At 60.9% G+C, this 114442-nt stretch carries 101 protein-coding genes (1 of these 101 running past the window's edge); 56 read left to right on the top strand and 45 right to left on the bottom strand.

Going from position 1 to position 114442, the window contains the following annotated elements; translation table 11 throughout:
• Window positions 1-344: general secretion pathway protein GspC (locus CAG25_RS20245; RefSeq protein ID WP_085690986.1), on the bottom strand; the 344-nt coding region annotated here is incomplete at its 3' end.
• 132 nt (window positions 345-476) lie between these two features.
• Here CAG25_RS20245 and gspH point away from each other — a divergent pair.
• Together gspH and CAG25_RS20235 are read left to right on the top strand one after the other, a co-directional pair.
• Window positions 477-929 (top strand): type II secretion system minor pseudopilin GspH, encoded by a 453-nt coding sequence (gene gspH / locus CAG25_RS20240; protein ID WP_085610517.1) that lies wholly within the window; start codon window positions 477-479, stop codon window positions 927-929.
• Window positions 926-1534: a prepilin-type N-terminal cleavage/methylation domain-containing protein gene (locus CAG25_RS20235; RefSeq protein WP_085610518.1), complete on the top strand. Its 609-nt coding sequence runs from the start codon at window positions 926-928 to the stop codon at window positions 1532-1534. The genes gspH and CAG25_RS20235 overlap by 4 nt, the downstream gene beginning before the upstream one ends.
• Before the next feature lie 154 nt (window positions 1535-1688).
• On the opposite strand, the gene CAG25_RS20230 is transcribed toward CAG25_RS20235, so the two are convergent.
• The 3 genes from CAG25_RS20230 to CAG25_RS20220 are packed head-to-tail and all read right to left on the bottom strand — an operon-like array spanning window position 1689 to window position 3928.
• Window positions 1689-2627, bottom strand: a complete 939-nt coding sequence (locus CAG25_RS20230; protein WP_085610519.1) for a DUF4880 domain-containing protein — start codon at window positions 2625-2627, stop codon at window positions 1689-1691.
• A 33-nt stretch (window positions 2628-2660) separates the two neighbouring features.
• Window positions 2661-3212 (bottom strand): RNA polymerase sigma factor, encoded by a 552-nt coding sequence (locus CAG25_RS20225; protein ID WP_064597192.1) that lies wholly within the window; start codon window positions 3210-3212, stop codon window positions 2661-2663.
• A complete protein-coding gene (locus CAG25_RS20220) occupies window positions 3209-3928 on the bottom strand; it encodes a secretin and TonB N-terminal domain-containing protein (protein WP_085610520.1) in 720 nt (239 codons plus the stop codon). The genes CAG25_RS20225 and CAG25_RS20220 overlap by 4 nt, the downstream gene beginning before the upstream one ends.
• A 150-nt stretch (window positions 3929-4078) precedes the next feature.
• Here CAG25_RS20220 and CAG25_RS20215 point away from each other — a divergent pair, with 150 nt between their 5' ends.
• Window positions 4079-4423 carry a hypothetical protein gene (locus CAG25_RS20215; protein WP_085610521.1) on the top strand — a complete coding sequence of 115 codons (345 nt, stop codon included), beginning with the start codon at window positions 4079-4081 and terminating at the stop codon, window positions 4421-4423.
• Here the strand turns inward: CAG25_RS20215 and CAG25_RS20210 are convergent, their stop codons facing one another.
• The gene (locus tag CAG25_RS20210; RefSeq protein WP_085610522.1) at window positions 4424-4864 is read right to left on the bottom strand and encodes a carboxymuconolactone decarboxylase family protein; all 441 of its coding nucleotides are present in this window, start codon (window positions 4862-4864) and stop codon (window positions 4424-4426) included. It abuts the gene before it with no gap.
• Window positions 4865-5175: 311 nt separating this feature from the next.
• Between CAG25_RS20210 and CAG25_RS20205 the strand changes: the two genes are divergently transcribed.
• The 4 genes from CAG25_RS20205 (at window position 5176) to CAG25_RS20190 (ending at window position 8574) form a co-directional block, all read left to right on the top strand.
• On the top strand, window positions 5176-6612 hold the full coding sequence (locus CAG25_RS20205; RefSeq protein WP_085610523.1) for a PLP-dependent aminotransferase family protein: 1437 nt from the start codon (window positions 5176-5178) through the stop codon (window positions 6610-6612).
• A gap of 120 nt (window positions 6613-6732) precedes the next feature.
• Window positions 6733-7026 carry a putative quinol monooxygenase gene (locus CAG25_RS20200; protein ID WP_039773274.1) on the top strand — a complete coding sequence of 98 codons (294 nt, stop codon included), beginning with the start codon at window positions 6733-6735 and terminating at the stop codon, window positions 7024-7026.
• A gap of 173 nt (window positions 7027-7199) precedes the next feature.
• Window positions 7200-7619 carry a cupin domain-containing protein gene (locus CAG25_RS20195; protein ID WP_085610524.1) on the top strand — a complete coding sequence of 140 codons (420 nt, stop codon included), beginning with the start codon at window positions 7200-7202 and terminating at the stop codon, window positions 7617-7619.
• Window positions 7620-7860: 241 nt separating this feature from the next.
• The gene (locus CAG25_RS20190) at window positions 7861-8574 is read left to right on the top strand and encodes an ATPase (RefSeq protein WP_085610525.1); all 714 of its coding nucleotides are present in this window, start codon (window positions 7861-7863) and stop codon (window positions 8572-8574) included.
• 70 nt (window positions 8575-8644) lie between these two features.
• Here CAG25_RS20190 and CAG25_RS20185 read toward each other — a convergent pair whose 3' ends face one another.
• Window positions 8645-13531, bottom strand: a complete 4887-nt coding sequence (locus CAG25_RS20185) for an NAD-glutamate dehydrogenase (protein WP_064597204.1) — start codon at window positions 13529-13531, stop codon at window positions 8645-8647.
• A gap of 516 nt (window positions 13532-14047) precedes the next feature.
• Between CAG25_RS20185 and CAG25_RS20180 the strand changes: the two genes are divergently transcribed.
• From CAG25_RS20180 to CAG25_RS20150, 7 genes are all read left to right on the top strand, one after another.
• Window positions 14048-14401 carry a hypothetical protein gene (locus CAG25_RS20180; RefSeq protein ID WP_085610526.1) on the top strand — a complete coding sequence of 118 codons (354 nt, stop codon included), beginning with the start codon at window positions 14048-14050 and terminating at the stop codon, window positions 14399-14401.
• Window positions 14402-14696: 295 nt separating this feature from the next.
• Window positions 14697-15656 carry a MoxR family ATPase gene (locus CAG25_RS20175; RefSeq protein ID WP_011334589.1) on the top strand — a complete coding sequence of 320 codons (960 nt, stop codon included), beginning with the start codon at window positions 14697-14699 and terminating at the stop codon, window positions 15654-15656.
• A 5-nt stretch (window positions 15657-15661) separates the two neighbouring features.
• Window positions 15662-16606: a DUF58 domain-containing protein gene (locus CAG25_RS20170; RefSeq protein WP_007959332.1), complete on the top strand. Its 945-nt coding sequence runs from the start codon at window positions 15662-15664 to the stop codon at window positions 16604-16606.
• Window positions 16603-17100: a DUF4381 domain-containing protein gene (locus tag CAG25_RS20165; protein WP_085610527.1), complete on the top strand. Its 498-nt coding sequence runs from the start codon at window positions 16603-16605 to the stop codon at window positions 17098-17100. Before CAG25_RS20170 ends, CAG25_RS20165 begins: the two co-directional genes overlap by 4 nt.
• On the top strand, window positions 17093-18172 hold the full coding sequence (locus CAG25_RS20160) for a VWA domain-containing protein (protein WP_085610528.1): 1080 nt from the start codon (window positions 17093-17095) through the stop codon (window positions 18170-18172). Before CAG25_RS20165 ends, CAG25_RS20160 begins: the two co-directional genes overlap by 8 nt.
• Window positions 18169-19905 (top strand): tetratricopeptide repeat protein, encoded by a 1737-nt coding sequence (locus CAG25_RS20155; protein ID WP_085610529.1) that lies wholly within the window; start codon window positions 18169-18171, stop codon window positions 19903-19905. Before CAG25_RS20160 ends, CAG25_RS20155 begins: the two co-directional genes overlap by 4 nt.
• A complete protein-coding gene (locus tag CAG25_RS20150) occupies window positions 19902-21542 on the top strand; it encodes a BatD family protein (RefSeq protein WP_085610530.1) in 1641 nt (546 codons plus the stop codon). Before CAG25_RS20155 ends, CAG25_RS20150 begins: the two co-directional genes overlap by 4 nt.
• Window positions 21543-21685: 143 nt before the next feature.
• Here the strand turns inward: CAG25_RS20150 and CAG25_RS20145 are convergent, their stop codons facing one another.
• The 6 genes from CAG25_RS20145 to CAG25_RS20120 form a co-directional block, all read right to left on the bottom strand.
• Window positions 21686-22138, bottom strand: coding sequence for a hypothetical protein (locus CAG25_RS20145; protein ID WP_237233725.1), 453 nt, complete (start codon window positions 22136-22138; stop codon window positions 21686-21688).
• 70 nt (window positions 22139-22208) lie between these two features.
• Window positions 22209-22562 (bottom strand): hypothetical protein, encoded by a 354-nt coding sequence (locus CAG25_RS20140; protein WP_085610531.1) that lies wholly within the window; start codon window positions 22560-22562, stop codon window positions 22209-22211.
• Between the two features lie 72 nt (window positions 22563-22634).
• A complete protein-coding gene (locus CAG25_RS20135) occupies window positions 22635-22925 on the bottom strand; it encodes a hypothetical protein (RefSeq protein ID WP_064597220.1) in 291 nt (96 codons plus the stop codon).
• Entirely contained in the window at window positions 22925-23344 is a 420-nt protein-coding gene (locus tag CAG25_RS20130; protein ID WP_143491836.1) for a hypothetical protein, read from the bottom strand. Before CAG25_RS20130 ends, CAG25_RS20135 begins: the two co-directional genes overlap by 1 nt.
• Window positions 23341-23724 (bottom strand): contact-dependent growth inhibition system immunity protein, encoded by a 384-nt coding sequence (locus CAG25_RS20125; protein ID WP_064597226.1) that lies wholly within the window; start codon window positions 23722-23724, stop codon window positions 23341-23343. Before CAG25_RS20125 ends, CAG25_RS20130 begins: the two co-directional genes overlap by 4 nt.
• Window positions 23721-24218 (bottom strand): hypothetical protein, encoded by a 498-nt coding sequence (locus CAG25_RS20120; protein ID WP_064597228.1) that lies wholly within the window; start codon window positions 24216-24218, stop codon window positions 23721-23723. The genes CAG25_RS20125 and CAG25_RS20120 overlap by 4 nt, the downstream gene beginning before the upstream one ends.
• Before the next feature lie 264 nt (window positions 24219-24482).
• On the opposite strand from CAG25_RS20120, the gene CAG25_RS20115 reads away from it, so the two are divergent.
• From CAG25_RS20115 to CAG25_RS20105, 3 genes are read left to right on the top strand one after another with little or no spacing between them, the layout of a single operon-like run.
• A complete protein-coding gene (locus CAG25_RS20115; protein WP_085610532.1) occupies window positions 24483-25727 on the top strand; it encodes an exonuclease SbcCD subunit D C-terminal domain-containing protein in 1245 nt (414 codons plus the stop codon).
• A complete protein-coding gene (locus CAG25_RS20110; RefSeq protein WP_085610533.1) occupies window positions 25724-29365 on the top strand; it encodes an AAA family ATPase in 3642 nt (1213 codons plus the stop codon). The genes CAG25_RS20115 and CAG25_RS20110 overlap by 4 nt, the downstream gene beginning before the upstream one ends.
• Window positions 29362-29946, top strand: a complete 585-nt coding sequence (locus tag CAG25_RS20105; RefSeq protein ID WP_085610534.1) for a glutathione S-transferase — start codon at window positions 29362-29364, stop codon at window positions 29944-29946. Before CAG25_RS20110 ends, CAG25_RS20105 begins: the two co-directional genes overlap by 4 nt.
• A gap of 5 nt (window positions 29947-29951) precedes the next feature.
• Here the strand turns inward: CAG25_RS20105 and CAG25_RS20100 are convergent, their stop codons facing one another.
• From CAG25_RS20100 to CAG25_RS20065, 8 genes are all read right to left on the bottom strand, one after another.
• On the bottom strand, window positions 29952-30209 hold the full coding sequence (locus CAG25_RS20100) for a hypothetical protein (protein ID WP_039766855.1): 258 nt from the start codon (window positions 30207-30209) through the stop codon (window positions 29952-29954).
• Window positions 30206-30418, bottom strand: coding sequence for a hypothetical protein (locus CAG25_RS20095; protein ID WP_064380404.1), 213 nt, complete (start codon window positions 30416-30418; stop codon window positions 30206-30208). The genes CAG25_RS20100 and CAG25_RS20095 overlap by 4 nt, the downstream gene beginning before the upstream one ends.
• A 254-nt stretch (window positions 30419-30672) precedes the next feature.
• Window positions 30673-30852 carry a hypothetical protein gene (locus CAG25_RS20090; RefSeq protein WP_007941320.1) on the bottom strand — a complete coding sequence of 60 codons (180 nt, stop codon included), beginning with the start codon at window positions 30850-30852 and terminating at the stop codon, window positions 30673-30675.
• A 156-nt stretch (window positions 30853-31008) separates the two neighbouring features.
• Window positions 31009-32184, bottom strand: a complete 1176-nt coding sequence (locus CAG25_RS20085; RefSeq protein WP_085610535.1) for a lactonase family protein — start codon at window positions 32182-32184, stop codon at window positions 31009-31011.
• A complete protein-coding gene (locus tag CAG25_RS20080; protein WP_085610688.1) occupies window positions 32181-32489 on the bottom strand; it encodes a DUF5629 family protein in 309 nt (102 codons plus the stop codon). The genes CAG25_RS20085 and CAG25_RS20080 overlap by 4 nt, the downstream gene beginning before the upstream one ends.
• A 163-nt stretch (window positions 32490-32652) precedes the next feature.
• Complete coding sequence (locus CAG25_RS20075; RefSeq protein ID WP_085610536.1) at window positions 32653-34233, bottom strand: aldehyde dehydrogenase (NADP(+)); 1581 nt, start codon at window positions 34231-34233, stop codon at window positions 32653-32655.
• Window positions 34234-34242: 9 nt separating this feature from the next.
• Window positions 34243-35235, bottom strand: a complete 993-nt coding sequence (gene araD1, locus CAG25_RS20070) for an AraD1 family protein (RefSeq protein ID WP_085610537.1) — start codon at window positions 35233-35235, stop codon at window positions 34243-34245.
• A 158-nt stretch (window positions 35236-35393) separates the two neighbouring features.
• Entirely contained in the window at window positions 35394-36716 is a 1323-nt protein-coding gene (locus tag CAG25_RS20065) for an MFS transporter (RefSeq protein WP_085610538.1), read from the bottom strand.
• 193 nt (window positions 36717-36909) lie between these two features.
• On the opposite strand from CAG25_RS20065, the gene CAG25_RS20060 reads away from it, so the two are divergent.
• Both CAG25_RS20060 and CAG25_RS20055 read left to right on the top strand, forming a co-directional pair.
• The gene (locus CAG25_RS20060; RefSeq protein ID WP_064380416.1) at window positions 36910-38646 is read left to right on the top strand and encodes an IlvD/Edd family dehydratase; all 1737 of its coding nucleotides are present in this window, start codon (window positions 36910-36912) and stop codon (window positions 38644-38646) included.
• Window positions 38647-38831: 185 nt separating this feature from the next.
• Window positions 38832-39551, top strand: a complete 720-nt coding sequence (locus CAG25_RS20055; RefSeq protein WP_011334609.1) for a FadR/GntR family transcriptional regulator — start codon at window positions 38832-38834, stop codon at window positions 39549-39551.
• Window positions 39552-39814: 263 nt separating this feature from the next.
• Here the strand turns inward: CAG25_RS20055 and CAG25_RS20050 are convergent, their stop codons facing one another.
• Together CAG25_RS20050 and CAG25_RS20045 are read right to left on the bottom strand one after the other, a co-directional pair.
• The gene (locus CAG25_RS20050; protein WP_085610539.1) at window positions 39815-42199 is read right to left on the bottom strand and encodes an RND family transporter; all 2385 of its coding nucleotides are present in this window, start codon (window positions 42197-42199) and stop codon (window positions 39815-39817) included.
• Window positions 42200-42227: 28 nt separating this feature from the next.
• Window positions 42228-43256: a YCF48-related protein gene (locus CAG25_RS20045; RefSeq protein WP_085610540.1), complete on the bottom strand. Its 1029-nt coding sequence runs from the start codon at window positions 43254-43256 to the stop codon at window positions 42228-42230.
• Window positions 43257-43581: 325 nt separating this feature from the next.
• Here CAG25_RS20045 and CAG25_RS20040 point away from each other — a divergent pair, with 325 nt between their 5' ends.
• From CAG25_RS20040 to CAG25_RS20010, 7 genes are all read left to right on the top strand, one after another.
• Complete coding sequence (locus CAG25_RS20040) at window positions 43582-44172, top strand: amino acid synthesis family protein (protein ID WP_007957412.1); 591 nt, start codon at window positions 43582-43584, stop codon at window positions 44170-44172.
• 32 nt (window positions 44173-44204) lie between these two features.
• The gene (locus tag CAG25_RS20035) at window positions 44205-45038 is read left to right on the top strand and encodes an alpha/beta fold hydrolase (RefSeq protein ID WP_085610541.1); all 834 of its coding nucleotides are present in this window, start codon (window positions 44205-44207) and stop codon (window positions 45036-45038) included.
• The gene (locus tag CAG25_RS20030; RefSeq protein ID WP_085610542.1) at window positions 45035-46516 is read left to right on the top strand and encodes an aldehyde dehydrogenase; all 1482 of its coding nucleotides are present in this window, start codon (window positions 45035-45037) and stop codon (window positions 46514-46516) included. The genes CAG25_RS20035 and CAG25_RS20030 overlap by 4 nt, the downstream gene beginning before the upstream one ends.
• 12 nt (window positions 46517-46528) lie before the next feature.
• Window positions 46529-47014, top strand: a complete 486-nt coding sequence (locus CAG25_RS20025) for a flavin reductase family protein (protein WP_085610543.1) — start codon at window positions 46529-46531, stop codon at window positions 47012-47014.
• A 136-nt stretch (window positions 47015-47150) separates the two neighbouring features.
• Window positions 47151-47540, top strand: coding sequence for a carboxymuconolactone decarboxylase family protein (locus tag CAG25_RS20020; RefSeq protein ID WP_085610544.1), 390 nt, complete (start codon window positions 47151-47153; stop codon window positions 47538-47540).
• Between the two features lie 58 nt (window positions 47541-47598).
• Window positions 47599-48351, top strand: coding sequence for a GntR family transcriptional regulator (locus CAG25_RS20015; RefSeq protein ID WP_085603063.1), 753 nt, complete (start codon window positions 47599-47601; stop codon window positions 48349-48351).
• 1 nt (window position 48352) lies between these two features.
• Window positions 48353-48916, top strand: a complete 564-nt coding sequence (locus CAG25_RS20010; RefSeq protein WP_007957402.1) for an NUDIX hydrolase — start codon at window positions 48353-48355, stop codon at window positions 48914-48916.
• A 124-nt stretch (window positions 48917-49040) separates the two neighbouring features.
• On the opposite strand, the gene CAG25_RS20005 is transcribed toward CAG25_RS20010, so the two are convergent.
• Window positions 49041-49337: a DUF1330 domain-containing protein gene (locus CAG25_RS20005; RefSeq protein ID WP_085610545.1), complete on the bottom strand. Its 297-nt coding sequence runs from the start codon at window positions 49335-49337 to the stop codon at window positions 49041-49043.
• A 65-nt stretch (window positions 49338-49402) separates the two neighbouring features.
• Between CAG25_RS20005 and ribBA the strand changes: the two genes are divergently transcribed.
• The 5 genes from ribBA to CAG25_RS19980 all read left to right on the top strand — a co-directional run bounded on the left by ribBA (window position 49403) and on the right by CAG25_RS19980 (window position 54633).
• Window positions 49403-50512, top strand: coding sequence for a bifunctional 3,4-dihydroxy-2-butanone-4-phosphate synthase/GTP cyclohydrolase II (ribBA, locus tag CAG25_RS20000; RefSeq protein WP_064597259.1), 1110 nt, complete (start codon window positions 49403-49405; stop codon window positions 50510-50512).
• A 166-nt stretch (window positions 50513-50678) separates the two neighbouring features.
• Window positions 50679-51704, top strand: coding sequence for an ABC transporter substrate-binding protein (locus CAG25_RS19995; protein WP_085610546.1), 1026 nt, complete (start codon window positions 50679-50681; stop codon window positions 51702-51704).
• The gene (locus CAG25_RS19990; protein WP_085610547.1) at window positions 51701-52645 is read left to right on the top strand and encodes an ABC transporter permease; all 945 of its coding nucleotides are present in this window, start codon (window positions 51701-51703) and stop codon (window positions 52643-52645) included. The genes CAG25_RS19995 and CAG25_RS19990 overlap by 4 nt, the downstream gene beginning before the upstream one ends.
• Window positions 52646-52651: 6 nt before the next feature.
• Complete coding sequence (locus tag CAG25_RS19985) at window positions 52652-53461, top strand: ABC transporter permease (RefSeq protein ID WP_007957396.1); 810 nt, start codon at window positions 52652-52654, stop codon at window positions 53459-53461.
• Between the two features lie 17 nt (window positions 53462-53478).
• Window positions 53479-54633, top strand: coding sequence for an ABC transporter ATP-binding protein (locus CAG25_RS19980; RefSeq protein WP_085610548.1), 1155 nt, complete (start codon window positions 53479-53481; stop codon window positions 54631-54633).
• 142 nt (window positions 54634-54775) lie between these two features.
• On the opposite strand, the gene map is transcribed toward CAG25_RS19980, so the two are convergent.
• Both map and CAG25_RS19970 read right to left on the bottom strand, forming a co-directional pair.
• Entirely contained in the window at window positions 54776-55567 is a 792-nt protein-coding gene (map, locus tag CAG25_RS19975) for a type I methionyl aminopeptidase (RefSeq protein WP_085610549.1), read from the bottom strand.
• Window positions 55564-55824 (bottom strand): ParD-like family protein, encoded by a 261-nt coding sequence (locus CAG25_RS19970; RefSeq protein WP_064597267.1) that lies wholly within the window; start codon window positions 55822-55824, stop codon window positions 55564-55566. The genes map and CAG25_RS19970 overlap by 4 nt, the downstream gene beginning before the upstream one ends.
• Window positions 55825-56256: 432 nt before the next feature.
• Here CAG25_RS19970 and CAG25_RS19965 point away from each other — a divergent pair, with 432 nt between their 5' ends.
• From CAG25_RS19965 to yecR, 5 genes are all read left to right on the top strand, one after another.
• On the top strand, window positions 56257-57633 hold the full coding sequence (locus CAG25_RS19965) for a cystathionine beta-synthase (protein WP_085610550.1): 1377 nt from the start codon (window positions 56257-56259) through the stop codon (window positions 57631-57633).
• Window positions 57630-58808, top strand: coding sequence for a PLP-dependent aspartate aminotransferase family protein (locus CAG25_RS19960; RefSeq protein WP_085610551.1), 1179 nt, complete (start codon window positions 57630-57632; stop codon window positions 58806-58808). The genes CAG25_RS19965 and CAG25_RS19960 overlap by 4 nt, the downstream gene beginning before the upstream one ends.
• A gap of 562 nt (window positions 58809-59370) precedes the next feature.
• Complete coding sequence (locus tag CAG25_RS28900) at window positions 59371-60057, top strand: phage infection protein (RefSeq protein WP_256575401.1); 687 nt, start codon at window positions 59371-59373, stop codon at window positions 60055-60057.
• Window positions 60058-60237: 180 nt separating this feature from the next.
• Entirely contained in the window at window positions 60238-60552 is a 315-nt protein-coding gene (locus tag CAG25_RS19950; protein WP_039766904.1) for a hypothetical protein, read from the top strand.
• A gap of 59 nt (window positions 60553-60611) precedes the next feature.
• The gene (gene yecR, locus CAG25_RS19945; protein WP_085610552.1) at window positions 60612-60920 is read left to right on the top strand and encodes a YecR family lipoprotein; all 309 of its coding nucleotides are present in this window, start codon (window positions 60612-60614) and stop codon (window positions 60918-60920) included.
• Here yecR and CAG25_RS19940 read toward each other — a convergent pair.
• On the bottom strand, window positions 60892-62529 hold the full coding sequence (locus CAG25_RS19940; protein ID WP_085610553.1) for a hybrid sensor histidine kinase/response regulator: 1638 nt from the start codon (window positions 62527-62529) through the stop codon (window positions 60892-60894). The genes yecR and CAG25_RS19940 overlap by 29 nt on opposite strands.
• Window positions 62530-62642: 113 nt before the next feature.
• Between CAG25_RS19940 and CAG25_RS19935 the strand changes: the two genes are divergently transcribed.
• Complete coding sequence (locus CAG25_RS19935) at window positions 62643-63248, top strand: response regulator transcription factor (protein WP_085610554.1); 606 nt, start codon at window positions 62643-62645, stop codon at window positions 63246-63248.
• A gap of 12 nt (window positions 63249-63260) precedes the next feature.
• Here CAG25_RS19935 and CAG25_RS19930 read toward each other — a convergent pair whose 3' ends face one another.
• Window positions 63261-63536 (bottom strand): DUF2798 domain-containing protein, encoded by a 276-nt coding sequence (locus CAG25_RS19930; RefSeq protein ID WP_085610555.1) that lies wholly within the window; start codon window positions 63534-63536, stop codon window positions 63261-63263.
• Between the two features lie 130 nt (window positions 63537-63666).
• Here CAG25_RS19930 and CAG25_RS19925 point away from each other — a divergent pair, with 130 nt between their 5' ends.
• The gene (locus tag CAG25_RS19925; RefSeq protein ID WP_085610556.1) at window positions 63667-64590 is read left to right on the top strand and encodes a LysR family transcriptional regulator; all 924 of its coding nucleotides are present in this window, start codon (window positions 63667-63669) and stop codon (window positions 64588-64590) included.
• Window positions 64591-64593: 3 nt separating this feature from the next.
• Here the strand turns inward: CAG25_RS19925 and CAG25_RS19920 are convergent, their stop codons facing one another.
• A complete protein-coding gene (locus CAG25_RS19920) occupies window positions 64594-65592 on the bottom strand; it encodes a bile acid:sodium symporter family protein (protein ID WP_085610557.1) in 999 nt (332 codons plus the stop codon).
• A gap of 84 nt (window positions 65593-65676) precedes the next feature.
• On the opposite strand from CAG25_RS19920, the gene CAG25_RS19915 reads away from it, so the two are divergent.
• From CAG25_RS19915 to CAG25_RS19905, 3 genes are all read left to right on the top strand, one after another.
• The gene (locus CAG25_RS19915) at window positions 65677-66465 is read left to right on the top strand and encodes a helix-turn-helix transcriptional regulator (RefSeq protein ID WP_085610558.1); all 789 of its coding nucleotides are present in this window, start codon (window positions 65677-65679) and stop codon (window positions 66463-66465) included.
• A 138-nt stretch (window positions 66466-66603) separates the two neighbouring features.
• The gene (locus CAG25_RS19910; RefSeq protein ID WP_085610559.1) at window positions 66604-68316 is read left to right on the top strand and encodes an amidase; all 1713 of its coding nucleotides are present in this window, start codon (window positions 66604-66606) and stop codon (window positions 68314-68316) included.
• Window positions 68317-68530: 214 nt separating this feature from the next.
• Window positions 68531-69028, top strand: a complete 498-nt coding sequence (locus tag CAG25_RS19905; protein WP_143492863.1) for a hypothetical protein — start codon at window positions 68531-68533, stop codon at window positions 69026-69028.
• A gap of 110 nt (window positions 69029-69138) precedes the next feature.
• Here the strand turns inward: CAG25_RS19905 and CAG25_RS19900 are convergent, their stop codons facing one another.
• Window positions 69139-70089, bottom strand: coding sequence for a Dyp-type peroxidase (locus CAG25_RS19900; protein ID WP_085610561.1), 951 nt, complete (start codon window positions 70087-70089; stop codon window positions 69139-69141).
• Between the two features lie 193 nt (window positions 70090-70282).
• Between CAG25_RS19900 and CAG25_RS19895 the strand changes: the two genes are divergently transcribed.
• Entirely contained in the window at window positions 70283-71260 is a 978-nt protein-coding gene (locus tag CAG25_RS19895; protein WP_085610562.1) for a TerC family protein, read from the top strand.
• Between the two features lie 41 nt (window positions 71261-71301).
• On the opposite strand, the gene CAG25_RS19890 is transcribed toward CAG25_RS19895, so the two are convergent.
• Both CAG25_RS19890 and CAG25_RS19885 read right to left on the bottom strand, forming a co-directional pair.
• The gene (locus CAG25_RS19890) at window positions 71302-72402 is read right to left on the bottom strand and encodes a polyamine ABC transporter substrate-binding protein (RefSeq protein WP_064597297.1); all 1101 of its coding nucleotides are present in this window, start codon (window positions 72400-72402) and stop codon (window positions 71302-71304) included.
• Between the two features lie 253 nt (window positions 72403-72655).
• Complete coding sequence (locus CAG25_RS19885) at window positions 72656-74062, bottom strand: cytosine permease (protein ID WP_085610563.1); 1407 nt, start codon at window positions 74060-74062, stop codon at window positions 72656-72658.
• A 324-nt stretch (window positions 74063-74386) separates the two neighbouring features.
• Between CAG25_RS19885 and CAG25_RS19880 the strand changes: the two genes are divergently transcribed.
• Complete coding sequence (locus tag CAG25_RS19880) at window positions 74387-74872, top strand: flavin reductase family protein (protein ID WP_007950450.1); 486 nt, start codon at window positions 74387-74389, stop codon at window positions 74870-74872.
• Between the two features lie 67 nt (window positions 74873-74939).
• Window positions 74940-75983 (top strand): LLM class flavin-dependent oxidoreductase, encoded by a 1044-nt coding sequence (locus tag CAG25_RS19875; RefSeq protein WP_085610564.1) that lies wholly within the window; start codon window positions 74940-74942, stop codon window positions 75981-75983.
• 59 nt (window positions 75984-76042) lie between these two features.
• Here CAG25_RS19875 and CAG25_RS19870 read toward each other — a convergent pair whose 3' ends face one another.
• The 6 genes from CAG25_RS19870 to CAG25_RS19845 all read right to left on the bottom strand — a co-directional run bounded on the left by CAG25_RS19870 (window position 76043) and on the right by CAG25_RS19845 (window position 90807).
• Window positions 76043-76519, bottom strand: a complete 477-nt coding sequence (locus CAG25_RS19870) for a hypothetical protein (RefSeq protein ID WP_256575400.1) — start codon at window positions 76517-76519, stop codon at window positions 76043-76045.
• A gap of 84 nt (window positions 76520-76603) precedes the next feature.
• Window positions 76604-76882, bottom strand: coding sequence for a hypothetical protein (locus CAG25_RS19865; protein WP_085610565.1), 279 nt, complete (start codon window positions 76880-76882; stop codon window positions 76604-76606).
• A gap of 344 nt (window positions 76883-77226) precedes the next feature.
• A complete protein-coding gene (locus tag CAG25_RS19860) occupies window positions 77227-77670 on the bottom strand; it encodes a hypothetical protein (protein WP_085610566.1) in 444 nt (147 codons plus the stop codon).
• A gap of 3 nt (window positions 77671-77673) precedes the next feature.
• Window positions 77674-88389 (bottom strand): hemagglutinin repeat-containing protein, encoded by a 10716-nt coding sequence (locus tag CAG25_RS19855; RefSeq protein ID WP_085610567.1) that lies wholly within the window; start codon window positions 88387-88389, stop codon window positions 77674-77676.
• Between the two features lie 24 nt (window positions 88390-88413).
• Window positions 88414-90120, bottom strand: coding sequence for a ShlB/FhaC/HecB family hemolysin secretion/activation protein (locus tag CAG25_RS19850; RefSeq protein WP_085610568.1), 1707 nt, complete (start codon window positions 90118-90120; stop codon window positions 88414-88416).
• A 237-nt stretch (window positions 90121-90357) separates the two neighbouring features.
• The gene (locus CAG25_RS19845; protein WP_085610569.1) at window positions 90358-90807 is read right to left on the bottom strand and encodes a helix-turn-helix domain-containing protein; all 450 of its coding nucleotides are present in this window, start codon (window positions 90805-90807) and stop codon (window positions 90358-90360) included.
• Between the two features lie 184 nt (window positions 90808-90991).
• Between CAG25_RS19845 and CAG25_RS19840 the strand changes: the two genes are divergently transcribed.
• The 7 genes from CAG25_RS19840 to CAG25_RS19810 all read left to right on the top strand — a co-directional run bounded on the left by CAG25_RS19840 (window position 90992) and on the right by CAG25_RS19810 (window position 98130).
• Window positions 90992-91810: an alpha/beta fold hydrolase gene (locus CAG25_RS19840; RefSeq protein ID WP_085610570.1), complete on the top strand. Its 819-nt coding sequence runs from the start codon at window positions 90992-90994 to the stop codon at window positions 91808-91810.
• A 260-nt stretch (window positions 91811-92070) separates the two neighbouring features.
• Complete coding sequence (locus CAG25_RS19835; protein ID WP_085610571.1) at window positions 92071-93378, top strand: NAD(P)/FAD-dependent oxidoreductase; 1308 nt, start codon at window positions 92071-92073, stop codon at window positions 93376-93378.
• Between the two features lie 58 nt (window positions 93379-93436).
• A complete protein-coding gene (locus CAG25_RS19830; RefSeq protein ID WP_007950460.1) occupies window positions 93437-93853 on the top strand; it encodes a RidA family protein in 417 nt (138 codons plus the stop codon).
• Window positions 93854-93880: 27 nt separating this feature from the next.
• Window positions 93881-94558 carry a DUF1028 domain-containing protein gene (locus tag CAG25_RS19825; RefSeq protein ID WP_039766940.1) on the top strand — a complete coding sequence of 226 codons (678 nt, stop codon included), beginning with the start codon at window positions 93881-93883 and terminating at the stop codon, window positions 94556-94558.
• Entirely contained in the window at window positions 94555-95703 is a 1149-nt protein-coding gene (gene argE / locus CAG25_RS19820) for an acetylornithine deacetylase (RefSeq protein WP_085610572.1), read from the top strand. Before CAG25_RS19825 ends, argE begins: the two co-directional genes overlap by 4 nt.
• 288 nt (window positions 95704-95991) lie before the next feature.
• Window positions 95992-97407: a cytosine permease gene (locus tag CAG25_RS19815; RefSeq protein WP_039766943.1), complete on the top strand. Its 1416-nt coding sequence runs from the start codon at window positions 95992-95994 to the stop codon at window positions 97405-97407.
• Window positions 97408-97506: 99 nt separating this feature from the next.
• Complete coding sequence (locus CAG25_RS19810) at window positions 97507-98130, top strand: glutathione S-transferase family protein (RefSeq protein ID WP_085610573.1); 624 nt, start codon at window positions 97507-97509, stop codon at window positions 98128-98130.
• 6 nt (window positions 98131-98136) lie between these two features.
• On the opposite strand, the gene CAG25_RS19805 is transcribed toward CAG25_RS19810, so the two are convergent.
• Entirely contained in the window at window positions 98137-98634 is a 498-nt protein-coding gene (locus CAG25_RS19805) for a helix-turn-helix domain-containing protein (protein WP_085610574.1), read from the bottom strand.
• A gap of 99 nt (window positions 98635-98733) precedes the next feature.
• On the opposite strand from CAG25_RS19805, the gene CAG25_RS19800 reads away from it, so the two are divergent.
• Window positions 98734-99372 carry an isochorismatase family cysteine hydrolase gene (locus CAG25_RS19800; RefSeq protein ID WP_085610575.1) on the top strand — a complete coding sequence of 213 codons (639 nt, stop codon included), beginning with the start codon at window positions 98734-98736 and terminating at the stop codon, window positions 99370-99372.
• On the top strand, window positions 99369-100934 hold the full coding sequence (locus tag CAG25_RS19795; RefSeq protein ID WP_085610576.1) for an aldehyde dehydrogenase (NADP(+)): 1566 nt from the start codon (window positions 99369-99371) through the stop codon (window positions 100932-100934). Before CAG25_RS19800 ends, CAG25_RS19795 begins: the two co-directional genes overlap by 4 nt.
• An 88-nt stretch (window positions 100935-101022) precedes the next feature.
• On the opposite strand, the gene CAG25_RS19790 is transcribed toward CAG25_RS19795, so the two are convergent.
• Window positions 101023-101904: a LysR family transcriptional regulator gene (locus tag CAG25_RS19790; protein WP_007950470.1), complete on the bottom strand. Its 882-nt coding sequence runs from the start codon at window positions 101902-101904 to the stop codon at window positions 101023-101025.
• A 103-nt stretch (window positions 101905-102007) separates the two neighbouring features.
• Here CAG25_RS19790 and CAG25_RS19785 point away from each other — a divergent pair, with 103 nt between their 5' ends.
• The gene (locus CAG25_RS19785; RefSeq protein WP_085610577.1) at window positions 102008-103399 is read left to right on the top strand and encodes an aldehyde dehydrogenase family protein; all 1392 of its coding nucleotides are present in this window, start codon (window positions 102008-102010) and stop codon (window positions 103397-103399) included.
• 49 nt (window positions 103400-103448) lie between these two features.
• On the opposite strand, the gene CAG25_RS19780 is transcribed toward CAG25_RS19785, so the two are convergent.
• Together CAG25_RS19780 and CAG25_RS19775 are read right to left on the bottom strand one after the other, a co-directional pair.
• A complete protein-coding gene (locus tag CAG25_RS19780; protein WP_085610578.1) occupies window positions 103449-104981 on the bottom strand; it encodes an MFS transporter in 1533 nt (510 codons plus the stop codon).
• A 76-nt stretch (window positions 104982-105057) separates the two neighbouring features.
• The gene (locus CAG25_RS19775; protein ID WP_085610579.1) at window positions 105058-105888 is read right to left on the bottom strand and encodes an oxidoreductase; all 831 of its coding nucleotides are present in this window, start codon (window positions 105886-105888) and stop codon (window positions 105058-105060) included.
• Between the two features lie 130 nt (window positions 105889-106018).
• Here CAG25_RS19775 and CAG25_RS19770 point away from each other — a divergent pair, with 130 nt between their 5' ends.
• On the top strand, window positions 106019-106924 hold the full coding sequence (locus CAG25_RS19770) for a LysR family transcriptional regulator (protein WP_085610580.1): 906 nt from the start codon (window positions 106019-106021) through the stop codon (window positions 106922-106924).
• 6 nt (window positions 106925-106930) lie between these two features.
• Here CAG25_RS19770 and CAG25_RS19765 read toward each other — a convergent pair whose 3' ends face one another.
• Together CAG25_RS19765 and CAG25_RS19760 are read right to left on the bottom strand one after the other, a co-directional pair.
• Window positions 106931-108100, bottom strand: coding sequence for a DUF1624 domain-containing protein (locus tag CAG25_RS19765; protein WP_085610581.1), 1170 nt, complete (start codon window positions 108098-108100; stop codon window positions 106931-106933).
• 115 nt (window positions 108101-108215) lie between these two features.
• Window positions 108216-111245, bottom strand: coding sequence for an FAD-binding and (Fe-S)-binding domain-containing protein (locus tag CAG25_RS19760; protein WP_085610582.1), 3030 nt, complete (start codon window positions 111243-111245; stop codon window positions 108216-108218).
• Between the two features lie 159 nt (window positions 111246-111404).
• Between CAG25_RS19760 and CAG25_RS19755 the strand changes: the two genes are divergently transcribed.
• Window positions 111405-112289, top strand: a complete 885-nt coding sequence (locus CAG25_RS19755; RefSeq protein WP_085610583.1) for a LysR substrate-binding domain-containing protein — start codon at window positions 111405-111407, stop codon at window positions 112287-112289.
• Between the two features lie 47 nt (window positions 112290-112336).
• Here the strand turns inward: CAG25_RS19755 and CAG25_RS19750 are convergent, their stop codons facing one another.
• Window positions 112337-113611, bottom strand: a complete 1275-nt coding sequence (locus tag CAG25_RS19750; protein WP_085610584.1) for a glucarate dehydratase family protein — start codon at window positions 113609-113611, stop codon at window positions 112337-112339.
• Between the two features lie 24 nt (window positions 113612-113635).
• Window positions 113636-114442, bottom strand: partial view of an MFS transporter gene (locus CAG25_RS19745; RefSeq protein WP_085610585.1) — the 3' portion only. It continues 561 nt past the right edge of the window; the window shows 807 of its 1368 coding nt (coding positions 562-1368); the start codon falls outside the window, past its right edge; it ends in the stop codon at window positions 113636-113638.

Raw genomic sequence — 114442 nt, 5'->3', positions numbered from 1 at the left:
ACCCCATCCCCCTCCACCGCCACCAACTTCACCCCAGGACTCACCCGCTCTCCCTGCAAAAAACTCCTCGGCGGTCCGTCGTTCAGGCTGAGTATCGCCACCGCCCCCCGACTCCCCGCCATCACCCCACTGACCTTGATCTCCACCGGCGCCGTGCGATTGGAAAACCACTGCAATGCCGGGTTATCGCTACGCGCCGCGAGCAGTTGCGGGGTGGCCGCCGGGGTGTGGGATTCGGCGGTGGTCAGGAGCAGGGATGACCAGGTGGCGATGCCGACCAGGGCGGCCAGCAGTGCGGCGGCCTGGATGATTTGGGGGGGTGAAAAGTGTGCGGTGAATCTCATGGGCTGAATCTCCTTTTAGTCCCGGTGACCAGACTACGCGGCAATTCTCACGGTTTTATTTCACACGCCTTACATGTTGGCCGTGCAGGATGGTTTTTTGGGACGGGCTGGACGCAAGGGAGTGCGCATTCGATGAACCGGTGCAGGCAGCAGGGTTTTACGCTGATCGAGTTGATGGTGGTGCTGGTGATCATCGGTATCGCCAGTGCGGCGATCAGTCTGAGTATCAAGCCCGATCCGTTGCAGTTGCTGCGCAAGGACGCCGAGCGCGTGGCGCAGTTGCTGCAGATTGCTCAGGCGGAGGCCCGCGCCGATGGCCGGCCGATTGCGTGGTTGAGCGATGGCAAGGGGTTTCGGTTCAGTCGGCGCAATGACAGTGGCAAGGGCTTTGATCATTTTGATCAGGACCCGCAGTTGCGGCCGCGTCCCTGGCAGAGTCCGAAGCTGGAAGTGCGGGTGGAGCCGAAGCAGAAGGTGGTGCTGAACGCGGAATGGATCAATCCGCCGCTGCAGTTGACGCTGTCTGACGGGCTCAATCGGTTGAGTGTGCTGCGCGATGCGTCGGGCCGGATTAGCGTGCAATGAACAGACAACAAGGTTTTACGCTGATCGAGGTGATGGTCGCGATTCTGTTGATGGCGGTGGTCAGTCTGATTGCCTGGAAGGGGCTGGACAGTGTCACCCGCGCCGACAGCCATTTGCAGGCCAGTGGTGAGCAGAGCGACAGCATGTTGCGGGCGTTGAATCAGATGCAACGGGATGTGGAGATGCGCGCCGGGATCGAGCTGACGGAGCCGAAGAAGGTCGGCACTGAGGATGAACCGGCGACGGCGCCGCCTGCGCTTACGGTGCGCAGCAGTGACAGCAAGGGGTTTCGGCTGGACATCATTCGTAGTGCGGCGGATCAGCCGGGGGCTTTGCAGCGGGTGCGCTGGTGGCTCAAGGGGGACACGTTGTATCGCGCGGTGGCGCCGGCACGTAGTCGGTATCCGTTGCCGGCGCCGACTGCTGGGGTGGCGGTGTTGAGTGAGGTGAGTGATTTGCAGGTGCGGGTTTGGGAGATGGACAAGGGGTGGCGGCAGTTGAGCGGGAATCGGCGGGAGGATCCGTTGGGGTTGGAGGTGTGGTTGACTCGGGAGACGGCGCAGGGGGTGGAGAAGTATCGGCAGGTGATGGGGCCGCTCCAATAACTGGGTTCACTGAGATCCCTGTGGGAGCTGCGGTGCGACGATTCGACTTGCCAGCGATGGGGCCTTCACATCCAACATCTCATTGCCTGACATACCGCTATCGCTGGCAAGCCAGCTCCCACAGGGTTTTAGGGTGTTTGTGGGTGTTGTGTAGTTAGCTGAGGACGACTACGCCGCCCGGCAACTCGGTGCATTTGACGCCGTAGGCGTCGCGGATCAACGCGCCTACCCCGGCCAGTTGATCGAGGGAGAAACGTGCCTGCACGCGGCGCTGGCCGAGTTCGCGATTGAGCAGAAGCAACATGCCTGGGCGGTAGCGGTTGATCTCGTCGATCATCTGGCTCAGCGTCGCGCCGTTGAACACCAGCACCTGCTGACGCCAGTTCATCACCGCCCCCGTGTCGACGCTTTGCACGGTGCCGACCTGTTGTGCGTCATAGGTCAGTTGCTGGCCCGGTTCCAGTCGCAGGCTACGGCCTTCAACTTCCACATCCACCGCGCCATCGAGGCAAGTCACGCACACCTGCTGATCAAGGTTACGCAGGTTGAACCGCGCCCTGCTCGCCCGCAGCCATCCACCACCGGCCTGCATCGCCATCGGCAGCCGTGCGGTCTGCACTTCGACTTCGCCGCTGACCAGTTCAAAGCCTTGCACGCCCTCATCCACCGAGCGTTGGTTGATGCGGGTCTGGGTATTCAGTTCCAGGCTCAAACCATCGACCGGTTCGACCCGGCGTTGCTGGCCGACTTCGGTGATGTAATCCGCGCCAAGCCCGGAGAACCCGCCCGGAATCGTGCCACGCACCAGCAGGAACGCCGCCGAAGCAGCCATCGCGCCGCCAAGAAAGGCCCGGCGACCAAACCGTCGTGGCGCCTGCATCGCTTCCGCCGCCGGTAGCAGCAGATGCCACAACGCCTTGCACTCTTCAAAGGCGCGGGCGTGTTCCGGGCTTTGCGCGCACCACTGGCGCAGCGCTCGGGCGTCGGCGACCGTGGCGCGGCCGGAGGTCAGCAGGATCAGCCAGTCGCGGGCTTCGCTTTGCAGACGCTCGGCAGGCGTGGGCTCGGCAGGTGTCAGACGGAAGATGTTCAAACGCGCAGGTACTCGACGGGTTGATCGGGAGCTTCATTCACTAGACGGTTTTCCGGCCCCGCGACCGAACCGCTGAAACACTTTTCTTTCCAGTTTGGCCGCGCAGTGTCCGAGGGCAGCCTTGATTTCCTTCTCGACCATGCGCGTGGAGATGCCGAAACGCTGGGAGATTTCCAGGTGCGGCGCTTCTTCCAGCCGTGCGGCGATGAAGATTCGGCGCCGCCGCGCCGGCAGTTCGTAGAGGGCGCTGAGCAGGGACTGGATTTCCTTTTGGCCGCCGACCACGCGCATCGGGTCCAGCGCTTCGTCGCTGACTTGCAGCAGTTCTTCGACTTCGCTGCCGGTGAGCAGCCGCGCATCGGCCTGGCGGCGGTCGGCGGCGATGTTCAGGGCCATGCGATAGAGGTAGGCGTTGGGGCGCAGCAGGTTAGGCGGCGTTTCCATGCGGTCGACCCGCAGGTAGGTTTCGTGCAGCACGTCGTTGGCCAGGTCCTCCGAGCCGAGACGGCGTCGCAGGCGCACCCGAAAGTCCTCGTAGGACGTCAGGAACAGCTGGACCATCGAACTTTGTCCGGCGTCTTTCATCCCCCGGAAACTCCTTCCCATTGTGTGCATTCCATGCGCTTTCCTGACGATTCGGGTAACAACAGCAACGTGACTGGCTGGCGCAATGCGCCGGGTGTGGGCCGGTCGATTTTGAGCGTGTGAAAACTGTCTACCAGCGCTGCATCGCGCCGAACATCGCCGGTCGAGGTGACCAACCGGTTGTGCTGCACCACGCCGTCGCGGCCGATCCACAGCTGCAACACCGCGCGAAAACTGCCGGGCCGGGTCAGCGGCGAGCGGCACAGATTGCGTTCAATCGCGGCCTGAACCGCTGTGGCGTAACTACGGTTGACCGCTGCGCTGGCCGGGGTCGGTTTCTCCGCCGGCATCGGCACGTCCTCGACTTGCGCCACTTGCAAGGTGAACGCGTCGTCGCGGCTGTACTTGGCCATCAAGCCGCTGCCGCCGAGCATCCGGCGCAATGCTTCGGCAGCAGTGAATTCGCCTTCCACTGCCAACGAGCGGCGACCGCGACTCAACTGGCTGTCGACCAGCACCGCCATGCCGGTGGCGCGGCTGAACTGTTCGAGGGCGCGGGCCAGTTCCTGGGCCGGGATGTGCAGCGTCATGCGCATCGATGCCGGCATCGGGTCGGCGCTGACGCGGCTCAGAAACAAGCCAAGCAGCAGCCCCAGACAGAGCTGGCGCACGAGCGCTGAGCGCGCAAATTCGTCCCTGGCACGGCCTCGCTGCACGGCTGATGCACCCCTGAAAACCGTCATCCTGAGGGCTGTTTATGAATCTGGTGTGACGGCCACTGCAAAAAAACCATCACGGGATCGGCGCGCCCGTTGCACTAGACTCTGTAGCCAGAGCGGCCCCTTCGGGTCGGCCAGGAGGCAGGCATGAAATCAGTCTGGAAAGTCGTCTTCGGCGGGTTGTTGCTGACGGTGTTGGGCGGTGCGCACGCGGAGGAGCCGCTGGGCTGTGTCGAGGTGACGGTGGGCGGCTACAAGGCGCCGAATTACGATTGCCTGAGCCAGCAGATGGGCAACAACCCCGACGGCGCGGCGGCTGCGCAGAAGAATCAGGAAGCGATGAATGTACCGGTCAACAAGCGCCCGCCGAATCAGGTGGGGCTGGCGACGCCGGCGGCCACGAGTACGCGGATGGGCAATACGTTTGGCACGTCGGTGAAACCGCAGCGGCCGCCGGTGAATACCGGCGCTTCACCGCTACTGGGCAAGTGATCAGTCGCTGGGGATTTGGCGAAAACTCACCGCCAACCGGTTCCAGCTGTTGATGGTGCTGACGGCCATGGTCAGGTCCACCAGTTCCGTCTCGTTGAACTGTTCCCGCGCCTGCTGGTAAACATCGTCAGGCACCCGGCTATCCGCCAGCAGCGTCACCGCCTCGGTCCAGGCCAGCGCCGCCCGCTCGCGCAGGTTGAAGAAGCCGCTGTCGCGCCAGACCGCGATGGCGTACAAGCGTCGATCCGTCTCCCCGGCCCGTCGCGCCTCAACCGAATGCATGTCGGTGCAGAACGCGCAGCCGTTGAGTTGCGAGGCGCGGATCTTGATCAGGTGCAGCAGCGGCGGTTCGATGCTCAGGTTGCTGGTCAGCGCTTCCAGGCCAATCATCGCTTTCATGGCTTTGGGCGATGCACTGTAGTAATCCAGACGCGGGGACATGGGCGGGCCTCGGGCAGCAGAAGAGTGATTTCACGGTAGGCGCTGGTTCGGCAACGTTACAGCCCCAATTCCACGAAAAAATGGCAGACCATTTCCCCCGAGCCAAACACGATACCTGTGGGAGCGGGCTTGCTCGCGAAGGCGGTGTGCCAGTCGATTTTTAGTTGCCTGACACGACGCCTTCGCGAGCAAGCCCGCTCCCACAAGAGTAAGTGACCAATTCGATATTTTTGCTCTACGCAACTACTGCCCCGTAAACAAACGGGAGTAATCTGGCCGGCACACTCAATCGCCCGGAGCGCACCGTCGGTATGGAACTGCATGTCGTGATCAATGGCCGCAAGGATCTGGCCGGTCAGTTGTACCAGCAACTGCGCGGCGCCATTGAATCCGGGCGTCTGGCCGCCGGCACCCAGTTGCCGCCCAGCCGTTTGCTCGCCGAGCAACTGGGGATCTCGCGCAAGACCATTTCCGACACCTACGCGCAATTGACCTATGAGAACTTCCTCACCGGGGTGATCGGCAAAGGCACTTACGTCAACGCACGCTCGACGCCGGTGCAGCGCAAGCAAAGTTATTCCGAACTGGCCAGTTCCGAGGTGATCGAGAGCTGGCGCAATCTGCCGGTGTTCCTGCGCCACCCGACGCTCGAGGGCTCGCTGCGCTACGACTTCATCGGCGGCGCCACCAGCAAGGGCCAGTTTCCCCAGGATGACTGGCGTCGCTGCGTCGCTCATGCGCTTCGGCAGATGGCCAATGCCAAAGGTTTCTACAGCGTGCCGGAAGGCCTGCCGGCGCTGCGCAATGCGATTGCCCGGCACATCGCGTTTTCCCGTGGCGTGAACTGCCAGGACGAGGACATCGTGGTGTGCAACGGCGCGCAACAGGCGCTGGACCTGATCACCCGAGTGCTGATCCGCCCCGGCAGTCTGGTGGCGATGGAAGATCCCGGCTACCCGCCGGCGCGGCTGCTGTTCGGCACTCACGGGGCGGCGGTGGTCGGCGTGCCGGTGGATGCGGAAGGGATTCAGGTCGAGCAGATTCCCGAGGGCACACGGCTGATCTACGTGACGCCGTCGCACCAGTTTCCGCTGGGCATGCCGATGAGCCAGGCGCGGCGCGAGGCCCTGCTCGAGCGGGCCCATGAGCTGGGCGCGATCATCATTGAGGACGACTATGACAGCGAATTCCGCTACGAAGGCCGGCCAACCGACTCGCTACACAACCTTGATCAGCGCGGCATCGTCGCTTACGTCGGCACCTTCTCGAAAACCCTGCTGCCCGAGCTGCGCCTCGGCTACGCGATCCTGCCGCCGGCGATTCTCGAAGCGGTGATCCGCGCCAAGCAGCTCACCGATCTGCACGCCTCCACCCTGCCGCAATGGGCGCTGGCCAAGTTCATCGCCGAAGGCTGTCTGCTCAAGCACATCCGCCGCTGCCACACCATTTATGCCCAGCGCCGCGAGCGGATTCTGGCGCGCATGGCCACCGACCTGTCGCCGTGGCTGGAGGCCGTGCCGCCCAGCGCGGGGTTTCACATGGCGGTGTTCTGCAAGGTGCCGATCGACTTGCCGCTGGTGATCGAACTGGCGAAAAAGGTCGAAGTCGGGCTGTACGCCATCGATGGCTTCTATTACCAGCAGCCAGCCAGAAGCGGCATGTATTTCGGTTTCGGCGCCATCGAGACGCTGGACATCGACATCGCGCTGGACCGCCTGCGCGACATTCTGCAACAGGTCGTTGGTTAAATTGGCCTAAACGATTAACCGCCGATTGGTTATTGGTGATCCGGGGATGCAGGCCTATCCTGCACAAGCGTTATCCCTCAGTGAGCAGGATTCGTCCGGCCTGATTCAGGAGTGTGAGCAATGTCCAACGAAGTGATCAACACCGTACAGGTGCAGGCTGCCGCCGGCCGATCGGAGGAGCTGGGCAAGCAGTTGCAGAAGATCGTCGAAACCCTGCGCCAGACGCCGGGCTGCGATTCCTACATGGTCGACCGCTGCCCCGAGGACAGCCACCGCTGGACGGTCAGCGCCCGCTGGCAGTCGGAAGCGGCGATGCAGGCGCATTTCAATCGCCCGGAAGCTCAGGGGTTTATTGACTTGATCGACAGTCGTCTGGCCAATAGCGTGGATTTCAACAGTTTCCCGATCGTATAAAAACAACAGGATCCACATCGATGGCGACGGAGCCCCCTCCGTCGCCATCGTTCGTTTTGCCGGCCTTGTTTTCGCGCGATTGGTCACCCGAACTTCCCGAATATTGGCCGTTTGAATACCTCGGCACGCGGACTACTGTGATTACCGACTCCCCCACTTATCAGGTAATCACCATGAAAGTCCTGCACTTGCTTGCCGCCCCGCTCGCCGCTCTGGCCCTCACCATCAGCGCTTCGGCACTGGCCCACGGTACCGATTCCCCGTCCGAGAAAATCTCGGTCCTGCAGGACCAGATGCTGAAAAACGTCCCCGGCAAAAAAGCCATGATGATCGAAGTCGACTACAAACCCGGTCAGTCCTCCATCGCCCACAAACACGACGGCACCGCCATGGCGTACGTGCTCGAAGGCGAGATCGTGTCACAGGTCAAGGGCGAGCAACCGATCACCTACAAGAAGGGCCAATACTGGTACGAGCCGGCCGGCTCCGAGCATTTGATCTCGAAAAACGCCAGCAAGAGCAAGCCGGCCAGGTTGCTGGTGTTCATGGTGCTGTCGCCCAACGAGCAAGTATTGATCCCATTGAAAAACTGATGGCTGTTTAACCAGCCATAAATGAAAGGCGCAAAACATTGATTGGCGCCTTTTTTATTTCTCGCGGCAATTAATCAAGAACGCTTACAGCCAATAAAACTATTGCATGACAGTCATTCAGCAAATTGTCAGGTTGTTTTCAGTTGGGCGGGAGTAGTCTGAGGCAACTGTCGCCGGTTCCATTTAATCAACCCCGACATGCCTGACTTTCCGACTGAAGTTGCTTCACGGGAGACTCACCATGAAACTTGCCTTTGCCAGTACCTTGGCGATATCAGTTTTAGCGTTGTCAGCCTGTTCTGTTCCAACCGCTCCGAAGGCGGTTTCCTCCCTCGATACGCTGTTCACCCAACCGGTGGGACGCAGCAGCGCCACCCAGGTCAAAAGCGGTCCCGGTGTCTCGCTGGGTGTCATCTACAGCCCAAGCACCCAAGCCAACCGCGACTATTTACGGAACTACCAGGCCAACGCCGGCACCGGTTTCGGCCAGAGCCTGCTGGTGCAGCCGATTCATGACGCCTACGTCGCCACCTCGAAACCGGACATGGCCGTGGATTGGGTCAAAGCCTCGCTGCAACGCCAGTTCGGCTCGGTCACGGTGTACCCGGACATGCAGAGCCTGCGTGCGGCCAACCCGGATGTGGTGGCGATCGTCGATACTCACAGCCAGTTGATAACTTCGCGCAGTTCGGACATCAAGGCGGATGTGAGCGCGGATTTTTATGACGGGAAGTTCAACTATATCGGCACGGCCAAGGGGTCTGAGGCAAAAGAATTGACGCCGGTCTGGGCGGACTTCAAGCGTTCAGAGGAGATTGTTGCGGATATTAATCAGCAACAGGAAGTTCAGGTTCGGGCGTTGCAAAAGTTTGACCAGTCGCTCAGTAATTTGCTGACCAGGCCGGCAGATAAAGTGTCGATGCTTGATAACAAACAAGGACATAACTTGCAGTAACGAGAAAACCATCAGGCAAAAAAAAGCCCCCGCATCTCACAATGCAGGGGCTTTTTCATTCAACGGCTACTCAAGCAAGCTCAAGCTCCGCCGTCGCCGCAGCAGGCACGACCGCCTGACCGCTCAGCGCCACGTCGTTCAGCTCACGGTTGGCCACCGCGTACATGGCGTAGTCGGTGCCGCTGGCGGCACGGATTTCCACCAGCATGGCGCGCCAGCGCTGGATCATCGCGTCGTGTTGCGCCATCCACAGCGCCAGACGCTCTTCCACGTCCAGGTTACCGCCGCCCGCTTGCAGAACAGCGATGGTGATCGCGCGTTGCTGCCAGTCGACGTCGTCGCGGAACGCTTCGCGGGCCAGGGCCTGCCAGTTGTTTTCAACCGGCAAGGCGCTGATCTGCGAGATGTACCAGGTGATGTCCAGCGCGCTGCCCACGGCGAAGTACGCCTTGGCCACTTCGGCTGGATCCTGACCGGTCACGTCGGCGGCTTCGATGATCGGCAGCAGCGTGTAGAGGTGGGTAGTACCCGCCACCATACGCGCCAGCAGTTCCGGTACACCGGCGGCGACGTATGCCTGATAGCGCGCCTGCCAGTTTTCGCGGATTTCGCCGCTCAGCAGTTCGTCCAGCTTCAGGCCCAGCTCTTTGAGGTGCGGACCGAAATGCGCGACGTCACGGGCAGCGTTCTGCTCGTTGCGGCGGGCACGCAGGAACCAGCGCGTGGCGCGACGGCCCAGACGCATCAGCTCGTCCATCAGCTCCAGTTGCACGTCAGCGGAGACCTGATAGTCCAGGGCTTCGATCTGACGGAACCAGTGTGGGAGGTGGAAGATGTCGCGCACGATCACGTAAGCGCCAGCCACGTTCGCCGGGGTCATGCCGGTGGACTCTTTGAGTCGCTGAACGAAGGTGATGCCCATGTGGTTGACCAGATCGTTGGCGATCTGGGTGCTGACGATCTCGCGCTTCAGGCGATGACGACGCATGGCTTCGGAGAACTTGCTGACCAGAGTCGGCGGGAACGCCGTTTCCATATCGCGGGTCAGGTAGTCGTCGTCCGGCACCAGGGAGCCCAGCAGCTGCTCCTTGAGGTCGATCTTGCTGTACGAGATCAGCACCGACAGCTCAGGACGGGTCAGACCATGGCCTTCAGCAACGCGTTCGGCCAGTTGCTCTTCGGTCGGCAGGAACTCGATGGCGCGATCCAGCTTGCCACGGCCTTCCAGGTCGCTCATCAGACGCTTGTACTCGGCGATCCGCGCGTAGGCACGGCGGGCCGCCAGGGACAGGGCCTGAGTCTGCTTGTAGTTGTTGCCCAGCACCAGACCACCGACTTCGTCGGTCATGCTCGCCAGCAACTGGTTGCGTTGCTTGTCGGTCATGTCGCCGGCCTGAACCACTTCGTTCAGCAGGATCTTGATGTTCACTTCGTGGTCGGAGCAGTCCACGCCACCGGCGTTGTCGATGAAGTCGGTGTTGGAACCGCCACCATTGAGACCGAATTCCACACGACCCAGTTGGGTCATGCCGAGGTTACCGCCCTCGCCCACCACTTTGCAGCGCAGTTCGTTGCCGTTCACGCGCAGTGCGTCGTTGGCCTTGTCGCCGACATCGGCGTGGCTTTCGGTGCTGGCTTTGACGTAAGTACCGATACCGCCGTTCCACAGCAGATCCACCGGTGCCTTGAGCAAGGCATTCAGCAGTTCGGTCGGGGTCAGCTTGTCGGCCTGGATGTCGAAGCGCTCTTTCATCTGTGGCGAGATGGCGATGCTCTTCGCGCTGCGCGAGAAGATGCCGCCGCCTTCGGACATGATGCTGGTGTCGTAGTCGGACCAGGCCGAACGCGGCAGGTCGAACATGCGTTGACGCTCGGCGAAGCTGGTGGCCGGATCCGGGTTCGGGTCGATGAAGATGTGCATGTGGTTGAACGCGGCAACCAGTTGCAGCTTGTCGGACATCAACAGGCCGTTACCGAACACGTCACCGGCCATGTCGCCCACGCCGACCACCGTGATGCTGTCTTCCTGGACATTGATGCCGCGCTCGCGGAAGTGGCGCTGTACGCCAACCCACGCGCCCTTGGCGGTGATGCCCATTTTCTTGTGGTCGTAACCGGCCGAACCACCGGACGCGAACGCGTCACCCAGCCAGAAGCCGTAATCGATGGCAATGCCGTTGGCGATGTCGGAGAAGGTTGCAGTGCCCTTGTCCGCCGCGACCACCAGGTACGGGTCATCGTCGTCATGCCGCACGACGTTGGCCGGCGGTACCAGTTTGCCGTCCTTCAGGTTGTCGGTGATGTCCAACAGGCCCGAGATGAAGATGCGGTAGCAGGCGATGCCCTCGGCCGCAATCTCGTCACGGCTGCCGCCCAGTGGCAGGCGACGCGGCAGGAAGCCGCCCTTCGCACCCACCGGCACGATGACCGAGTTCTTCACTTGCTGGGCTTTTACCAGACCGAGGACTTCGGTACGGAAGTCTTCTTCACGGTCGGACCAGCGCAGGCCACCGCGAGCGACGTTGCCGAAGCGCAGGTGCACGCCTTCGACGCGTGGCGAGTAAACGAAGATTTCGAACTTCGGAACCGGTTTCGGCAGCTCAGGGATCAAGTGCGGGTTGAACTTGAAGCTGAAGTACGACTTGTTCTGGCCGTTGGCGTCGGTTTGGTAGAAGTTGGTGCGCAGGGTCGCTTTGATCAGGTCCAGGTAACGACGCAGGATGCGGTCTTCGTTGAGGACTTGAACGTCGTCCAGCGCAGTCAGGATCGCCTGTTCCAGACGTTGTTGCTTGTCGTCCAGATCGTCGCTGCCGAGCTTGCGGGCCAGATAGAAACGGGTCTTGAACAACCGGGTCAGTTCGCGAGCGATGTCGGTGTGGTTGTTCAGGGTGCTGGCGATGTAGCCGAGGTCGAAGCCCAGACGAATCTGCTTCAGATAACGGGCGTAGGCACGCAGCAGCGCAACGTCGCGCCATGGCAGGCCGGCGGTCAGCACCAGACGGTTGAACGCATCGTTCTCGGCATCGCCACGGACGATGTGGACGAACGCGTCCTGCAGGGTGTCGTTGAGTTGCTGGATGTCCAGGTCCAGGCCTTCGGCGGCGGTGAACGCGAAGTCGTGGATCCAGAACTCGCGGCCGTTGGTGTGACGCAGACGGTACGGGAATTCACCCAACACGCGCAGACCGAGGTTTTCCAGGATCGGCAGCACGTCGGACAAGGCCAGCGGGGTATCGGCGTGATACAGCTTGCAGTGCAGCTCGCGTGGGCCGGAGGCCAGCGGCTGGTAGAAGCTCATGGCCAGCGGCTTCTTCTCGCTCAGATTGAGCAAGTGCTGCATGTCGACCACGGCCGAATGCGCAGCGAAGCGCTCGCGGTAGCCGGCCGGGAAGCCTTTCGGGAAATCGGCCAGCACGTTGGTGCCGTTGGCTTCGCCGAAGGTTTCGACGGTCAGGGCGGCGTAGTCGTCCTGCCAGCTGCGGCAGGCCTGGATCACTTCGTTTTCCAGTTGCAGCGGGTCGATGTCGATGCGGTTTTTCGGGTCGACGCGCAGGATCAGTTGCACGCGGGCCAGCACGGACTCGGAGAAGAACGTCCAGAATTCGCAGTCGGAGGCTTTCAGGCGCTCCATCAGCACTTGCTGGATCTTCTGGCGAACTTCGGTGGAGTAGATGTCACGCGGCACGTAGGCCAGGCAGTAGCAGAAACGGCCGTACGGGTCTTTGCGCAGGAACACGCGGATCTTGTTGCGTTCCTGGATCTGCACGATCGACATCACGGTGCTGAACAGTTCGTCGACCGGAGTCTGGAACAGGTCGTCACGCGGCAGCACTTCCAGAACCTGTGCCAGTTCCTTGCCCAGGTGAGCCTTGGACTGGAAGCCGGAACGGCGCTCGATTTCCTCGACCTTGCGGCGGATGAACGGAATGACACGCACGCTTTCGCCATACACCGAAGAGGTGTACAGGCCCATGAAGCGGTGTTCCTTGATCACTTTGCCGTCGGCATCGATTTCGCGAATCGACACGTAGTCCGGGTAGGCCGGACGGTGCACGCGGCTCGGATGCGCGGCCTTGGCGAACGACAGCAGGGTCGGTTCGCGCAGGTAGTTCACGGCATAGTCTTCGATGTGGCGGTCTTCGTTGGTCAGACCGGTGCGCAGCATCTTGGTCAAGCCGAGGAAGGAGTTCTGGTCGTATTCGATATGGCCACCATCGGCCTGATCGACAACGGTGAACTCTTCGTAACCAAGGAAGGTGAAGTGGTTGCCCACCAGCCATTCCAGGAAGCTCTTGATTTCGTTCTTTTCGTCGGCATCGACGGCGAATGCGCTGTTATCGAGCTTGGTGAGGATTTCCTGCACCTTGGCCTTCATCGGCTCGAAATCGGCGACCGCGACGCGGACTTCACCCAGGACCTGTTCCAGTTCCTTGGACAGCACATTCAATTCGGCCGCGTTGGCGCAGCGGTCGATTTCCAGGTACATCAGCGACTCGTGCAGCACGCCTTCGCCGGTGGTGCCTTTTGGCAGGATTTCCAGCAACTCGCCCTTGCTGCCACGACGCACGCTCAGCACGGTGGTCTGCAGGGTGTGGATGCTGTAGCCGCGACGGTTCAGCTCGGTACGCACCGAGTCCACCAGGAACGGCAAGTCATGGTGCAGCACTTCGACCGCGGTGTGCGTCGACTGCCAGCCGTGACGTTCGTAATCGGGGTTGTAGACGCGCACTTGCGGTTGCGCGTGATCGAAGCGCTCAAGCAGGCGCCACGCAGAAAGAGTACAGCCAGCGAGGTCGGAGAGGCGACGTTGGGTCAGCTCGTCCAGGGAAATGATGCCGAAGAATTGTTCAGCGAACAGCGCCACTTGTGGCAGTGCCTGTTCACTGATGTGCTGCGCCAGTGCCGCTTGCAGTTGGTGCTGGAAGTCGGCTTTGCTGGCTGCGGTGAAGAACGCCATCTGTGGTACTCCGCTTGGGCTTGTTATTGATGGAAAGCGTCGCGTGCAAAACCCCTTTCGGGGCGTTCCGTCGCCCTGTTCCTGATTCTCGGGCAGAGGAAACAGGGTGACAGGTGGGTGAAGCTGGACGAGACACTCAGGTCACATTCACCTTCCATGAATGGGCATCTGCAAAAACGACTGTCTGGCGCCGCTCGCGGGGCCCTGGCAATGCCTTTACGGGTGCTCATCCGTTGCGCAGCTTAATGGGTGCGACAATGTGTCTGCTTGCGGTGCTGCGACATATTCGGTCATTGGCACGTAAACAAAGGCCTGCGCATCGGTAAACACTGGCATTCATGGGGCGGAACGCCGGTCTGAATGCCCGTTTTTACGGTACAGGCGTGCCAGGAATGACCATTGACCTGTGTCGCGTTCACGACACATCCTCTGACACTCTCACATGCAGAAATTCCCGCGGACTGGCAGAATCGCGCCCAATTGCGACCAACACGCCCGCCGAGGCAGGAATTCCCCATGCAAATGACCACCGCCCTTTTGATCGTCAACCCGTGCGACGACGAAGAAGACAACATGGCCATGCTCTGCTGCCACAGCGACAAGGGCGACATGTTCCTGATGAGCCGTTACCCGGACGAGGACGAGCTGGAGATCACCCTGGATGGCGAGCCGTCGAACCTTGATGGCGTCAAGGTCACCCTGAGCAAGACCCTGCTGAAGATCGAAATCGCGGCGGCGGATGCCGATGCGCTGAATGGGGATGATGTGCTGGAAATCACTTTCAACCCGGACATGGTCGATCTGGCTGAAGTCGAGGAAACCCTGAAGAACATTCTTGATGGTACTGGCACCTATATCAGCCAGATTTGATGGTGTCTGGGCCGGCCCTTTCGCGAGCAAGCCCGCTCCCACATTGACCGCGTTCTGTCTGTAGTACGCGCTCCCCTGTGGGAGCTGCGGTGCGACGATTCGACTTGCCAGCGATAGGGCCCGAAAGAACACCGCACCTCCCCCGCCCTACAAAATTCCAACAATTGCCCCGGTCATTTCCCGCACTTTGCGCAAAATGCCGTTAGTCGCCACCCCCTGCGATGGATTAAAGTAACGCCCCCAGCCCCGGCGTTATCCGAACGCCTGTGGCCACCCTTTCCAGGAACAGTCATCGATGGAACATCGTGAAGCGCTGCTGGCGCTGCGAACCTTTCTTTCAACGCAGATTCTCGGCCAGGAAAAACTCATCGAGCGCTTGCTCATCGCCCTGCTCGCCGACGGCCACATGCTGGTCGAGGGCGCTCCGGGTCTGGCCAAGACCAAAGCGATCAAAGAGCTCGCCGAGGGCATCGAAGCCCAGTTCCATCGCATTCAGTTCACCCCGGACCTGCTGCCGGCCGACATCACCGGCACCGAGATCTATCGCCCGGAAACCGGCAGTTTCGTGTTTCAGCAAGGTCCGATCTTCCACAACCTGGTGCTGGCCGACGAAATCAACCGTGCCCCGGCCAAGGTGCAATCAGCCTTGCTCGAAGCCATGGCCGAACGTCAGGTCAGTGTCGGGCGCAGTACTTACGAGCTGTCGCCGCTGTTTCTGGTGATGGCCACGCAGAACCCGATCGAGCAGGAAGGCACCTACCCGCTGCCCGAAGCGCAGCTCGACCGCTTCCTGATGCACGTGAAAATGGGTTTCCCGGACGCGGCTGTCGAACGCCGGATCCTGCAACAGGCAAGGGGCGAAGCCCTCAACGGCGAGACCAAGCCTGAACGTCGGGTCAGCCAGCAGGCGATCTTCGCCGCGCGCAAGGAAATCCTTGGCTTGTACATGGCGGACGCCGTGGAGGAATACCTGGTGCAGCTGGTCATGGCGACCCGTAACCCGGCCAAGTTCGACCCGGAAATGGCCGAGTGGATCGCCTACGGCGCCAGCCCGCGCGGCTCGATCGCCCTCGACCGCTGCGCCCGCGCCCACGCCTGGCTGGCCGGTCGCGACTTCGTCAGCCCGGAAGACATCCAGGCCGTGCTGTTCGACGTGTTGCGTCACCGCATCATTCTGTCGTTCGAGGCCGAAGCCGCCGGCATCGACCAGGATCGGGTGGTGCAACGGATTCTCGACGTCGTAGCCGTCGCTTGACCTCGATGAACGCCTCCCTGCCGTCCGAACCGGGCATCCGCATCAGCCTCGCCGAGCTGATCGAGATGCGTCACCGCGTGCGCGAAGTGCAGCTGTTTTCCACGCCGAGCCAGCGCAGCCCGCTGATCGGCCTGCATCACTCGAAATTCCGTGGTCGCGGCGTCGACTTCGATCAGGTGCGGGTCTATCAGGCCGGCGACGACGTGCGCACCATCGACTGGCGCGTCACCGCGCGGACGCAGGAACCGCACACCAAGCTGTTCCATGAAGAACGCGAACGGCCGATTTTCATCATGGTCGAGCAAAGCACGCGGCTGTTTTTCGGCTCCGGGCTGATGTTCAAGTCGGTGCTCGCGGCGCAGGCTGCGGCGCTGATCGGTTGGGCGGCGCTGGGCCACAACGACCGGGTTGGCGGGCTGGTGTTCGGCGACAACGAGCATTACGAAATCAAACCGCGGCGTAGCAAGCAGAGCCTGTTGCAGCTGCTCAACCGGCTGGTGAAGGTCAACCAGTCGCTGCACAGCGAGCGGGAGCCGGATCGCGATGCGTTTGGCGTGGCGTTGCGCCGGGCCCGTGAAGTGCTGCGACCGGGCAGTCTGGTGATCGTGATCTGCGACGAGCGCGCACTGTCCGACAGCGCTGAGCAGCAATTGAGCCTGCTGTCGCGCCATTGCGACCTGTTGATGCTGCCGCTGTCCGATCCGCTGGATCACGCCCTGCCCGCCGCCGGACTGCTGAGGTTCGCCGAGCGCGGCGCGCAGCTGGAACTCGACACCCTGAACTTCGATCTGCGCCAGACCTATCGCGCCCAGGCTGAAGCGCGGATCGCTCGCTGGGAACTGCTCGCGCAGAAGCTGCGCGTGCTGCTGATGCCGCTGAGCACCCAGAGCGAAATGGTCGAGCAGATGCGCGAGTTCCTTAACCCGCAGCGTCCGGGGAAAGGTCGATGAACGGCCTCGAACAACTGCAACCGCTGATCTCCCCGCCACCGATTGCCTTCTGGCCGCCGGCACCGGGCTGGTGGTTGCTGCTTTTGCTGTTGCCGGTGATTGGTTTTGCAGCCTGGCGGCTGCGGCGTTTCATTCCGATCAAGAAAAAACCGGTCGTGCGCGCCGAATTGCCACTGGACCCGGTGCGCATCGCTGCACTCGCCGAACTGGCGCAGATGCCCAAACCCTACGACGGCGCCCCGGCCGGCGCCTGGCTGCAGCAGCTCAACGGCCTGCTCAAGCGCCTGTGCCGCAACCACTATCCCTACAGCCAGAGCCATACCCTCAACGGCCGCAAATGGCTGGCGTTTCTCGACAATCGTTGCCCCGCCGCCGGCCTGACCCGCTGGATGGTGCTCGTCGAAGGCGCCTATAAACCCGAGTGCAAGCTAGACGACAAAGCCATCGCCGGCCTGACCCAGGCAGTCGACACCTGGATCCGCAAACATGTTTGAGTTCGCTTGGCCGTGGATTTTTCTGCTGTTGCCGCTGCCGTGGCTGATGCGCCTTGTGCTGCCGGTGGCCGACAGCGGTGAGCCGGCGTTGAAAGTGAGCTTCCTGGGCGACCTCGAAGGCCTCGCCCGCCGCCGCGCCCGGGCCAATCTGCCAGCGTGGCGCCAACAGGCGCCGTTTCTGTTGTTGTGGCTGATGTTGCTGACCGCCGCCGCACGCCCGCAATGGCTCGGCGAACCGCTGCCGATTGCCGCCAGCGGTCGTGATCTGCTGGTAGCCGTGGACGTGTCCGGCTCGATGGATTTCCCGGACATGCAATGGAACGACGAAGACGTCAGTCGTCTGTCGCTGGTTCAGCATTTGCTCGGTGATTTTCTCGAAAGCCGCGATGGCGACCGCGTCGGTCTGATCCTGTTTGGCAGCCAGGCTTATCTGCAAGCACCCCTGACGTTTGACCGACGCACCGTTCGGGTCTGGCTCGATGAGGCGCGGATCGGCATTGCCGGCAAGAACACCGCGATTGGTGACGCCATCGGTCTGGCCCTGAAGCGCCTGCGCATGCGTCCGGCCCAGAGCCGGGTGCTGATTCTGGTCACCGACGGCGCGAACAATGGCGGCGAAATCGACCCGCTGACCGCCGCAAAACTGGCCGCCAGCGAAGGCGTGAAAATCTACCCGATCGGCATCGGCGCCGATCCCGAAGAAAGCGGCGCCACGGCGTTGCTCGGCGGCAACCCGACCCTCGATCTCGACGAACCGGCGCTCAAGGCCATCGCCGAGGTCACGGGCGGGCGCTATTTCCGTGCCCGCGATGGCAGGGAGCTGCAAGCGATCAAGGACACCCTCGACCAGCTCGAACCGGTGACTCAGCAACCGACCCAGGCCCGCCCGGCGCAGGCGTTGTATCAATGGCCGCTGGCATTCGCGCTGCTGCTGAGCATTTTGCTGGTGGCCCGAGTGTTGTGGCCGGACAACCCGCTGCAACGGCTGTTCACCAAGGAGCTGTATCTGCAAAGCCCCCTGCCTGACTGGCGCGAGCGCCTCAAGCGTCTGCGTTTGCGGAGGCGCCGATGATCGACCTGTGGCCGCACTGGTTCCGTCCCTGGTGGCTGTTGCTGCTGCCGTTGCTCGGCTGGCTGATCTGGCAGCTCTGGCACCGGCAGAAACGCGCCGGTCGCTGGCAGATGATTCTGCCGCCGGCCTTCCACGCCACGCTGCTCAGTGGTGGCAGCGGTCGTGACAGCAAGTTGCCGTGGGTCGCCCTGAGCGTGGCCTGGCTGCTGACGATTCTGGCGTTGCTCGGGCCGAGCTGGGAACGGGTCGAACAGACCAGCCAGAAACCCGCCGACCCGTTGGTGGTGGTGCTGGAGCTGACCCCGGAAATGCTCGCCACCGACTCGCCACCAACGCGACTGGAACAGGCCCGGCGCAAGCTGTTCGACCTGTTGCAGGTGCGCAGCGACGCCCAGACCGCCATCGTCGTTTACGCCGGCAGCGCCCATACGCTGGTGCCGCTGTCGGATGACCTGGCGACCAGCCGCAACCTGCTCGACGCGCTCAAGCCTTCGCTGATGCCGGAAAGCGGCCATCGCGCCGATCTGGCAGTGGGCAAGGCGTTGGCGTTGCTCAAGCAGGGTGCGTTGGGTCAGGGGCGGATTCTGCTGATCGGCTCTTCGCTGTCGGAAGAAGAACGTCAAGGCATTCGCAATGCGCTGAGCGGCCAATCGGCGCAGTTGTTGATGCTCGGTGTCGGCACCGCCGAGGGCGCGCCGATTGCGCAGGAAGACGGCAGCTTCCTCAAGGATGCCCAGGGCGCAATCCGCGTGCCGCAACTCGACAGCCCGGGCCTCGGCGCATTTCTCAACGCGGTCGGCGGCGAGTACCGCAGCGCACGGCTGGATGAATCCGATCTTGGCGACCTCGGCCTGCTCGATGGCCCGCGCAGCCTGCGCGACGATGGCCAGACCGTGCGCCTCGACACCTGGGCCGATCAGGGTTACTGGCTGCTGTTGCCGCTGTTGTTGCTCGCCGCGTGCGCAGGGCGGCGTGGCTGGCTGTTCTGCCTGCCGTTGCTGCTCGCGTTGCCGCAACCGAGCTATGCCTTCGACTTCGAAGACCTGTGGCTGCGTCCCGATCAACAAGGCTTGCACCTGCTCAAACAGAAGCGCCCGGCCGAGGCGGCGAAGCATTTCGAAGATCCGCAATGGCAAGGGGTGGCGTTGTACGAGGCCGGCGACTACAGTGGCGCCGCTCAGCGTTTCGCCGAGGGCAATGACGCCCACGCCCACTACAATCGTGGCAATGCCCTGGCCAGAAGCGGCGAGCTGGAAGCGGCGCTGGATGCCTACGAACAGGCCCTGGAACGCCAGCCGGATCTGCGTCCGGCGCTGACCAACAAGGCGCTGGTGGAAAACCTGCTGAAACAGAAAAACGCCCCGCCGCCGGCCGAACCACAAGACAAACCGGCGCAGCAAAACATTCCGGGCGACGAACCACCGCCACAGACCGCACCACCACCAGCGGTCAAAAGCGAAACGCACAGCGAGCCGCAGACCGGCGAATCCGCCAGCGAACCGCCACCGACCACTCCGCTGCTGCCGGGTGCCAACGAGCTGCCGGACAGCGAACCGGGCGAGGAACACAACACCCCGCCGCTGCTGCGCCCCAATGAGGACACCCTCGAAGGCGAGCAACAGCAGGCGCTGGAACAATGGCTGGGCAAGATCCCGGATGATCCGGGCGAACTGCTGCGACGCAAATTCTGGTACGAACAGCAACAACATCAGGATCAGGAAAACATTCGATGACCCGTTTCACCGCTCTCTTGCTGCCCCTGCTGATCTGCACGGCCACCGCCCAGGCGGCCGAGCTGACGGCCAGTGTGGATCGCAGTCGCCTGAACTCCGGCGAGACGGTCGAACTCACCCTCGAATCCAACGATGTCACGCAGTTCGGCAAACCGGACCTGAGCCCGCTGGAGCCGCTGTTCGAAGTGCGCGGCACGCGTCAGGTCAACCAGTTGAACACGCTAAACGATGACAACCGCGCTACCACGCGCTGGATCATCACATTGCTGCCCAAGCAGAACGGCAGCGTTGAAATCCCGCCGCTGAAACTGGGCGACGTCGAGAGCCAGCCGATCACCGTGCAGGTGATCGAGAGCGACACCCGCGAAGAGAACAATGCCCGCGAACCGGTGTTCATCGAAGCCAGTCTCGACCAGACCAGCGTCTACGTGCAGGCCCAGGCCATCCTGACGTTGCGCATCTACCATTCGGTGTCGCTGTACGATGACAGCAGCCTGACGCCGTTGCAGATCGCCGACGCGCGCATCGAGCAACTGGGCGACATGCGCACCTACGAAAAAGACATCAACGGTGTGCGCCACGGCGTGATCGAGATGCGCTACGCGATCTATCCGCAGCACAGCGGCTTGCTGAGCATCGCCCCGCAAACCTTCAGCGCCACACTGGTCGATACCCAACCCGCGCAGGACGCTACGGCGCAGGGGCCGAAACCGGGCAAACTGATGCACATCAGCTCCGCCGCGACTTCGCTGACGGTCAAACCGAAACCGATGACCTACCCCAGCGATGCGCCGTGGCTGCCGGCCCGCAGCCTGAGCCTGAGCGAAAGCTGGAACCCGGAGCCGGATCACACTCAGGTCGGCGACTCCCTGACCCGCAGCCTGACCCTCAAGGTCGAAGGCCTGGCCAGTTCGCAACTGCCCGCCCTGCCCGCCACCGAAGCCAACGGCCTGCGCCGCTACCCGGATCAACCGGTGCTGAACAACCAGAGCAGCGATCGAGGCCTGATCGGCAGTCGTGAAGAACGTGAAGCGCTGGTGCCGAGCCGCAGCGGCGCGATCGAGTTGCCAACGGTGGACGTGGTCTGGTGGAACACCTTCGAAGATCACCTGGAACACACCAGCCTGCCAGCGCGCACCCTGCAGGTGGCGAACAACCCGAGCCTGCAAGTCGACACCCCGGCGGGCAACGCGCAACCGCTCAGCGCCGCCGACAGCGAAGCCTTGTGGTGGTGGAAGCTCAGCACGTTCGTTTTCGCCTGCACCACCCTGCTCGGCTTCGGCCTCTGGTGGCGTGCCCGTTGGCAACCGGCAATCCTGCGCGCCGCGCAAACCGGCCCGAGCCCGCGCACCCTGCTCGACGACATCAAACGCGCCAGCCAGGCCAACGACCCCCACGCCACCCGCCAGGCCCTCGACGCCTGGGCCCGCCAGCAGCCGGAAACCCTGGCGGACATGGCGGCGCGTTTTGTGCCGTTGTCGGATGCGCTCGACGGGCTGAACGGCGCGCTGTACAGCGAGACCGGGCAGCATTGGCAGGGTGAGGATCTGTGGCGGGCGATCCGGACGATTCCGACGGCGGAGCGGGTGCAGGATCCGGTCGGTGATAGTGGGTTGCCGCCGCTTTATCCGAAGTAGTTGCAGTCCAATAGAGGCTTTTGCCCGTAAACTCTCTTCTTTTTTCGCCGCGTTTTTTTCCTGCGGCCATCACCTCTTTATATTGCGGAGTCAAGACAAAAAGGGGACAGATTTATTTAATCAAATAAATCTGTCCCCTTTTGCTACTGGGCAAGAAATCCCATGTCACCCGAGTTAACAGTAAGCACTGCTTGCTCATACCCCTCAAGGTCATCGCCCAACCAGGGCTCATCAGGTCGGAGCACATGAACCTTGACCGTTGCACCGAATTCGTCGGTTGAAACGCTCCCCTGAAGAACACCCGGCAGACCGAATTTATTCCATTGATCAAGTACCAGGGACAACCAGGAAATAGCGGTGGCTAATAAATCATCGCTGACATAATCATCAATATGAACCGAGTTCACGAAACACTCATAACCGGTTCTATCAGGGAAGCTATCGAGGCTCATATGACTTTGAGGATTCAGAGCTGCGATAAAAATACAACCATCACGCTCGACAAAATCAGAACGTGCAATACGCTCTAGCTCACCCTCGATAACAACGAGTGGCAGGTCAGCCAGCAGCGATTCCATTGCCTTGTTAGCTTTCACAGCAATCCTCAAACATAGTAAAAAAAGGGACAGATTTATTTAATAAAAAAGCCCCCCTTTCCTTTCACTTTCATGTCTTGTCGTAAACATAGTCGTCAGGTATTTCTTGCCACTCGGCTTCTCTGACCAATGCATCGAAATCATCAAATATTCCTCTAAAAAAATTTGACAGATCCAAAAAACCCGTACGCGCCCTCCCCGCCGCCACACACAACTCAACGTCATCTTTATTTTTCAATGCTTGCGCGACTCTCGAAACATCGGACACAGCGTTACCCATCAATTCCGACAGTTCGTCATTCCAATTCAGCCTATAGTCGGCCGCCCAACTCTCAGCCTCGAAAGTGCCCCACTTTTCGGCAATCAAGTCAATCAACGTCTTTCGGAACACTTCTCCATCCTTCATCGCAACCCCTGCGGTCATTTATCGCCTTTTTCGCTTTTCGATCCTGAGCAACGAATTTCCACTTTTATCTAGCTCATTGTCTGTTAGCACCTACTTCATAAACTCGCCAGGAACCGCCCTTCCCGTTTCGATATCAATCTCATACATACCACCATCCCATCTATAACCTTTAAGCCCCCTCTCATTGAGGATGATATTTGTGAAGGGACCTGCATGGGCGTCAAAGTCAGAAAAGACTTGCCAAACCCTACGACCGGCTTCATCTATTAAATAGATATTTCTCGAGCACTCAGCCTCATCGAAAAGTGATTCCTGCCCAAGTCGATCAATCAGCACAACACTCAAGGATTCTGCGACCTTAATTACTTTTGAAGTCTTCATCAGGCGCGATAAAGCTCTACATACACAGCCTCGACGATGGCGTCATCTTCTTCGAAGTCAGGCACGTAAAACTTCAAACCCATATCAACAACATCAAAACCCGAGTTGTTGAAAACCAGCGTTTGTCCTCGGCTTTTCAGAAACCGCTGTATCACCAAAGCGTCTTCACCGACCAGTTTCTGATCCCCCCAAACAAGCTCACTCCACTTTAAAAATTCAACACCAACGACAATGAAACTCTCATCAAAGTACATGTGAACGCCTAGATCATCATAAGCATCCGTCGGCACTGCCGAATCTTCAGTCTTGAAAAACTCATCAAACTTTCCACCAAGGGTCGCTCGGGACTGGTCTCGCGTCATACCAGCGCGAATCAATCCCAGATCACCGCGACCCAACAAGCTAAAAATCATAGTCATCTCAAGCAACCTGTCAGGGCTGAAGCAGCCTTTAACAGCTCAGCGTCAGCACTCAAGCGATTCACTTCGGCCACAGCCACAACAGCCTTGCGGGATGCTTCGACATTCTCGTGCCAATACACAGTTCTCAAACCCGCCAGCGCGACCAGCAATTCTCCGTCATATCTATCGCCTTCCAGGACGTCTTCGGTCAGTAAAGCGATGCCGATGGGCAACAATTCCCGCACATGCAAATCCTGCCTCAATGCACGACAGACATCTCCCACACTCAAGCAATCCAAGGGCGTATCGCGCACGGACAAATACCATTCATCCAACGACGAGAGCTTTACCGGGGGCCCGTAAACATCCGGTCCTTGCTCCAGGTCCCGAAACCTCATGCCTCGGCTCCCGGACTCAACGATCCAACCTGGTAGAAAGTAATATCCGGGCCATAGTTCTGCTCCGAGTTCGACACCTCTACACAAAACACCTTCTCTGGAAATTTTTCTTTCAGCACCATGCGCCACGCGAAACCGATCACATTGCACAATTGAAGAAACACGTCATCCGAAACACCAGCAGCAACCTGGCCAAAAACGTCATAGATCCTCACAACATTCAATAACTTTTCAGTCTTTGAAATATCACCAGAGGTAAGGCCAGAACACCTATCAAGCACTTCAGTCGAGAAATTCCGCGCTAAAAATACGCCACCCTCTTTCACCACAAAATCCGGGAAAAGCATTTTTGAAAACAACAGAATATGTTCGGGCTGGCATTGATCGAAGATGTACGAATAAACGTCCAGGCCTTCCTGATTCGACCACTGTTTTTTCCAGGAAAAATACGCTGGATTGTCAGTAACGGAAGGTATCGAATTAACCCGTTTCATTACGCTTGCTCCAGACTCTATGTCTCTGTGAGCTATCGTGGCGTGCGGGTTGAAGCACGACGAGTCGCCAGACCCCAAAAACGATATCAATATAGTGGCGCGATGGTAGGTAACCGGTGCCGAGTCGTCAATTAATGGGGTCACCGAGATCGCGGCCGCCATCTCCCGGACAAGCCTACCCGCCGCAATAATCTGTAAACTCTCCCCTCTTTCGCCGCCCTCTCATCTCGGCGGCCATCACCTTTTTATATTGCGGAGTCAGCCTTGCGTCTGTTTCACACCTCCGACTGGCACCTTGGGCAAAACCTGCACGGCCAGGAGCGCGATTTCGAGCACGCCTGTTTTCTCGAGTGGCTGCTGCGCCAATTGAAGCTGGCGCAGCCGGACGTGCTGCTGATTGCCGGCGACATCTTCGACACGGTCAATCCGCCGGTCAAAGCCCAGGAACGCCTCTACGATTTCATCGTCAGCGCCCACGAACAGCAACCGTTGCTGACCATCGTGATGATCGCCGGCAACCACGATTCCGGTTCGCGGATCGAACTGCCCGCGCCGTTGATGCGGCGTTTGCGTACCCATGCGCTGGGCCGGGTGTTATGGCTGGACGACGGGCAGCTGGATGCGGAACGCCTGCTGTTGCCGCTGCCGGACGCCACCGGTGAAATCGCTGCATGGTGCCTGGCGCTGCCGTTCCTGCGGCCTGCCGAAGTGACCGGCGCGCATCTGGGCGACAACTATTTGCGCGGCATTGGCCAGGTGCATGAATGGCTGATCGAAGCGGCGAACGCCAAGCGCCAACCGGGCCAGGCGCTGGTCGCCATCAGCCATGCGCACATGGCTGGCGGCTCGGTGTCGGAAGACTCCGAACGCAGCCTGATCATCGGCAACGCCGAAGCGCTGCCTGCCAGCCTGTTCGGGCCGAGCATCAGCTATGTCGCCCTCGGCCATTTGCACAAGCCGCAGAAGGTCAATGGCGAAGAAAGAATTCGCTACAGCGGCTCGCCGATCCCGTTGTCGTTTTCGGAAATCAGTTATCAGCACCAGGTGCTCGACGTTGTTCTGGACGGCGAAACCCTGGTCAGCGTCGAGCCAATGCTGATCCCCCGCTCCGTCAATCTGCAACGCCTCGGCCCTGCGCCGCTGGCGGAAATCCTGCTGCAACTGGCGGACCTGCCGAATATCGACCTGCTCGCCGAAACCCAGCGCCAGCCGTGGCTGGAAGTGCGGGTGCGCCTCGACGAGCCACAACCGGATCTGCGCCATCAGGTCGAAAGCGCCTTGCAAGGCAAGGCTGTGCGACTGGTACGGATCGCTGCCGAATACGCCGGCAACCGTGGCGCTGATGGCGCCGAAGACGGCAGCGCGCTGATCGAACTGGACCAGCTCACACCGCAGGAATTGTTCAGCCGCGCCTGGCTCGACAACTACGGCAGCGAAGTCGACGAGCAAACCCTCAAGGACTTCGCCGAACTGCTGCAAGACGTACAGATGGAGGGCGAGCAGCCATGAAGATTCTCGCCATTCGTTTGAAGAACCTCGCCTCACTGGCGGGCCCGTTCGAAATCGATTTCACCGCCGAACCGCTGGCCAGCGCCGGCCTGTTCGCCATCACCGGCCCGACCGGCGCCGGTAAAAGTACCCTGCTCGACGCCTTGTGCCTGGCGCTGTTCGGTGCCGTGCCGCGACTGAACAACACCGGGCGTGACGCCAAGGTGCCGGACGCCGACGGCGAAATCGCCACCGGTGACCCGCGCACCCTGCTGCGTCGTGGTACGGGCGAAGGATTTGCCGAGGTTGATTTTGTCGGCGTCGATGGCCGTCGCTATCGCGCGCGCTGGGAAGCCAACCGCGCCCGGGAAAAGGCCGGTGGCAAGTTGCAGGCCAGCCGTCAGAGCCTGCGCGACATCGATCAGGATCAACTGCTCGCCAGCCAGAAAGGCGAGTACAAGACTCAGCTCGAGGCCGCGCTGGGCCTGAACTTCGAACAGTTCACCCGCGCCGTGCTGCTGGCCCAGAGCGAATTCAGCGCCTTCCTCAAGGCCGACGACAACGACCGCAGTGAACTGCTGGAAAAACTCACCGACACCGCGCTCTACACCCGCCTCGGCCGTCGCGCGTTCGACAAGACCAAAGAGGCCCGCGAAGCCCACAAGCAGTTGCAGGATCAGGCCACCGGCGTGACTCCGCTGACCCCTGAGGCCCGCGCGGAGCTGGACGAGCGCTTCAACGCCGCCCAGCAACAACTGAAGTTGCAGCAGGCGCAGCTCAGGCAAATCGAGCAACAGCACGACTGGCTCAAGGAGCTGCTGCGGCTGCAAGACTCGCAGCTAGCCGCCGCTGAACAACTACGCAGCGCCGAGCATGAACGCGAATCGCTGGCCGGTGAACGTCTGAAACTGACACGCCTGGAACAGCTCGCCCCGCAACGGCACCAGTTCGCCCGCAAAACCGAACTGGATGTACTGCTGACGCCACTGGCGGAACAGATCAGCGCGCACACCCGGCAACAAAGCGAACTGGCTGAGCGCCAGACTCGACTGGAACAGGATCTCGCCGCAGCGCAGATCGCCCTGACCCAGGCGCAAACGCAGCTGAGCGAAAGCGCGCCGCTGTTGCGCCAGGCTTTCGAGGAGCAAAGCACCCTCGCCCGCCTCGCCAAGGACGTTACGTCCGGCACCGAAGCGAAGCACGCCGCAGAGCAAGCCTGCGCCCAGGGCCAAAGCACGATCCAGTCCCTGCTCGATCAGCAAAAACAGGTCGCCGAACGCTTGCAGCGCATCGCCGTCGATCTTGAGCAAAGCGCTCACTTGGCACCGTTGAGCGAAGCGTGGAATGCCTATCGCGACCGTTTGCAGCAACTGATGCTGATCGGCAATCGGTTGAGCAAGGGCGAAAGCGAACTCGCTTCCCTCGAAGAAAACGCCGCCCGCGCCAGCGAAGCGCTCGCCACGCAAAAGCAGCAGCTGGAAGTGCTGTTCAAAGAGGCCGGCGCTGAGCCTGATGCCGTTGCCGAGCAGATCGGCATCCTCGGCAATCTGTTGCAGGACAACCGCAAGCAATTGCGCGCCGTCGAGGACCTGACGCGCCTGTGGGCCAGTCAGCAGGAGCTGGACAAACGCAGTGCCGAGCTGCAACAGCGTCAGCTCGATGCGCAACAGGAACGCGAGCGCCTGACCCAGGACGGGGTGAAAAGCAAGTCCGAGCTGACCGTCGCCGAACAGACCCTCAACGTCACCCGTGAACTGCTCGAGCGTCAGCGTCTGGCCCGCAGTGCCAGTGTCGAAGAGCTGCGCGCGCAGTTGCAGGACGACCAACCGTGCCCGGTCTGCGGCAGCAACGAGCATCCGTATCACCAGCCGGAAGCCCTGCTGCAAAGCCTCGGCCGTCACGATGAAAGCGAGCAGGCCAGCGCGCAGCAAGCAGTCGATCACCTGAAGGAAAAACTCACCGAGCTGCGTGCCAGTGTCGGTGGCGTGATTGCCCAACAGAAAGAGTTGCTGCAACAGCAGGAACAACTGGCCGCCCAGCAGCAGGCGCTGACGCCGAGTATCGAGGCGCATCCGCTGGCGGCGTCCTTGCTGAATCAGGACAGTGACAAACGCGCTGCGTGGCTGACTCGCCAGAATGAACAACTGAACCAGAGCATCACCCAGGACGAACAGCGCCAGACCGCCCTGCTCACGCTGCAACAGGATGCGGCGCGACTGACCCAGCAATTGCGTCAGGCCGAGACGGCGCACCAGCAAGCAGCGCAGCACCTGAGCAATCAGCAACGCGAACTGAGCGCTGACCGCCAGCGTCTGGACGAAGAGCTGGCGGCCTTTGCCACACTGCTGCCGAGCGACACCCTCGATGCCTTGCGCGCCGAGCCGGCTGCCACCTTCATGCAACTTGACCGGCAGATTGCCGAACGTCTGGCGCAAGTCGATCAGCAGAAGGAAGAGCTGGCCGAACAGCAACAACGCCAGCAGACGCTCGAGAAAGAACAGGACCGCCAACAGGGCCGTGTGCAGCAGCTGCAAAACGCTGAACAGCAACTCAACACGCTGACCGAACAGCAACTCGCCAGCCAGGAAAAACTGGCGCAATTGCTCGGCGAGCACACCTGCGCCGAGCATTGGCAGCAGCAACTGGAACAGGCCGTGGAACAGGCGCGCAACGCCGAATCCACGACGACTCAGGCGTTGCAGGAAGCGCGTACGCAGTGGGTGCAAATCGCCGCCGAACTAAAGGCGCAGCAAGAGCGTCTGCAAGCGCTGGAAACCGAAGACCGCGAACTGGCCGGCAAGATTGCCGACTGGCGCGCCCGTCATCCGGAGCTGGATGACGGCGGCCTCGAAGACCTGCTGCGGATTGATGACGCGCAAGTTGATGAGCTGCGCCAGCGCTTGCAGCGCAACGAAAAAGCCGTTGAACAGGCCACGGTGTTGGTGCAGGAACGCGATCAGCGTCTGCTCGAACATCAGGGCCAACACAACGGCAACCTGGACGCCGAACAACTCGCCAGCGCCCTCGCCGACCTGCAAAACCAGTGCACGGCCAGCGAACAGCAATGCGCCGAACTGCGCGCCGAGCAGGCCGAAGACCAGCGCCGCCAGAACGCCAATCAGGCGCTGGCGCAGCAGATCGCCGATGCCTATGCCGAATATCAGCGCTGGGCGCGGCTCAATGCGCTGATCGGCTCGGCCACTGGCGACACCTTCCGCAAGATCGCCCAGGCCTACAACCTCGACCTGCTGGTGCATCACGCCAACGTGCAGCTGCGGCAACTGGTCAAGCGCTACCGCCTCAAGCGCGGCGGCAGCATGCTCGGCCTGCTGGTGATGGACACGGAGATGGGCGACGAACTGCGCTCGGTGCATTCGCTGTCCGGCGGCGAAACGTTTCTGGTGTCGCTGGCCCTCGCCCTGGGCCTGGCTTCGATGGCGTCGAGCACGTTGAAGATCGAATCGCTGTTCATCGACGAAGGCTTCGGCAGTCTCGATCCGGAATCCCTGCAACTGGCCATGGACGCTCTTGATGGCTTGCAGGCGCAGGGGCGCAAGGTCGCGGTGATTTCCCACGTGCAGGAAATGCACGAGCGGATTCCGGTGCAGATTCAGGTACAGCGCCAAGGCAACGGTTTGAGCACACTGGAGGTGAAATGAACACGCTGTATTCGTTCCGCCGCTGCCCGTACGCGATGCGGGCACGGATGGCCCTGCGTTATTCGGGTGTGCCGGTGGAGATCGTCGAAGTCAGCCTGAAAGCCAAACCGGCCGAGATGCTGGCGATCTCGCCCAAGGGCACGGTGCCGGTGCTGGACGCGGACGGTCAGGTGATCGACGAGAGCCTGGAGATCATGCACTGGGCGCTGGCGCAGAATGATCCGGATAACTGGTTGCTGGGTGGCGATTCAAGGATCGCCGAGTTGATCGAGGCCAACGATCAAGTGTTCAAGATTCACCTGAATCGCTACAAGTACGCCGAGCGTTATCCGGAACAGCCGTTGGAGGTTTATCGGGCGGAAGGTGCGTTGTTCTTGCAGCGGCTCGATGAGCTGCTCGAGGGTTGCGATTACTTGTTGACCGCGCATCCAAGCCTGGCCGACATCGCGCTGTTGCCGTTCGTTCGCCAGTTCGCCCATGTTGATCGTGACTGGTTTGCGCAGACGCCTTACGTGCGGTTGCAGGCCTGGTTGCAGCGGTTTCTGGAATCGGAGCTGTTCACCGGCATCATGAAAAAGTAGGCGCGTTACGCCAGCACTTCACACATGCCGATGGCCGAACAATCCACTTCGAACGGGCCGAGAAAACCGCTGGCGGTTTTCGCTGGCGGATTGCCGGCCAGCAGCCCCAGCGCATTGGCCCGTTCGATGTTGTGCGCGATGTTGTGGTTGGCCTCTATGGCCCGGGCCAGCCCGCCGACCGAGCCTTGGCCAAATCCCAACAGGGAAGCGCCGTTGGTCATGAACGCCAGTCCGGCAATGACCCAGAGTCTGTAGCCTTTCATGCTCCGCCGACTCCCGCGAGTTCAGCTGAACCGACCGCTGCGTTTTGCGAGCGAAGTTCGAACTGGATGCCGGGATGTGCGACGTCGATCGGTGCTTCGAAGCTGTGTTGCGACTGCGACGCCAGACTGACAAACAGCACCATGACCAGGTACAGACCGATGGCCACGTAGGCGCCGCGTTTGGCGGAAGTGATGATTGAACTGGCCATGATGTGTGCTCCGTGGACAATGTTTCGAGGTCCACAGAATCGATCAAAAAAGCCGGGGTAACCACTCAGGGTTTTCCATAGTAACCATCAGCTTCGTTGATTATTTAGCCGGTCTATCTCGCCGTTTGAAAATAGCTATCGTTGGTCGGGGCGCAGACAAAAACTGCCCAAGGCTGCGATCTTTTGATTTTGCTTTTCAGGAAACAAGATCAAAGGATCGCAGCCTTGGGCAGTTCCAGGGCGTGACGGAAATTTCAGTGTTGAGCTTTGTGATCCAGCGCGGCGTAGAAGTTGGCGCTTTGTTGCAGGTATTTCTGGGTATAGCTCTGGGTGTGGGATTTTTTGTCGCTGATTTCAACGTTGGCACTGGCTGGCAGAGCCACGGTGGCGGAGATGGCGGAAGCGGCAATTACGGAGAAGAGATTGAAGTTCATGGCGGTAACCCTCGTGTTCAGTTGGATTGCTTGCCCGGTTGGGCCGTGGAGCAAACTTAACGCTCGAGGGTTGATCGCTTGAAATGCTTTGCAACATTACCTGTTATCAGCAGGATTAATACAAAGCCGCAGGCCCCGTAGAACGGGGCCTGCGGCTTATTGACGCACGAGAAACTTGATGTCGCTCGGGGCGTCCATCGGCAGTTTTTGCACGGTTTTGCCCAACAGACCGGTCTTGCCGTCGCGCTCGACCACGACAATCTGGTTGCTCTTCTGATTGGCAATCAGCAGGAATTTGCCGCTTGGGTCGAGGCTGAACTCACGGGGGTGATCACCTTCCACCGAACGTCGCTGCAACTCTTTGAGCTGACCGGACGCCGGATCGATTGCAAACACCAGCAACTGATTGGCGGTGCCACGGTTGCTGACATAGAGGAATTTGCCGTCGGCGGACGCGTGCAACGCGGCGGCAGCCTTGTCCGAGGTCGGTTGACCAGCCGCCAGATCGACCAGTTGCGTCTGGGTCAGCACGCCGTCGTGGTAATCGAACACCGCAACCTGGGCGCTCATTTCCATGGTCAGCCAGGCGTGTTTGCCGTCGGCGCTGAACAACAGATGACGCGGGCCGCTGCCGGCGGGCAAAGGCACAGAAGCGGTCATCGCCGGCGTCAATGGCAAGTCCGGGTTGGCCTTGGGATCGAACAGGTAGACAAAGACCTTGTCCGCGCCCAGGTCATTGGAGAACACATAACGACCGTCCGGCGAGGAAACTGTCGAGTGCACGTGGTTCGAGGCCTGACGCTCGAGATTGATCCGGCTTGCCGGGTGCGCGCTCATCTGCACCACCGGTTTGAGCTTGCCGTCGCTGCCCACCGGCAATACCGCGAGGGTGCCGCCCGGATCTTCCATCACCGAATAGTTGCTGACGAACAGATGGCTGGCGTCGCCGCTGAGGCTGGAATGGGTCGGCTCGTTGCCCAGGCTCTGGACCTGATTGATCAAGCTCAGCGCGTGGGTTTTCGGATCGATGGCATAGCTGCTGACGCGACCGACCGGGTCTTTCTGCCCAGGGCCGTTTTCGTTGACCACGAACAGCCGACGCTGATCCTTCGACAGGGTCAGCCATGACGGGTTTTCACTCTTGATCACTTGCAGCGGCTTGGCGTCGATCTGGCCGGTGGCGCTGTTGAAGTTCATCCGGTAAATGCCTTCGCTGGTGTCAGCGGTGTAGGAGCCCACCAAAAACTGGAAGCTCTCGGCCGAGGCACTGGAAAGGCCCATCGCGCCGACGCTGCCGGCCATCAGCAATGGCCAGAATTTACGCATGTTCATTCGGTTTCTTCCTCGTCGTCGGCGCTGCTCAGTACATCACCGAGGCACACCAAGCGGTGCTCGCCAACGGTTTTGGTGTCGCTGGAAAAACCGACGATCAGCCAACTCTGCAAATCTTGATCAAACGTCGCCGCTGCCACCTGCGCCGGGGTGAACTCCCAATGCTTGGCTGCCCGGCCATCGATGCATTCGATGTGCAGGTTGTCGTCTTCGTCGAGGGCGAATTCGAAAGCGTGCAGGCCGTCGATTTCGACCATACCGCAGTGTTCGAGGGCGTTGAGAAGGGTGTCGGTTACGGCAGTCATGGCAATCATGTCTTTCAGGGGGAAAGGGGCAATGATAGCTCAAAGCAGCTGCTGAGCCCTGCCTGTGGGAGCGAGCCTGCTCGCGATAGCGGTGCATCAGTCGACATTCATGTCGCCTGACGATCGCGAGCAGGCTCGCTCCCACATTGACTGGGTTCGGCGGTTAGAGGGCGTCGCGCGATGGCTTGCCATCCACCAGCCGCTGTATGCGCAACGGGTTGGCGTTTTTCAGCGGTTCCGGCAGCAGACTGTCGGGGTAGTTCTGGAAGCACACCGGACGCAGGAATCGATCGATCGCCAGCGTACCCACCGAGGTGCCGCGAGCATCGGAGGTCGCCGGATACGGCCCGCCGTGAACCATCGAATCACAGACTTCGACACCGGTCGGATAACCATTGAGCAGGATCCGTCCGACCTTCTGTTCCAGCAACGGCGTCAGCTCCGGGAAGTGCTCGAAATCCGTCTGCTCGCCGATGATGGTCGCCGTCAGTTGCCCGTGCAGGCCCTGCAACGCCGCGCTCAACTGCGCCTTGTCGGCCACTTCGACAATCACCGTGGTCGGGCCGAACACTTCTTCCTGCAGCACTTCATCGCCATCGATCAGCAGGCTGACATCGGCCTTGAACAACTGCGGCTGCGCCTGATTGCCCTGCTGCGGATTGCCCGCCAGATGCTCGATGCCGGCGTGCGCCAAGAGTTTTTCCAGGCCTTTGCCATAGCTGCCCAGCGTCCCGGCATTGAGCATGGTTTGCGCCGGTTGATCGCCGATCAGCGCCGCGACTTGCTCGACGAACGCGGTGAATTGCGCTGAGCGAATGCCGATCACCAGGCCCGGGTTGGTACAGAACTGACCGCAGCCCTGCACCACCGACGCGGTCAGATCGCGGGCGACGGTTTCCGAACGTACGGCCAGTGCCTGGGGCAACACGATCACCGGGTTGATGCTCGACATCTCGGCAAATACCGGGATTGGCTGAGGCCGCGCGGCCGCCATGTCACACAGCGCCCGTCCGCCGCGCAGCGAGCCGGTGAAACCCACGGCCAGAATCGCAGGATGCTTGACCAGCCATTCGCCGACGCCACCGCCGTAGATCATGTTGAACACACCGGCCGGCATAGCGGTTTTTTCTGCTGCACGGATCAACGCGTCGGCGACGAGTTCGGCTGTGGCCATATGACCGCTGTGAGCCTTGAACACCACCGGGCAACCGGCCGCCAGCGCCGACGCGGTATCGCCGCCAGCAGTAGAGAACGCCAGCGGAAAATTGCTGGCGCCGAACACCGCCACCGGCCCCAGGCCGATACGGTACTGACGCAGATCCGGACGCGGCAACGGCTGACGATCCGGCAATGGCAGGTCGATGCGTGCACCGTAGAAATCACCGCGTCGCAGGACTTTGGCGAACAAGCGCATCTGACCGCTGGTGCGCCCTCTTTCGCCTTGAATCCGCCCGGCCGGCAGCGCGGTTTCGCGGCAGACCACGGCGACGAAATCATCACCCAGTGCGTCCAGCTCATCGGCGATTGCATCGAGAAACTGCGCGCGGCGTTCGGCGCTGAGGCTGCGATACGCCGGATACGCCGCCGCAGCGGCCTTGGCGGCAGCGTCGACTTCCGCTTCCGTGGCCTGAATGAAATCGTGGGGCAGTGCTTCGCCCGTGGTGGCGTCGACGCTTTGCAGCTTGACGTTGCCCGCCGCGCTGCGACGACCGCCGATGTAGTTGTGACCGAGAATCTGAGTCATGGGATCTCCTTAAAGGGTGCCGATGCTGTCCGGTTCAAATGCCGATGCAACCGGGGCGATGCCGTTGACCAGCGGTGCGCCGAATTCAGCCTGGCTGATTTCGAACACGTCGCCCGGTTGAGTACGGATGCCATCGGCAAACGACAGGGTCGCGGTGCCGAAAAAGTGAATGTGCACGTCGCCAGGACGCAGGAACTGGCGGTACTTGAAGTGGTGGTATTCGAGGTTCGCCAGGCTGTGGCACATGTTGGCCTCGCCGCTGAGGAATTCGTTCTGCCACAGCACTTCGCCGTCGCGCAGGATGCGACTGGTGCCCGCCAGGTGTTGAGGCAATTCACCCGTGCGAAGTTCCGGGCCGTAGCTGCAACTGCGCAGCTTGGAGTGGGCCAGGTACAGGTAATTCTTGCGTTCCATGACGTGATCGGAGAACTCGTTGCCCACCGCAAACCCGAGGCGATACGGCCTGCCGTCGTGGCCGATGATGTAGAGGCCGGCCATCTCCGGCTCCTCGCCGGCGTCTTCGGCAAACGGCGGCAGCGGGAACGGCTGGCCGGGACGCACGACAATGCTGCCGTCGCCCTTGTAGAACCATTCCGGCTGCACCCCGGCCTGCCCCGCCGCCGGTTTGCCGCCCTCCACGCCCCACTTGAAGATGCGCATGGTGTCGGTCATCGCCGCTTCGTCGCCGGCCTGCTGGTGCATCTTGTCCCGGGCCGACGCGCTGCCGAGGTGCGTAAGGCCGGTGCCGCTGACCAGCAGGTGCGCCGGGTCCGGGTGATCTAACGGCGGCAGGATGCGCAGTTGGGCCAGCAACTCGGCGTAATCATGGCTGATGCCCAGGCCGAGGGTCTGCACTTGCTGCGCGAGCATGTTGCCGGCCTCGATTGCCGCCAGTGCCAGATCACGAACCGTGCGCGCATCCTGCACTTCATGCACCAGACCGCCCTCGACCACCCCGACACGGCGCTCGCCGTTACTCAATTCGAATTGAACCAGATGCATAAATCCTCTCCTCTATACAAATCCTGAGTTCAGCGCCGTCCCTATGTGGGAGCGGGCTTGCTCGCGAAAGCGGTGTGTCATTCAACTGTGAGGGTGGCTGACCCAGCGCATTCGCGAGCAAGCCCGCTCCCACATAGGTTATGTATGGTTCTGCAGATTCAGGTGCGCGTCGCACCCCGTGCGCTGGCGGCGAATTGGTCAACCGGCAGCACATGCTTGCGCTCCAGCACGCGATAAACGACGCCCGTCAGAATCAGCCCGAACACCATCACCCCGGACAGGAAGTACAGGCCCGAAGCGAGGTTGCCGGTGTATTCCTTCAGCGCGCCGATCACGAACGGGCCGATGTAACCGCCGAGGTTGCCCACCGAGTTGATCAAGGCGATCCCGGCCGCCGCGCTGGCACCGGCAAAGAATCGGCCCGGCAGCGTCCAGAACACTGCCGTGCAGGAAAACAGCGCGAACGCCACCAGACACAACGCCGCCAGTTGCGCCACCGGCAAGGACAGCCAGGCGCTGAGGAACAGGCCCATGGCACCCAGCACATAGAGCACCGCGAGATGGCCGTAACGGTCGTTCAAACGGTCGGAACTGCGCGGAATGATCAGCAGGCCGATGATCCCGAAAATGTACGGCACCGATGACACGAAACCGGTCACCAGATCACTGCCGCCAAACTGTTTGATCAGGGTCGGCAACCACAGGCCCAGGCCATAGATGCTCAGGGTCACCGGCAGGTAGAACAGCGCCAGCAGCAACACGCGTTTGTCTTTCAGCGCATGCAGCGGATTGCCGTGACGCGTCTGGCCGTATTCCTGCAGGTCCTTTTTCAACTCGCCGGTCAGCCAGTCCTTCTCGGCCTGGTCCATCCATTTCACTTGCTGCGGGCCGTCCGGCAGCCAGCGCAATACCGGCCAGGTCAGCAGGATCGCCGGGGTGCCGATGACGATGAACAGCCACTGCCAGCCATGCAGGCCGAGGATGCCGTCCATGCCCAGCAAACCGCCCGAAACGGGGCCGGTGATCATCATCGCGATGGGTTGGGACAGGATGAACAGCCCGAGGATCTTGCCGCGGTGGCGCACCGGGAACCATTGGGTGATGTAGTAAAGAACGCCGGGAAAGAACCCCGCCTCCGCCGCGCCGAGCAGAAAGCGCATCACGTAGAAACTGTGCGGGCCCTGAACGAAGGCCATGCCGATGGTGATCGCGCCCCAGGTGATCATGATCCGCGCGAACCAGCGCCGCGCGCCGAAGCGTTCGAGCATCAGGTTGCTGGGGATTTCAAACAGAAAGTAGCCGATGAAAAACAGCCCGGCGCCAAGGCCGTAGGCGGCATCGCCGATACCGATGTCGGCGCCCATGTGCAGCTTGGCGAAGCCGACGGCAGAGCGATCCACATAGGCGATCAGGTACAGCAGGATCAGGAAGGGAATCAGTTTCAACGTGATGCGCCGGACAAGCCGCAGTTCCTGGCTCATGAGATCGGTCTCCGATTGTTGTTTTTATGGAACCTCGGGGGACGCCTCTCGCGGAAAACCGCCAGGGCCATCCCTCCGTCGAAATCGACTATATAGTAATACTAATTACGCAACAACACTTCCAAACGGGCGATTTTGCGCTTATGTTTAGTCAAAGCTCGCAAACAATAGTCTTACAATAAGAGAATCGATCATGTCTGATAAGAAACCCACCCTGCGCTCCGCCCAATGGTTTGGCACGGCCGACAAGAACGGCTTCATGTACCGCAGCTGGATGAAGAATCAGGGCATCGCCGACCATCAGTTTCACGGCAAGCCGATCATCGGCATCTGCAACACCTGGTCGGAACTGACCCCGTGCAACGCGCACTTCCGCCAGATCGCGGAACACGTCAAACGCGGAGTGATCGAGGCTGGCGGCTTCCCGGTGGAATTCCCGGTGTTCTCCAATGGCGAATCGAACCTGCGCCCGACCGCCATGCTCACCCGCAACCTGGCGAGCATGGACGTCGAGGAAGCGATTCGCGGCAACCCGATTGACGGCGTGGTGCTGCTGACCGGTTGCGACAAGACCACCCCGGCCCTGCTGATGGGCGCGGCCAGTTGCGACGTGCCGGCGATCGTTGTCACCGGCGGGCCGATGCTCAACGGCAAGCACAAGGGCAAGGACATCGGTTCCGGCACCGTGGTCTGGCAGCTCAGCGAACAGGTCAAGGCCGGCACCATCACGATTGACGATTTCCTGGCGGCCGAGGGCGGCATGTCTCGCTCGGCCGGCACCTGCAACACCATGGGCACCGCGTCGACCATGGCTTGCATGGCCGAAGCACTGGGCACGTCCCTGCCGCACAACGCGGCGATTCCGGCGGTGGATGCGCGGCGTTATGTGTTGGCGCACATGTCCGGCATGCGTGCGGTGGAGATGGTTCGTGAGGATCTGAAACTGTCGAAGATCCTGACCAAGGAAGCCTTCGAAAACGCGATCCGGGTCAACGCGGCCATTGGCGGTTCGACCAACGCGGTAATCCACCTCAAAGCCATCGCCGGGCGCATCGGCGTCGAGCTGGATCTGGACGACTGGACGCGCATCGGTCGCGGCATGCCGACCATCGTCGACCTGCAACCGTCCGGGCGTTTCCTGATGGAGGAGTTCTACTACGCGGGCGGTTTGCCGGCCGTGCTGCGCCGCCTCGGAGAGGCCAATCTGATTCCCAATCCAAATGCATTGACCGTCAACGGCAAATCCATCGGCGAGAACACCAAGGACGCACCGATCTACGGTGAAGACGAAGTGATCCGCACCCTCGACAATCCGATCCGCGCCGACGGCGGTATCTGCGTGTTGCGCGGCAACCTGGCGCCACTGGGCGCGGTGCTCAAGCCGTCAGCCGCCACGCCGGAACTGATGCAACACCGTGGCCGCGCCGTCGTGTTCGAGAACTTCGACATGTACAAGGCGCGGATCAACGACCCGGAACTGGACGTCGATGCGGACTCGATTCTGGTGATGAAGAACTGCGGGCCGAAGGGTTATCCGGGCATGGCCGAAGTCGGCAACATGGGTTTGCCGGCCAAGCTGCTGGCGCAGGGAGTGACAGACATGGTGCGCATCTCCGACGCACGGATGAGCGGCACCGCGTATGGCACCGTTGTCTTGCACGTAGCTCCGGAAGCGGCGGCCGGCGGGCCTTTGGCGGCGGTGAAGGAAGGCGACTGGATCGAGCTGGACTGCGCCAGCGGGCGTTTGCATCTGGATATTCCGGACGCGGAACTGGCGGCGCGCATGGCGGATCTGCAACCGCCGCAGCAGCTGTTGGTGGGTGGGTATCGTCAGTTGTACATCGACCATGTGCTGCAGGCGGATCAGGGTTGCGATTTCGACTTCCTCGTTGGTTGCCGAGGGGCTGAAGTCCCGCGCCACTCCCACTGACACCGCCCCCCTTGTGGGAGCGGGCTTGCTCGCGAATTCGGTGTGCCAGTCGAAATATGCATTGCTGACACACCGCATTCGCGAGCAAGCCCGCTCCCACATTTGGCGTGTGTATCTGCCTCAAGATTGTGTCGTGCCTGCTATGATGCGCGGCATCTCCATCGCTCAGGATCGCGCCACTCCCCATGGATTACCGCAAACCTTCCGACCGTAAAAGCATGCACTCGCGCATCGTCCAGGAACTGGGCATGCAGATTGTTTCCGGACGTTTTCTGCCCTGCGACAAACTGCCCGCCGAAGCCCTGCTCTGCGAGGAGTACGCGGTCAGCCGGCCGGTGTTGCGCGAAGCCACGCGAGTGCTGGTCGCCAAGGGCCTGGTGTATTCCAAACCCCGCGTCGGCACCGTGGTCAAGCCGCGCCGCGAATGGCACATGCTCGACCCGGACGTATTGCACTGGTTGATGCAAAGCAGCCCGCAGAACGAGTTCTTCAACGTCCTGACCAGCGTGCGCAGCATCATCGAACCGGCCGCCGCCGCCCTCGCCGCCCAGCATGCGACCGATGCCGACATTGCGTCGATTGCCGAGGCTTACCAGCGCATGGAAGCGGCCCCAACGCCTGAGGCGTTGCTGCAGCCGGATCTGGACTTTCACAGCCGGATTGCCGACGCGACCCACAACGATTTGCTGGCGAACCTGTGCAACATGCTCGCGGTGGCGATTGCCGAGGCGCTGAAGCATTCCAATCAGCGGCCGAATCTGCATGAACTGGCGTTGCCTCGGCACAAAGCGATTTTGACGGCGATCGAGAATCGGGATGCGTTGGGGGCGCGGCATGCGACGTTGGTGCAGCTGGATGATGCGCGCAGTGCCTTGAGTGTTGTGCTGGGGGCGGATCTTTCGTAAGCCTTGAGACTGCTTGCCCTCACCCTAGCCCTCTCCCAGAGGGAGAGGGAACCGATTGGGGGATACTTGAGAGATACGCCGACTTGAACGATCCGCTTTTAATCCATAATCGACTCGATTTTTCAGGTCGATGTATCACGCGAGACATTGCGGTCAGTCCCCTCTCCCTCCGGGAGAGGGCTAGGGTGAGGGGCTTTTGATCTTGCCCCATAAAAAAGCCGCAACCCTTCAAGGTTGCGGCTTTTTCATTTCAGCCAAACGGATCAGTGAGCAAACAACGAATTGCCCTTCTGCCCTGCCAGTTTCTCCGGCTTGATCAGGAACTTCGCCAACGCCGGCAGCAGCCACAGCGCACCGAACATGTTCCACAGCAGCATGAAGGTCAGCATCAGGCCCATGTCGGCCTGGAACTTGATCGCCGAGAAGATCCAGGTGCACACACCAATGGCCAGGCACAGGCCGGTGAACAGCACCGCCTTACCGGTGGATTTCAGGGTCTGGTAATAGGCTTCCTGCAACGGCAAACCGGCACGCAGGAAACTTTCCAGACGGCTGTAGATGTAGATGCCGTAGTCCACGCCGATCCCCACGCCCAGCGCCACCACCGGCAGCGTCGCAACTTTCACGCCAATACCCATGAACGCCATCAGCGCGTTGCCCAGCACCGAAGTCAGCACCAGCGGCAACACGATGCACAGGGTCGCCGCCCACGAGCGGAAGGTGATCATGCACATCACCGCCACGCAGATGTACACCAGGATCAGAATGGTCAGCTCGGACTTCTTGATCACCTCGTTGGTGGCCGCTTCGATGCCGGCGTTACCGGCGGCGAGGATGAATTCCAGGCCTTCCTTGTTGTTTTCCTTGGCGAAGTCCTGCACCGCATGCACCGCGCGATCCAGGGTTTCGGCCTTGTGGTCGTTGAGGAACACCAGCACCGGCGCCAGCGAGCAACTGTTGTTGTACAGGCCGTCGGCCCGGGCGATGGAGTTGTTCAGCACGTCCGGGTTGCGCGACAGGGTTTCCCATTTCAGGTTGCCCTCGTTCATGCCCTTGATCATCTGCTTGGACACGGTCACCAGCGAGATCGCCGACTGCACGCCCTCGGTGTTCTGCATCTTCCACATCAGCTCGTCGATCGGCGCCATGGCTTCATAACGCGAGCAGCCTTCGGACTTGGTCTTGACCATCACCACCAGCACATCGGAGCTGGTCGAGTAGTTATTGATGATGAAGTTGTTGTCCTTGTTGTAGCGCGAGTCCGGACGCAGTTCCGGCGCGCCCTGGTCGAGGTCGCCGATCTTCAGGTTCTGGCTGTACCAGAGGCCGCCACCGAAGGCGACCAGCGCCAAAGCGATGGAGATTGGGGCGACTTTCGGGTTGGCGAAGTTCGACAGCAGGCGCCAGAACGGATGTTCGCGGTGCGCGTCCTTCTTGCTCTTGGCAATGGCGCGCTTGCTGATGCCGACATAGGAAATCGCCACCGGCAACAGGATCAGGTTGGTAAACACAATCACCGCCACGCCGATGGAAGCGCCGATGGCCAGCTCGCGGATCACGCCGATGTCGATGATCAGCAGCGTGATGAAGCCGACGGCGTCCGCCAGAATCGCGATCATCCCCGGCAGGAACAGCTGACGGAATGTCCGCCGTGCGGCCGTCAACGCGTTGTCCGCCTCACCGGATTGCAGGGCGATACCGTTGATTTTCTGCACGCCGTGGGAAATGCCGATGGCGAAGATCAGGAACGGCACCAGCATCGAATACGGATCGAGGCCGAACCCGAAGAAGTGCATCAACCCGAGTTGCCAGACCACCGCCACCAGGGTGGTGCTCAACACCGCCACGGTGCTGCGCAGGCAGTTGGTGAACCACAGCAGCAGGATCAGAGTGATGACGAAGGCAATGCCGAAGAACATCACCACCATCACCAGGCCGTCGATCAGGTCACCGACCTTCTTGGCGAAACCGACGATGTGGATCTTGACGTTGGGGTTCTGCGCTTCGAACTTGTTGCGGATCTTGTCTTCGAGCTCATGGGAGAACTGGCGATAGTCCAGCGCCAGCAGCTTGCCTTGATCCTGCGGGTCCGGGTAGGACTCCAGCAGCGGGATGTCGACAATACTCGACTTGAAGTCGTTGGCCACGAGACGCCCGACCTGACCGGACTTGAGCACGTTGTTGCGCAGCAGATCGAGGCTGTCCTGGGAGCCGTTGTAGCTCTGCGGGATCACTTCGCCGCCGGCAAAACCTTCCTCGGTCACTTCGGTCCAGCGCACGCTCGGGCTCCACAGCGACTTGAGGCCGGAACGGTCGACGCCGGAGATGTAGAACACCTCGTCGTTGATCTGACGCAGGGTCTCCATGTACTCCTTGGAGAAAATGTCGCCGTCCTTCGCTTCCACCGAAATCCGCACGGTGTTGCCCAGGTTCGCCAGATCGTTGCGGTGCTCCATCATCTTTTCAATGAACGGATGCTTGAGCGGGATCATCTTTTCGAAACTGGTGGACGGACGGATCAGCGTGGCCTGCCAGAACAGGAAAATGCTGACCAGCAGGCAGATCACGATCACTGCCGGGCGGTTGTTGAAGATCAGGCGCTCGAGAAACGTCGCCTTGTCCTGATGATGAGTGCTCAAGGAAGTCATAGCCCCGCCTTCTTATTATTGATTCGGCTCATTTGCCCAGCTCGACGCCGTTCGCAGTCGTGACCCGAACGCCACCCTGCCCGCTCAGGATCAGATTGCCGTTGCCGGCGGCGGTGACCGACGACAGCGAGATGCGATCCGGACGGTTGAACACGCTGAAGGTTTCGCCGTTGTCACTGCTGCTGACCACCGAGCCGCCGTTGCCGACGATGACGATGGAGCCGTCCGCAAGCAGTGTGGCACCGGACAGGCCGAACTCCAGCGAACCGCGCGCGGCTTTCAGTTCGACCTGCTCCCAGGTGCTGCCGAAATCGGTGGAGCGGTAAAGGTTGCCCCGCAGACCGTAGGCCAGCAGGGTTTGCGGCTGCGCCGTGCCGATCACGCCGAACAGCGAGCCTTCGTACGGGCCTTCGAGTTTTTCCCAGGTCTGGCCCCAGTCGGCGGAGCGGAACATGCTGCCCGACTCGCCAACGATGAACAGACCGGCGTCTTTTACCGCGCCGATGGCGTTGAGGTGGAACTGGTCTTCGTTGTCGAGGCGATCACTGACGTCTTCCCAGTTTTTGCCGCCGTCGGTGGTTTCCAGCAGCGCGCCGTAGGCACCCACCGCCAGGCCGCTGTTGACGTCCTTGAACCAGACGTCGAGCAGCGGCGATTCGCGCTTGAGGTCTTCGAACTGTTTGGTCCAGGTCAGGCCGCCGTCTTCGCTGGCGAGGATCTGCGCGTCGTGGCCGACGGCCCAGCCGTGCTTGTCATCGACGAAATACACGGCGGTCAGCAACTGGCGGCTCGGCACCTTGGCCTGGGTCCAGGTCTTGCCCTGGTCGTCGGAATAGAGAATGTGCCCACGATCCCCGACCGCCACCAGGCGGGTTCCGGCGTGAACGACATCGAGCATCAGGCTTTTCGAGGCCTTGGCCGATTCGGTGGAATAGACCACGTCGGCTGGCGCTTCGGCGGCGAGAACCGGCGCCGACAATGTGGCAAAGCCCAGCAGAGAGAGTGCTGTGGCCAGCAACGCGGTGTTGCGTAACGCCGGCGGGCGGCAACGACTCATAGACCTTCCCCTGTTTATTATTGTTGGTCATGGACCTTAAAGGGCGCCGCAAGGGTGCTCACGGTGACTGCCTGGTCACAAGCATAGTCCTGAAACCCGCCATCCAGAGCCCATTCGGAAGCTGGCTCATCCTATCGGGCATTCGAAACGTCTGACAATCGGCGCAACGTTATCTTTTGTTAACCGAAAGGGACTACAGCGGCGGCTGAATGCGCGGGCATTCGTCCGACTGATGGCGGGGATTCTTGCGATGGGGACTTGCACGATCGGTATTATGGTATACCATCAGACGCACAGACACTCTTTATCCCCTACGGAGCAGCTCATGAGTTTCGAAATTCGCAAGATCGTCAGCTATGTCGAAGAGACCTTCATCGAAGGCGGCAAGGCGTCCGACACCCCGGTGACCATGGTCGGCCTGGCCGTCGTGATGAAGAACCCGTGGGTCGGCAATGGGTTTGTCGAAGACCTCAAGCCGCAGATCCGCGCCAATTGTTCGGATCTCGGCGCGATGATGGTCGAGCGTCTGGTGGGGATCATCGGCGGCGCCGAGAAGATCGAGGCTTACGGCAAAGCCGCGGTGGTCGGTGCCGATGGCGAAATCGAACACGCGTCGGCGGTGATCCACACCCTGCGCTTCGGCAACCACTACCGCGAAGCGGTCAAGGCCAAGAGTTACCTGAGCTTCACCAACAAGCGCGGCGGTCCGGGCACTTCGATTCAGATCCCGATGATGCACAAGGACGACGAAGGCCTGCGCTCGCACTACATCACCCTGGAAATGCAGATCGAAGACGCCCCGCGCGCCGACGAAATCGTCGTGGTGCTCGGTTGCGCCGACGGTGGTCGCCTGCACCCGCGCATCGGCAACCGCTACATCGATCTGGAAGAACTGGCCGCCGAAAAAGCCCAGTAATCACAATAAAAAAGGCATTGCAGGAGCGCTCCATGATTCGGCTCACCGCTGAACTCACCCCGGCCGGCACCAGTTATCTGGCGACAGGCGTTGGCCAACCCGTGGTGTTGATCCACGGCGTAGGCCTGAACAAAGAAATGTGGGGCGGCCAGATCGTTGGCCTGGCCACGCAATACCGGGTGATCGCCTACGACATGCTCGGCCATGGCGCCAGCCCGCGACCGGCCAGCGGCACCGCCCTGCTCGGTTACGCTGATCAGTTGCTGGAGCTGCTTGACCACCTGCAATTGCCCGAGGCGTCGGTGATCGGGTTTTCCATGGGCGGTCTGGTGGCGCGGGCGTTTGCCTTGCATTACCCGGAACGCCTGAAAAGCCTGGTAGTGCTCAACAGCGTGTTCAACCGCAGCGAGGAGCAGCGCGCCGGGGTTATCGCCCGCACCGCGCAGGCTGCCGAACACGGGCCGGACGCGAATGCCGAAGCGGCGCTGTCGCGCTGGTTCAGCCGTGAATATCAGGCGGCCAACCCGGCGCAGATCGCTGCGATCCGCCAGACCCTGGCCGGCAATGATCCGCAAGGCTATCTGACCACCTATGAACTGTTCGCCACCCAGGACATGTACCGCGCCGACGACCTGGGCAGCATCCAGGCGCCGACGCTGATCGCCACCGGCGAGCTGGACCCCGGATCGACCCCGGAAATGGCCGAGCAACTGGCCGCGCGCATTCCCGGCGCGAAGGTTGCCGTGCTGCCCGAGCAACGGCATATGATGCCGGTAGAGTCGCCACGGCTGGTAAACCAGACGCTGCTGGAATTTCTCGACACCGCATACGCCCGACAAAACCATATAAAGGGGATCGTTGCATGACGCTCGCACGCTTCCAGATGTGCATCGGCGGAGAATGGGTCGACGCCCTCTCCGGCAAGACTTTCGAAAGCCTCAACCCGGCGCTGGCCGAACCCTGGGCCGAATTGCCCGACGCAGATGAGGCCGACGTCGAACGCGCCGTGCAAGCGGCACAGACCGCCTTCGACAGCCCGGCATGGCGTGGTTTGACCGCCACCGCGCGCGGCAAACTGCTGCGTCGGCTCGGTGACCTGATCGCTGAAAACAAGGAGCAACTGGCGCAGCTGGAAAGCCGCGACAACGGCAAACTGATCCGCGAAACCCGCGGTCAGGTCGGTTATCTGCCGGAGTTCTTCCACTACACCGCCGGCCTCGCCGACAAGCTCGAAGGCGGCACCCTGCCGCTGGATAAGCCCGATCTGTTCGCCTACACCGTGCACGAAGCCATGGGCGTGGTCGCCGCGATCATTCCCTGGAACAGCCCGCTTTACCTGACCGCGATCAAACTGGCGCCGGCGCTGGCGGCGGGCAACACCATCGTGATCAAACCGTCCGAGCATGCCTCGGCGACCATTCTGGAGCTGGCGCGTCTGGCCCTCGAAGCAGGGGTTCCACCGGGCGTGGTCAACGTTGTCACCGGCTACGGCCCGAGCACTGGCGCCGCCCTCACCCGTCATCCGCTGATCCGCAAGATCGCCTTCACCGGTGGCGCGGCCACGGCCCGGCATGTGGTGCGCAGCAGCGCCGAGAACTTTGCCAAGCTGTCGCTGGAACTGGGCGGCAAGTCGCCGAACATCATCTTTGCCGACGCTGATCTCGACAGCGCGATCAACGGTGCGATTGCCGGGATTTATGCGGCATCCGGGCAGAGTTGCGTATCCGGCTCGCGACTGCTGGTGCAGGACGAAATCTACGACGAGTTCGTCAGCCGACTGGTGGAACGCGCCCAGCGCATCCGCATCGGCAACCCGCAGGACGACAGCAGCGAAATGGGCCCGATGGCTACCGCGCAGCAACTGGCGGTGGTGGAGGGTCTGGTGGCTGATGCCATTGCCGAAGGTGCACGCCTGCGTCTGGGTGGCAAGCGTCCGAGTGGCGTGGGTGACGGCTGGTTCTACGAACCGACGCTGTTCGAATGCGATCGCAACTCGATGAAGATCATGCAGGAAGAAGTCTTTGGTCCGGTGGCCTCGGTGATCCGTTTCAAGGACGAAGCCGAAGCGCTGGCGATTGCCAACGACTCGCAGTTCGGCCTCGCCGCCGGCATCTGGACCCGCGATCTGGGTCGTGCCCATCGCCTGGCCCGGGACGTGCGCTCGGGGATTATCTGGGTCAACACCTACCGCGCGGTGTCGGCGATGGCACCGATCGGCGGCTTCAAGAACAGTGGCTATGGACGCGAAAGCGGCATCGATTCGGTGCTGGCCTACACCGAACTGAAAACGGTGTGGATCAACCTCTCCCAGGCGCCGATGCCTGATCCGTTTGTGATGCGTTAGGAGTCCTGCGACATGATCGAACCCGGCATTTACAAAGACGTCATGAGCTCGTTTCCGTCCGGGGTCACGGTGGTCACCACCCTCGACCCGGACGGTGGCATCGTCGGCATCACCGCCAGCGCCTTCAGTGCGCTGTCGATTGATCCGGCGCTGGTGCTGTTCTGCCCCAACTACGCCTCCGACACCTACCCGGTACTGCGCGACAGCAAGAAGTTCGCGATCCATTTGCTGTCCGCAGACCAGACCGCCGAGGCCTATGCCTTCGCCGGCAAAGGCAAGGACAAGGCCAACGGCATCGAGTGGCATTTGAGCGAGCTCGGTAACCCGATCCTCGCCAAGGCCACGGCGATCATCGAGTGCGAGTTGTGGCGCGAATACGACGGCGGCGACCACGCGATCATCGTTGGCGCAGTGAAGAACCTGATCCTGCCGGAGCAACCGGTGACGCCGATGATTTATCACAAGGGCAAGCTCGGCGCGTTGCCGACACTGGCCTGAAAGATTCACACAAATCCCACTGTGGGAGCGGGCTTGCTCGCGAAGGCGTCGTGTCAGCCGACACCTATGTTGAATGAGCTACCGCATTCGCGAGCAAGCCCGCTCCCACAAGGGAATTGTGGTGACTGGAGGATTTATGAGTAGCGAGAAGTATGAAAAGGGCCTGAAGATCCGCACCCAGGTGCTGGGCGAAGCCTATGTGCAGCGCTCGATCGAGAATGCCGACGACTTCACCCGCCCGCTGCAGGAAATGGTCACCGAATACTGCTGGGGCCACGTCTGGGGACGTGAAGGCCTGTCGCTCAAGGAGCGCAGCATGATCAACCTGGCGATGATCTCGGCGCTCAACCGTCCGCACGAACTGAAACTGCATGTGCGCGGCGCCTTGCGTAACGGCCTGAGTCGTGAGCAAATACGCGAAATTCTGCTTCAGGTCGGTATTTATTGCGGCGTCCCGGCAGCCGTGGACAGTTTCCGGCTCGCCCGTGAAGCCTTCGCCGAAGCCGACGCCGAGGCCTCCAGTTAACCCCTCGGCTGTTTTGATGCCCGTCTGGCATGGACAGCCACCTTAAAGAGCGGACCCCATGAAACGCCTGCCACTCGACGACAGCTTCAAGGTCAATCGCAACCCCGTCACCCTGCGCGAAATCGTGCTGGATAAACTGCGAAGCGCCATCATGAACTTCCAGCTGCTGCCGGGCGATCGCCTGGTGGAGCGCGATCTGTGCGATCGCCTGGGCGTGAGCCGTACGTCGGTGCGTGAAGCCTTGCGTCACCTGGAATCCGAAGGCCTGGTGGAATTCGCCGACGCCAAGGGGCCGCGCGTGGCGATCATCACCCTCGCCGATGCCGTCGACATCTATGAACTGCGCTGCGTGCTCGAAGGCCTGATCGTCCAGCTGTTTACCCTGCGCGCCAAGGCCAAGGACATCAAGGCCCTGGAAAAAGCCCTCGACGAGAACCGCAAGGCGCTCAAGGACGGCGAGCTGCAACAGGTGATCGATTCGGTACAGGGTTTCTACGACGTCCTGCTGGAAGGCTCGGGCAACCATGTCGCGGCCACTCAACTGCGTCAGTTGCAGGCGCGCATCAGCTACCTGCGCGCGACGTCGGTGTCCCAGGAAAACCGGCGCGGCGCCAGTAATCACGAGATGGAAAAAATGGTCGAGGCGATCAAGAGCGGCGATCCGCTGGCGGCGCATCAGGCGTGCGTCGATCACGTCCGCGCGGCGGCTGCCGTGGCCCTTGATTACCTCAAGCGTAAACAGGAAGAGACCGGCGCCACACCGCCAATCACCCTGCCGATCGCGCTGAAAGAACCGCGCATAGGTCACTGACATGTTCAGCCCGAGCTTTTGCCCGAAATGCGGTGGCGCTGACCTCGGTCAGCAGGTGCCGCCGGGCGATACGCACGAGCGCCTGATGTGCCGCGGCTGCGGCTACATCCACTATGTGAACCCGAAAATCATTGCCGGCTGCATCATCGAGCAGGACGGCAAATACCTCTTGTGCCAACGGGCGATCCCACCGCGCCCCGGCACCTGGACCCTGCCCGCCGGTTTCATGGAAAGCGGCGAAACCACCGAACAGGCCGCCCTGCGCGAAGTCTGGGAAGAAAGCGGCGTACGCGCGGAAATCGTCTCGCCGTACTCGATCTTCAGCGTGCCGAAGATCAGCGAGGTCTACATCATCTTCCGCGCCCTCGCGCTGGAGATCACCGGCCAGTACGGCCCGGAAACCCTCGCCTGCAAATTCTTCGCCCCCGAAGACATCCCGTGGGAGCAGATCTACTACCCGGCGATCCGGCAGATCCTCGAACGCTACATCGAGGAACGCCAGGCCGGGGTGTATGGCATGTACATGGGCAATGACGACAGCGGCAAGATTCATTTCATGCGCTAAGGATCACCTCTCCCCCTGTGGGAGCGGGCTTGCTCGCGAAGGCGTCGTGTCAGTCGCAAGAAATGTTGAATTATTGACCGCATTCGCGAGCAAGCCCGCTCCCACAAGGGATCTGTAGTGTGGCTTAAAGCGGGGCGATACCTTCGACGATGACGATCTCCGCCCTCGCCCATTCCTCGCGGTAGCTCTTCGCTTCCTGATACGCCGCTGAGCGATAGCACGCAACCGCCTGCTCGTAGCTGTCGAATTCAATCACCACGCTGCGCTGTGGCGTCGGTCGCCCTTCCATCGCTTCGCTGCGCCCGCCTCTGGCTAAAAACTTCGCGCCGAACTCGGCGAACGCTTTCGGCGCGCGCTGGGTGTATTGGCTGTAGTGATCGGGATCGGTGATGTCCACGTGTGCAATCCAGTACGCCTTCATAGTGACCTCTTGGTTGATTTTGTATTATGGTATACCACGAATTTCATCCACATCGAGAGTCCAGCATGGCCTTCAACAGCATCGAAGAAATCATCGAAGATTATCGCCTCGGCAAAATGGTGTTGCTGGTCGATGACGAGGATCGGGAAAACGAAGGCGACCTGCTGCTGGCCGCCGATCGTTGCACACCCGAGGCGATCAGTTTCATGGCCCGTGAGGCCCGGGGGCTGATCTGCCTGACGTTGACCGACGATCATTGCCAGCGCCTGGGACTTGAGCAAATGGTGCCGAGCAATGGCAGTGTGTTCAGCACGGCGTTCACGGTTTCCATCGAAGCGGCGGTCGGCGTGACTACCGGCATTTCCGCTGCCGACCGCGCTTGTACGGTAGCCGCTGCGGTGGCGCCGAACGCACGCGCAGAAGACCTGGTGCAGCCGGGCCATATCTTTCCGCTGCGCGCCAAGGAAGGTGGCGTGTTGACCCGTGCCGGCCACACCGAGGCTGGTTGTGATCTGGCGCGGCTGGCGGGTTTCACGCCGGCCTCGGTGATTGTCGAGGTGATGAACGACGACGGCACCATGGCCCGTCGTCCGGATCTGGAAGTCTTCGCCCGCAAGCACGGGATCAAGATCGGCACCATCGCCGACCTGATCCACTATCGCCTGAGCACCGAACACACCATCGAACGCATCGGCGAACGGGAGTTGCCGACGGTGCATGGCACATTCCGTTTGATCACCTTCGAAGATCGCATCGAGGGTGGCGTGCACATGGCGATGGTCATGGGCGAGCTGCGCCGTGAGGAACCGACGCTGGTGCGCGTGCATGTGATCGATCCGCTGCGCGATCTGGTGGGCGCCGAGTACAGCGGGCCGTCGAACTGGACGTTGTGGGCGGCGCTGCAACGGGTCGCCGCCGAGGGGCATGGCGTTGTGGTGGTGCTGGCCAATCATGAATCTTCACAGGCGCTGCTGGAGCGCATTCCGCAACTGACTCAACCGCCTCGGCAGTTCAGTCGCTCGCAATCGCGGATCTATTCGGAGGTCGGCACCGGGGCGCAGATTCTGCAGAACCTGGGCGTCGGCAAGCTGCGCCACCTGGGCCCGCCGCTGAAATATGCCGGTTTGACCGGCTACGATCTGGAAGTGGTCGAGAGCATTCCCTTCACCGAATGACCCTGTTTGCCAGATAGCCGGTACGGCAAAGTGCTTGCACAAAGCTTGGAATACCATAATATGATATTCCATAGACCGGACGACCTGAAAAAGCGTCCAGCTACTGCTCCCGACAGGCGGGCAACAACGCAAGCCCGCTCAAAAACACAACAATGAGGGCGTAAAAATGGTGTTGAACAAAGCTGCAACCGCGATCTTTTTTGCGGGACTGCTGAGCGTGACCGGTCAGGCCGCGATGGCCGCCGAGAGTGTGAACTTTGTCAGCTGGGGCGGTAGCACCCAGGATGCGCAAAAACAGGCCTGGGCCGATCCGTTCAGCAAGGCCAGCGGCATCACCGTCGTGCAGGACGGCCCGACCGACTACGGCAAACTCAAGGCCATGGTCGAAAGCGGCAACGTGCAATGGGACGTGGTCGACGTTGAAGCCGACTTCGCCCTGCGCGCCGCTGCCGAAGACCTTCTCGAACCCCTCGATTTCAAACAGATCCAACGCGACAAGATCGACCCGCGTTTCGTCAGCGACCACGGCGTCGGCTCGTTCTTCTTCTCCTTCGTCCTCGGCTACAACGAGGGCAAACTCGGCGCCAACAAGCCGCAGGACTGGAGCGCGCTGTTCGACACCAAGACCTTCCCCGGCAAACGCGCCCTCTATAAATGGCCGAGCCCCGGCGTGCTTGAACTGGCCCTGCTCGCCGACGGCGTAGCAGCCGACAAGCTCTATCCGCTGGACCTGGATCGCGCCTTCAAGAAACTCGACACCATCAAGAATGACATCGTCTGGTGGGGCGGCGGCGCGCAGTCGCAGCAACTGCTGGCTTCCGGTGAAGCGAGCATGGGCCAGTTCTGGAACGGCCGGATCCACGCCCTGCAAGAAGACGGCGCACCGGTCGGCGTGAGTTGGAAACAAAACCTGGTCATGGCCGACATTCTGGTGGTGCCAAAGGGCGCGAAAAACAAGGACGCGGCGATGAAATTCCTGGCCAGCGCCAGCAGTGCCAAAGGCCAGGCCGATTTCTCCAACCTGACCGCTTACGCCCCGGTCAACGTCGACAGCGTGGCGCGTCTGGACTCGACGCTGGCCCCGAACCTGCCGACTGCCTACGCTAAGGATCAGATCACTCTTGATTTCGCGTACTGGGCCAAGAACGGTCCGGCCATCGCGACACGGTGGAACGAATGGCTGGTCAAATGAAAATGGCGGCCACCGCGTCCCGTCCCTCCACTGCCACCGGGAGCGCCGCGAGCGCTGCCGGCCCGGCGTCAGGCAAGGCGAGTGCAATGGCGCAAGCCCCGTCCCTCAAGCAACGCTGGCGCGGCGCCGGCAATCTCGCGCCGGCGCTGTTGTTCCTCGGTCTGTTCTTTCTCGCCCCGCTGATTGGACTGTTGCTGCGAGGCGTGTTGGAACCGGTGCCGGGCCTTGGCAACTATGAACAACTGTTCGCCAACACGGCGTATGCACGGGTGCTGTTCAACACCTTTTCGGTGGCGGGACTGGTGACGGTGTTCAGCCTGCTGCTGGGCTTTCCGCTGGCCTGGGCGATCACTCTGGTGCCGCGCGGCTGGGGACGCTGGATCCTCAACATCGTGCTGTTGTCGATGTGGACCAGCCTCCTCGCCCGCACCTATTCGTGGCTGGTGCTGTTGCAGGCTTCGGGCGTCATCAATAAAGCCTTGATGGCGATGGGCATCATCGATCAGCCGCTGGAAATGGTGCACAACCTGACCGGCGTGGTGATCGGCATGAGCTACATCATGATCCCGTTCATCGTGCTGCCTTTGCAGGCGACCATGCAGGCCATCGACCCGATGATCCTGCAGGCCGGTTCGATCTGTGGCGCAAGTCCCTGGACCAACTTCTTCCGGGTGTTCCTGCCGCTGTGCCGGCCGGGGCTGGCGTCCGGTGGGTTGATGGTGTTCGTGATGTCCCTCGGTTACTACGTCACCCCGGCGCTGCTGGGCGGGGCGCAGAACATGATGCTGCCGGAATTCATCATTCAGCAGGTGCAGTCGTTCCTCAATTGGGGCCTGGCCAGCGCCGGCGCCGCGTTGCTGATCGTCATCACGCTGGTGCTGTTCTACGTCTACCTGAAGCTGCAGCCGGAATCCCCGGTTGGCGCCAGTAACGCGAGGTAAGCCGACATGCTCCTGACGCCCAATGCCATGAGTCGCCGGATGCGCTTCGGCCTGTATTTCACCACCGGGCTGATCGGCCTGTTCCTGCTGTTGCCGATCGTGTTCATCGTCCTGCTGTCGTTCGGTTCATCCCAGTGGCTGGTGTTCCCGCCACCGGGCTGGACGCTGAAATGGTACGTGCAGTTCTTCTCCAATGCCGACTGGATGAGCGCAGCGCTGGCCAGCCTCAAGGTCGCGGTGCTGACCACGATCTGCGCCGTCGCCCTCGGTTTGCCGACGGCCTTTGCGCTGGTGCGCGGACGCTTCCCCGGCCGGGAAATGCTCTACGGCCTGTTCACCCTACCGATGATCGTGCCACTGGTGATCATCGCGGTGGCGGTGTACGCGCTGTTCCTCAAGCTTGGCTACACCGGGACGATGTTCGCCTTCGTCGTCAGCCATGTGATCGTCGCGTTGCCGTTCACCATCATCTCGATCATCAACTCGCTGAAGCTGTTCGATCAGTCGATTGAAGACGCGGCGGTGATCTGCGGTGCGTCACGCCTGCAAGCGGTGTTCAAGGTGACCTTCCCGGCGATTCGCCCGGGGATGGTGGCCGGCGCCCTCTTCGCCTTCCTGGTCTCGTGGGACGAAGTGGTGCTCAGCGTGATGATGGCCAGCCCGACCCTGCAAACCCTTCCCGTGAAAATGTGGACCACCCTGCGCCAGGACCTGACGCCCGTGATCGCCGTCGCCTCGACGCTGCTGATCGGCCTGTCGGTATTGGTCATGGTGATCGCCGCCGCCCTGCGCCGGCGCAACGAAATCAGCGCCTGAGCGCCCAGGAGTACGACATGAGTGCCGTGATCAAAGACGCATCCCAGCAGAACGACAAACCCCTGGTCAGCCTGCGCAACCTGAACAAGCACTACGGCGATTTTGCGGCCGTGGACAACATCTCGCTAGACATCAAGGACGGCGAATTCCTGACCTTCCTCGGCTCCAGCGGCTCGGGCAAAAGCACCACGCTGTCGATGCTCGCCGGCTTCGAAACCCCGAGCAGCGGCGAGATCCTGGTCAACGGCCAGTCGCTGGTGAATGTGCCACCGCACAAACGCGACATCGGCATGGTGTTCCAGCGCTATTCGCTGTTCCCGCATCTGTCGGTGCGCGACAACATCGCGTTCCCGCTGGCGATCCGCAAACTCGCTGCGGCCGAGCGTGATAAACGCGTCGATGCGATGTTGAAACTGGTGCAGCTGGAACAGTTCGCCCATCGTCGTCCTTCGCAACTGTCCGGCGGCCAGCAGCAACGGGTCGCCATTGCACGGGCGCTGGTTTACGAGCCACGCATTCTGCTGATGGACGAACCGCTCGGGGCGCTGGACAAGAAACTGCGCGAAGACCTGCAGGATGAATTGCGCCAGTTGCACCGTCGCCTCGGCATCACCATCGTCTACGTGACCCACGACCAGGAAGAAGCCATGCGCCTGTCCCAGCGCATCGCGATTTTCAGTCACGGCAAGATTGTCGGGCTCGGCAGCGGTTATGACCTTTATCAGAATCCGCCGAATGCGTTTGTGGCGTCGTTTCTGGGTAACTCGAACTTTCTCAAGCTCAAGGCGCAGGGCAATGCGGCGGCGAGTTTTGAGGGGCAGTCGCTGTCGATTCGCCTGACCGCTGGATTGCAGACCGGGCAGGATGTGCTGCTGATGGTGCGTCCGGAAAAAGCACTGGCGTTGAGTGTGCAGCAGGCGGCGAGTGAGCCGTTGGCAGCGGGCTGGAACGAGGTTTCGGCGAAGGTGGTCGAGGTGTTGTTTCTGGGTGAGAGCCAGACGTGCAGTGTGGTCACGTCGGGCGGGACTTCGATGACGGTGAAGGCATTGTCGGCGGCGGGGATGCCGTTGAAGGCTGGGGATCCGGTTCGGGTGCGTTGGGCGACGGCGGATGCATGCGTCTATACCGAGTGGGCTGAGAGCGATCTAAATAAAGCTGCCGGATCACACTAAGTTCTTCAGAAAACAACGGAACCCTGTGGGAGCGGGCTTGCCCGCGAATAGGCCGGCACATTCAACATCAATACTGAATTTGCTGGCCCCTTCGCGGGCAAGTCGAATCGTCGCACCGCCGCTCCCACAAGTTCTGCGCCAATCAGTTGATTGGCGAATAGCCTTCGATCTGGTCCGGCCAAGCCGTCAACACTTCAAACCCGTTCTCCGTCACCGCCACCATGTGCTCCCACTGCGCCGACAACGATTGATCCTTGGTCACCACCGTCCAGCCATCCGCCAGACTTTTCACATGCCGCTTGCCAGCATTGAGCATCGGTTCGATGGTGAAAATCATCCCCGCCTTCAGTTTCAAGCCCTGCTCCGGATAACCGTAATGCAGCACCTGCGGCTCATCGTGATAAACCTTGCCGATCCCGTGCCCGCAGTACTCACGCACCACGCTGAACCCTTCTTTTTCCGCCAGACTTTGAATCGCATGGCCAATATCGCCCAACGTGGCGCCCGGCCGCACCACGCGGATGCCCGCGCACATGGCGTCGTAGGTTGTCTTGATCAGATGGCGCGCCTCGGGCGTCGGCTCGCCGACCACGTACATGCGGCTGGTGTCGCCGAACCAGCCGTCCTTGATCACCGCGATGTCGAGGTTGACGATGTCGCCATCCTTCAACACGCGCTTCGACGGAATGCCGTGACACACCACTTCGTTGACCGACGCGCAGACGGTTTTCGGGAAGCCGTGGTAACCGACGTTGGCCGGAATGGCTTTCTGCACATTGACGATGTAGTCGTTGCACAACTGGTCGAGTTGATCGGTCGTCACGCCAGCCTTGACGTGCGGCACCAGCATCGCCAGCACCTCGGCGGCCAATCTGCCGGCCTCGCGGGATTGAGCGATTTCGGCCTTGGTGTTGATCTTGATCGGGTTTCTCATGCCTTTACCGCCTCTTTGGCCGAGGCGTTCTGCGCGGCATCCGCCAGTGCGCAGACTTGCTGCAGATCCAGACCGCCCGACTGCTCGGCGCGAATCAGCAACCGGCAAATGGCGTGGTGATCAAGATCGGGATACAACTCGGCGAGCATGCCGATGCGCATCCAGTGTTCGGCCTGCGCGTTGATCGAGCGGCTGAGTGCGTTGCTGGAGATGCGCAGATTCTCGTGCATGTCCTCTGAAATCTTTACGATGCCCATGGCAATATCCGATACGAAGTGTATATGGATCGTATATTAATCGTGTATCGCCCGGGATTGCAAACGCTGCATACCCGGTAAATCGCGGCGAAAAAAATCTTCCCGGCACCGGAGACTGGTATGACGCGACTTTGCGGCTGTGTGTATTTCACGTTCTGACGAGCAATCAATCAGCATTTTTAGCTGCAAGATTTTTCCTATCGGATCAAGCGCTTCATGACGCTGAAGACGCCCTTTCAATACTCGATGGCGCCTGCGTATAAACCCCTGCAAATCGATTCCTGCCCCTCGCTGATTTCGTTCTATCGTTAGATCGAAATGGCAGTATTTCCGGCCGTTTAAAGGTTGCGACAGCTCAGGTCTGAGCCTATGTTGCACGCGAGCTTTTTCCCCGCGAATGGAACGCGATCAACACCACAAAGAGGTGAAGAGATGTCAAAGGATTCACGCCCTGCCGTACTTGGGCTGATCGGCAATACGCCGCTGGTACAAGTCACCCGCTTCGATACCGGTCCCTGCACCCTGTTTCTCAAACTCGAATCACAGAACCCCGGCGGCTCGATCAAGGACCGCATCGGTCTGGCCATGATCGACGCCGCTGAGCGCGACGGTCGTCTGCAACCGGGTGGCACGATTGTCGAGGCCACCGCCGGCAACACCGGTCTGGGCCTGGCCCTGGTCGGCCGCGCCAAGGGCTACCGCGTCGTGCTGGTGGTGCCGGACAAAATGTCCACCGAGAAAGTCCTGCACCTCAAGGCCATGGGCGCCGAAGTGCACATCACCCGCTCCGATGTCGGCAAGGGTCATCCCGAGTATTACCAGGATGTCGCCGCGCGTCTGGCCAAGGACATTCCCGGCGCGTTCTTCGCCGACCAGTTCAACAACCCGGCCAACCCGCTGGCCCACGAGTGCAGCACCGGGCCGGAAATCTGGGCCCAGACCGAGCATGACCTGGACGCGATCGTGGTCGGCGTCGGCTCGGCCGGCACGCTGACCGGCCTGACCCGCTTCTTCAAGCGCGTGCAACCGGATCTGGAAATGGTCCTGGCCGATCCGGTCGGTTCGGTGATGGCTGAATACAGCCGCAGCAAGCATCTCGGCACCGCAGGTTCGTGGGCGGTGGAAGGCATCGGTGAGGACTTCATTCCGTCGATCACCGACCTGTCGAGCGTGCGCAACGCCTACTCGATCAGCGACGAGGAAAGCTTCGATCACGCGCGCCAGCTGCTGAAAGCCGAAGGCATTCTCGGTGGTTCGTCCACCGGCACCCTGCTCGCTGCCGCGCTGCGCTACTGCCGCGAACAGACCGAGCCGAAACGCGTGGTCAGCTTCGTCTGCGACACCGGCACCCGATATCTGTCGAAGGTCTACAACGACCAGTGGATGACCGATCAGGGCCTGCTGCAGCGCAAACGCTACGGCGACCTGCGCGACCTGATTGCCCGACGCTTCGAAGACGGCAAAGTCGTCAGCGTCGGCCCGGACGATACGCTGATGACCGCGTTCCAACGCATGCGCCTGGCCGATGTTTCGCAACTGCCGGTGCTGGTGGATGGCAAGCAACTGGTCGGCGTGATCGACGAATCGGACATTCTGGTGCGTGTGCACGAAGACGCCTCGCTCTTCAGCAAACCCGTCGCCAGCGCGATGACCGACAAGTTGCAAACCCTCGCCCCCGGCGCGACGCTGGCTGAACTGGAAGCCGTACTCAGCAGCGGTCTGGTGGCCATCATTGCCGACGTTTCAGGCTTCCATGGCCTGATCACCCGCGTCGACATGCTCAATCAATTACGGAGATCCCTGGCATGAGCCAGCACGACAAGAACGCCCGTCAACAAGGCTTCGCCACCCGCGTGATCCACGCCGGGCAAACGCCGGACCCGACCACCGGCGCGCTGATGCCGCCGATCTACGCCAACTCCACGTACCTGCAAGACAGCCCCGGCGTGCACAAGGGGTTTGACTACGGCCGCTCGCACAACCCGACGCGCTTTGCCTTGGAGCGCTGCGTGGCGGATCTGGAGGGCGGCACCCAGGCGTTCGCCTTCGCGTCCGGGCTGGCGACGATTTCCACCGTGCTCGAACTGCTCGACGCCGGCTCGCACATCGTGTCCGGCAATGACCTGTACGGCGGCACTTTCCGTCTCTTCGACAAGGTGCGTCAGCGCAGTGCCGGGCATCGTTTCAGCTACGTCGATCTGGCGGATCTGTCGGCGTTCGAAGCGTCGTTGCAGGACGACACGCGCATGGTGATCGTGGAGAGCCCGACCAACCCGCTGCTGGGTCTGTCCGACCTCGCCGCCATCGCCCGTATCTGCAAGGCGCGCGGGATCATCTGCGTGGCCGACAACACCTTCGCCAGCCCGTGGATCCAGCGTCCGCTGGAACTGGGTTTCGACATCGTGCTGCACTCGACCACCAAATACCTGAACGGTCACTCCGACGTGATCGGGGGGATTGCCGTGGTTGGCGACAATCCTGCGCTGGCCGAGCGTCTGGGCTTTCTGCAGAACGCAGTCGGTGCCATCTCCGGCCCGTTCGACGCGTTCCTCACCCTGCGTGGCGTGAAGACGCTGGCGCTGCGTATGGAGCGTCATTGCAGCAATGCGCTGGATCTGGCGCGCTGGCTGGAGCAACAGCCGCAGGTCAAACGCGTCTACTACCCGGGTCTGGAATCCCATCCGCAGCACGAACTGGCCAAGCGTCAGATGCGTGGGTTCGGCGGGATGATTTCCCTGGATCTGAACAGTGATCTGGCCGGCGCCCGGCGCTTCCTGGAGAACGTGCAGATCTTCGCCCTGGCCGAAAGCCTTGGCGGTGTGGAAAGCCTGATCGAGCACCCGGCAATCATGACTCACGCGACCATTCCGGCCGAAACCCGTGCCAAACTCGGCATCGGTGACAGCCTGGTGCGTCTGTCGGTGGGCGTCGAGGACATCGAAGACCTGCGTGCCGATCTGGCGCAGGCGCTGGCCAGCATCTAAAGCCCGAAAACGTCAAAGCCCGCACAAGGCGGGCTTTGGTGTTCGAGTAGGCGGCCAGTGCTGGTCTCTGGCTTACAAGGTTTATCAGGCTTCTCACAGTACCGGACCAAATTGAAAGGGGTACGGTCTCGGCTGCTTCACACGGCATAAGGGCTGGATCTCAGCGCGGAGATCTTTCTAACCGTGTACCCTTCGGAACGCGCCCCACGTCCCCTTGCTATCCGCTTGCGCATCAGTCTGCGTCTTCGCCTACATTCTTGAGCCTAGCAAACACACTGCATTGCGCTACGCGTTTTTTAGACTGTTTGTTTTCTAGCGCAGGCCTGCAAGGAAGCTAACCGACTATCGCCTTCACGCCCCTTCAGCCTGCCTCCCGCCAAGGGCGAACTATACTTTTCAGTTCGCTGTCCAGATTTCCTGTAAACCGTCGACACCCGTGCACCCTCCGGTGCCCCGTGCCATTCACCAATCTGGTTGACCCCGGGCCAACGAGCCTTCCGTCGATAAACGAATGACGGGTAATGCTCGGCTGCTGTGTGGCTGATGGGGCGTGGAGAAAATCATGAAGCACACGCTTTGGCCGGGCTTCGTCCTGGCAGTTGCGGCAACGGTGGCAATGCCCAATGTCTGGGCTGCGCAGGCGCAGGCATTGGCGTCGGATGGGGCGGATCATGTGGGGGCGGGGGCGGTTGCTTCTGATGGTGCGGATCATGTTGGCGCCGGCGCCGTTGCCTCTGACGGCTCCGATCATGTCGGTGCTGGCGCGGTAGCTTCTGACGGCGCGGACCACGTCGGCGCCGGAGCCGTTGCCTCCGACGGCTCCGATCACGTTGGCGCTGGCGCCGTTGCTTCTGACGGTTCCGATCACGTTGGCGCTGGCGCCGTTGCCTCTGACGGTTCCGATCACGTCGGCGCTGGCGCCGTTGCTTCCGACGGCGCGGATCACGTCGGCGCTGGAGCCGTTGCTTCTGACGGTTCCGATCACGTCGGCGCTGGAGCCGTTGCTTCCGACGGCGCGGATCACGTCGGCGCTGGTGCTGTTGCTTCTGACGGCTCCGATCACGTCGGCGCCGGAGCCGTTGCTTCTGACGGTGCGGATCACGTCGGCGCAGGCGCAGTCGCCGCCGATGGCGCAGACAAGGTCGGTGCCAACCGGCTCGCCTACTCCCGCGCAGGCGTCGGTTCGGACCAGGTGGCTTCCGCCCTCATGAGCGGCAGCTATTCCGACCAGTTCAACAGCCCTCAATAACCGCTATCGGCGCAATCAGCCCACCGCTGGTTGCGCCGCACTAGCACATTTGTGCTAATCGACCACCCCGATCCCTGGCGTTATATTCCCTCGCAACCCCCGACGCTCCCCAACATTGCCGCTGTGCAGTGCGCGGGATCGTTGTGCCTGGAAAAACAACAACACCAAGGAAGAAACACCATGAAACTGCAGCTCAGCCTCGCCAAGATCACGGTTCTCGGTGCCCTGCTACTCGGCGCCAGCGGTTGCCAGACCGCCAAACCCACCGAAGACAGCATGCGTGAGCGTGCCCAGACCGTCATCGGCCAACCGGTCACCAAGATCGGCAACATCCGCAACGACAGCACGCTGACCTATTACACCGCCTACACCGCCGCCGGCGAATACAACTGCGAATTGCCCAGCGGCGCAATCATCGCGGTGGCGAGCATGGGCATCATGACGCCTCCGCTGTCCTGCCTGCCCAAAGGCGCGTCGCCGATTCCGTACCAGTAATCCGGCGCAGGAAAACCGTTCAACGCCTCTTCTCATCCGGTAAAGGATTCCGTTCGACCATGAAAACACTCATCGCCACCCTCAGCCTCGCGGCCGTCGTTCTCACCGGCTGCGCCACCCCCAAGCAATGGGAAGCCACCGGCGGCAGCAAAACCGACGGCGTTGTCCAGGTCTCCTATGAACTGGGCCAGTTCGAAAGCGGGCAAACCTCCGCCGCTCAAGGGTTGGCCACGGCAGAAGCCCGTTGCAAGGTCTGGGGCTACAAGAGCGCCGAAGTATCAGGCTCGGAGAAAAACATCTGCCGCACCATGGGCCAGTACAACTGCCTGCAAACCACCATCACGCAGGATTATCTGTGTAAGCGCTGACCCCTTCGGTCTGCCGGTCGCGCAGCGCACGCAGGGTCGCGCGCAGCTCGGCCGGGCGTACCGGCTTGGACAGAATGGCGATCTGGCGATCGTGCAGGGCCGCCTGAATTTTTTCGATGTCGTGCCCGGTGATGATCATGGCCGGCACCGCATAACCGCGCTGACGGCGAACCTCATCGATGCACTCGATGCCGGTGCTGTGCGCACCGAGGTCATAGTCGGCAACGATGATGTCGCAGTCCGTGATCAGGCCCTGCCCGCTCAACTCGGCCTGCACAACGCAGCCCCAACGCTCGAGCAACGCCGAGGTCGCCAGCAGAACGTTGCGATCATCCTCCACCAGGCACACCTTCAACCCCGTCAGCAAACCGATTTGCCGAGCCTCTTCACGATTGACCGGCACCTGCGGCGGCGCAAGCGGCAGTCCATGCAGGGTCACCGCCGTGCCATGCCCCAGCCGTGAGCGGATCGCGACGTCGACACCGATCAACTGCCCCAGACGCCGGACAATCGAGAGCCCCAGGCCCACGCCTTCGACGTCCTTGTCGCGCAACTGGCGAACCCGATAAAACTCCTCGAACACCTTGGGCAAATGCTCTTCGGCGATCCCGCTGCCCCGGTCATAGATCGCGATGGCCAACCCCGCGCCGCGCTTGCGCACACCGATCAGCACTGGCCGCTGCGCACCGTATTTGAAGCAGTTGGAGAGCACGTTCTGGACCATGGTCGCCAGCAACGCCGGATCGGTGCGCACCCAGTGTTCACAAGGCCGCAAACGCAACTCCACACCCGCCCAGCGTGCGGCTTCAGTGTTCTGCCGGATCAGATCCGTCAGCCACTCGCCCAGCTCAAGCGTCTGCAACCGGGGCAGAATCCGCCCGTTGTCGAGGGTGTAGAGATCGAGAATCGAACGAAACAACTGCGACACGTTGAGCAGCGAACGGTCGATGCTGTCCACCAGCCGCCGCTCCTCTTCGCCCAGCCGCGACTCACGCAGGCATGCGGTAAACAAGCCGATGGAGTGGATCGGCTGACGCAGGTCATGACTGGCCTGAGCCAGGAAACGCGACTTCTCAAGGTTCGCAGCGACCGCTTCTTCCGATGCCTTGCGCGTGCGCTCCAGCAGCAGGTGCGCATACACCGGAATCACCGTGCTGGTGATCATCAGCATCAACACCATGAACGGTTGCGCCTGCCAGTACGGCGTCAACCGATAGACCGCCAGCAGCGCCAGCAACGCCAGCACCGTCGCGATCGCCAGGTAGCGTGAGCCGTAGCGCATGCCGTTGCCGAGATTGACCCAGACCATGACGGCATAGATGGGCAACGCCGCCTCGCCGCCGACCACCAGCCCGAAACTGGTGCCGGTGTAATCGTGGAGCATGCCGAAAATCCGCCGCGCCGGATAATGCCCCGGCCAGCGCACAATGGCCTGGCGCAGCACGACGGAGGCCAGCAGAAACAGGGAAATGTAAGTGACCACCGGCAGATAGGTATCGAAGCGCTGGCCCGGCAGGAAACCGAGCACGGCCATGTAAACCAGCGCGATGCTGGCGATGATGATGCGCAGATTGGCCTGGTCGAGCTCGGTGTTCTTTTCGAACTTCATGGGGGAACGTCCTTGTGCAGCAGTCGTCATAAACGCACGAATCAACAGGCAATGCCTTCGCCCGATGCTAAGGTGCATGCCATGAGCAATGCAGACCCAGGGAGGGTTGCGCCATGGCGTGCCGAATCATCATAGCCGACGATCACCCGTTGTTTCGCGAAGCGCTGCTGCGCACCGTCCAGCGTTTGCTGCCCGAAGCCCTGATCGAAGAAGCCGGCGACCTCGACACCGTGCTCGCCCTGCTGCCGGCGGGCGATGAGCCTGACACCTTGATCCTCGACCTGCGCTTTCCCGGCCTGACCTGTGTGACCCAGCTCGCGGAGCTGCGCCGGCGTTTGCCGCGAACCACGCTGATTGTGGTGTCGATGGTCGATGACGAGGCGCTGATCGGTGAAGTCATGGCGGCCGGCATCGATGGTTTTATCGGCAAGAACATCGCCCCCGACGAGATCGGTCAGGCGATCCGGGCGATTCGTGAAGGTGAGGTTCTGGTGAAATTCGCCCCGTCCGGCCTGCTGCCGCTGGACTCCGGCACCGCCCTCACCCCGCGTCAGCAGGATGTGCTGCGGCTGATCGCCCAAGGCAAGACCAACAAGGAAATCGCCCGCGAACTGGATATTTCGCCGTTCACGGTGCGGATTCATGTGTCGTCGTTGTTGCGGGTGCTCAACGTGCCGTCGCGGGCAGCGGCGGCGGTGAAATACGCCGGGGCCTTGTAGCGTGCCTCCAAATCAGGCGTGCGGGTGGACGGTCAGTGCGACCAGTTTCACCACAATCGGCCGGACCACGAGAATGCACAGAAATGCCACGGGCATCGCCAGTTTGTAGGCGTGCAGCGCATTGCTAAGGTAATCGGCATCAATTCCGAAATTGGAGGCGGTGATCACCAGCGACATCAGAAACGCCATGATTGTCGCCATGTACAACGCAAATACGTACGGCATGGCACGGGCAGACAGCTTGCGCGGGCTGAATACTGTGGTTCTTGGGGATAGTCTCTGATTCATGTCAGTCCTTGTTGGCCGAAGTGGATAGGCGCCGAGCACCCTAACAAGTCTGCCAAGCCGTAACTAGACTGATCGCCGTGAGCACTTTATAAACAAAATCTTATTAATTCGTCCTCGCCGGGATCCACGCATGAACCTCTTGGGTGCAATCGATTGTTTTATCAAAGTCGTTGAGGCGGGATCGATTGTCGGCGCCGCCAAAATCCTCGGGGTGAGTGCCGCCGCCGTCAGTCAGACCCTTGGTCGCCTTGAAAATCACCTCGACACACGCCTGCTGCAACGCACCACCCGCAGCATGGCGCTGACGGAGAGCGGTTCGGTGTATTTCGAGAAAGTAAAACGTATCGCGCTCGATCTGGAGTCCGCGCAGAGCGCCATCAGCCACGCGCAGACGCAACTCCAGGGACACTTGAGTATCGCCTCCACCGCCGGGTTCGGGCGCCATGTACTGGCCCCGGTCATTGCCGGTTTCGCCGAACGCTACCCGCAGTTGACGCTTGAGCTCTCGACGACCGACCGCAAAATCAATCACCTCCACGAAGGTATCGACCTGAGTCTGCGCATCGAGCCGCAACTGGAAGACGGCATCATCGCGCGCAAGGTTGCGACGGTGCCGTTCGTGATTTGCGCCAGCCCTGACTACCTGCAAAAGGCCGGTCGTCCTTCTACTCCGGCGGATCTTCAACAGCACGCCTGTCTGGCGTTCCGCTATCCGCTGGACGGACGGTTACTGCGCTGGTGGTTCGTTGAGCAGGGTCAGCGCTTTGAGGCTGCGATCAATGCGACCGCCATCAGCGACGATATCGACGCCCTGGCGCAAATGGCTGCTCATGGTGCCGGGGTCACCCGACTGGCGGAATTCGTTGCCGCGCCCTATCTGGAAAGTGGTCAACTGGTCTCTTTATTCGAACCGGGCGGCGGCTCGACCTTTGCCAGCGCCGCACCGCTCGAGATCTATGCCTGTGTACAGGAACGGGCGGCCATGACTGCCAAGGTCAAGGCCTTCACCGATTTTTTGCAGGAGTTCCTGCATACCCGCTGGCCCGCTCGATGAGGATCAAGGATCGACTTGGGCCATCAGTTCAGGCACCGATTCCTGCCGCTTCGCATACCGCTGCGCCAGCACCGCGCAGACCATCAGTTGAATCTGATGGAACAGCATCAGCGGCAGAATCAACACGCCAATCGTGCTGCCGGCGAAAAACACCTGCGCCATCGGCACGCCAGTGGCCAGGCTCTTTTTCGAACCGCAGAACAGAATGGTGATGCGATCCTCAAGACTGAAACCGAACGCCCTGCCCAGCAGCGTGGACGCCAGCAGCACCAGCGCCAGCAGGATGCAGCACACCACCACCAGCCCCAGCAGGTCGATCACCGGAATCTGGTGCCAGATGCCCTCGTTCACTGCCTCGCTGAACGCGCCGTAGACCACCAGCAGAATCGAGCCCTGATCGACGAATTTCAGCCAGTTCTTGTTGCGACCGACCCAGGCGCCGATCCAGCGACGGGCAATCTGGCCGGCAATGAACGGCAGCAGCAATTGCACGCTGATTTTCACGATTGCGTCGAGGGTCGAGCCGCCGTCGCCGTGGACGTTCAGTAGCAGCGTCACCAGCAGCGGCGTGAGGAAAATCCCGAACAAACTGGACGCCGCCGCACTGCAGATCGCCGCCGGAATATTGCCCCGCGCCAGCGAAGTGAAGGCAATCGCCGACTGCACCGTGGCCGGCAGTGCACACAGATACAGCATGCCCATGTACAGCTGATCGCCGATCAGCGGCGACAACAGCGGCTTGAGCGCCAACCCCAGTAGCGGGAACAGGACAAACGTCAGGCCGAACACCAGCAAATGCAGGCGCCAGTGGCCGGCGCCAGCGATGATCGATTCACGCGACAGCTTGGCGCCGTGCAGGAAAAACAGCAGCGCAATGGCGATGTTGGTCAGCCAGCCGAAACCGGTCGCGACCTGACCGCTGGCGGGCAGGAAGCTGGCCAGCAGCACCACGCCGATCAGGGTCAGGGTGAAGTTGTCGGGCAAAAATCGTGGGCGCGTCATGGTTTGTTCATCCGGGGGTTGCCAGTACGTGGAAGCGACTCTAACGTGACTGGAAATTACCGACTAACGCCGAAGAAACCACAGATGCCGCCAAAAGGACACGACAAGAGCGTCAGACGCAGCATTCCCGGGCTGCCCAGCCTGCCGCGTCCACTGTATGGGCGCACCGAATCGCTGCCCAATCGTGCGCTCACCCGCCGCCACAGTCATCCGTGGGTGCAGTTGTCCTACGCGATTCAGGGCGTACTCGAAGTACAGACTGCCGTCGGTCGTTTCGTTGCGCCGCCGGAGCGGGCGGTGTGGATTCCGGCGGGTGTGCCGCATCGGGTGTTCAGTTCGCCGCACACGGAAATGCGCAGCCTGTACATCGATTGCAGCGTCGCCGACTGGGCGCCGGAGCGTTGTCATGTGCTCGGCGTCAGTGATCTTTTGCGTGAGCTGATTCGGGCCTTCAGTCAGATACCTGTCGAATATGACCAGAGCGGCTCGCACGGGCGTCTGGCCCAGGTGATCCTCGATCAACTGGCCGAGGCGCCGCCCATCGACCTGATGCTGCCACTGCCGCAGGACAGTCGCTTGCGCCAGATCTATCAGAGTCTGGAGCAACATCCGGAACAGCAGACCACCTTGGCGCACTGGAGCGAAAAATTCGGCGTAACCGAGAAAACTCTGACTCGGCTGTTCCTGCGCGACACCGGTTTGACCTTCCGCACCTGGCGCCAGCGCCTGCGTCTGCTGGGTGCGCTGACGCCGCTGGAACGCGGCGAACGCGTCACCGACGTGGCTTTGGCCTGTGGTTATGACTCGACATCGGCCTTTATTGCGGCGTTTCGCCAACAGTTCGGCGAGACGCCGGGAGAGTTTTCCCGATGAAATTAACCGATATTTATCGACTTTATACATGCCATTGGGCAAATTTCAGGGTAGAGTTTCGCCCATCAAGAACCTTTGACATCTTTCGACGATAACAATGATCAACCACCCTTTAGCGAACCTGTCGGCGGTAACAGCATGATCGAAGTCACTGAAGTTTCCATTGCCCAATTGCGCGCGGCGCTCGAATCCGGCCAGACCACGGCGGTCGAGCTGGTGCAGGCCTATCTGGCGCGCATCGACGCCTATGACGGCCCTGACACCGCCACTGCGCTGAACGCGGTGATCGTGCGTAACCCCGACGCACTGAAAGAAGCGCAAGCCTCGGACGCCCGTCGTGCCAAGGGCGAAACCCTCGGTCCGCTGGACGGCATCCCCTACACCGCCAAGGACAGCTATCTGGTCAAAGGCCTGACCGCCGCGTCCGGCAGCCCGGCCTTCGCCGATCTCGTAGCCCAGCGCGATGCGTTCACCATTGAGCGCCTGCGTGCGGGCGGTGCGATCTGCCTGGGCAAGACCAACATGCCGCCGATGGCCAATGGCGGGATGCAGCGCGGGGTCTATGGCCGTGCCGAAAGCCCGTATAACGCTGATTATCTGACTGCACCGTTTGCTTCCGGCTCATCGAACGGTGCCGGCACCGCCACCGCTGCGAGCTTCTCGGCATTTGGTCTGGCGGAAGAAACCTGGTCGAGCGGTCGCGGCCCTGCCTCGAATAACGGGCTGTGCGCCTACACGCCGTCGCGCGGCGTGATCTCGGTACGCGGCAACTGGCCGCTGACGCCGACCATGGACGTGGTGGTGCCCTACGCCCGCACCATGGCCGACCTGCTGGAAGTGCTCGACGTGGTGGTCGCCGAAGACAGCGACACCCGTGGCGACCTGTGGCGCCTGCAACCCTGGGTTCCGATCCCGAGCGTCGCCTCGGTGCGTCCGACTTCCTATCTCGATCTGGCAGTGAAGAGCGATGCACTGGCCGGCAAACGCCTGGGCGTGCCGCGCATGTACATCAATGCCGACCCTGAAGCCGGCACCAGCGAAGAACCGGGCATCGGCGGCCCGACCGGGCAGCGCATCAACACCCGCGCCTCGGTGATCGATCTGTGGAAACAGGCCCGTCAGGCCCTCGAAGCCGCCGGCGCCGAAGTGATCGAAGTGGATTTCCCGCTGGTCTCCAACTGCGAAGGTGATCGTCCGGGCGCACCGACCGTGTTCAATCGCGGCATCGTCTCCAAAGAGTTCATGCACCACGAACTGTGGGACCTGTCGGCCTGGGCCTTCGATGATTTCCTGCGCGCCAACGGCGACCCGAAACTCAATCGACTGGCGGACGTCGACGGCCCGAAAATCTTCCCCCACGACCCGGGCACCCTGCCCAACCGTGAAGGCGACCTCGCCGCCGGCATGGACGAATACGTGCGCATGGCCCAGCGTGGCATCACACCGTGGGATCAGATCCCGACCCTGCCGGACGGCCTGCGCGGTCTGGAGAAGACTCGCAAGCTCGACCTCGAAGACTGGATGGATCGCCTCGGCCTCGACGCCGTATTGTTCCCGACCAACGCCGACGTGGGCCCGGCCGACGCCGACGTCAACCCGGCCTCGGCGGACATCGCCTGGAGCAACGGTATCTGGGTCGCCAACGGCAACCTCGCAATCCGCCACCTCGGCGTACCGACCGTCACCGTGCCGATGGGCGTGATGGCCGATATCGGCATGCCGGTGGGTCTGACGTTTGCCGGGCGCGCCTATGACGACTCGACGCTGCTGCGACTGGCGGCGGCGTTTGAAGCCACCGGGTCGAAGCGCCGGATTCCCCCACGTACACCCGCGCTTTCCAGCGAGCGTTGATTGACTCTCACCCTGTGAGTCCGCGCTTTAAACGTGTGCCGTGAGCCTGTTCGCGGCACATATTTCCAGACACAAACCCACGTTTTCAACTTATAAGCAACTGCCAATTCTGACAGTTGTAAATAAAAAAAAAGACAACTAGATTCGGATTGCAAGAGCGGCAGAATTCACAATTGCGTTTGCCAAACTACCAATTTGATGAAGGTCAATGATTATGGAAATCGATAAATTCTCGCCAGAAATCAAAGCTGCGCTAGGTTTAGACGGCAACAATGAAGCTATAACTGTCCTCTCCAATGAGGAAAAAGAAGCTTCCATATTCCGGGTAAGTTTTGCACCGAGGCACCCGGGTCTTGGTACTGAATTTATTGCGGAGCGATACTTTTACGCAAGCCTGACCCCAGACACCCTCAGTCTCCTGGGATATAGAAAAAGACCAGATGATCTTCCAGACGATCAGATTTCAATTATTCTTCCAAAACGCTTGCCGCCTGGTGAATATCCTTTCAACAACTCCGACCCGAACCTCCCCCACGCCTATGCTGGACACTACCCCAACGGTTACAGCGCAAGGAGTGGCTTCATAAAATTCACCCGCAACGACGCCAACCAGAGGATTGAAGCGACCTTTGAATTCTCCATAAAAACTGACGAACTCGATTACGAGTTGAAAGGAAAGCTCTATCTAGATCCAACATTCCCACTTGAATAAGCACACTACCAAACAACCAACCATTGAATAAAAACTTTGGTGTTTGGCAGTCCGGTGCAGAACCTGAAGAGGGACATAAAAGGGCGGGATCAATTGATCCCGCCGCTTTTCTATGGTTCTGCCAGTTCTTCCAGCAAATCCGCCGAAGGCACAAAGAACAGACTGCCTGTGACGGCGGTGCTGAAATCCAGCAGTCGATCGTAATTGCCGGGTGGCTTGCCGACAAACATGTTCTCCAGCATCTGTTCCAGCGGCTCCGGCGAACGCGCGTAGCCAATGAAATAAGTGCCGAACTCGCCTGCGCCAGGTCGGCCGAACGGCATGTTGTCGCGCAGGATTTTCACCTCTTCGCCGTCCTTGGTGATGGTCGTCAGCGCGCTGTGGGAATTGCTCGGCTTGACCGAATCGTCCAGCTCGATATCAGACAGTTTGGTGCGCCCGATCACCCGCTCCTGCGCTTCGACCGACAATTCGTTCCAGGCCTTCATGTTGTGCAGGTACTTCTGCACCAGCACGTAACTGCCGCCGCTGAACGTCTGATCTTCATCACCCACGAGGGTGAAATGCTCGGCTTTGCGGCCGACCGGATTTTCCGTGCCGTCGACAAAACCGATGATGCTGCGCATGTCGAAATAGCGGAAACCCTGTACTTCGTCGGTCACCGTCACGGCGCCGTCCAGCGCCGACATCAACTGCGTTGCCAGCTCGAAACACAGGTCCATCTGATCGGCACGAATGTGCAGCAGCAAGTCGCCAGGTGTGGAAACAGCGCGCCGCCCTTCTACGCCGAATTCGCGAAAGTCGTGCAAGGATGCCGGGCGTGGACTGCCGAACAGACGATCCCAGGCGTTGGAAGAGAACCCGCAAACACAGGACAGGTTTCCCGAAGGGACACGCTTGCCGACCGAGCGCGTAAGACCGGCGATATCGGCGCACCAGCCGCGGATTTTTTCGGCGGCCTCGGCCTCGGCGTTAAGGGTCGCCACGATGAAGATGGCAGCGCTGGTGATCGGGCTGCAGACGGCTTGAGGATCTGGCGTTTCGATGATCGTGACTCCCAAGGAATGATGGACTGGCTCGAAGGGAGGTTAGCAAAGAAGCACTGACTGAAATACCTTCCGTCACCCCGTTGCCAAGGCAGACACTTCGTTAATAACGAACAATACCCACGAAATAAACGATTTTTCTTCGTCGGAAAGCTCCTACTAGCATGGCCCCGTCTACCCCGACAAACAGAAAGACAGGGAGAACGGCATGCACCCCATCAACATCGGCGAACCCTGGATGTGGGTCGCCTTCATCGTTTTTGTCCTCGCCATGCTGGCCGTCGACCTGTTCGTCTTCGGTGGGCGCAAGGCGCATCGGGTCTCGGTACGGGAAGCCTCATGCTGGGTGATTGCCTGGTGCATGCTGGCGATGGCCTTCGCCGGGTTGCTCTGGTGGTACCTCAACGGCGAATTCGGTCCCGAAATCGCCAAGGTCAAGACCCTGGAATTTCTCACCGGTTACTTGATCGAGCAGTCGCTGTCGATCGATAACATGTTCGTCTTCGTGATGATTTTCAGCTACTTCGCCGTGCCGCCGGAGTTGCAGCGCCGGGTGCTGCTGTACGGCGTGCTCGGGGCGATCGTGATGCGCGCGGCGATGATTTTTGCCGGCGTATGGCTGGTGTCGCAATTCACTTGGCTGCTGTATGTGTTCGGCGTGTTCCTGATCATCACCGGGATCAAGATGCTGGTGTTCGCCGAGCAGCAACCGGATCTCGATAACAACCCGCTGCTGCGCTGGGTGCGCGGACATCTGCGGATCACCAACGGTTTTCACGGCGAGCGCTTTTTTGTGCTGCAGAACGGTGTGCGCTGGGCCACGCCGATGTTTCTGGTGCTGGTGCTGATCGAGGCCAGCGACCTGATGTTTGCGGTCGACAGCATCCCGGCGATTTTCGCGGTGACGACCGATCCGTTCATCATTTTCACCTCGAACATTTTCGCGATCATGGGCCTGCGGGCGCTGTACTTTTTGCTGGCGGACATGGCCGACCGCTTTCATCTGCTCAAGTACGGACTGGCGCTGGTGCTGGTGTTCATCGGCGGGAAGATGACGGTGATGCCATGGTTTCACATGCCGGTGGAATGGTCGCTGGCGATTGTCGGCGGGCTGATTCTGGCGTCGGTGGTGCTGAGTCTGATGCTGACGAAGGACAAGTCGCCCGAAGAAAGTCAGGCGAAATAACGGCCGAGGGAGCGAACGGATTCGCTCCCTCGGCTTTGAGCTTATTTATCCGACTTGATGCTGGTCCACACTCGGGTCCGCACCCGCTCCAGTTTCTGCGGCAACGGTTGCACCACGTACAGTTTCTTCAGCGCTTCGCTGGTCGGCGTCAGGTTCGGGTTGCCGGTAATTTCCTTGTTGATCAGCGGCAGCGAATCCTTGTTGGCATTCGGGTAGCCGAGGAAGTCGCTGATCGAAGCGATGACTTTCGGATCGAGCAAGGTGTTGAGGAACTCGTGGGCCTCTTCGACGTTCTTCGCACTCTTCGGAATGGCGAAGGTGTCGAACCAGATCGGCGCGCCTTCCTTCGGCAAGCGCCAGTCGACCACCACGCCGTTGCCCGCCTCTTTGGCACGGTTGCCAAACTGGTAGAAGCTGCCGGAATAACCGATGGCCACGCAGATATCGCCGTTGGCGATGTCGGTCATGTACTTGGCCGAGTTGAAGTAGGTCACGTAAGGGCGAACCTTGAGCATCAGGTCCTTGGCTTTCTCATAGTCGGCCGGGTTCTGGCTGTTCGGGTCCAGGCCCAGGTAGTGCAGAGCCAGCGGCAGGATTTCCGACGGCGAATCGAGCATTGCCACGCCGCAGGATTTCAGCTTTTCCATGTTCTCCGGCTTGAACACCAGATCCCAGCTGTCCACCGGCGCATTCTCACCGAGCGCAGCCTTGACCTTGGCCGGGTTGAAACCGATCAGCACCGTGCCGACCATGTAGGGCACGCCGTACTGATTGCCGGGGTCGTTGGCGTCGAGCAACTTGAGTAGCGCCGGGTCCTGGTGGCTCCAGTTCGGCAGCTTGGACTTGTCGAGTTTCTGGAACACGCCGGCCTTGATCTGGGTATCGAGGAACTGGTTCGACGGCACCACCAGGTCATAGCCGGAGTTGCCGGTCAGCAATTTGGCTTCGAGGGATTCGTTGGTGTCGAAGGTGTCCCAGGTCACTTTGATGTTGCTTTTGGCGGCGAACTCCTTGGGCACCGATGGCAGGATGTAATCCGCCCAGTTGTACACCCGCAGTTCGCGCTGTTCGGCCTGTACGGCGCTGGCCAGCAGCGTCAGCCCGAAAACAGTAGCGCCCAGAATGCGTTTCATCGTGACCATGTTGTGTTTCCCCGAATGCAGCGTGAGTCGATGGTTTTTATGTTCTGTACACGGCAGTGGCTGGCAAAATCAGCCATGGGCAAGGAAAGTGCAGCATTTAGTTGTGGCTTCGATTCTTGCTGACAGCGTAGACGCAGGACAGTAGCCGGTTGGCCAAAAGGGGATCGAAATGGCCAATTTGCGTGACCGCCGGGATGCGGAAACAACAATGCCCGGCGAAGCGCCGGGCATTGTTTGAACAGCTTGCGAACGCTCAGTCGGTAAAACCCAACCGCGCCGCCCTGCTCCGCTGAGTCTGGCCACGGGTCGCGAGGCAGTAATACAGCGGGCACGTCACGATCAGGCCGACCAGCCACGACAAGTCAGCGCCTTCCACCAGATTGGCGTACGGCCCGACATACAACGATGTGTTGGCGAACGGCAGCTGCACGATGATGCCGATGAAATAGGCGATGATCGCGTGCAGGTTGAAGCGTCCATAAATGCCGCCATCGGCGCGGAAGATCGAGGCGATGTCGTAACTGCCGCGCTTGATCAGGTAGAAGTCGATCAGGTTGATCGACGCCCATGGCACCAGCACCAGCAGCAACGCCAGAATCAGCCCGATGAACTCGGAAATGAAATCCGCCGACGCCCCCAGCGCCACCACGCAGCAGCCCGTCAGCACGATGCTCGACAAGATCACCCGCACCTTGATGCTTGGCGTCCATTGGCTGGCAAAGGTCTGGATCGAGGTGATGATCGACAGCACCGCGCCATACAGATTCAGCGCGTTGTGACTGATGATATTGAGCAGGAACAACACCATCAGAATCGGCCCCAGCCAACCGGTGGACTGCTTGACCGCCGCCATCGCCTCAGTGCCTTCCGGAGTCGCCAACACCGCCACCGCGCCGAAGGTGAACGACAGTATCGTGCCCAGCGTGGCGCCCAGATAAGTCGCGATAAATGGTCTGCCGATCCCGATGTCCGCCGGCAGGTAACGGGAATAGTCGGAGACGTACGGCGAAAAGCTGATCTGCCAGATGATGCCCAGCGACACTGTCGCCAGCCAACCGGAAAGGTTGAAGCTGCCACGGGTAAAGAAGTCCGCCGGCAACTCATGGGCAAAGATGTAGATGAACCCGGCCAGCAGCGCGCTGCCCATCACCCAGGTGCCGATGCGGTTGAGCGTGTGGATGAAGTTGTAGCCGATCACGCCGATGGCCGTGGCGCTCAGGGCACCGATCAGAATGCTCAACGGCGCCGGCACCGACGGCGCAATGCCGACGATGGATTTGCCGGCCAGCACGATGTTGGAAATGAAGAAACCGATGTAGATGATCGCTGCGAAGAACACGATCAACAGCGCGCCGTAACGCCCGAACTGGCCACGACTCTGCACCATCTGCGGAATGCCCATGCGCGGGCCTTGCGCCGACGCCAAGGCGATCACCACCCCGCCGATCATGTGCCCCAGCGCAATCGCCAGCAGCCCCCAGAACAGGTCGAGATGAAACACCTGAACCACCATGGCGCCGGTGACGATGGGCAGTGGCGCAATGTTGGTGCTGAACCATAGAGTGAAAAGGTCGCGGGCCTTCCCGTGGCGTTCCGCGAGTGGGACGTAGTCGACCGTGTGATTCTCGATCAACGGATCTTGCCGGGACATCTGGGACATAAAAATGAACTCGATTGGGTCTGTTCTTATCGTTGTATGAAGCCAAACCGGGAGCGCTTCGTGGCCGCTCCTCAGATGAACACCATATTATGGTATTCCAACATTTTCACAAGACTGATCCGCTCTTTACGACGGCATCTGATCCGGCATCCTCCCTGATAGCCAACGCTCGCGGCTAGAGAAAAGCCCCGTAAATGCTGAGTTTCCGACGGATGAACCACGTTTATCGTTTCACCAAAAAAGCGCTTGCAATCGACGTATTACGGTATACCATCAGACCCATAAACACATAAAAAACGCTTCACCGCACTCGAGGATTGACCAATGATCGATGCTGCCGTCTACAAACAAGTCATGGGCTCGTTCCCGTCCGGCGTCACTGTCATTACCACGCTTGATGACGACGGCCAGATCGTCGGCCTCACCGCCAGCGCCTTCAGTTCGCTGTCCATGGACCCGGCCCTGGTGCTGTTCTGCCCCAACTACAGTTCCGATTCCTACCCTGTCCTGATCAAGAACAAACGCTTCGCCATTCACGTGTTGTCCGGCGGTCAGCAAAGCGAAGCCTACGCGTTCGCCCGCAAAGGCAAGGACAAGGCGCAGGGCATCGAGTGGACGCTGAGCGAACTGGGCAACCCGATCCTGGCCAACGCGACGGCTATCATCGAATGTGAGCTGTGGCGCGAATACGAAGGCGGCGACCACGCGATCATGGTCGGCGCGGTGAAAAACCTCATCGTCCCTCAGCAGGACGCCGGCCCGCTGGTGTATTGCCACGGCAAGATGGGCGCCCTTCCCGCCTTCGCCTGATCCGCACGATTGCACTTAAACAGGCTGGCAAGCGACCGGCCGACCACAAGAGATTCGAGGTAGCGTCATGAAATTTTCCCTGTTCGTACACATGGAACGCTGGGACGAAAGCGTCAGCCACCGTCAACTGTTCGAAGACCTGACCGAACTGACGTTGATGGCCGAGGCCGGCGGTTTCAGCACCGTGTGGATCGGCGAACACCACGCGATGGAATACACCATCTCGCCGAGCCCGATGCCGTTGCTGGCCTACCTCGCGGCCAAAACCACCACCATTCACCTGGGCGCCGGCACCATCATCGCGCCGTTCTGGCACCCGCTGCGGGTCGCCGGTGAATGCGCGTTGCTCGACGTGATCAGCAACGGCCGAATGGAAGTCGGCCTGGCACGTGGCGCCTACCAGGTGGAATTCGACCGCATGGCCGGCGGCATGCCCGCCTCCAGCGGTGGCCAGGCACTGCGGGAAATGGTTCCGGTAGTGCGCGCACTGTGGCAAGGCGACTACGCCCACAACGGCGAGATCTGGAAATTCCCCACCTCCACCAGCGTGCCGAAACCGATCCAGAAGCCCAATCCGCCAATGTGGATCGCCGCCCGCGACCCGGACTCGCACAACTTCGCCGTCGCTAACGGCTGCAACGTGATGGTCACCCCGTTGATGAAAGGCGATGAAGAAGTCCTCGATTTGAAAAACAAATTCCAGACCGCGCTGGACAACAACCCCGATGTGCCGCGTCCGCAATTGATGGTGCTGCGTCATACCCACGTGCACTCGGCGGATGACTCGGAAGGCTGGAAGGTGGGCGCGAAAGCCATCTCACGTTTCTATCGCACGTTCGATGCGTGGTTCGGCAACAAGGAAGTGCCGGTTAATGGTTTCCTCGCCCCGAGCCCGGAAGAGAAATTTGCTGGTCGTCCGGAGTTTGAGCTGGAGAGTCTGCACAAGACCGCCATGATCGGTACGCCGGAAGAGATCATTCCGCGGATCAAGTACTACCAGGAACTGGGGGTGGATGAGTTCAGTTTCTGGTGCGACAACAGCTTGCCGCATGCGGAGAAGAAGAAGTCGCTGGAGTTGTTTATCAAGCATGTGGTGCCGGCGTTCAGATAGACCTGCTACCCGGTATATGAAAACGCCCCGAAATGTTCGGGGCGTTTTCATTTGGGGGTTCAAGGCAACGATGGCTCTGCCGGAACAGGCAGAAAGAAACGCGCTGTCAGCCAGCATGTCGCCATTGCCGTGACGAACAGCACGAACATTCCGAACATCTCATCCGAAAAGGTCGCTCCCTTTACATCCGATACAACGGCCAGCACAAACGGTGTCACCCATAAAGTAGCCAACGCGGCACCCGACAGAGCAATCACTGAACAGGATCGGTCCGTCCGTTTGACCTTCATCAGTGCAATCACCATTGCGAACAGCAAAAACGGTACAAGAAATACCACCTCGGCGAGCAAGGGGCCGAGGAACGGCATCAACATTAACTCCCCTCCCACGACCTCGCCCATCAGCCGTGGGTTCATGGCCAGATGGAAGATCGTTGCAAGGGTCTTGATGATGCTTGCGATAAATCCTGGAACCAGTGGGCAGAGAAGAAAAGCCAGGAACACTTTCAGACGTGGGTATTTTTTTACTTCGCTCAAATCCTGGATCCTTTGCGCGCAAACCGGGACACACCACGTATCGAAATATCTCTGAACGTGGTCTGCCCTATTTACGTTTTGTATTCAGAAGAGAAAAAACACAAGCATGTACAAAAACATCGCTACTCCCGCCAGCACCGCTCGGTGCATTGGATCATCTTCAGGGCTCATTCCTCCCGGCCCAATCGTGACCCATCCATCGCGCAAGTAATTGTAGACCGCTTGACCAAACCATATCTGTCCCAAGACCATCGCAAAGAAACGCTCCCGGTCCCCGTTGAACCGTATAAAGCCAGCGACTAATGCGACCACCAGCAATGTCAGACCAATTACATGTTTGTACCGTTTGAGCTCTCCCAACATTTACTTATCCTTAAAAAATCCAGCGTTCTGTCCGCAAGCTTATCCCAAGTATTGGCCATGCCGAGAGCATTCGAAGCCTTGCTGGCTACCTCCTTCGAGAAACCATTGGCGACAACAAATTTTTCGAAACCGGCACTTAGCGCTGTGCTCGTCAACGCCTTGTTAAAATCCTCAGGCCCCTTCAAATAGCATAAAAAGGAGACAGATTTATTAATCAAATAAATCTGTCCCCTTTCCGCTCAGTTTTCACAAAAAAACGGGACAAAAAAAAGGGACAGATTTATTAAATCAAATAAATCAGCGCCCTTTTAATTTCTTTTAATTTCTACCCGTTGTGATTCTTATTAAGACAATTGAAACGCCGAACGAACATATTCAGTGAGGCCGACCAAATCCTCGTACGCGGCCGGACCCAGTGCAGGTTCATGGATCGACAAATAGACGGCAGCAGTCAGATTTGCTTTCGAAGCACAATCACTTACTTCCCAGAGCCTGGCGGGGGCTATCATCCAGTTGGTTCCAGGCAAACCTTCGCGTGCATTACCAACAAGCGACCACGACATCTTTCCCTTGTAGCCCTCCACCGCACTCCGCAACTTTTCAATTTCACTCTCCCTGATATCTTTGAATCTGAACGCAATGAATGGAAGAAAAGCAGAATGATCCTCCCTCTGCATCTTACTGCCCACCATCACATCCGGATAACGCTGCCGATACTTACGCCACTCCAAATCGCCGATATCAGCAATAACATTCAAAAGGCGACCTTCATCATTCTCAATCTTCATAACTCAAAGACCTTTTAAATTATCTGAAATCTTAACACCCTCAGGATTCATCCCCTTGATGTGCTGTTCCCAATCACCTTTTGGAATCGGATTTGAAGACAGGCGCGGGTCGTATACATAGCGACCATCCGTATAAACCTGATGGTATATCTGATCCGCCTCAATCTTGCCATTCTCAAACAGCGTCAGTTTCCCGGGTTGGACTGGCCTAACCTCAATGATTTTTCCTTTTCCTTCGGCTGCGTCGAATAGTTTTATCGCTATTTCCGAACAGTCGACACTGTCGCACGCTACCATTTTTTTAATCAGAGGACTTTCCATCGCATCCACAACAGACTGAAGGGGCGGATGGTCGAGATTTACAGGTCTGAAAGGTCGGTCCATTCCTGGTGGAATGAACTCATCTGGCCCTTTTACCGGAGGCGGTGGCTCGACTTCCGACGGCTTGACACCGTCTTTCGGTGGCAGATCACCATCTTTGGGAACTGTCACGTCCACCTTTGGTGGGGTTACATCTGTTTTTGGCGGCACCACCGGCTTCTGCGGATCCAGTACCGGCACATCCGTATCCGGCAGCTTCTCCGAAAACTTCGTGATCTGCGTCTTGAGATGGTCGATCTTGACTGTCGATCCGACCTCTTTGATGGTCTTGACCGAGACGTCGATCCCCATACGCGACAGTTGCAGCGACGCATTCGCGGAACTGGTGCCGCCGCCGGCCATGAGCTGAACGATGAGCGCTACGGCCTGCCCCATTTGCCGGCCAACGTTCTCCGCGTTCTCGTCGCCGCCCACGGTGGCCGCTTCAAGGATTTGCGAAAGTTGCGATTTGAAGGCATCAGCAACGCTTTTACCAAGGATGTTCACCGCCTCATCGGAGGCAAGGAACTCGTTCATGGCGTGAAAGCTTTCCACCGGGTCACGCAGGAGATTCACTGCACTGTCCAGCGCGCCGAGTCCCGCACCTGCCATGCCGTCCGTGAAGCCTTTCATGACGCCGGAAGCTGTCAGCAGATCCTGCCGGGCCGAGATGTACCCCCACTTTGCAATGATCGCCAGCTTCTTGGCCAGATTGGGCTCTGCGTCAACTTCCTTCATGGCCTGGACGTACTGCTGTGTCGCAAGCCAGTTGTTGTCGATGTTTGCGGTGGCCGCGTTATTCGCTGTTGCCGCGCCGTTCGGATTGCTCATGGCCGCAATCCCGGTCACGAGGCTGGTGATGATGTTACGTTTGGCTTCGCGTTCTATCGCGGTTTCGTTCGGGTCGGAATCCGCAAACAGGCCGGCCAGCACACTGGACGCCGAACCACCCAAGGCACCCGCCGAACAGCTTTGATTGCTGGCGGCAGCACCTGCGCAGCCAAGAATCGCATGTAAGGCAGCGTGCTCCGGACTGCCCTCTTTCAGGCCTTTTTTCACCAGGTCGCCGATATACGACGAGCCTTGCTGCTGGACGTAGTTGACGACCATGTTTTGCGCGAATTGCGCGCTGCTGCCGGTTACGCCACCGCTGATGCCGGCAACCAGAGCCGTTGCGATCTGTCGGTATGTTCCGCCTGCGCCCCAGTTGTCGCCAACCTCTTTTATCTGCTGTTGAAGTTGCAGATAGTTTTCGTGGTGTGCCAGCCGATCCTTTTCAGACAGATTCGGATTTCGCGCAGCCGCGTACTCAAGATCAGCCTGTTTCTTCTTGTCATCGATTTCACGCGCGCGGTTCTCGATGAACTGCGAAACGTTCTGCACAAACTTGCCGACAATCTCGAAATCAACACCAATTTCCTGGGCATCGAAAATCGGCTTGAGTTTATTGCTGCCGTCACGCTCGCTGGAAACATCGGTGTTGATCGCAGCGATGGCTTGTTCGGCTGTTTGCCCGGTCAGTTCCTGTTGCTTTGTACTGTTGGTGATAGTGACGGCCGCGCCGCTGATGCCGCTGTAAGTGGTGCTGCTGGAGTTGCCGCTGGCGAACAGGACGACCGGCGTAGTTGCACTGACGCCATCCTTGCTGGCGACGACAGGCCCGCCCCTGTTGGCCGTTGCGCTGGCATTGCCATTGGCATCACGCCCCATGTCGGCGCCATATCCCCCACTGAGGTTGATGCTGCTGGCATCGTACTCAGCCTTGTTCTTGACGTCCGACGTCGTGAGCGTGCCGGTGCTCAACGTGTTTTTACCGTCAGCCACCGCTTTGTCGGTACTGGCGATGATCGCCCCGACGAGGTCGGTGTTGCCCTTGACCTCGACCTGGAAGCCACCATTACCCGCCTTGATGCCCGACTGCTCGGAAACACTGGCGTACTCGCTTTGCATGTGCTGCTGGGCGATACCGCCGCTGACGCTGCTGTTGCCGACGCAGAACGGAGGCACGCAGACACTCAGGCCGACGTTGGCGCTTGATTGCTTGGAGGTGTAGGTACTGGTGTCTTGCAGGCTCTCGATATTGAGATCGCCGCCCACGTTGACCTTGACCGTTTCGCCGCTGGCGGTGGCGCCCTTGATGTTGGTGTCGCCACCACTTTTCAGGCTCAGCGTGCCGCCGGACTTGACCGAGGTGTTGGTGTGCGTGACGTCGTCACCATCAGTGGTCCCTCGCCCCTTGTTGGCGGCGAGCTCAAGGGTAAAGCCGTTTTGTTCGCCGAAGCCGAAACCGATCCCGGCGCTCCAGCCACTGTTGCTGTTAGTGCTTTCCTGATGCGCGGTGTTCTGCGCGGACAGAAGATTGATTGCACCATCGGCATTCAGCGAAACATCGCCACCGCCTTCAATGCGGCTACCGACCACATTGATGTTGCTGTCGGCACCGGCACCCTTGGCGACGATGTTGATGTTGCCACCCGCAATCACGCCGCTGCCGACGACATTGCTGCCGCTCTGGCTGCTGTTCATTTGGCTTTGGCTATTACTGAGGTTGACGCTGACTTTCACGCCCGTCCGTGGGTCTTGCGTCATTGACTTGCCAGCGTCCATCGCCTGATCGGCACTCATTGCCGCGTTCACGGCGGCGAGTGCAAGCATTCGTCCATCGGTGGTTTTTTCGGCGGCTTCGCCCATCTGCTGGATACCACGCAACGCATCAAGCAGTGGAATGCTCACCGTGCCCCCCACGGCAGTACGACTGGTGCTGGCGGTTTTGGTGGAGCTGAGAGTGTCGTAACCCTCGCCGATGTCCACGTGTTTGGCCGTGATGCCAATATCGCCGACCGGGGTCACCAATTGGCTGGCTGTCTGGGTGTAATGATCCCCGGCTGTCAGCAGGATGTTGCCGCCAAGCGACGCAATCTGACTGCCCGACTGGCGAGTCGTGGTGCTCTGATCCGACTCCTTGGTCTTGACGATCCCGGTCGCGCCCTGCCACCAGGAACCGATCTCGCCCACCTTCTTGTTGCCTGAAGAGGAACTGGCAGTCGTGGTGTTTTCAGCGCTGATGACTTCCAGGTTTCTCCCGGCATTGATACCGATGTTCTTGTCGGCCACCAGCGTACTGCCTTCAACGACCGTGTCCCGACCGCTCTTGATCTGCAGGCTGCCGGCGCTGATATCGCTGCCGATGCTCTCGGTGGACGTCTGTTGACCCTGTTGTGACTTCTGCGTGTTGGACAGCAGTCCGGTGATCGTCGCCCCGGTTTTGCTAGAGCTCTGCGACTGACTGGAGGTTTGTGTTTCCTGGGCGGCGCCAATGAATACGTCATTGGCGGCTGTCAGCTTGATCTCATCAGCCGCACGCAACGAAGCCGCTTTCAACGTAATGTCATTGTCGGCTTTGAGCTCCATGCTCTTGGCAACCCACTCGGTGCTGTTCAAGCGGGTTTGAGTGGCCTCGGCACTATTGGATTTGCTGGATTTCCAGTTCTTCTTCGAAGAGGCACTGGCCTGGCTGGCATAGTCCTCGGCTACATCGAGGTTGATGTCATGGCCGGCAGTGGCCAGCAGTGTTCCATCGGCTCTGACTTTGGCCCCTTGTGCATTGATGTCTTGACCCGCAGACATCACCAGTTTGCTTCCCGACTCGATACTCGAACTGACCGACGTGATGCTTTCGCTCTCGGTCATCACGGACTTTTTCTTGCCGAAGTCGCCCTTCTTCGTCTTGGTATAGAACGAGTGATCGAGGTTGTCAGCGGTCAGCAGGTTCAGGTCGTCGCCGGCATAAACAAAAGCCTCGCCACCCGACTTGACATGGCTGGCGATCAGGTTGAGATCCTTGTCGGCATTGAGCGTCAGGCTTCCACCTGCCTTGATCACACTCGATTGCTGGGCGACGTGATCCTCCTCCGCACGGAACTTCTTGTTCCAGCCGCTGGCATGGGATTCGTCAGCCGCCGAGCTGATCGTCAGGTCGCCTTTGGCATTGATATCGACATTGCCTTTGGCCTCGACATTACTCGCCACAACGCTGACGTCACGCTGGGCCGTAACCTTGAGTGTGCCGCCGACGTTGACGTCCGAGCCATGCTGCTTGACCGTCGAATACTGATAGTTGGTATTGCTGCGATCAGTCGTCTGCTCGGTCGAGTCGATGTGTACATCGCGCCCGGCCGTCAGCGTGGTATCGCCACCACTTTTCAGCACACTGCCACTGTTGTTGATGTCCCGACCGGCGCCAATAACCAGTGCGTTCGCCGCTTCGATCCGCGCCGCGTTATCGACGAAGTCGGTTTCTTCGCTGAGCCGGCCGTCACTGCTGCGGTGGGTGGTCACGGTGCGTTCGTTGATCACGTCGCCGCGTTCGGCGGTGAGCGTGACATCGCGACCGGAAATGATCCCCCCGGCCTTGTTCGTCAGGTTGTCGGTCGCCGTCAGCTTCAAGAGGTTGCCGGCCTCGACCAGACCACTGCTCACCAGATCCTTTTTGGCCGTGGCATCGAGGTTTTGGCTGGCGCGCAACGTGCCGGAGTTTTCAAGGTTTTCACCGGCAATCAGCGTGACGTCCTTGCCCTGGATCAACGAGCCCGTGGCCGCAAGGCGATTATTGGCGTTGGCCAGGTACAGCACCGGCACCAGGACTTTTTCGCCGTTCACTTCACGCTCTTCGAGCCAGACGATGTCGTGCGTCAACGCCGCGACCTGCTGCGCACTGAGACTGACGCCCACACTCAGGTTCAACGTGTTCTTGCTGGCGATGGCGTTGTCCATCAGGTACTTGAAGACCCCCTCGTCGGAGGTCTGACCGTCGATGAAGCGCTGCCCCGTCCGGGCGACGACAGCCTGCTGGACCAGTTTCTGTTCGAACAGGCCATCACCCAGGCGCTTGGCGCTCTGATCGGCGTCGTAGCCCAGGCCCTGGAGCAGGTAATCCGAACTCATGAACTGCTTGAGGTCAGTGAGCACCGGATTGGTTTCGATCAGGTATTTGTGCGGCTGGGATTTGCCGGCGTTGCTTGGCAGACCCTGTACGCGGTTTACGGTCACCGGTGTGGTCGACACGCCGCCGGTGACTTTGCCGCCGCTGAGCGTCCAGCTTTGCGGGCCGGTAGTGGCCGGCGCGCTGCCACCCTCCTGGCTCAGACGGAAAAGTCCGTTCTGACCTGTCGGCAGGCTGAAGCCCGGCAAGTCGATCGGGCTGACCTGTTGCTGGGCCAGATCCGGGGGCAGTTGCGGATTGATCTTGACCACGGTGGAGTAGCCGTTGCCAACGCCGGTATCGGTATTGGTCTTGCCCGCCGCGACGTAGCTGTAATAAGGCCGTACCACGCTGTTGTCGATGGTCTGAGCCGCATCCAGTCGGATGTTGCCGCCGGCCTGTATCACCGCGTCGTAGGAGCTGCCCGAACCCGTGACGGTGGAAACGCTTTCGGTCAGCTTGCCACCGCCCAGAAGGCTGATGAAATGGCTCAAATCCGCTTCGACGGTGGCCGAAGGCGTGCCGCCGTTCTTGTCGTTGAAGGCTTTGGCGGCGGGCTCGGCGGCGAAGATCTGGTCAACGTAGTTCCAGTAAGTTCGCTTGGTGATGATCTCCTGCTCTTGCAGGCCTTTGTTGGTGATGGTGCCGGCAGTCACATTGATATTGCCGGTGGCCGCGATGGTGCTGCTGGCGTTGTTCAGCGCCTGAGCGTTGATCGACATATTGCCGCCGCTGGTCAGGCTCGCGGCAGCACTGCTGTTGTCGACTTTCAGTCGATCGGTTTCGGCGATCTCCCAATGCCCGTTGCGTCGGCCGCCACTGCGAAAATCACACCCGGCAATCGGGATCAGGTTGCAGTCGATTTGCGTGATGACTACCGAGCTCTTTTCATGTGCCGTGTACTCGAGAATGTCCCTTACGTTGTTCACGGTCAGGGCATTGATGGTCAGGTCCTGCGCGCTGTAGATCTCACCAGAACGGTTGTCCAGCAAGTCTGCCTTGCCGCTGTCGCGATCCCGGCCGATGTGCACATTGCTCAGACCGTACACGTTGCCGTAGGCATTGGTGAAACTGGACAACAGCAGACGCATGTCACCGCCACTGGTGATCAGGCCTCTGTCGTTCAGGAGTGCGCCAGTGGTCAGGGTCAGGTCTTTGCCGGCGCCGAGGGTGCCGTAGTTGTTGACGGTGGCGGCAGTGAGGGTCAGATCGCCGCTGGATGTCAGCCGCCCCTGATTGCTCAACAGGCCGTTAATATTGACCGTGGTGTTGCCGCCACCGCCAATGCTGGTCCCGGCACCGAGGGTCAGTTGACTGCTCTTGAGCGTCAGGTCGCCAAGGCTGCTGGTGCGACCGTTGCCGGAATAGTTGCCCCACAAGGTCAGATCCAGCGATCCGTCACTGGCGATCAACCCGTCGTTGTTCCAGTAACCTCCGCTACCTGTCAGCTTGCTGGCCGCCAGCAATTGACCACTTGCGGTCTGGTTGAGGTTGTTGATGTTGACGGTCAGGCGGTCGGCCTGGATCACGCTGGCGTTGGTCCAGCTATCCGCCGCCAGCGTCAGGGCTCCACGCGTGACGAAGCTGCCGCCGGCGCTACCGAGTTGAGCGGTGGCAATGTCGAAAATCCCGCTCCCGACATGCAGCACGTTACCGCCCGCGTTCAACAATCCACCCGCCCCAAGGCTGAAGTCACTGTTGGCGCTTTCAACGGCGCCGTTGCGGTTGTCGAACAGTCCGCCGACGGTGAACGCGGTTTTGCCGGTGTTGCCCAGTGCGCGCAACTGACCGGTCTGGTTATCGACGCTGGCGGCGCCGACGCTCAGGGTGCTGGCGCTTTCGATGATGCCTTTGCGGTTGTTCAGGGCGCCGCGCAGGCTGAGATCGATTTGTTGGCCCGCGATCTGGCCACCCGTGTCGCCACTATTATCGAAATCCCTGCCGGTGACGCTGACGCGCTGCCTGGCGACCAGCACACCGTTGCGGTTGATGAAATTGCCGGTGTTGCCCAGATCAAGGGTCGTGTCACCGCTTTGCGCAGCGATCCGTCCGCTCTCGTTGTCGAGACCGGCCAGGGCCTTGAGTGTGACATGCTGAGCCTGGATCACCCCTCCCTGCCCATTGCGCAACAAGCCGCCGATCTGTGCAGTGAAAGCGCTTTTGAGGCTGGACAGCACACCGCCGCGGCTGTCGAGACTGGCGGCAGTGACGTCGAGGTTGCCGGACTTGGCAACGAGTCGACCCTTCTGGTTATCGATCGCACCACCGACCTTGACGGTAAGTGCGCCTTCGCTTTGCAGCGATCCCCCGGCGTTGTCGAGGCTGGCGGCGTTCAGTTGCAGATCGGCCGCATCGCTGTAGATCAGGCCGCCACTGTTTTGCACCGCACCACTGGCAGTGAGCGTGAGGTTATCGTTTGCAGCTACGGTTCCGCCATTACGGTTGTCGAGACCGCCGGTCGACAGACTGAGCAGTTTCTGGCTCACCAGTTTGCCGCCCTGGTTATTGATCTGCGCGGCACGGGTGATCGCCAGCGGGCCGGCTGCAACCACCTGACCTTTGGTATTGATCAGCGTGCCAAGCAGGTCGAGATTGACAGCCGCATCACTGGCCAGAACGCCTTCGGTATTATCCAGGTCAGTGCCGATGAAACGGATGTCCTGCTTGGCGTTGATGGTCGCCTTGGTGTTGTCCAGGCGTTTGGCTGTAATGCCCAGATCGGCACCACTGTCGATCAGACCACCCTGTGCGTTGTTCAAAGTGCCGGTGAGGGTCAGGGTTTGCGCGCTCTCACTGGAAAGAACGCCGCTGTCCGAGTTGTCTAGACTGCCTGCATTGACTTTCAAGGCGCCTTTACTGACCAGCGCGCCGGTGTTGCTGTTACGGATATCGCCCGTGAGATCCACCAGCAGGTCGCCGTCACGGCTGGACAGGGTGCCGTGGTTACGGTTGTCCAGGCTGCCGCCGAGCAGGCTCAAGCCCTGCCAGCCGGAAATCAGGCCGTTGAGATTGCGTGTACTCTCTGCGTTCAAATCCAGCCGCTGACGGCTGAAAAGTTTGCCGTCGCTGTTGTCCATGTTGCGTGCGGCAAGCGTGTAGCTGAGGTCGCTGGAAAACTCGCCACCCTGGTTGTTCAGATCCCGCAGGTGGCTGATGCTTAACTGTCCCTTGGTGGTAATCAGTCCCTTGCTGTTGTCGAGATCGCCCATCGCACCGCTGAAATCAATGGCAATGGCACTGCCGAGCAGCGAACCGCCATTCTGGTTGTTCACGCTCGCAGCGGTAATGTCGAGTACCCGAGTGGCGTTGATCAGGCCCCTGTCCTGATTGTCCAGACGGCCGTCAGCCCGCAGACTCAGATCTGCGCGACTGGTGAATGTGCCGCCGTTATTGTTCAGGCTGCCGGTTTGAGCATCAATGCCGGCAGCAGCGATGAGCCCCTTGATATTGGTCAACGCCTGTTGCACATGCAGTGTCAGGGCTTGATTGCCGAGCAGTTTCCCGTTGCTGTTGTCCAGGCTTGCAGCCGCCAGTGTGAAGGCCTGGGCGCTGGAAATTTCGCCGTTACGGTTATCAACCTGTCGCAGGTTTTTCAGTACCAGCAGCGGTGCGTTGATCAGGCCGTTCTGGTTATTCAAGTCGCCGTTGTTCAGATCCAGCATAAGTGACGTATCGCTGGTGAGTTGACCGCCGTCATGTTGATCAAGGCTGGCGGCATTCATCGCCAAAGCCTTGTTGCTGGCGATCCGCCCCTTGTTGCTGTTATCGACGTGTCCGGCCTTGAGCGAGAGGCTGTCGAGCGACGTCAGTCTGCCGTTCTGGTTGTTGATCGCGCCTGTGGCAGTGATGCTCAGCGCCCTGCCGGCATTTACCAGACCTGCCACGTTGTCCAGGCTCCCCATGCGCAGCGTCGCATCCTGCAGGCTCGACAGTTCGCCGCCACGGTTATTGAACTGGCCGATGGTTGCGTCGAGTGATCCGGTGCTGTTGATCAGGCCGCCGCCATTGAGCGCCTGGCCGACGTTGAGGCTGAGGGCGCCGGTGCTCAGCACCCGGCCCTTGTTCTGGTTGTCCAGTGTCGAAGCCGACACCCGAGTGTTCTGCGAGCTCAAAGTGCCGCCCTGGTTGTTCAGGGTTTGCCCCACGTTGACGGTGAGGTTGCGGCTGGCGAGTACACTTTTGTTGACGTTGCCGAGACTGCCGGCGCTGAGGTTTACATCACCCGCGTTGTTACGAGTGTTATCCGCATTGACACCGGCCTCGACGATGCCGTTGTTGGTCAGTTGCCCACCGGCGCTGAGGTTGATGCTGTCGCGAGCCGCAAGGGTCTGCTGGTTGGTCAGATTGCCCTGGGTTTGCACATTGGCACTGGTGCCGGCGTAGACCGGACCTTGCGCATCGAGGCTGGACGCCTTGATGTTGACGGCATTGGCCGCAGAAACCTGCGCCAGGGTCAGTTGCCCGTTGGCATCGATCCGGATATCACCGCCACTGGCCGCCAGGTTGCCCGCCAGCTTCACCCCGACACCGGCCTCGGTACCCACCAGTTTGATCGCCCCGGCGTACATCCCGCCGAGCGCGGACGAGTCGATCGCCAATTGCGGCCTGGAACTGCCATCGTCGGCTCGCTCCGTAGCATCGAGGGTTTGCGCGTTGACGTCGTTGCGACCGGCCACGATGGTCAGGTTCTGTGCCTGGATTTCAGCGTTGATTTTTGCGCTGCGGGTGATGATCTCGAAGCGGTCGACGTTACTGGCATTGAGCCCCGCACCTTCGATGGCGACGCTGCCCTGATCGACCTGAAAGCGGTCCAGCCGCCCCATGCCATCGATCACCGGCTTGCCGGTGGTCAGGGTCACCCGCGGTGAGTTGATGAACCCGCAACCGTTACAGGTGATGCCGTAAGGGTTGGCGACGATCACCCGCGCCGACTGCCCCGCGACTTCGGTGTAACCGCGCAACTGACTGGGATTGCCACTGATTACCTCGTTGAGAATCGCCTGGGCCGCCACCCGATTGGTCAGGTTGGGGTTGCCGACGATGATCCCGCCCAGTTGTGTCTGCCCGGTCTGCGCCGCCACGTTGTTGAGGATGACGCCCTGCGCACCGACGTTGTAGTCATGGAACTGGTTGTGCGACAGGCCTACAGCGTTGGGTGTGGCGATGTTGACGATAGGCACGCCGTTGCCCGCCTGACCCAGGCTTGTGCCGGGATTGGCCACCACGATGCCGTCCGCCTGTGCCCACATCGGTTGCCAGAACATGACGTTGGCCAGCAGGAACGCCAGTCCGCGCTTGGGCATGCCCCAGAAGTGCTCGTGTTTTTCTACATCTGCAGATGACTGTCGAGCAATAAAGGCGTACTGACGAACGTCCATGTTGGTGGTCTCGGGTAAATGTAATTAGATGAAAAAATCCAGACGGAAGTAGATCGGTGCCTCGCGCTCGGTCAGTGCGTCCGGCCGCTCCAGGGAATGAGCGAAGGTCACGCTTGCCGCCACATGCTCGCCCCGGGCGAACAGCTCGAGCGAGTTGCTCGACATCCGCCCGTGCTGGTCGCCGTTGTAACGGTCGCCACGAATCACGCCCTGGTCGTAACCGAGGCTGGTGCCGTATTCGGCGAACACCGGGCGCAGCCATTCGGCACTCACCGGGCGCGACCAGCGCAGGTCGTTGCGCCAATAGCCGCCGCTGTCGCCAGACAGCGATTGATCCTTGTAGCCACGGATCGAAGACGACCCGCCGAGGCTGGTGCGTTGCGGGCTGAACAACACGTCCTCACTGCGCTGGCCGGTCATCAGGCTGCTAAAGCTGAAGGACTCGCCCCACACTTTGAATGGCTGCAGATAGCTCAGGGTCGCGGTGTACTTGCGATAGCGCGCGTCGGGCTCGCCGGGACCCGGATCGTGGCTGCCCTGAGCGTCGAATGCACCGATACCTTCCTGCATGCCGGCATCGAAGTTGACGAAGGCGCTGCCGATCCGTCGCCCGTGGTTGAAGCCGAACTGCGCTTCACTAATGCGGTTACTGCTCAGCTTGAGCTTGCTGTCTTCGATGAAATTGTTGGTGCGCAGATACGACAGACCGGCGCTGAGGGAGGTCTTGCTGACCGAGTCGCGATGGATCACCCGCTCGGCGCGCAACTGATGGTTCTCGCTGTCGCCGGTCTGCTTGAAGTTGTAGCCGTTGGCAGCGATCTGCGAGCGGTACTCACTCTGGCTGTAGGTGTAGCTGAAGTTCCACCAGCCCCACGGCAGGTTGTAGTTGAGCATGGCGTTGTTGGAGGTGTGCTGATGATCGGTCATTGCGTCATGACCGCCGCGCAGACTCAATTGGTCGGCCAGGCCCAGCGGGCTGTCCCAGTCGAATGTCGTGCCCCACTGCTGCTCACCGGTGCTGCGCTGACCGTCGTTGCTACGCGACAGCCCGGCGCGCCATGGTTTCTGCGGGGTGTTGGTGACCAGCACCTCACTGCCGCCGACGTTCTGGCCTGGCGACAGCTCCATCTTGGCCTGGTTGGAAGGGAGGCGATTGAGCTGATCGACCATCTGCTCGATCTCGCGCAGGTTCACCAGCTCACCGGCCTTGCCGGGAAACGCCATCGACAGCTCTCGCTCGGAAAGCTTGCTATTGTCGGCGCCTTTCAAGCCCTCGAGTTTGCCTTCGACCACCAGTACTTTGAGATGTCCACCGGACAGATCCTGCTGTGGCAGGTAAGCACGGCTGGTCACCCAACCCTTCTCGATGTAGTGATCGGTGATGACCTTCAGTACTTCATTCAGCTGAGGCACACCGAGACACTGGCCGATGTAGGGCTTGAGCAAACGGCTCTTGTCACTCTCCGACAGGCTGTCGGCGCCTTTGAGCTCGATGTCGTTGATCTGAAAGCAACGCGTGTCGGTGGGGGCTTCCGGCTGAGCCGGTTTGGCCTCTTTGCCAGGTAGATCCTTGAGCTCTTCGAGCCGGCGCTGCTGCTCTTCGAGCAGACGGTTCTGACGTTCGCGAATCAGGTCGGTTTCACCGGGGGTAGGTGCTGCAAGTGCGGTTTGGAGCGGAGAAAGGCATAGCAAAGCCAGGCACAACCTCGCCACGAGGGCGGGTGAGGACATGTTCGATCCCTCGAGACGGAAAGCGATATCAGAATAATGGCGCGATGTTAAAGAGCCACTATTCTGACGTCAAATTAAGGATTCACCGAAATAGTGTGGCCGACGAGCGGCATCGGTGAAATCGTCCGACTCCGACAGAGATGCAGGATGTTTCGTAGATCAACCAAGGAAAAACGGTCACCAAATCAGAGAACGTTCCGAAAAACGAAACATCCGACAGACCCCGCTCACTTCACTTCAGTACTCAACAGCCCGTTTCGTCGCCACATCGTCCGGTGCCAGCACTCGACCATCGGCTGACCGCAACTCAAGCTTGCGAATCGGTTGCCCCTTCTGCGCATCCACCATCACCGACCCCGCCTCGCCCGGCTCGAACATGAACTCCCCACCCCACTGCGACAACGCAACGATCACGGTTTGCAACGCCCGGCCCTTTTCCGTCAGCACGTACTCCTTGTAAGCGCTGCCATCGGACGCCGGCACCAGGCGCAGGATGCCCCGCTCCACCAGCCCTTTGAGCCGCATGCTCAACATGTTCTTGGCGATTTCCAGGCTCTTCTCGAAATCGCTGAAACGACTGATGCCCTCCAGCGCGTCGCGGATGATCAGCAACGACCACCAGTCGCCGATCAGGTCCAGCGTCCGGGCAACCGGGCAGATGTTGCCCTCCAGGCTTTTGCGTTTCATTCAGCGCTCTCCAGCAAAACGGTCATCCAATCGTGGTTGCATCTTACAACTCTGGCGCACGCAAGCGTCTACGCTGATCGGCTGGCGAAACTTAGCACCTGCGTACAAGTAGACCAGACGCTTAACCGCGATAGTCAGCGATGCCATCCCGGCAACCACACACGCCCCGACACAAGGAGTTTTCATGAGCACCTTCACGACCCAAGACGGCACCGAGATCTATTTCAAGGACTGGGGCAGCGGCAAGCCCGTGCTGTTCAGCCACGGCTGGCCGCTGGACGCCGACATGTGGGAATACCAGATGGAATACCTGAGCAGCCGCGGCTACCGCACCATCGCCTTCGACCGCCGCGGCTTCGGCCGCTCTGACCAGCCGTGGACCGGCTACGACTACGACACTTTCGCCGATGACATCGCGCAACTGATCAAGCACCTCGACCTGCGTGAAGTGACCCTGGTCGGCTTCTCCATGGGCGGTGGCGATGTCAGCCGCTACATCGCGCGTCACGGCAGCGAGCGTGTCGCCGGGCTGGTGTTGCTGGGCGCGGTGACCCCGCTGTTCGGCAAGAAACCGGACTTCGCCGAGGGCGTCGACAAGTCGGTATTCGACGGGATCAAGGCAGGTCTTCTGAAGGATCGCGCGCAGTTCATCGCTGACTTCAACACGCCGTTCTATGGCCTCGATAAAGGTCAGAAAGTCTCGGACGGCGTGCTGACACAAACCCTGAACATCGCCCTGCTGGCCTCGCTCAAAGGCACCGTGGATTGCGTCACTGCGTTCTCGGAAACCGACTTCCGCCCTGACATGGCGAAAATCGATGTACCGACCCTGGTGATCCATGGCGACGGCGACGTCATCGTGCCGTTCGAAACCACCGGCAAACGCGCCGCCGAGCAAATCAAGGGTGCCGAGCTGAAGGTTTATGCCGGTGCGCCGCACGGGTTTGCCGTGACCCATGCGCAGGCACTGAACGAAGACCTGCTGGCGTTCCTCAATCGTTGAATTCGATGTAAATCAAGCGCCAACTGAAAAGGGCCGTCGACACACCCGTCGACGGCCCTTTTTTTCGTTGTCCCGGATTCCGGTGCCAGGGCGAAGCCCCTTGTTTACGGGGCTTTCAGGCCTCTGCATCACGTTTTTATCTTCACATGCCAGCTTAATAATATTTTACCGATAACCACCCCCTCCCTAGTCTGACCCCAAGCACAGAGAACAGGTCGACAGCGACCTGAATCCAACGGCCTCGTAAGAAGGGATCAGAGATGACCACTGAATTAATAAAAACAGACACGCTTGTTGTCGGCGCCGGTCAAGCGGGTGTGGCCATGAGTGAACACCTGAGCAAACTCGGTGTGCCGCACCTCGTTCTGGAGCGCAGCCGCATTGCCGAACGCTGGCGCACCGGGCGCTGGGACTCGCTGGTGGCCAACGGTCCGGCGTGGCACGACCGGTTTCCGGGGATGGAATTCGATGATGTCGATCCGGACGGTTTCGCCCACAAGGAACGTGTCGCCGATTACTTCGAAGCCTATGCGAAGAAATTCAACGCGCCGATCCGCACCGGTGTCGATGTGAAAAGCGTGGTGCGCAATGTCGGGCGTCCGGGCTTCACTGTCGAGACCTCGGAGGGCGTGATCGAAGCGGCCCGCGTCGTTGCCGCCACCGGCCCGTTCCAGCGTCCGGTGATCCCGGCGATTGCGCCGAAGGATGAGCGCCTGCTGCAGATTCACTCGGCCGACTATCGCAACCCGCAGCAACTGCCGGCCGGCGCAGTGCTGGTGGTCGGTGCCGGTTCGTCGGGCGTGCAGATCGCCGATGAATTGCAGCGCTCGGGCAAGCAGGTTTACCTCTCGGTCGGCGCCCATGACCGCCCTCCTCGCGCTTACCGCAACCGTGATTTCTGCTGGTGGCTCGGCGTGCTCGGCGAGTGGGATCAGGCCGCGATGAAACCCGGCCGCGAGCACGTGACCATCGCCGTCAGCGGCGCCCATGGTGGTCGCACCATCGACTTCCGTGGCCTGGCCCATCGCGGCATGACCCTGGTTGGCGTCACCGAATCGTTCAGCGACGGCGTGGTGACCTTCAAACAGGATCTGCGCGACAACCTCAAACGTGGCGACGAGAACTACCTCGCGCTGCTGGATGCCGCCGACGCCTATATCGAACGCAACGGCCTCGACCTGCCGCTGGAACCGGAAGCCCGCGAGACGTATCCGGACCCTGAATGCGTAAAAAACCCGCTGACCGATCTCGATCTGGCCGCCGCCGGTATCACCTCGATCATCTGGGCCACCGGGTTTGCCGTGGACTATTCCTGGCTGAAAGTCGCCGCTTTCGACGACAACGGCAAGCCGCAGCACCAGCGCGGCGTATCCAGCGAATCGGGTGTGTATTTCCTCGGTTTGCCGTGGCAGTCGCGGCGCGGGTCGTCGTTCATCTGGGGCGTGTGGCACGACGCCAAGCATGTGGCCGATCACATCGCCACCCAGCGCAAATACCTGGCCTATCGCGATGCCGAACAACGCGAAGCCGCGCTGCACAACCACGCTGTCGACACCGTCGACGCTTGATTTCCCTCTTCAATCCCGGCGCCCGTCGCGCCGGGTCCGATTTCGTCAGGAGCCTCACATGAGTCAGCCAACCCACACCCGCATTCGCATGTTCAACACCAAGGACACCTACCCGAACCAGACCCTGGACAACGACCTGTGCCAGGCCGTGCGCGCCGGCAATACCGTGTATGTGCGTGGTCAGGTCGGGACCAATTTCGATGGCGAACTGGTCGGTCTCGGCGACCCGCGCGCGCAGACCGAGCAGGCCATGCGCAACGTCAAGCAACTGCTCGAAGAGGCCGGCAGCGACCTGAGCCATATCGTCAAGACCACCACTTACCTGATCGACCCGCGCTACCGCGAGCCGGTGTATCAGGAAGTCGGCAAATGGCTGAAAGGCGTGTTCCCGATCTCCACCGGGCTGGTGGTGTCGGCCTTGGGTCAGCCGCAGTGGCTGATGGAGATTGATGTGGTTGCGGTGATTCCCGAGTAATTCGACCTTAGCGAAAGGAGGCCACACATGACATTTTCCATCGCAGCACGTTGCCCCGAAACCGGTCAGTTCGGCATCGCCATCAGCTCCTCCAGCATCGCCGTCGGCGCCCGCTGCCCTTGGCTGTTGCCGGGGGTCGGCGCGGTGTCGAGCCAGAACATCACCCTGCCATCGCTCGGCCCGGAAGTGCTTGCCCTGATGGAACAAGGCCTGGCGCCCGAGGCGGCGCTGGACAAGGTGCTGACCCGCAACGGCTACAGTCAGTACCGGCAGATCACGGCGATCAATCACCTCGGCCAGACTGCGCATTTCAGTGGTGCGCAAACCCTGGGCGTACACAACGCCGTGTCCGGCGAACAATGCGTGGCGGCGGGCAACATGCTCGCCGGGCGCTCGGTGATCGAAGCCATGGTCAGCGCGTTCGAAGAAGGCGAAGGTCAATTGGCCGATCGCCTGATCAAGGCCTTGCACGCCGCCCAGGCCTTGGGCGGTGAAGCGGGCCCGGTGCATTCGGCGGCCGTGGTCGTGGTCGGCGAGTTGACCTGGCCCATCGTCAACCTGCGGGTGGACTGGGCCGATGAAGACCCAATCGGTCAATTGCAGAAACTGTGGGACGCCTATCGCCCGCAGTTGCAGGACTACATCGACCGCGCCCTCGATCCGGCAAAGGCGCCGGGCTACGGGGTTGCCGGAGACGATCGATGAGCAACAGCGTCGCGTTGCTCAAGACGCTGGTGGGGTTCGATACCACCAGCCGCGAGTCCAACCTGCAATTGATCGAGTTCGTGCGCAACTACCTCGAAGGTTTCGATGTGCCGTGCGAGTTGATCTACAACGATGAGCGCAGCAAGGCCAATCTGTTCGCCACGATCGGCCCGGCCGATCAGCCGGGCATCGTGCTGTCGGGGCACACCGATGTGGTGCCGGTCGATGGCCAGCCGTGGACGCTGCCGCCGTTCGAACTGAGCGAGCGCGACGGCAAGCTTTACGGTCGCGGCACGGCGGACATGAAGGGCTACATCGCCTGCGTGCTGGCGCTGGTGCCGTCGTTGATCGAAGCACCGTTGCGCCTGCCGGTGCACTTTGCCCTGTCGTACGACGAAGAAGTCGGCTGCCTCGGTGTGCGCTCGCTGCTCAAGGTGCTGGAGCAACGTCCGGTCAAACCGCTGCTGTGCATCATCGGCGAGCCGACCGAACTCAAACCGGTGCTCGGGCACAAGGGCAAACTGGCGATGCGCTGCGATGTCCAGGGGCACGCCTGTCACTCGGCTTACGCGCCACTTGGGGTCAACGCCATCGAATGCGCCGCCGAGCTGATCGGCGAGCTGGGACGCATCGGTCGACAGCTCAAGGATGAACACCTCGACCCGCGTTTCGACCCGCCGTACTCCACGGTGCAAACCGGCGTGATCGGCGGTGGCAAGGCGTTGAACATCGTCCCCGCCGATTGCCGTTTCGACTTCGAAATCCGTGCCCTGCCCTCGCAGGACCCGGCGTTGGTCGCGCAGCAACTCAAGGCCTACGCCGAACAGCAAATGCTGCCGCGCATGCGAGCCGTCAGCGAGCAGAGCGATATCCGTTTCAGCGAATTGTCGGCGTATCCGGGGCTGGCCACAGATGCCCGGAGCCAGGCTGCGGAACTGATCGCCACGTTCTGTGGCTCGGACGATTTCGGCACCGTGGCCTTTGGCACCGAAGGCGGATTGTTCGACGCGGCGGGGATTCCCACGGTGGTGTGCGGCCCCGGCAGCATGGATCAGGGCCACAAGCCGGACGAGTTCGTCAGCGTCGATCAGCTCACGGCCTGCGATGCGATGCTGCAACGGATGCTAGTGGCGATTCGTCTTTGAAAAAACGCCTGGCTGCTGGATTGAAATCCGCAGCCAAGCCGCCGGCTCACCGACAGACAGCTGCTCCGATGGAGGTCAGCTGCGTTGTCGTTCACCGGGCTGAAACGCCCGCAACAGAGCGTTTTCAACTGACCGGAGAGCCTCGTTTTTTTAACGCCTGAAGCAACAAAACTACTAATTTATCTCTGCCCTTTCCTTGCCCATGATCAACCCCAACAAGAAATGCGCCGTCCGTGCCGGCGCTCATTGAAGTACGTCCACGTACTCGTCCTTGCCTTGGAGTTCGTCATGACCACCTCTGCATCAACGTCTGCACCGCTCATTGAAAAACACACGATCGGCTACGTGCCGCCCGAAGATCGCCACGGAAAGGTTCGGGATCTGTTCACCCTCTGGTTCGGCGGCAACATCGCGCCGCTGCCCATCGTCACCGGCGCTCTCGGCGTGCAACTGTTTCACCTGAATCTGGTGTGGGGCATCGTCGCCATTCTGGTCGGCCATCTGGTCGGCGGTGTGCTGATGGCGCTGCACTCGGCGCAAGGCCCGCAGATGGGCATCCCGCAGATGATCCAGAGCCGTGCGCAGTTCGGCTCCCTCGGCGCGCTGCTGGTGGTGTTGATTGCCGGCGTCATGTACATCGGCTTCTTCGCCTCCAACATCGTGCTGGCCGGCAAGTCCCTGCATGGCGTGGTCGACAGCGTTCCGGTGCCGGTCGGCATCGTCATCGGTGCGCTGGGCTCGGGGATCATCGGCATCATCGGCTACCGCTTCATCCACGTGCTCAACCGCATTGGCACCTGGGTGCTGGGGATCGGCATCGTGGTCGGCTTCGGCTACATCCTCACCCACATCCAGACCGATGATTTCCTCACTCGCGGCAGCTTTAACCTCTCGGGCTGGCTGGCAACGGTGTCGCTGGCGGCGCTGTGGCAGATCGCGTTTGCGCCTTACGTGTCGGACTACTCGCGTTACCTGCCGGCGAACGTGCCGGTGGCGGCGACCTTCTGGACGACCTATCTGGGATCGGCGCTGGGCTCGAGCCTGTCGTTCGTGTTCGGCGCCGTCGCCGTGCTGGCAACCCCGGTGGGCATGGACACCATGGACGCGGTGAAACTCGCCACCGGCGCCATCGGCCCGCTGATGCTGGTGCTGTTTCTGCTCAGCGTCATCAGCCACAACGCCCTCAACCTGTACGGCGCGGTGCTGTCGCTGATCACCCTGGTGCAGACCTTTGCCTACCGCTGGATCCCGACCGCCAAGAGCCGCGCGGTGATTTCGATCATCGTGCTGCTGGCCTGCTGTTTCGCTGCGGTCGGCGCCTCGGCGGACTTCATCGGCCACTTCGTCGACATGGTGCTGGTGCTGTTGGTCGTACTGGTGCCGTGGACCGCGATCAATCTGATCGACTTCTACGCCATCCACAAAGGCCAGTACGACATCGGCTCGATCTTCCAGGTCGACGGCGGCATCTACGGCCGTTACAACCCGCAGGCCTTGCTGGCCTATGCGATCGGTATCGCGGTGCAGATTCCATTCATGAACACGCCGCTGTACGTCGGGCCGGTGTCGGCGCACATCAACGGCGCGGACCTGTCGTGGCTGGTTGGCTTGCTGGTGACTTCGCCGCTGTATTTCTGGCTGGCGACCCGTGACAGTGCTTATCGTCGGCGGCTGACCTCCGGGAAACTGGCGGGCAGTCTCTGAGATTGACTCGATGCACCAACAAGGCCCGCCGTTCGCGGGCCTTCTGCTTTGCGTTGTGCTATTTCTTTACGCCCGACGACAACCGGAGATGGAAATCCAATGCTGCGAATTCTGGGCAAAGCCTCATCGATCAATGTGCGCAAAGTGCTGTGGACCTGTGCTGAACTGAATCTTCCCTTCGAACGCGAAGACTGGGGCTCAGGTTTTCAATCAACGTTGACGCCGCAGTTTCTCGCACTCAATCCCTGCGCGATGGTGCCGGTGATTCAGGACGATGACTTCACGCTGTGGGAATCGAACTCGATCATTCGCTACCTGGCGTCGCGCTACGGCGGCGAGCAACTTTACCCGAGCGAGGCGCGTGCCCGCGCGCGGGTGGATCAATGGATCGACTGGCAGGCTTCGGAGCTGAACAAGTCGTGGTCGTACGCGTTCCTTTCGCTGGTGCGCAAGTCACCCGCGCATCAGGACAGCGTTGCTCTTGCGGCCGGTTGCCGGGAGTGGGCAAGGCACATGGAGATCCTCGACCGGCAGCTGCAAAAAACCGGCGCCTATGTCAGCGGCGAGCAGTTTTCCCTCGCCGACATCCCTATCGGCCTGTCGGTCAATCGCTGGTTCGAGACGCCGCTGGAGCATCCGCACCTGCCCGCAGTGAGCGCTTATTACGAACGCCTGAGCCAACACCCCGCTTACCGATTGCACGGACGAAATGGCACGCCGTGATTTCAGTCATTTGTTTTTGAACGCCTCACGCCGCGCCTGTCGTTCCGCGGCGTACGCCTCTTGCGGCTGGCTGATCAAATCCTCACGGCGCAACACTTCACCGCAGTGATCGCACAACGGCCCAAGGCCGGCGCTGTGGTTGCAGTTCTTGTGGGTCATGTTCACCGCCAGCCCCTCCTCCGGCGATTTGCACCAGGTCTCGCCCCAGGCGCGCAATGCAATCACCACCGGGTAAAACGCCTCACCCTTTGCGGTGAGGTGGTACTCGTAGCGTTTCGGCCGCTCGTTGTACAAGCGGCGCTCGACCAGTCCGTCCGCCTCCAGGCTTTTCAGACGGGCGGCGACCATCTGCGGCGTGCCGCCGGTCTGCGCCAGGATCTCGTCATAGCGATGGCTGCCCATGAACAATTCGCGCAAAACCAGCACCGTCCAGCGGTCGCCGACGATCGCCTCGGCCCGGGAAATCGGGCACAGGGTCTCAGGAAGACTATCGTTTACAGCCATCAGGGCTTGCCTCTTACACAGTTACTATGATTATCATATCAACACGATGCGGGAACAAGCCCTGAGCATCGATCACTCTCATTGCCGGAGTACATCGTCATGTCGAAACCTCTCTATCCGCTCGACAGAACCGCCTACCTGCTGGTCGATCCGTACAACGATTTTCTCTCCGAGGGCGGCAAGATCTTTCCGCTGCTCAAACCGATGGCCGAGCAGAACGGACTGCTCGACAACCTGCGCAAACTCGATCATGCCGTGCGGGCCCTGCCGATTCCGGTGGTCATCGTACCGCATCATCGCTGGGTCAAAGGCGACTACGAGAACTGGGATCATCCAACCCCGACCCAACAAAAGATCATGCACATGCACCACTTTGCGCGCGGCGAATGGGGTGGTGAATGGCACCCGGATTTCGCACCGAAGGACGGCGACATCGTGGTTCAGGAACACTGGGGCTCCAGCGGTTTCGCCAATACCGACCTTGACTTTCGCCTGAAACAGCAAGGCGTCACCCACGTGATCATCGTCGGCCTGCTGGCCAACACCTGCATCGAAGCCACCGCGCGCTATGCATCGGAACTCGGCTATCACGTCACGCTGGTGCGCGATGCGACCGCCGCGTTCAAGGAAGAAATGATGCACGCCGCCCACGAACTCAACGGCCCGACGTTCGCCCATGTCATCACCACCACGGACGAACTGATCGCCACTCTTCAGTCGCAAGGTGAAACGAAATGAGTCTGACAGGCCACCTGCTGATCGCCGCCGCTGACGTACCCGCCACTGAGGGCATGATGAAGGCGCTGAATCCGGCGACCAACATGCTGATCGAGCCGGAATTCGCCTTTGGTGGCACAGCCCAGGTCGATCAGGCGGCAACCCTCGCCGACGCGGCATTCGACAGCTACAGCCACACCTCGCTGGCCGAACGCGCGGCGTTTCTGGAAAGCATCGCCGACAATCTCGACGCCGTACGCAAGGAGCTTGCAGCCCGCGCCGCACTTGAAACCGGTCTGCCTCAGGCGCAGCTTGAAGGCGAAGCCGCCCGGGCCGCGACCCAGTTTCGCCAGTTCGCCGAGGTGGTGCGCAAGGGGCGCTTCCTGCAGCTGGCAATCGACCCGGCACAGCCGGAGCGTCAGCCGCGACCCCGAATGGATCATCGCCTGCAGAAAATCGCCATCGGCCCGGTGGCAATCTTCGGTGCGAGCAATTTTCCGATCTCCTATTCGGTGGCCGGTGGCGACACTGCGTCGGCACTCGCGGCCGGTGCGACGGTGATTCTCAAGGCGCATAACGCGCATCCCGGAGCCTCGGAAATCCAGGCTCGTGCTATCCGCAAAGCGGTGCAGTCGCATGGCTTGCATGAAGGGGTTTTCTCCATGGTGCGCGGTGGTGGTAACGCCATCGGTGAAGCGCTGGTCGATCATCCTTTGATTAAAGCGGTGACCTTCACCGGTTCAGAGGTGGGCGGCATGGCGCTTTATCGCCGCGCTCAATTGCGGCCTGATCCGATCCCGGTGTTTACCGAAATGACCAGCGTCAACCCGACCTTCATTTTGCCCACAGCGCTGACCGCGCGCGGCGGTGAGATCGGCGATGGCTTTGTCGAGCGGATGCTGGTTAATGTCGGCCAAGCCTGCCTGTGTCCATCGATCCTGATCGCGGTCGAGGGCGAAGGTCTGCAAGCGTTGCGCAGCGCGATGATCAAGCGAGTCAGCGAAGCGCCGGCGCGCACGATGCTGACGCCGGGGATTCACGGTTCATACGTCAAGGGGCTGGTGGCAATGGAAAGCGTGGGGGCGAATCTGGTGGCGGTTGGCGCGCCGACGGATGGCCCGTTTGAAGGCCGCTCGGCGTTGCTGGAAGTCAGTGGCCAGCACTTTCTCAACGAACCCGCACTGGCCCATGAAGTGTTCGGCCCGGCTGCACTGCTGGTGACGGTCAGCGATGAGGAAGAACTGCTGGCAGTTGCCCGTTCGTTCAAGGGCCAACTGAGCGCAGCCATTCACCTTGAAGACCGCGATCTGGATCTGGCCCGGCGTCTGCTGCCGATCCTCGAGCGCCGCACCGGACGCATCGTGGTCAACGCCTTCGCCCACCCGCAGGAAGTGACCTTCGCCACCGTACACGGCGGCCCATTCCCGGCTACCTCGGACAGCCGCTTCACCTCGGTCGGCATGACCTCGATCGAACGCTTTTTGCGGCCGGTGGCGTATCAGGGGTTTCCGGATGCGTTGTTGCCGGAGGTGTTGCGCGACGCCAATCCACTCAACCTGCCCCGCAGCATCGACGGCCAATAAAAAATGCCCGGTTCGGCGGATCACCGAACCGGGCACGCTTTTCAATCAAATGAGCAGGTCTTCATGGAGAAGACCCGAACCCAGAGCGTCAATTCTCTTCTGCACGCACCACACCGCGCTCCTCCAGCAAACGCACAAACATACTCAGACTGCGCGAAACCGTGCCCCGTCGCCACACCAGCCACGTCGTCAAATAGCGGAAATCCGACGCCAGCGGCCATACGCTGACCGTCGCGCAGCCGGGCATGCTTTGCAGCATGCTGCGCGGCATCAAAGCCAGGCCGGCACCCGCACTGACGCAGGCGAGCATGCCGTGGTAGGACTCCATTTCGAAAATCTTGCCGGGCACCGCAGCGTCGGTGCTGAACCATTTTTCGAAGTGATGGCGATAGGAGCAGTTCGAGCGAAATGCATAGATGTTCTCGCCATTCACGTCCGCCGCGCGCTGGATCGGCCCGTGGTGAAGCGGCGAGATGATGACCATTTCCTCTTCGAACGCCGGAATGCCCTCCAGCGCCGGGTGCAAAACCGGGCCGTCGACGAACGCGGCCGCCAGGCGCCCCGAAAGCACACCGTCGATCATCGTCCCGGAAGGACCGGTCGACAGGTCCAGATCGACCTTCGGATGTTGCTGGTTGTAGGTCGCCAGCAAACCGGGAATGCGCACCGCCGCCGTACTTTCCAGCGAGCCCAGCGGGAAAGCGCCTTGCGGTTCCTCGCCGGCCACCGTGGCGCGGGCTTCCTGTACCAGGTCGAGAATGCGCCGCGCGTACTCGAGAAAACTCCAGCCCGCCGGCGACAGGCGCAAACGGCTTTTCTCGCGGATGAACAGGTCGACGCCCAGGTCCTCCTCCAACTGCTTGATGCGCGTCGTCAGGTTCGACGGCACGCGATGGATCTGCGCCGCCGCCGCACTGATGCTGCCGTGCTCGGCAACGGCCTTGAAGATTTCCAGTTGCACCAGATCCATCATCATTCTCCAATCGTGAAAGAAACGCTCTTTATTATTCAGTTTCCAGAAATCAAACGCCACCCTACTCTGAGCGCATCCACTGACCTCGCAGGACGACGCCATGAGCCCGATTTCCAGCCAGACCCACGCCATCTCGATCAATCCCGCCACCGGCGAGCAGATCGGTCACTACGCTTTCGAATCCGCCGAAGCCCTCGATGCTGCGCTGACCCGCGCGGCGTTCGGCTTCAACAAGTGGAAACGCAAACCGCTGCAGGATCGCTCCCTCGCCCTGACTGCGCTGGCCGGTGCTCTGCGTGACAGCAGCGAAGCCATGGCGACCATGATCACCCAGGAAATGGGCAAGCCGATCGCCCAGGCCCGTGGCGAAATCGAGAAATGCGCCAAGCTCTGCGAGTGGTACGCCGAACACGGCCCGGCCATGCTCAACGCCGAAGCGACCCTGGTCGAGGGCGGCAAGGCACGTATCGAGTACCGTCCGCTCGGCCCGATTCTCGCCGTGATGCCGTGGAACTTCCCGATCTGGCAAGTGCTGCGCGGCGCCGTCCCGGCGCTGATCGCCGGCAACACCTACGTGCTCAAGCATGCGCCGAACGTGATGGGCAGCGCCTATCTGTTGCGCGACGCCTTCACCCGCGCCGGTTTTGCCGATGGCGTGTTCGAAGTGATCAACGTCACCCCGGAAGGCGTTTCGACCGCCATTGCCGATTCGCGCATTGCCGCCGTAACGCTGACCGGCAGCGTCCGCGCCGGCATGGCCATCGGTGCACAGGCCGGTGCGGCGCTGAAGAAATGCGTACTGGAACTGGGCGGTTCCGATCCGTTCATCGTGCTCAACGACGCCGATATCGACGAAGCCGTGCAAGCGGCCGTGATCGGTCGTTACCAGAACTCAGGGCAAGTCTGCGCCGCCGCCAAACGCCTGATCATCGAAGAAGGCGTAGTCGAAGAATTCACCCGCAAATTCGTCGAAGCCACCCGCCAGCTGAAGATGGGCGATCCGTTGTCCGCCGACAACTACATCGGCCCGATGGCCCGTTTCGATCTGCGTGACGAGCTCGATCAACAAGTGCGCGACACCCTGGAAGAAGGCGCCACCCTGCTGCTCGGCGGCGGCAAGGGCCAAGGCCCGGGCAACTACTACGAGCCGACCGTGCTGGCCGATGTCACCGACCGCATGACTTCGTTCAAACAGGAACTGTTCGGCCCGGTGGCCTCGATCATCACCGCTCGCGACTGCGCCCACGCTGTAGCGCTGGCCAACGACAGCGAGTTCGGCCTGACCGCCACGATCTACACCGCCAACGTCGCCCTGGCCCAGCAACTGACCAGCGAACTGGAAACCGGTGGCGTGTTCATCAACGGTTACTCCGCCAGCGACCCGCGCGTGACCTTCGGCGGCGTGAAGAAAAGCGGTTTCGGTCGTGAGCTGTCGCACTTCGGCGTGCGCGAGTTCTGTAATGCGCAGACGGTGTGGCTGGATCGCTGCTGATCCAATGAAAAAAAGCCCGGAAGCGTTTTGCGCTTCCGGGCTTTTTCATTTATGCCGCAGCCTGTTGGAGTTCCGACACCGTCCGATCTTTGCTTAATAGCCCCAGCACCACAGCCGCCGACACCAGGGTGATGATCGTCAGGATGTGCAGCAGATACTGGAACGCCGAGGCGTAACCCTGCACCAGCCGTTCGTTAGCCAACCCCGGAACTGTGTTGATCGCATGGGCCATGTCACCGGTGGTTACCCGGTGCGCGGTCTGCGCAATCAGCGCGGCGTCTGCACCGCTGGCCACTGACTGCAGATCGGTATGCAGCAGCGAGGCAAGAATCGCCGCCACGCTCGCCAGTGCAATCCCTTCACCCGCCACCCGTACCGTGTTGAAAATCCCGGCCGCCATGCCGGCGCGCTCTTTCGGCACCACGCTGACCGACAGTCCATCCATCAAGCCCCACGGCAGACCCGCGCCGATCCCGATCAACACCATCGGCACCACCAGCGCGAATTTCGGCTCGCCGACGTTGTACAGGCTCAGCCAGTGCAGCCCCACGGCGGCAATCAGGAAGCCCACGCCCGACAGGATGCCGGCCGAGACAAACCGGGTCATGGACGCCGCCAGCATCGGCACCACCAGCATCGGCGCCGACAGCGCCAGCAACAGCAGACCGGCATCGATTTCACTCAAGCCTTCGACGCCGATAAACCGCAGCGGCAGCATGACCACCAGCACGATGTAGCAATAGCAGGTGCCGATCGGCAGCATCTGCACGCCGACGAAGCGCGGAAAGCGGAACAGCGTCAGATCGAGCATTGGACGTTTGACGCGCATTTCGATGAAGACGAACAGCGCCAGCAACAACGCCGAAGCACCCAACAGACCGACCACTAACGGACTGCCCCAACCGCTTTCGGGCGCCTGGATCACACCGAACGTGAACAGCGCCAGCATCGAGCTGAACGTCACGGTACCCGGCCAGTCGAGACCGCTGGCGTCGGGGTCGCGGGTTTCACGCATGCGCGGCAGGCCGAAGACCATCGCGATCACACCAATCAGCGCGGTAAACACAAAGATCGCGCGCCAGTTGAACGCCTCGATCAACGCCCCGGCCACCAACGGGCCGAACGCGAGACCGATACCAAACGTGGTGCCGAGCATGCTGTACGCACGGGTGCGCGCATGACCTTCGAACTCCTGCGCCAACGCCGCCGAACCGCTGGCCAGCGCCGCCGCACCGGCCACGCCCTGAATCGCCCGAAGCACATCCAGCCAGAACACCGAAGGCGCCAGGCTCTGGGCAATCGACGCTGCGGTGAACAACAGTATGCCGGCGGTGAACAGGCGCTTGCGTCCATAGACATCGGCCAACGCCCCCGCCGCCATCAGCAGACTGCCGAACGACAACATGAACGCATTGGTGATCCAGGTCAGCGCCACCGGGCTGCCGCCCAGGTCACGGCCAATGGCCGGCGTCGCCACCGCGCCACCGGTAAAACTTAACGGAAGGACCAGCGCCGACAGGCAAATGGCCGCGAGGATCAGCAGCTTGTCGCGCGCGCCAGTGTGTTGGGAGACGTTTGTCATGATTTCATCCAATGAAAAGAAAATCAGGCTGCGATCAATAGAGCGCAGCCTGCGATAGCTTCAACGAGGGGCTAGGTCAGTCCTTGAAATCCGTGGACAGCGCCAGCTCATTCCACTCGGCCAACTCCTGTGCCACCAAGCGGTTCTTCGCTTCGATCCGCGCAATCGTGTCGCTGCCCAGCGCCAGCCGCTGCGGCGGGTTCGGTGCGTTGACCAGCGCCAGCATCGCTTCGGCAAACTTCAGCGGATCGCCCGGTTGCGCATGGTTGGCGGCTTCGGCAAAGGTGCGCATCTTGCCAACGGTTTCGTCGTAGTCCGGCAGCACCAGCGCGGTCTTGAGCAGCGACTGCTCGTCGAGGAAGTCGGTGCGGAAGAAGCCCGGTTCGACCACCGTGGCATGAATGCCCAGCGGCGCCAGTTCCTGATGCAGCGCTTCGCTGATGCCTTCCACTGCGAACTTGGTCGAGCCGTAGACACCCCAGCCCACGTAGGCCTGATAACCGCCAATCGACGAGATGTTGATGACCCGTCCGCTGCGCTGGGCGCGCATGTGTGGCAGCACGGCACGGGTGACGTTGAGCAGGCCGAACACGTTGGTCGCGAACAGGCGCTCGGTTTCGCTGGCGCTGGTTTCTTCGACGGCGCCCAACACGCCAAAGCCGGCATTGTTGATCAGCACGTCGATGCGGCCGAAGCGCTTGATGCCCTGCGCCACCGCTTGATGGGCTTCCTCTTCACGGGTGACGTCCAGCCGCACCGCCAGCAGGTTCGGGTGATCGCCGAGGCGGTCGGTGATGTCTTGCGGGTTGCGGGCGGTGGCAATCACCGCGTCACCGGCACGCAGGGCCTGTTCGGCGATAAGGATGCCAAAACCACGGGAAGCTCCGGTAATCAGCCAAGTACGCATATCAACTCCTCCTGTCGGTGACCCTGGCGAGATTACCGGGCCTTCTTGATGAGTTGAGTCGACTTTAAAGCCGTGCTACTGATGTGATAATCCCAGCAAATTTTCATGACTTTGTGAAAGGTGCTCACAAATGAAAAACCCGTCCACGGCGGATCTGTCGATCTTTCTCTGCATCGCCCAGCACCTGAATTTCAGCCGTGCGGCGGTGGATCTGGGCCTGACACCGTCCGCGCTGAGCCATTCATTGCGCACTCTGGAAAATCGCCTGGGCGTGCGTCTGTTCAATCGCACCACTCGCAGTGTGGCGCTGACCGAAGCGGGCGAGCGGTTATATGCGCGGCTGAAACCGGCGTTTCGCGACATCGACGACGCGCTCGAAGACCTCAATCACTTTCGCGACAAACCTTCCGGCAACCTGCGCATCACTGCGGGGCGTCAGGCCTGCGAACTGGTGTTGCTGCCGATTGCCGGGGCGTTCCTGCAGGCCTACCCGGACATCCGCCTGGAAGTGGTCGAAAGCGATGCGCTGCTGGATATCGTCGCCGCCGGTTTTGATGCCGGGGTGCGGTTCGGCAATCGGCTGGAGGCGGACATGGTGTCGCTGCCGATCGGCCCGACCTTGCGCTCGGTGGTGGTCGCTTCACCGGCGTTTCTGGAACGGCACGCCGCGCCGCAAAAACCGGAGGATCTGCACACCCTGCCCTGCATCCGTCACCGCTTTCCCAGCGGCGCGCTGTATCGCTGGGAATTCGAACGCGGTGGCATCGATCAGGAAATCGAAGTCAACGGCCCGCTGACCCTGGGCGATGTCAGCCTGATGGTCGGCCCGGCGTTGCAAGGTCTGGGATTGGCCTATGTGTTCGAAGACATGGTCAGCGAGCACCTCGCGGCCGGGCGTCTGGTGCAGGTCTTGGCGGACTGGTGCCCGTACTATCCGGGTCTGCACCTGTATTACCCGAGCCGGCGCCATGTGCCGGCGCCGCTCAAGGCGTTTATCGACTTCGCCCGCCATGCCCGCGATGGCAAAACGGGCTGAGCCGTTTTACAGATACTTCAACCAGGCGATGTCGCGACGCCGGGCCTTCAATGCCGAGAACCAGCGCACGGCCGGGAACAGCGCGACCGCCAGCACCATCGCCGCCAGCCACACCGCCGTCACCGACGAGAAACCGAAATACGTGCCCTGATTGAGCCCGAACAGCGCCACGCCAATCAGGTACAGCACCTTCAGCGCATACAGGTGCAGCAGGTAAAAAAACATCGGTGCCGAACCGAACACCGTCAGCCAGCGAATCCAGCGTCGATCCTGTGCGCGTTCGAACACCAGCAACAGCAACAGTCCGACACTCACCGTCAATGTGATGAACAACAGCGACGGCGGGTATTTGGTGATGTTGAAAAAGCTCATCAGGGTTTGCACACCGCTGTCACCGAAGGCCCAGGGTTTCTCGCCGTAACCGTTGACCAGCCGCAGGACCACGAACCCCAGCAGCCCGGCGATGCCACCGATCAACAAGCGGCGCTGACGCACGGCTGCATCGGCGGCGCGAGCGAACCACGGCCCCAGCGCGTAACCCAACCCGATCACGCCGATCCACGGCAACAACGGGTACGAGGTGCGCAGACGCAAGGTCTCGCCCGCCTCGATCCAGCCGCGATCATGCAGGATCGCCCACGGTACGTGCAGCGCCGACTCCGCTGCGAAGTGCAGTCCGTCGAGCAGATTGTGCCCGGCGATGATCGCCAGGCTCAGCGTCAACAACAGCCAGCGTGGCAGCCAGACCAGCAGCGACAGCGCGATCATGCTCAGGCCGATCGCCCAGATCACTTGCAGGTAGATCACGGTCGGTGGCAGCTGGAACGTCCAGGCGAAATTCACCAGCGTGAATTCCAGCAGCACCAGAAACAGTCCACGCTTGAACAGGAAGGCACTGACGTCAGACTTGCCGTCGTACTTCTCGCCGAACAGCCACGCCGACAACCCGGTCAGCAGCACGAACACCGGCGCGCACAGATGCGCCAGGGTACGGCTGAAGAACAGCGCCGGCTCGGTGCTGGCGATGTCCATCGGGTCGCTGACCTGACGATGCAGCAGAAAGGTTTCGCGCACGTGGTCCAGCAACATGAACAGAATCACCAGGCCACGCAGCGCATCAATGGACAGCAACCGGCCAGTGGCCGAGGGGGCAGAACGGGGAACCGCAATCGTCATGGAAGTATCGCAATCGAAAGGTTGATCAATGCGGCCGCCCGAAAGCGGCCGTAAAATTTTCGTTACCTTATAACATGAAAAACCGATCCAATCGCTAGCGGTTCTCAAACGGCGATCACGCGGTGCGCAGGGTTTCCAGCACAACCTGCAACGGATGGCGCAACTGTCGATCGGCCTGGCGCTTGACCTGACTGCGGCAGGAATACCCGGTGGCCAATGCTTCGCCCTTCTCCACCGGCGCCTCGATCTGTTTCGCCCAGGATTGCTCGTAGATCACCGCCGAGGTCTCGCGATTACGCGCTTCGTGCCCGTAAGTGCCGGACATGCCGCAGCAACCGGTGGCCTGGGTCGCGAGCTTCAGGCCGACACGCTCGAACACCTGCTCCCATTGCCGAGTGGCGGCCGGAGCGTTGGTTTTTTCGGTGCAGTGCGCCAGCAGGCGGAAGGTTTCATCGCGGCGCTTTCCGATTTGCTCCGGCATGACCTTGAGCAGCCACTCCTGCACCAGCGCCACCTCCGGGCATTTCTCCATTCCCGGTACTTTCAGATATTCCTGGCGATACACCAGAGTCATGGCCGGGTCGAGCCCTACCAACGACACACCAACCTCGGCCAGCGCGCGCAATTGCCCGGCATTGCGCAACGCCGCGCGGTTGAACGCCGAGAGAAAACCCTGCACATGCAGCGGCTTGCCGTTGGCACTGAACGGTGCCAGGTAGACCTGATAGCCGAGACGCGAAATCAGCTCGATCAGATCCGCCAGCAACGGCGCCTCGAAATACCGGGTGAAGGCGTCCTGCACCAGCACCACGCTGCGTTCGCGCTGGGCTGCAGTCAGCGCCGACAACACCTCGACCGATGCCGGCTGAACCTGCCAGCGACGCATCGCCGCGTGGAAATCGAAACGGCTGAGCAATGGCACATCGACCATGCCGCCAAGACGCTCGATCAAGCGACGGCTGAACGAGGCGCCCATCAAGCCGTTGTAGAGCAACGGAATCCGCGCCATGTACGGAATCGTGTACTCCAGCGAAGCAATCAGATAATCCCGCGCCGGCCGCAGATAACGGGTGTGATACAGCTCCAGGAAACGCGAGCGGAAGTCCGGCACGTTGACCTTCACCGGGCACTGCCCCGCGCAGGACTTGCACGCCAGGCAGCCGGCCATGGCGTCGTACACCTCGTGGGAGAAGTCCTGTTCCTGCGCACGGCTGTTACGCCAGCGCTGCAGCAACGTGCTGAAAAATGGCGGAAGGCGACTGGCATCGGCCAACACGTCGACCCCCGCCTCGCCCTGCAACCGCAGCCATTCGCGAATCAGCGAGGCGCGGCCCTTGGGCGATTGCGCACGCTGGCGGGTGGCTTTCCACGACGGGCACATGGCGTCGTCGGGATCGAAGTTGTAGCAGGCGCCGTTGCCGTTGCAGTGCATCGCTGCGCCGTAGTCCTGCCAGACTTTCTCGTCGATCTGCCGATCCAGTTCGCCGCGCAGGGTCACTTCATCGATCTTCAGCAATGCCGCGCCGGGAATATTCGGTGTGGCGATCTTGCCCGGATTGAACTGGTTGAACGGATCGAACGCCGCCTTCAGGGCCTGCAGCGCCGGGTACAAGTCGCCGAAGAAGGCCGGCGCATATTCCGAGCGCAGGCCCTTGCCGTGTTCGCCCCACAGCAGGCCGCCGTAACGCTGGGTCAGCGCGGCGACGCCGTCCGAAACGGGACGCACCAGTGCGGCTTGCTGTGGGTCTTTCATGTCGAGAATCGGCCGTACGTGCAGCACGCCGGCATCGACGTGACCAAACATGCCGTACTGCAATTGGTGGCTGTCGAGCAGGTCGCGCAACTCGGCGATGTACTCGGCCAGGTGTTGTGGCGGCACGGCGGTGTCTTCGACGAACGGCTGCGGCCGCGCTTCACCGGCGACGTTGCCGAGCAGGCCCACCGCGCGTTTGCGCATGCCGTAGACGCGATTCACCGCCGCATGTCCGACGGCCAGCGTATGCCCCAGGCGCTCGACCGTGGCGTCGTTGCCCAAGTGCTGGACGAAGGCTTCGACCCGGCGCTGCAGCTCCTCGGGATCGTCGCCGCAGAACTCCACCAGGTTGATCCCCAGCGTCGGCCGCTCGGCGCTTTCCGGAAAGTACTCGGCGACGCCGTGCCAGACGATGTCCTGCATCGCCAGCAACAGCACTTTGGAGTCGACGGTTTCAATCGACAGCGGCTTGAGCGCCATCAGCGCACGGGCATCGCGCAAGGCATCCATGAAGCCGGCGTAGCGTATGTTCACCAGCATCGTGTGCTTGGGAATCGGCAACACGTTGAGTTTGGCCTCGACCACAAACCCCAGCGAACCCTCGGCGCCGCACAGCACGCTGTTGAGGTTGAAACGGTTGTCGGCCTCGCGCAGGTGCGCCAGGTCGTAGCCGGTCAGGCAGCGATTGAGATCGGGGAAGGTTTCCCGGATCAGCTCGCCCTGCTCATCGATGATCTGCCGCGCACAGCGATACACCTCACCGGCCCGGCCCTCGCGGGCGCACTCCGCTGTCAGCTCGCTTTCTTCCAGCGGGCGACCGTGCAAGCGCTCGCCACCGCGCAGGACCATGTGCAGTTCCAGCACGTGGTCGCGGGTCTTGCCGTAGGTGCAACTGCCCTGGCCGCTGGCGTCGGTGTTGATCATACCGCCGACAGTAGCGCGGTTAGAGGTCGACAGTTCCGGGGCGAAAAACAGCCCGGCGGATTTCAGCGCCGCGTTCAATTGATCTTTCACCACACCTGCCTGCACCCGCACCCAACGCTGTTCAACGTTGATTTCGAGAATGCGGTTCATGTGCCGCGACAGGTCGACGACGATACCGTCGGTCAATGACTGGCCGTTGGTGCCGGTGCCGCCACCGCGAGGGGTGATCACCACTTTCTGGTAGGCCGGTTCGGCGATCAGACGGGCCAGCAGCGCCACGTCGTCGGCGTCACGCGGGAATACTGCTGCTTGCGGCAAGCGCTGATAGATCGAGTTGTCGGTGGCCAGCACCACGCGGCTGGCGTAGTCGGCACTGATTTCGCCGCGAAAACCGCTGGTTTCAAGGGCTTTGAGAAACTGTTGGTAGTCAGTGTTCAACGTGGTGGAAGGCGACAGCTGAGCAATCATCGGAAGTGCAATCTCGGTCAAAAACGGGCCGTGTGGCGGTGAACAGTTGTGCGCAATGAATGATTGCGTCACGCTCCCGCCATCTCATAGGCCTTATGTTCATTGCAGACCGATGTCGGGACAACCGTAAAATCGACCCGCAATCCATGACTAAAACGAATGAATCCGCGAACCCTTACTCCCTCGATGTCGTTGCTGCTGGCGTTTGAAGCCGCTGCACGCCATGAAAGCTACACCCGCGCCGCTCACGAACTGTCGCTGACTCAGAGTGCGGTCAGCCGTCAGGTGCAAATCCTGGAAAAGATGCTCGGCATGCGCCTGTTCAGCCGCGAAGGCCGGCGAGTGATCCTCACTGACGTCGGGCGCATGTATCAGCGCGAACTGTCCGAAGCCCTCGGCCAGATCCGCAGTGCGACGTTGCAGGCCATGGCGTTTGGTTCGGGAATCCACAGCCTGCGCCTGGCGACCTTGCCGACCTTCGGCTCGAAATGGCTGCTGCCGCGCTTGAAGGATTTCTACACCGCGCACCCAGGCATGACCGTGCACCTGCATTCACGCATCGAGACGATCGACTTCGACACCAGCGAAATCGACGCGGCGATTTGCGTCGGTGGCGGGGACTGGCCGGGGCTGACTGCCCACCGCCTGCACACCGAGGAACTGGTGGTGATCGCCAGTGCGCAGCTGACCGATGCCGAACGCCGTGCGGCCGACAAGGATATCGCCGGGCAATTGCTGCTCAACGTCAGCAGCAATGCTCAGGCCTGGTCCGAGTGGTTCAGTCATCACGCCCTGCCCCATCGCAGCATGCGCATCGGCCCGAGTTTCGAGATGACCTCGCACCTGATCCAGGCGGTGCGCGCCAATATCGGCATCGGACTGGTGCCGAGGATTCTGGTCGAAGATGAATTGCACAACGGCGAGCTGCTGCAACTGGGCCAACCGATCAGCAGCCGGCGCAGCTATTACCTGGTGTACCCGGCGCGCAATGAGTCGCTGGCGTCGCTGAAGGCGTTTCGCGACTGGTTGATGCGTACGCTCTGAATCTCTACATCGCCAGATCAATTGCCATCGCGAGCAGCCCCGTGAACTCAGAACCGCGGCTTCACCGCTTTCCAGTCCGGTTTATAGCGCTGCATCTGCCGCACATCATCACGCTGGCGAATGCCGCAAGTCAGGTACTGGTCATGCAGCTTGCCCAGTTGATCGTGATCCAGTTCCAGCCCCAGACCCGGTGCACGAGTAACCTTCACGCAGCCATCGACAATCGGCAGCTTGCCGCCCTTGATCACTTCTTCATCCGGTTCCTGCCACGGGTAATGGGTGTCGCAGGCGTAGTCCAGATTCGTTACGGCAGCCGCTACGTGAGCCATCGCCATCAGGCTGATGCCCAGGTGTGAATTGGAATGCATCGACACGCCGAGGCCGAAGGTGTCGCACATTTTCGTCAGGGTCTGGGTGTCGCGCAGGCCGCCCCAGTAATGGTGATCGGCGAGGACAATCTGCACGCTGTTCAGCGCAACGCTGCGGCGGAACTCATCGAAATCGGTGACCACCATGTTCGTCGCCAGCGGCAGCCCGGTGCGTTTGTGCAGTTCGGCCATCCCTTCGAGGCCCGGGGTCGGGTCTTCGTAATACTGCAGATCATCGCCCAGCAACTCGGCCATGCGGATCGAGGTTTCCAGCGACCAGTTGCCGTTGGGATCGATGCGCAGCGGATAACCGGGAAAGGCCTTTTTCAGCGCCTTGATGCACGCCACTTCGTGTTCCGGCGGCAGCGTGCCGGCCTTGAGCTTGATGCTCTTGAAACCATACGCCTCGATCATCCGCGCGGCCTGGGCGACGATCTGCTGCTCGTTCAGCGCCTCGCCCCAGTTGTCCGGCTTGTACGGTGAATCGACGTGTTGCGCGTACTTGAAAAACAGATAGGCGCTGAACGGTACTTCATCGCGCACCGCACCGCCCAGCAGATCCACCAGCGGCACATTCAAGTAGCGGGCCTGCAAATCGAGGAACGCCACTTCAAACGCCGAATACGCGTTGCTCACCGCTTTACTGGCATGGGAACCAGGGGCGAGTTCAGCACCGGCCAGACTGGCCGGTTTGTTGGCAGCGACCGTCGCTTGGACAATCCGACGCAGCTGATTGAGGTTGAACGGATCGAGGCCGATCAACTGCGATTGCAACTGTTGCTGGATCGCCAGTGCCGGGGCATCCCCATAGCTTTCGCCGAGGCCGATGTAGCCGTTGTCGCTTTCGATCTCGATGATCGAGCGCAGGGCGAACGGTTCGTGGATGCCACTGGCGTTGAGCAGCGGCGGATCACGGAAGGCAATCGGAGTGACGGTTACGCGAGTGATTTTCAAAATGACGCTCCTGTTGAGTCGGAATCAGTGGCTCGCCACCGGATTGGCCGTCGGCGCGACGGCGGTTTCGGGTTCAGGCTTTGCCGGGGTTTTGCCTTTGGCGCCGGGCGCCATGCGGGCAAAGAAGATCACCACTGCTGCCACCAGCGAAGTTGCGGCCAGGCCATACAGGCCGCCTTCTATGGAGCCGGTGGTCTGTTCCAGGAAACCGAACGCGGTCGGCGCAACGAAGCCACCCAGATTGCCGATGGAGTTGATCAGCGCGATCACCGCCGCCGCGATGCGCGCATCCAGATAGCTTTGCGGAATCGGCCAGAACAGTGCCGAAGCCGCCTTGAAACCGATGGCCGCAAAACAGATCGCGACGAAGGCGAAAATCGGCCCGCCGGTGGTGGACATGAACATGCCGAACGCGGCGATCACCAGGGTCAGCGCGACCCACGCCTGTTGGAATTTCCACTTGCCGGCCAGCGCCGCAAAGCTGTACATCGCAACGATGGAAATGATCCACGGCACGGAGTTGAGCAACCCGACCTGGAAGTCGCCGAGATTGCCCATCTTCTTGATCATGCTCGGCAGCCAGAAAGTGGCGCCGTAGATGGTCAGGGCGATGGAGAAGTAGATGAAACAGAACAGCGCGATCTGCCGGTCCGCCAACAGTTTGAACATCGATGGTCTGGCGACGTGAGTTGCTTCGCGGGCGCGCTGCTCTTCAGCGATTGCCGTCACCAGCGCTTCACGCTCCTCCTCGCTCAGCCACTTGGCCTGACGCGGATGGGATTGCAGCCAGAACCAGACAAACCCGCAGAGCACTACCGACGCGGCACCTTC

Origin of the sequence: Pseudomonas sp. B16(2017) (assembly GCF_002113205.1) — a bacterium.
Classification (GTDB): domain Bacteria; phylum Pseudomonadota; class Gammaproteobacteria; order Pseudomonadales; family Pseudomonadaceae; genus Aquipseudomonas; species Aquipseudomonas pharyngis.
Note: the sequence above shows the minus strand (reverse complement) of the source record. Positions and strands in the feature narration are given on the sequence as shown.

Excerpts from the sequence above, each read along its gene's own strand:
- CAG25_RS20125 (WP_064597226.1), bottom strand. The coding sequence starts at position 23,724 with ATGAGGTTTCGGGACCTGGAGCAAGGACCGGATGTTTACGGGCCCCCG.
- CAG25_RS20180 (WP_085610526.1), top strand. The coding sequence starts at position 14,048 with ATGCAAATGACCACCGCCCTTTTGATCGTCAACCCGTGCGACGACGAA.
- CAG25_RS20130 (WP_143491836.1), bottom strand. The coding sequence starts at position 23,344 with ATGACTATGATTTTTAGCTTGTTGGGTCGCGGTGATCTGGGATTGATT.
- CAG25_RS19855 (WP_085610567.1), bottom strand. The coding sequence starts at position 88,389 with ATGGACGTTCGTCAGTACGCCTTTATTGCTCGACAGTCATCTGCAGAT.
- ribBA (WP_064597259.1), top strand. The coding sequence starts at position 49,403 with ATGGCCTTCAACAGCATCGAAGAAATCATCGAAGATTATCGCCTCGGC.
- CAG25_RS20105 (WP_085610534.1), top strand. The coding sequence starts at position 29,362 with ATGAACACGCTGTATTCGTTCCGCCGCTGCCCGTACGCGATGCGGGCA.
- CAG25_RS20055 (WP_011334609.1), top strand. The coding sequence starts at position 38,832 with ATGGATTACCGCAAACCTTCCGACCGTAAAAGCATGCACTCGCGCATC.
- CAG25_RS20050 (WP_085610539.1), bottom strand. The coding sequence starts at position 42,199 with ATGACTTCCTTGAGCACTCATCATCAGGACAAGGCGACGTTTCTCGAG.
- CAG25_RS20005 (WP_085610545.1), bottom strand. The coding sequence starts at position 49,337 with ATGAAGGCGTACTGGATTGCACACGTGGACATCACCGATCCCGATCAC.
- CAG25_RS19915 (WP_085610558.1), top strand. The coding sequence starts at position 65,677 with ATGCCGCCAAAAGGACACGACAAGAGCGTCAGACGCAGCATTCCCGGG.
- CAG25_RS20095 (WP_064380404.1), bottom strand. The coding sequence starts at position 30,418 with ATGGCCAGTTCAATCATCACTTCCGCCAAACGCGGCGCCTACGTGGCC.
- CAG25_RS19990 (WP_085610547.1), top strand. The coding sequence starts at position 51,701 with ATGAAAATGGCGGCCACCGCGTCCCGTCCCTCCACTGCCACCGGGAGC.
- CAG25_RS19825 (WP_039766940.1), top strand. The coding sequence starts at position 93,881 with ATGACATTTTCCATCGCAGCACGTTGCCCCGAAACCGGTCAGTTCGGC.
- CAG25_RS20160 (WP_085610528.1), top strand. The coding sequence starts at position 17,093 with ATGTTTGAGTTCGCTTGGCCGTGGATTTTTCTGCTGTTGCCGCTGCCG.
- CAG25_RS20035 (WP_085610541.1), top strand. The coding sequence starts at position 44,205 with ATGATTCGGCTCACCGCTGAACTCACCCCGGCCGGCACCAGTTATCTG.
- CAG25_RS20010 (WP_007957402.1), top strand. The coding sequence starts at position 48,353 with ATGTTCAGCCCGAGCTTTTGCCCGAAATGCGGTGGCGCTGACCTCGGT.
- CAG25_RS19785 (WP_085610577.1), top strand. The coding sequence starts at position 102,008 with ATGAGCCCGATTTCCAGCCAGACCCACGCCATCTCGATCAATCCCGCC.
- CAG25_RS20155 (WP_085610529.1), top strand. The coding sequence starts at position 18,169 with ATGATCGACCTGTGGCCGCACTGGTTCCGTCCCTGGTGGCTGTTGCTG.
- CAG25_RS19770 (WP_085610580.1), top strand. The coding sequence starts at position 106,019 with ATGAAAAACCCGTCCACGGCGGATCTGTCGATCTTTCTCTGCATCGCC.
- CAG25_RS20190 (WP_085610525.1), top strand. The coding sequence starts at position 7,861 with ATGAAACTTGCCTTTGCCAGTACCTTGGCGATATCAGTTTTAGCGTTG.
- CAG25_RS19880 (WP_007950450.1), top strand. The coding sequence starts at position 74,387 with ATGATCGATGCTGCCGTCTACAAACAAGTCATGGGCTCGTTCCCGTCC.
- CAG25_RS20195 (WP_085610524.1), top strand. The coding sequence starts at position 7,200 with ATGAAAGTCCTGCACTTGCTTGCCGCCCCGCTCGCCGCTCTGGCCCTC.
- CAG25_RS20215 (WP_085610521.1), top strand. The coding sequence starts at position 4,079 with ATGAAATCAGTCTGGAAAGTCGTCTTCGGCGGGTTGTTGCTGACGGTG.
- CAG25_RS19760 (WP_085610582.1), bottom strand. The coding sequence starts at position 111,245 with ATGATTGCTCAGCTGTCGCCTTCCACCACGTTGAACACTGACTACCAA.
- CAG25_RS19860 (WP_085610566.1), bottom strand. The coding sequence starts at position 77,670 with ATGAAGATTGAGAATGATGAAGGTCGCCTTTTGAATGTTATTGCTGAT.
- CAG25_RS28900 (WP_256575401.1), top strand. The coding sequence starts at position 59,371 with ATGAAGCACACGCTTTGGCCGGGCTTCGTCCTGGCAGTTGCGGCAACG.
- CAG25_RS20020 (WP_085610544.1), top strand. The coding sequence starts at position 47,151 with ATGAGTAGCGAGAAGTATGAAAAGGGCCTGAAGATCCGCACCCAGGTG.
- CAG25_RS19805 (WP_085610574.1), bottom strand. The coding sequence starts at position 98,634 with ATGGCTGTAAACGATAGTCTTCCTGAGACCCTGTGCCCGATTTCCCGG.
- CAG25_RS20135 (WP_064597220.1), bottom strand. The coding sequence starts at position 22,925 with ATGAAGACTTCAAAAGTAATTAAGGTCGCAGAATCCTTGAGTGTTGTG.
- CAG25_RS20225 (WP_064597192.1), bottom strand. The coding sequence starts at position 3,212 with ATGAAAGACGCCGGACAAAGTTCGATGGTCCAGCTGTTCCTGACGTCC.
- CAG25_RS19930 (WP_085610555.1), bottom strand. The coding sequence starts at position 63,536 with ATGAATCAGAGACTATCCCCAAGAACCACAGTATTCAGCCCGCGCAAG.
- CAG25_RS19840 (WP_085610570.1), top strand. The coding sequence starts at position 90,992 with ATGAGCACCTTCACGACCCAAGACGGCACCGAGATCTATTTCAAGGAC.
- CAG25_RS19950 (WP_039766904.1), top strand. The coding sequence starts at position 60,238 with ATGAAACTGCAGCTCAGCCTCGCCAAGATCACGGTTCTCGGTGCCCTG.
- CAG25_RS20015 (WP_085603063.1), top strand. The coding sequence starts at position 47,599 with ATGAAACGCCTGCCACTCGACGACAGCTTCAAGGTCAATCGCAACCCC.
- CAG25_RS20100 (WP_039766855.1), bottom strand. The coding sequence starts at position 30,209 with ATGAAAGGCTACAGACTCTGGGTCATTGCCGGACTGGCGTTCATGACC.
- CAG25_RS20175 (WP_011334589.1), top strand. The coding sequence starts at position 14,697 with ATGGAACATCGTGAAGCGCTGCTGGCGCTGCGAACCTTTCTTTCAACG.
- CAG25_RS19895 (WP_085610562.1), top strand. The coding sequence starts at position 70,283 with ATGCACCCCATCAACATCGGCGAACCCTGGATGTGGGTCGCCTTCATC.
- CAG25_RS19830 (WP_007950460.1), top strand. The coding sequence starts at position 93,437 with ATGAGTCAGCCAACCCACACCCGCATTCGCATGTTCAACACCAAGGAC.
- CAG25_RS19865 (WP_085610565.1), bottom strand. The coding sequence starts at position 76,882 with ATGTTGGGAGAGCTCAAACGGTACAAACATGTAATTGGTCTGACATTG.
- araD1 (WP_085610537.1), bottom strand. The coding sequence starts at position 35,235 with ATGCATCTGGTTCAATTCGAATTGAGTAACGGCGAGCGCCGTGTCGGG.
- argE (WP_085610572.1), top strand. The coding sequence starts at position 94,555 with ATGAGCAACAGCGTCGCGTTGCTCAAGACGCTGGTGGGGTTCGATACC.
- CAG25_RS19905 (WP_143492863.1), top strand. The coding sequence starts at position 68,531 with ATGGAAATCGATAAATTCTCGCCAGAAATCAAAGCTGCGCTAGGTTTA.
- CAG25_RS19875 (WP_085610564.1), top strand. The coding sequence starts at position 74,940 with ATGAAATTTTCCCTGTTCGTACACATGGAACGCTGGGACGAAAGCGTC.
- CAG25_RS19810 (WP_085610573.1), top strand. The coding sequence starts at position 97,507 with ATGCTGCGAATTCTGGGCAAAGCCTCATCGATCAATGTGCGCAAAGTG.
- CAG25_RS19885 (WP_085610563.1), bottom strand. The coding sequence starts at position 74,062 with ATGTCCCAGATGTCCCGGCAAGATCCGTTGATCGAGAATCACACGGTC.
- CAG25_RS20205 (WP_085610523.1), top strand. The coding sequence starts at position 5,176 with ATGGAACTGCATGTCGTGATCAATGGCCGCAAGGATCTGGCCGGTCAG.
- CAG25_RS19795 (WP_085610576.1), top strand. The coding sequence starts at position 99,369 with ATGAGTCTGACAGGCCACCTGCTGATCGCCGCCGCTGACGTACCCGCC.
- CAG25_RS20090 (WP_007941320.1), bottom strand. The coding sequence starts at position 30,852 with ATGAACTTCAATCTCTTCTCCGTAATTGCCGCTTCCGCCATCTCCGCC.
- CAG25_RS19970 (WP_064597267.1), bottom strand. The coding sequence starts at position 55,824 with ATGGGCATCGTAAAGATTTCAGAGGACATGCACGAGAATCTGCGCATC.
- CAG25_RS19755 (WP_085610583.1), top strand. The coding sequence starts at position 111,405 with ATGAATCCGCGAACCCTTACTCCCTCGATGTCGTTGCTGCTGGCGTTT.
- CAG25_RS19965 (WP_085610550.1), top strand. The coding sequence starts at position 56,257 with ATGTCAAAGGATTCACGCCCTGCCGTACTTGGGCTGATCGGCAATACG.
- CAG25_RS19845 (WP_085610569.1), bottom strand. The coding sequence starts at position 90,807 with ATGAAACGCAAAAGCCTGGAGGGCAACATCTGCCCGGTTGCCCGGACG.
- CAG25_RS19940 (WP_085610553.1), bottom strand. The coding sequence starts at position 62,529 with ATGAAGTTCGAAAAGAACACCGAGCTCGACCAGGCCAATCTGCGCATC.
- CAG25_RS19980 (WP_085610548.1), top strand. The coding sequence starts at position 53,479 with ATGAGTGCCGTGATCAAAGACGCATCCCAGCAGAACGACAAACCCCTG.
- CAG25_RS20200 (WP_039773274.1), top strand. The coding sequence starts at position 6,733 with ATGTCCAACGAAGTGATCAACACCGTACAGGTGCAGGCTGCCGCCGGC.
- CAG25_RS20085 (WP_085610535.1), bottom strand. The coding sequence starts at position 32,184 with ATGAACATGCGTAAATTCTGGCCATTGCTGATGGCCGGCAGCGTCGGC.
- CAG25_RS19920 (WP_085610557.1), bottom strand. The coding sequence starts at position 65,592 with ATGACGCGCCCACGATTTTTGCCCGACAACTTCACCCTGACCCTGATC.
- CAG25_RS19910 (WP_085610559.1), top strand. The coding sequence starts at position 66,604 with ATGATCGAAGTCACTGAAGTTTCCATTGCCCAATTGCGCGCGGCGCTC.
- CAG25_RS20235 (WP_085610518.1), top strand. The coding sequence starts at position 926 with ATGAACAGACAACAAGGTTTTACGCTGATCGAGGTGATGGTCGCGATT.
- CAG25_RS19890 (WP_064597297.1), bottom strand. The coding sequence starts at position 72,402 with ATGGTCACGATGAAACGCATTCTGGGCGCTACTGTTTTCGGGCTGACG.
- yecR (WP_085610552.1), top strand. The coding sequence starts at position 60,612 with ATGAAAACACTCATCGCCACCCTCAGCCTCGCGGCCGTCGTTCTCACC.
- CAG25_RS20075 (WP_085610536.1), bottom strand. The coding sequence starts at position 34,233 with ATGACTCAGATTCTCGGTCACAACTACATCGGCGGTCGTCGCAGCGCG.
- CAG25_RS20150 (WP_085610530.1), top strand. The coding sequence starts at position 19,902 with ATGACCCGTTTCACCGCTCTCTTGCTGCCCCTGCTGATCTGCACGGCC.
- CAG25_RS20210 (WP_085610522.1), bottom strand. The coding sequence starts at position 4,864 with ATGTCCCCGCGTCTGGATTACTACAGTGCATCGCCCAAAGCCATGAAA.
- CAG25_RS19925 (WP_085610556.1), top strand. The coding sequence starts at position 63,667 with ATGAACCTCTTGGGTGCAATCGATTGTTTTATCAAAGTCGTTGAGGCG.
- CAG25_RS20140 (WP_085610531.1), bottom strand. The coding sequence starts at position 22,562 with ATGACCGCAGGGGTTGCGATGAAGGATGGAGAAGTGTTCCGAAAGACG.
- CAG25_RS20170 (WP_007959332.1), top strand. The coding sequence starts at position 15,662 with ATGAACGCCTCCCTGCCGTCCGAACCGGGCATCCGCATCAGCCTCGCC.
- CAG25_RS20120 (WP_064597228.1), bottom strand. The coding sequence starts at position 24,218 with ATGAAACGGGTTAATTCGATACCTTCCGTTACTGACAATCCAGCGTAT.
- map (WP_085610549.1), bottom strand. The coding sequence starts at position 55,567 with ATGAGAAACCCGATCAAGATCAACACCAAGGCCGAAATCGCTCAATCC.
- CAG25_RS20110 (WP_085610533.1), top strand. The coding sequence starts at position 25,724 with ATGAAGATTCTCGCCATTCGTTTGAAGAACCTCGCCTCACTGGCGGGC.
- CAG25_RS19775 (WP_085610579.1), bottom strand. The coding sequence starts at position 105,888 with ATGCGTACTTGGCTGATTACCGGAGCTTCCCGTGGTTTTGGCATCCTT.
- CAG25_RS19780 (WP_085610578.1), bottom strand. The coding sequence starts at position 104,981 with ATGACAAACGTCTCCCAACACACTGGCGCGCGCGACAAGCTGCTGATC.
- CAG25_RS20165 (WP_085610527.1), top strand. The coding sequence starts at position 16,603 with ATGAACGGCCTCGAACAACTGCAACCGCTGATCTCCCCGCCACCGATT.
- CAG25_RS20025 (WP_085610543.1), top strand. The coding sequence starts at position 46,529 with ATGATCGAACCCGGCATTTACAAAGACGTCATGAGCTCGTTTCCGTCC.
- CAG25_RS19960 (WP_085610551.1), top strand. The coding sequence starts at position 57,630 with ATGAGCCAGCACGACAAGAACGCCCGTCAACAAGGCTTCGCCACCCGC.
- CAG25_RS19985 (WP_007957396.1), top strand. The coding sequence starts at position 52,652 with ATGCTCCTGACGCCCAATGCCATGAGTCGCCGGATGCGCTTCGGCCTG.
- CAG25_RS20065 (WP_085610538.1), bottom strand. The coding sequence starts at position 36,716 with ATGAGCCAGGAACTGCGGCTTGTCCGGCGCATCACGTTGAAACTGATT.
- CAG25_RS20045 (WP_085610540.1), bottom strand. The coding sequence starts at position 43,256 with ATGAGTCGTTGCCGCCCGCCGGCGTTACGCAACACCGCGTTGCTGGCC.
- CAG25_RS20060 (WP_064380416.1), top strand. The coding sequence starts at position 36,910 with ATGTCTGATAAGAAACCCACCCTGCGCTCCGCCCAATGGTTTGGCACG.
- CAG25_RS19935 (WP_085610554.1), top strand. The coding sequence starts at position 62,643 with ATGGCGTGCCGAATCATCATAGCCGACGATCACCCGTTGTTTCGCGAA.
- CAG25_RS19800 (WP_085610575.1), top strand. The coding sequence starts at position 98,734 with ATGTCGAAACCTCTCTATCCGCTCGACAGAACCGCCTACCTGCTGGTC.
- CAG25_RS19765 (WP_085610581.1), bottom strand. The coding sequence starts at position 108,100 with ATGACGATTGCGGTTCCCCGTTCTGCCCCCTCGGCCACTGGCCGGTTG.
- CAG25_RS19835 (WP_085610571.1), top strand. The coding sequence starts at position 92,071 with ATGACCACTGAATTAATAAAAACAGACACGCTTGTTGTCGGCGCCGGT.
- CAG25_RS20040 (WP_007957412.1), top strand. The coding sequence starts at position 43,582 with ATGAGTTTCGAAATTCGCAAGATCGTCAGCTATGTCGAAGAGACCTTC.
- CAG25_RS19815 (WP_039766943.1), top strand. The coding sequence starts at position 95,992 with ATGACCACCTCTGCATCAACGTCTGCACCGCTCATTGAAAAACACACG.
- CAG25_RS20030 (WP_085610542.1), top strand. The coding sequence starts at position 45,035 with ATGACGCTCGCACGCTTCCAGATGTGCATCGGCGGAGAATGGGTCGAC.
- CAG25_RS19995 (WP_085610546.1), top strand. The coding sequence starts at position 50,679 with ATGGTGTTGAACAAAGCTGCAACCGCGATCTTTTTTGCGGGACTGCTG.
- CAG25_RS20080 (WP_085610688.1), bottom strand. The coding sequence starts at position 32,489 with ATGACTGCCGTAACCGACACCCTTCTCAACGCCCTCGAACACTGCGGT.
- CAG25_RS19850 (WP_085610568.1), bottom strand. The coding sequence starts at position 90,120 with ATGTCCTCACCCGCCCTCGTGGCGAGGTTGTGCCTGGCTTTGCTATGC.
- CAG25_RS20185 (WP_064597204.1), bottom strand. The coding sequence starts at position 13,531 with ATGGCGTTCTTCACCGCAGCCAGCAAAGCCGACTTCCAGCACCAACTG.
- CAG25_RS19790 (WP_007950470.1), bottom strand. The coding sequence starts at position 101,904 with ATGGATCTGGTGCAACTGGAAATCTTCAAGGCCGTTGCCGAGCACGGC.
- gspH (WP_085610517.1), top strand. The coding sequence starts at position 477 with ATGAACCGGTGCAGGCAGCAGGGTTTTACGCTGATCGAGTTGATGGTG.